We start from the raw sequence: 115,343 nt of genomic DNA on the forward strand, positions 1-115,343 counted from the left end.
GAGATTGCTGGTCAAGGCCTCCATGGCAATCATCGCTTTCATCGCCTTGGGCGAAGCGCTGTAGTAATCCAGGCGGGGGTTCATGGCAGGCCTCAGGGATTGGAAGATACGCTTTAAGGTAGGCGCCGATGCGCAGGCATTACAGAGCCAATCAAGCGAAATACCCGTGGACCACTCGGGCACCAGACCAATCGGAGGTTTTTCGCCCACGCAACTTCTGCGCGGCCGTTCATGCGGGTAATCTGGCGCGACGCACACGCGCCTCAACCGCTGCAGGAGCCTCGCCGGTATGGAACTTCATGTTGTCATCAACGGCCGCAAGGACCTGGCAGGCCAGTTGTACCAGCAGTTGCGCAGCGCCATCGAATCCGGCCGCCTGGCCGCCGGGACGCAGCTGCCGCCCAGCAGGTTATTGGCGCAGCAGCTGGGTATTTCACGCAAGACCATTTCCGACACCTACGCCCAGCTGACCTACGAAAACTTCCTCACCGGGGTGATCGGCAAAGGTACCTATGTCAACGCCCGGGCCGCAAAAATCACCCGTAAACAGAGCCATTCGGAACTGGCCAGCTTTGATGTGATCGAGACCTGGCGCAGCCTGCCGGTGTTTTTGCGCCATCCGACCCTGGAAGGCTCGTTGCGCTACGACTTCATCGGTGGCGCCACCAGCAAGGGGCAGTTCCCACAGGACGACTGGCGGCGCTGCACCTCGCACGCCTTGCGCCAGATCGCCGGATCCAAAGGTCTATACAGCATGCCCGAGGGCTTGCCGGCGCTGCGCAATGCGATTGCGCGGCATATCGCGTTTTCTCGCGGGGTCAACTGCCAGGATGAAGACGTGGTGGTGTGCAACGGTGCGCAACAGGCGCTGGACCTGATTTCCCGGGTACTGACGAGCCCGGGCAGCCTGGTGGCCATGGAAGACCCCGGATACCCGCCAGCGCGCTTGCTGTTCGGCAGCCACGGGGCCCGTGTGATCGGGGTGCCGGTGGATGCCGAGGGCCTGCAGGTCGACATGATTCCCGATGGCACCCGGCTGATTTACGTCACCCCGTCCCACCAGTTCCCCCTGGGCATGCCCATGAGCCAGGCGCGTCGGCTGGCGCTGCTGGAACGGGCCTACGCCTTGGGCGCGATCATCATCGAGGACGATTACGACAGCGAATTCCGCTACGAAGGCCGTCCCACCGACTCCTTGCAAAGCATGGATGAGCGCGGGATCGTCGCTTATGTCGGCACCTTCTCCAAAACCCTGTTGCCGGAGTTGCGGTTGGGTTATGCGATTCTGCCGCCGGCCATTCTTGAAGCGGTGATTCGCGCCAAGCAACTTACCGATCTGCACACCTCCACCCTGCCCCAATGGGCGCTGGCCAAGTTCATCGCCGAAGGCTGCCTGCTCAAGCACATCCGGCGCTGCCATACGATTTATGCCGGGCGCCGTGAACGAATCCTCGCGCGCATGGCCGGCGACCTTGCGCCCTGGCTTGAGGCCGTGCCGACCACGGCCGGCTTCCACATGGTGGTTATGTGCAAAGTGCCTATCGATATTCCATTAGTGATTACACTCGCCAAAAAGGTCGAAGTCGGCCTTTACGCCATCGACAGCTTTTTCTACCAGCAAGCGCCACAGGCCGGGTTTTTCCTGGGTTTTGGCGCCATCGAAACCCTGGACATCGACATCGCCCTGGACCGTGTCCGGGACATTTTGCAGCAGGTCGCCTGACGGATTGGTCTGGGTTTTTATCCGGCGATTGGCTATTGGTGGTCCGAGGGGCCAGGCCTATCCTGAATGGGCGTGATCTCTCAGTGCGCAGGATGCGTCCGGCCTGATTCAGGAGTATGAGTAATGTCCAACGAAGTGATCAATACCGTGAAGGTGCAGGCCGCGGCCGGCCGCTCGGAAGAACTCGGCAGGCAACTGCAAAAGATTGTCGAAACCCTGCGCGAATTACCCGGCTGCGACGCCTATATGGTCGACCGCTGCCCCGAGGATGACACCCGCTGGACGGTCAGCGCCCGCTGGCAATCGGAAGCCGCCATGCAGATGCATTTCAACCGCCCTGAAGTACAAGGCTTTATCGGTCTGATCGACAGCCGACTGGCCAACGCCGTCGACTTCAATAGTTTCCCTATCGTTTAACCAGTTAGATCGCGGCTTTCGGCCACTGCTACAGGGCAATGGGTACCCCTGCAGGAGCGGCCGGAGGCTGCGATCTTTTGCTGTTCGACGGGCCTGATTGGTCCCCTCTCCTTCGCGAAAATTGGCTGTTTGATTACCTCGGCTGGCGAACTACTGTGGTCCCTGACAACTCACGACCACAGGTAATAAACCATGAAAGCCTTGCGTTTCTGTGCTGCCTCCCTCGCCGTTCTGGCCCTGACTGTTTCAGCCGCTGCATTCGCCCATGAAACCGTCGCCCCCTCGGAAAAAGTCACGGTGTTGCAGGACCAGATGCTGAAAAACGTACCGGGTAAAAAAGCCTTGATGATCGAAGTCGACTACAAGCCCGGCCAATCGTCGATCGCTCACAAGCACGAGGGCACGGCCATGGCCTACGTTCTTTCCGGTGCCGTCACTTCCCAGGTGAAGGGTGAAAAGGAGAGGACCTACAAGACTGGCGAATATTGGTACGAGGCGGCTGGATCGGAACATTTGGTGTCGAAAAATGCCAGCGCGACCCAGCCTGCCAAGTTGTTGGTATTCATGGTGCTGGCGCCGGAAGAGAAAGTGTTGATCCCTTTGGAAAACTGATAGCTGTGACATCAGCCATAAATAAACAGGCAGCCATGACGAGCTGGCGCCTGTTTATGTCCCGAAGCAATTAGCCAGCACTTTTTAAACCAAACAAAAACTAGTGATCACCGGCCAGGTTCAACTATGGGCTCTTACAATGAGCTGCGACAGGTTTAGTCTGGAATCACCGCCGTCCACTACGGCATCTAAAGCATTCCAACTCAAGTTGTTTCACTGGAGAAACACCATGAAACTTGCGCTTGCCAGCACCTTGACGATGACGATTCTTCTAACGGGCTGTTCGGTTCCCACTGCACCGAAAGCCGTTTCTCCCCTCGACAGTCTGTTCACCGAACCGGTCGGCCGCAGCAGTGCCACGAGTGTCGCCAGCGGCCACAACGTGTCCCTGGGCCTTGTCTACAGTCACAATACCCAGGCCAACCGCGCCTACCTTCAGCACTACCAGGCCAACGCCGGTACTGGTTTTGGTCAGAGTCTGCTGGTGCAGTCCATTCACGATGCCTATGTGGCCACCTCAAAACCGGACCTGGCCGTGGACTGGGTCAAGGCGTCCCTGCAACGTCAGTTCGGCTCGGTGACAGTGTATCCGGACCTGCAAAGCCTCAGGGCGGCGAAACCGGATGTTGTCGCCGTTGTCGATACTCGCAGCCAGTTGATGACGTCGCGCAGTTCCGACATCGAGGCGGATGTGCGTGCGATATTCTATGATTCGAACTTCAATTACATCGGCACTGCACAAGGGCATGATGCCAAGGCGCTTAGTCCGTTGTGGGCGGACTATAAACGCAGCGAGGAGATTGTTGCGGACATTAACGAACAACAGAATGTACAAGTGCGGGCATTGCAGAAGTTTGACCAGTCGCTCAGTAATTTATTGACCAGTCCGGCAGATAAAGTGTCGATGATCGATAATCAAACGGGCCGGAAGTTGTATTGAGGCAAATGGCCCCATCGCGGGCAAGCCTCGCTCCTACGGGTTTTTTGTCGTATTCATATATTGTGATCGACACTAACCTTGTAGGAGCGAGGCTTGCCCGCGAAGAGGCCCGCCCAGACACCCAAAAAACCTTTAGATGAAAAAAAACCCCGCATCTCTCAATGCGGGGCTTTTTCATTCAACGCCTGATCAGGCAGCCGGTTCCAGCACCTTGCTGGCCGGAGCAGCGGCAGGCACTACCGCTTGACCGCTCAACGCCAGGTCCAGCAGTTCGCGGTTGGCCACCGCGTACATGGCGTAGTCCGTGCCGCTGGCGGCACGCAGTTCCACCAACATGGCGCGCCAGCGCTCGACCATGCCTTCGTGCTGCTCCATCCACAGCTCCAGGCGTGTTTCCACGTCCTGGGAGCCATCGCCCTGTTGCAGGACCGAGATGGTGATCGCACGTTGTTGCCAGTCGACGTCATCACGGAACGCTTCACGGGCCAGGGCCTGCCAGTTGTTTTCAACCGGCAGCGCGCTGATCTGTTGCAGGTACCAGGTGATGTCCAGCGCACTGCCCACGGCGAAGTACGCCTTGGCGACGTCGGCGGCGTTCTGGCCCGTCACGTCGGACGCTTCGATGATCGGCAGCAAGGTGTACAGGTGAGTGGTGCCTGCAACCATGCGCGCCAGCAACTCAGGCACGCCAGCGGCGACGTAAGCCTGATAGCGGGTCTGCCAGCCGACCCGGGTCGGACCTTCCAGCAGTTCGTCGAGCTTGAGGCCCAAGGCTGCCAGATGTGGACCGAAGTGCGCGACGTCACGGGCAGCGTTCTGCTCGTTGCGACGGCTGCGCAGGAACCAGCGAGTAGCGCGACGGCCCAGGCGCATCAACTCATCCATCAGCTCCAGTTGTACGTCGGCGGAGACCTGATAATCCAGGGCTTCAATCTGACGGAACCAGTGCGGGAGGTGGAAGATGTCACGCACGATCACATAGGCACCGGCCACGTTCGCCGGGCTCATGCCGGTCGACTCCTTGAGTCGCTGCACGAAGGTGATGCCCATGTGGTTCACCAGATCGTTGGCGATCTGGGTGCTGACGATTTCACGCTTCAGGCGGTGACGGCGCATGGCGGCGGAGAACTTGCTCACCAGGCTTGGCGGGAAAGCGGTTTCCATGTCGCGCGTCAGGTAGTCGTCGTCCGGCACCAGGGAATTGAGCAGCGCTTCCTTGAGGTCGATCTTGCTGTAGGAGATCAGCACCGACAGTTCGGCACGGGTCAGGCCGTGGCCTTCGGCGATACGCTCGCTGATGGCTTCTTCAGACGGCAGGAACTCGATGGCGCGATCCAGCTTGCCGCGGCTTTCCAGATCGTTCATCAGGCGCTTGTATTCGGCAATCCGCACGTAGGCACGACGGGCCGCCAGGGACAGGGCCTGAGTCTGCTTGTAGTTGTTGCCAAGCACCAGGTTGCCGACTTCATCGGTCATGCTGCCGAGCAACTGGTTACGTTGCTTCTCGGTCATGTCACCGGCATGCACGACTTCGTTGAGCAGGATCTTGATGTTCACTTCGTGGTCGGAGCAGTCCACGCCACCGGCGTTGTCGATGAAGTCGGTGTTGGAACCGCCGCCATTGAGACCGAACTCGACGCGACCCAGTTGGGTCATGCCCAGGTTACCGCCCTCGCCCACCACTTTGCAGCGCAGTTCGTTGCCGTTCACGCGCAGTGCGTCGTTGGCCTTGTCGCCGACATCGGCGTGGCTTTCGCTGCTGGCCTTGACGTAGGTGCCGATGCCACCGTTCCACAACAGGTCCACCGGTGCCTTGAGCAAGGCATTTAGCAGCTCGGTCGGGGTCAGCTTGTCGGCCTGGATGTCGAAGCGTTCTTTCATCTGCGGGGAAATCGCGATGCTTTTCGCGCTACGGGAGAAGATCCCGCCACCTTCGGACATGATGCTGGTGTCGTAATCCGACCAGGCCGAACGCGGCAGGTCGAACAGGCGCTGACGCTCGGCGAAGCTGTTGGCCGGCTCCGGGTTCGGGTCGATGAAAATGTGCAGGTGGTTGAACGCGGCGACCAGTTGCAGCTTGTCGGACATCAGCAAGCCGTTACCGAACACGTCACCGGCCATGTCGCCGACACCCACTACGGTGATGCTGTCTTCCTGGACATTGATGCCGCGCTCACGGAAGTGGCGTTGTACGCCGACCCACGCGCCCTTGGCGGTGATGCCCATTTTCTTGTGGTCGTAACCGGCCGAACCGCCGGATGCAAAGGCATCGCCCAGCCAGAAGCCGTAGTCGATGGCGATGCCGTTGGCGATGTCGGAGAAAGTCGCAGTGCCTTTGTCTGCGGCGACGACCAGGTACGGGTCATCGTCGTCATGACGCACGACGTTGGCTGGCGGCACCAACGCGCCGTCCTTCAGGTTGTCGGTGATGTCCAGCAGGCCCGAAATGAAGATGCGGTAGCAGGCGATGCCCTCGGCCGCGATTTCGTCACGGCTGCCGCCCAATGGCAGGCGCCGCGGCAGGAAGCCGCCCTTGGCACCCACCGGCACGATGACCGAGTTTTTCACTTGCTGGGCTTTTACCAGGCCCAGCACTTCGGTGCGGTAGTCTTCTTCACGGTCGGACCAGCGCAGGCCACCGCGAGCGACGTTGCCGAAGCGCAGGTGCACGCCTTCGACGCGTGGCGAGTAAACGAAAATTTCGAACTTCGGAACCGGCTTCGGCAGCTCAGGGATCGAGTGCGGGTTGAATTTGAAGCTGAAGTACGACTTGTTCTGGCCCCGGGCATCGGTCTGGTAGAAGTTGGTGCGCAGGGTGGCCTTGATCAGGTCCAGGTAGCGACGCAGGATGCGGTCTTCGTTCAGTACCTGGACGTCGTCCAGAGCGCTCAGGATCGCGTGTTCCAGGCGTTGCTGCTTGTCTTCCAGGTCGTCGCTGGTGAGCTTGCGCGCCAGGTAGAAACGGGTCTTGAACAACCGGGTCAACTCGCGAGCGATGTCGGTGTGGTTGGTCAGGGTGCTGGCAATGTAGCCCAGGTCAAAGCCCAAGCGGATCTGCTTCATGTAGCGGGCGTAGGCGCGCAGCAGCGCCACGTCGCGCCACGGCAGGCCGGCGGTCAGTACCAGGCGGTTGAACGCATCGTTCTCGGCATCCCCGCGCACGATGTGGACGAACGCGTCCTGCAGGGTGTCGTTGAGCTGCTGGATGTCGAGTTCCAGGCCTTCGGCGGCGGTGAATGCGAAGTCATGGATCCAGAACTCGCGGCCATTGTTGTGACGCAGGCGATACGGGAACTCGCCCAGCACGCGCAGGCCGAGGTTTTCCAGGATCGGCAACACGTCCGACAGCGCCAGCGGTGTATCGGCGTGATACAGCTTGCAGTGCAGCATGCGTTGACCGGACACCTGGGCCAGTGGCTGATAGAAGCTCATCACCAGCGGATTTTTTTCGCTCAGGCTCAGCAGGTGCTGCATGTCGACCACCGCCGAGTGGGCGGCGAAACGCTCGCGATAACCGGCCGGGAAGCCTTTCGGGAAGTCGGCCAGCACATTGGTGCCGTGGGCTTCGCCGAAGCTTTCGATGACCAGCGTGGCGTAGTCGTCCTGCCAGCTGCGGCAGGCTTGCACCACTTCCTTTTCCAGCTGGACCGGGTCGATGTCCAGGCGGTTCTTCGGATCGACGCGCAGAATCAACTGCACACGGGCCAGCACCGATTCGGAGAAGAAGGTCCAGAACTCGCAATCCGAGGCTTTCAGGCGATCCATCAGCACTTGCTGGATCTTCTGCCGCACTTCGGTGGAGTAGATGTCACGCGGCACGTAGGCCAGGCAGTAGCAGAAACGACCGTACGGGTCTTTGCGCAGGAAGACGCGGATCTTGTTGCGTTCCTGGATCTGCACGATCGACATCACGGTGCTGAACAGCTCGTCCACCGGGGTCTGGAACAGATCGTCGCGGGGCAGCACTTCCACCACCTGCGCGAGTTCCTTGCCCAGGTGGGCCTTGGCCTGGAAGCCGGAGCGACGTTCGATTTCCTCGACCTTGCGGCGGATGTACGGGATGACCCGAACGCTCTCGCCATACACCGCCGAGGTGTACAGGCCCATGAAACGGCATTCCTTGATGACCTTGCCGTCGGCATCGATTTCACGGATCGACACATAGTCCGGGTAAGCCGGGCGGTGCACGCGGCTCGGGTGCGCGGCCTTGGCGAACGACAGCAGGGCCGGTTCGCGCAGGTAGTTCACGGCGTAGTCTTCGATGCGCAGGTCTTCGTAGGTCAGGCCGGTGCGCAGCAGCTTGGTCAGGCCGAGGAAGGAATCCTGGTCATAGACGATGTGGCCGCCGTCGGCTTCATCGCGGACCACGAACTCTTCATAGCCAAGGAAGGTGAAGTGGTTGCCCACCAGCCATTCCAGGAAGCTTTTGATTTCGGCTTTTTCTTCAGGGTCGACAGCGAACCGGCTGTTGTCCAGGCCGGTGAGGATTTCCTGGACCTTGGCCTTCATCGGCTCGAAATCGGCGACCGCGACGCGCACTTCGCCAAGCACCTGTTCCAGCTCTTTGCTCAGGACATTGAGCTCGGCCGAATTGGCGCAGCGGTCGATTTCCAGGTACATCAGGGATTCTTGCAGGATCCCTTCGCCCTGGGTGCCCTTCGGCAGGATTTCCAGCAACTCGCCCTTGCTGCCGCGACGCACGCTCAGCACAGTGGTTTGCAAGGTATGGATGCTGTAGCCGCGGCGGTTCAGCTCGGTACGCACCGAGTCGACCAGGAACGGCAGGTCGTGGTGCAGCACTTCGACCGCGGTGTGGGTCGACTGCCAGCCGTGGCGTTCGTAATCGGGGTTGTAGACGCGCACTTGCGGGTGCGCGTGATCGAAGCGCTCAAGCAGGCGCCACGCGGAAAGGGTGCAGCCGGCGAGGTCGGACAACCGACGCTGGGTCAGCTCGTCCAGGGAAATGATGCCGAAGAATTGTTCAGCGAACAGCGCCACTTGTGGCAGTGCCTGTTCACTGATGTGCTGCGCCAGTGCCGCTTGCAGTTGGTGCTGGAAGTCGGCTTTGCTGGCTGCGGTGAAGAACGCCATCTGTGGTACTCCGCTTGGGCTTGTTATTGATGGAAGCGTCGCGTGCAAAACCCCTTTCGGGGCGATCCGTCACCCTGTTCCTGATTCTCGGGCAGAGGAAACAGGATGACAGGTGGGTGAAGCTGGACGAGACACTCAGGTCACATTCACCTTCCATGAATGGGCATCTGCAAAAACGACTCTGCGGTCAAATGCACAATGTCTTTACAGGTATCCATTCGATGCGCAGCTTAACCAGTGCGGCAAGGCCCGTGCTTGCGGTGCTGCGACATATTCGGTCATCGGTACGCAGTGCGTGACCGATGCATCGAACAACACTAGCAGGCGCACAGGAAACCGGGCGTTATATGCCCGGTTTTGCGGCACCGGCGTACCAGAAATGACCAGTAACACTCTGGATGTCCACGACACATGTTCTGACACTCAGCCGAGCAGAAATTCCCGGGGGCTGGCAGAATTGCTTTTTTGTTGCATTCACAACGCTCGCCGAGCCAGGATTTTCCCATGCAAATGACCACCGCCCTCTTGATCGTCAACCCGTGTGATGAGGAGGAAGACGACATGGCCATGCTCGCCTGCCACAGTGACCAGGGTGAAATGTTCCTGATGACCCGCTACCCGGACGAAGACGAGCTGGAAATCACCCTCGACGGCGAACCTTCCACCCTGGACGGCGTGAAAGTCACGCTCGGCCCTACCCGCCTGCTGATCGAAATCGCGGCGGCGGATGCCGATGCGTTGAATGGGGATGATTCGCTGGAGATCATTCACGGCACGGATGCGGGGGATCTGGCTGAGGTGGAAGAAACCTTGCAGAACATTCTCAAGGGGACCGGGACCTATATCAGCGAGCTGTAGTTTTCGGCGTCTTTGCCGACGCATTCGCGAGCAGGCTCGCTCCCACAGTGGAATTGTGACGGGTGCAATATTTGTATCCGCTGGAGATCCCTTGTGGGAGCGAGCCTGCTCGCGAAGGGGCCCTACGGTTCGCCACCCTACCCCCGCCCTGCAAAATTACAACGATTTCGCCCATCAATTCCCGCACTTTGCGCAAATGCCGTTAGTCGCCACCCCCCGCGATGCTTTAAAGTAACGCCCCCAGCCCTGGCGTTACCGGAACGTCTGCGGTCACCCTTTCCAGGAACAGTCATCGATGGAACATCGTGAAGCGCTGCTAGCGCTGCGAACCTTTCTTTCAACGCAGATTCTCGGCCAGGAAAAACTCATCGAGCGCTTGCTCATCGCCTTGCTTGCCGACGGCCACATGCTGGTCGAGGGCGCGCCGGGCCTGGCCAAGACCAAGGCCATCAAAGAACTCGCCGAAGGCATCGAAGCCCAGTTCCATCGCATCCAGTTCACCCCCGACCTGTTGCCGGCCGACATCACCGGCACGGAAATCTATCGCCCTGAGACCGGCAGTTTCGTGTTCCAGCAAGGGCCGATCTTCCACAACCTGGTGCTGGCGGACGAAATCAACCGTGCCCCGGCCAAGGTCCAGTCGGCACTGCTCGAAGCCATGGGCGAGCGGCAGGTCAGTGTCGGGCGCAGCACCTATGATCTGTCGCCCTTGTTCCTGGTGATGGCCACGCAAAACCCGATCGAGCAGGAAGGCACCTATCCGCTACCCGAAGCGCAGCTGGACCGTTTCCTGATGCACGTGAAAATCGGCTTTCCGGACGCGGCGGTCGAGCGCCGCATCCTGCAACAGGCCCGTGGCGAAGCCTTGAACGGCGAAACCAAGCCGGAGCGACGGGTCAGCCAGCAGGCGATTTTCGCCGCACGCAAGGAGATTCTCGGCCTGTACATGGCCGACGCCGTGGAGGAATACCTGGTGCAACTGGTCATGGCCACGCGCACCCCGGCCAAGTTCGACCCGGAGATGGCTGAATGGATCGCCTATGGCGCCAGCCCTCGGGGCTCGATTGCCCTTGACCGTTGCGCCCGGGCCCACGCCTGGCTGGCCGGACGGGATTTCGTCAGCCCCGAAGACATTCAAGCCGTGCTGTTCGACGTCTTGCGTCACCGCATCATTCTTTCCTTTGAGGCCGAAGCCGCCGGTATCGACCAGGACCGGGTGGTCCAGCGGATTCTCGACGTCGTAGCCGTCGCTTGACCCCGATGACCACCCTCCTGCCGTCCGAACCGGGCATCCGTGTCAGCCTCGCCGAGCTGATCGAGATGCGCCATCGAGTGCGTGAAGTGCAACTGTTCTCCACGCCGAGCCAGCGCAGCCCGCTGATCGGCCTGCACCATTCGAAACTGCGTGGCCGAGGGGTCGATTTCGACCAGGTGCGGGTCTATCAGGCCGGCGACGACGTGCGCAGCATCGATTGGCGCGTCACCGCCCGTACTCAGGAACCTCACACCAAACTGTTCCACGAAGAACGCGAGCGCCCGATTTTCATCATGGTCGAGCAAAGTTGCCGGCTGTTTTTCGGTTCGGGGCTGATGTTCAAATCGGTACTCGCCGCCCAGGCCGCGAGTCTGATTGGTTGGGCGGCGCTGGGCCATAACGACCGGGTCGGCGGCCTGGTATTCGGCGACAACGAACATTACGAGATCAAGCCACGGCGCAGCAAGCAAAGCCTGCTGCAGTTGCTCAACCGCCTGGTGCGGGTCAATCAGTCGTTGCACACCGAAACCGAGCCGGACCGCGACGCGTTCAACATTGCCCTGCGCCGCGCCCGGGAAGTCCTGCGCCCTGGCAGCCTGGTGATCGTGATCTGCGACGAGCGTGCCCTCACCGAGGGCGCCGAACAGCAGCTGAGTCTGTTGTCGCGTCATTGCGACCTGTTGTTGCTGCCGGTGTCCGATCCGCTTGATCATGCCCTGCCCGCCGCCGGACTATTGCGCTTCGCGGAACGGGGGGCGCAACTGGAACTCGACACCCTCAACTACGAGCTGCGCCAGACCTACCGCGCCCAGGCCGAGGCACGCGTCGCGCGCTGGGAATTGCTGGCACAGAAACTGCGGGTTTTGCTGATGCCGTTAAGCACCCAGAGCGAGATGGTCGAACAACTGCGTGAATACTTGAACCCAGAACGTCCGGGGAAAAGCCGATGAGCAGCCTCGAGCAACTGCAACCGCTGATTTCGCCGCCACCGATCGAATTCTGGCCACCGGCGCCGGGCTGGTGGTTATTGCTGCTTTTACTGCCGGCGTTCGGTTTCGGCCTCTGGCAGTTGCGACGCTTGCTTCCCGACAAGCGTCCCATCGTGCGCGCCGAACAACCGCTGGACCCGGTACGCATCGCGGCCCTGGCCGAGCTCGCACAGATGCCCAAACCCTACGACGGCGCGCCGGCCGGTGCCTGGCTGCAGCAGCTCAACGGGTTGCTCAAGCGCCTGTGCCGCAACCACTACCCCTACAGCCAGAGCCACACCCTGAACGGGCGCAAATGGCTGGCTTTTCTCGACAACCGCTGCCCGGCTGCGGGGTTGACCCGTTGGATGGTGCTGGTTGAAGGCGCTTACAAACCGGAATGCAAGCTCGACGACAAGGCCATCGCCGGCTTGACTCAAGCCATCGATACCTGGATTCGCAAGCATGTTTGAATTCGCCTGGCCGTTGATGTTCGCCCTGCTGCCGCTGCCCTGGCTGTTGCGCCTGGTGCTGCCGGTGGCGGACAGTGGCGAGCCGGCGCTCAAGGTCAGCTTCCTCAGCGACCTCGAAGGCTTGGCCCGGCGCCGCGCCCGGGCCAACCTGCCGGCCTGGCGCCAACAAGCACCGTTCATTCTCCTGTGGTTGTTGTTGCTGATCGCCGCGGCGCGCCCGCAATGGCTCGGCGAGCCGTTGCCGATTGCCGCCAGCGGTCGCGACCTGCTGGTCGCGGTGGATGTGTCCGGCTCCATGGACTTCCCCGACATGCGCTGGCAGAACGATGAGGTCAGCCGTCTCGTATTAGTCCAGCATCTGCTCGGCGACTTCCTCGAACGTCGCGAAGGCGACCGGGTCGGTCTGATCCTGTTTGGCAGCCAGGCCTACGTGCAGGCACCGCTGACCTTTGACCGGCGCACCGTGAGGGTCTGGCTCGACGAAGCGCGAATCGGCATCGCCGGCAAGAACACCGCGATCGGCGATGCCATTGGCCTGGCCCTGAAGCGGCTGCGCATGCGCCCGGCGCAAAGTCGCGTACTGATTCTGGTCACCGACGGCGCCAATAACGGCGGCGAAATCGACCCGCTGACGGCGGCGCGGCTAGCGGCCACCGAAGGGGTGAAAATCTATACCATCGGCATCGGTGCCGTTCCGGAGGACAGTGGCACCCTCGGTTTTCTCGGGATCAACCCGAGCCTGGACCTCGACGAGCCGTCCTTGAAAGCCATCGCCGAAGCCACAGGCGGGCAGTACTTCCGCGCCCGTGATGGCCAGGAGCTGCAGGCGATCAAGGACACGCTCGACACACTCGAGTCGGTGACACAACAACCCACCCAGGCGCGCCCGGCCCAGGCCTTGTATCACTGGCCGCTGGCAGTGGCGTTGCTGCTGAGCATGCTGCTGGTGGTGCGCGAGCTGTGGCCCGACAACCCCTTGCAGCGCCTGTTTACCAAGGATCTGTTCTTGCAATCGCAACTGCCCGACTGGCGCCGGCGGCTCAACCGCCTGCGTCTGCGGAGACGCCGATGAGTGCGCTCTGGCCCTTCTGGTTCCGCCCCTGGTGGCTGCTGCTGTTGCCGCTGCTCGGCTGGCTGCTGTGGCAACTCTGGCACCGGCAGAAACGTGCCGGACGCTGGCAGATGATTCTGCCGCCGGCCTTTCATGCGGCCTTGCTCAGTGGTGGCGGCGGTCGTGACAGCAAACTGCCCTGGGTCGCCTTGGGCGTGGCGTGGGTACTGACCGTACTGGCGCTGCTGGGACCGGGTTGGGAACGTGTCGAGCAAGCCAGTCAGAAGCCGGCCGATCCGCTGGTGGTGATCCTGGAACTGACCCCGGAAATGCTCGCCACCGACGTGACGCCGAACCGCCTGGAACAGGCGCGGCGCAAGCTGTTCGACCTGCTGCAAAGCCGCAGCGATGCCCAGACAGCCATTGTTGTCTACGCCGGCAGCGCCCACACCTTGGTGCCGCTGTCGGATGACCTGTCCACCAGCCGCAATCTGCTGGAGGCGCTCAAGCCGTCGCTGATGCCCCTGGCCGGCCATCGCGCCGATCTGGCGGTGGTCAAGGCCCTCGCCCTGCTGAATCAGGGCGCCCTGGGCAATGGCCGGATCCTGCTCATCGGTTCGACCCTGACCGAACAGGAACGTCAAGGGATCCTTCAGGCGCTCGATGGCAAATCGACACAGTTCCTGATGCTCGGCATCGGCACCGCCGAAGGAGCGCCGATCACGCAGGAGGACGGCAGTTTCCTCAAGGACGATCAGGGCGCGATCCTGGTGCCGCATCTGGACGAGCCCGGCCTGAAAGCCTTCGCCAGTGCGCTGGACGGGCGCTATCGCCACGCGCGCCTGGACGATGCCGATCTGCGTGCGTTAGGCCTGCTCGACAGCCCGCGCACCCTGATCAATGACGGCCAGACCGTGCGCCTCGACAGCTGGGCCGATCAGGGTTACTGGCTATTGTTGCCGCTGTTGCTGCTGGCGGCCTGCGCCGGTCGCCGCGGCTGGCTGTTCTGCTTGCCGCTGCTGTTGCTGCTGCCGCAACCCGGCTACGCCTTCGACTTCGAAGACCTGTGGCTGCGGCCGGATCAGCAGGGTATGCGATTGCTCAACCAGAAGCGCCCGGCCGTGGCCGCAGAGCATTTCACCGACCTGCAATGGCAGGGTGTGGCGCTGTATGAGGCCGGCGACTACAGTGGCGCCGCTCAGCGGTTCGCCGCAGGCAACGACGCCCACGCCCACTACAATCGTGGCAATGCCCTGGCCAGGAGCGGTGAGCTGGAAGCAGCGCTGGACGCTTACGAGCAGGCGTTGGAACGTCAGCCGGATTTACGCCCGGCGTTGACGAACAAAGCCTTGGTGGAAAATCTGATCAAGCAGAAAAACACCCCGCCGCCTGTTAAACCGGAGCAAAACCCGGCCGACGAACACCAGTCCAGCCCACAAGAACCACCGCCCGGCGCGGCCACTCAACCATCGGGCGACGGCGCCCCGCAAACCGACGCCCAACAGGCTACGGCGGACACCGGGAAGCCGTCGGCAACGCCGCCGAAATCAGGTACCAACGAAGTCCCCGGCAGTGAGCTGGGGGATGAGCAACACACCAGGCCGCCCCTGCGCCCCGCCACTGCCAGCATCGACGGCGAACAGCGTCAGGCGTTGGAGCAATGGTTGCGCAAGATCCCGGATGACCCGGGCGAATTGCTCAGGCGCAAATTCTGGTACGAACAGCAACAACATCAGGATCAGGGAAAAACTCGATGACCCGCTTCACCCTCTCCAGGTTCGCCCTGTTGCCCGCCTTGTTGCTCTGCACCGCTCAGGCGCAGGCTGCGGAGTTGGTCGCCAGTGTGGATCGCAGTCGCCTGAATTCCGGCGAGACGGTCGAACTGACCCTGGAAACCACTGACGTGACGCAGTTCGGCAAGCCTGACCTGACGCCGCTGGAACCACTGTTCGAAGTACGCGGCACCCGTCAGGTCAACCAGTTGAACACGCTTAACGGCGACAACGGTGCCACCACCCGATGGATCATCACCCTGCTGCCGCGGCAGACCGGCAGCGTGGAGATTGCGTCGCTGCAACTGGGTGAGGCGCAGAGCCAGCCGATCACCCTGCAAGTGATCCAGAGCGACACCCGGGACAGCAGCCACCAACGGGCCCCGGTGTTCATCGACGCCAGCCTCGATCAAAACAGCGTGTACGTACAAGCCCAGGCGATTCTGACCCTGCGGATCTACCATTCGGTATCGCTGTACGACGACAGCAGCCTGCCGCCCTTGCAGATCGCCGATGCACGCATCGAGCAACTGGGCGAGTCGCGCACCTATGAGAAAGACATCAACGGCCTGCGCCACGGCGTGATCGAAATGCGCTACGCGATTTACCCGCAACAAAGCGGTGAATTGATCATTCCGGCGCAGATCTTCAATGCCGCCCTGGTGGATGCCACTTCCCAGGTACCGAAATCCGGCAAGCTGATGCGCGTCAGCTCCTCCGAGATCATGCTCACTGTGAAGGCCAAACCGAGCGCTTACCCGGCCGATGTGCCCTGGTTGCCGGCTCGAAGCCTGAGCCTGAGCGAAAGCTGGAACCCGCAACCGGACAACGCGCAGGTGGGCGATTCCCTGACCCGCCGCCTGACCGTGAAGGCCGAGGGCCTGGCCAGTTCGCAATTGCCGCCGTTGCCCGCCACCGATGTCAACGGCTTGCGGCGCTACCCGGATCAACCGGTGCTGGCCAACCAGAACAGCGAGCGCGGCCTGATCGGCAGTCGCGAAGACCGCGAGGCCCTGGTGCCGACCCGCAGTGGAGCCATCGAGCTGCCCGGGGTGGAAGTGACCTGGTGGAACACGTTCGAGGATCACCTGGAACACAGCAGCCTGCCGGCCCAGACCCTGCAGGTGGCGAACAATCCGAGCCTGATGGTCGACACGGCTGCCGGCGCACCCACCGCCATTTCCGCCGTCACCGGCGAAACCCTCTGGCGCTGGAAACTCAGCACCCTGATCCTGGCCTGCACCACCCTCCTGGGCTTCGGTCTCTGGTGGCGCGCCCGCTGGCAACCGGCGATCCTGCGATCCGCGCAGACCGGCCCGAGCCCGCGCTCGGTGCTCGACGAACTCAAGCGTGCCTGTCAGGCCAACTCCCCCCACGCCACTCGCCAGGCCCTCGACGCCTGGGCCCGACAACAACCGGAAACCCTGGCCGACATGGCCGCTCGCTTCGTACCACTGTCTAACGCCCTCGACGGGCTCAACGGCGCGCTCTACAGCGAAACCGGCCAGTATTGGCAAGGCGAGGACCTGTGGCGGGCAATCAAGGCGATCCCGATTGCCGATCGGGTGCATGACCCGGTGGGCGACAGCGGGTTGCCGCCGCTTTATCCGAAGTGACAGCCGCTAGTTGCTGAGATGGAATTCGGCATCCAGATGAATGGCCTGTAAAAAAGCGCTGTCATGGGACACCACGATCAATGCCCCTTGGTACTGGTTCAGCATCTGTTCCAGCGCGATTCTGCTGGGCAGATCCAGATGGTTATCCGGTTCGTCCAGCAACAGCAATTGGGGCGGCCGTTGCGCATACAGCTGCGCAGCCATGGCTACTTTCAGACGTTCGCCTCCGCTTAACTGACAGGTCTTGAGCATCGCACGATCCGCATCAATCCCCATCTGGGCCAAGCGGGTTCGCGCCTCGGCCTCGGGCAACTGGGGATTGCTCTCGTAGAGCCATTGCACCGCCGTGCGTTCGGGGTACTGCAAGCCGGCGTGCTGATCCAGCCAGCCGACCTGGCAACTGCGTATGAGCTCGCCTTCGGGCACCGGCAGCTGGCCGGCGATGACCTGCAACAGGGTCGATTTGCCGCTGCCGTTGGCACCTCGTATCGCCATGCGCATGGGTCCCGTCAGCGTCAGGTTGATGGGCGACGCGTGACCGAACGGCAGCACGACGTCGTTGAGCTGCACTATCAGCTTACCATTGGGCACCGCACTTTCCGGGGACAGCATCATGCGTTGAATGTCCGGCGCACACCGCGCCCAGGCCTCGGTTATACGTTGTTGTTGCTGCTCCCGAGCCAGTTGTTGATTGAGGCGCAGTTTCCCCTGGCTGTTTTCACTTCGTTCTTTCTGGGCATTGGTGATCAGTTTGGTCTGATTGCCGTCGCGCGCCTGACGGTCTCCGCGCGCATTGCGCCGTTGCTGACGCTCCATCTGCACGACCATCACACGTTGTTCGCGCCTCGCTTGTGCCCGCTCCCCTTGCAGTGCCGACTGGAACGCCTGCTGCTCCAGCTCGCGCGCCGCCGCATACTGACTGTAGTTGCCGCCATAGGCCGCCAGCCCCAACGGCGACAGCTCGACGATTTCATTCACGTGCTCAAGAAGACCCCGGTCGTGGCTGATCACCACCAGGCCGTTGGGCCAGCGCTCGATCTGCTGCGCGAGTTTGTGTTGCTGCTCAATATCCAGATGGTTGCTGGGCTCATCCAGAATGAGCCAGTCAGCCCTGGACAACCACGCCCCCAGCAGCGCCACCCGCTGCCGTTCGCCGCCACTGAGGGTGTCGGTGCGTGAGTCGGCATTCAAATGGCCCAGGCCGATTTTCTCCAGCTCGGCGTGAAGGCGTGCGGCGCAATCCCATTGATCGACCGCCAGCGAATGGTCGTCATCGTCGATGCTGCCTTGGGCAATGCGATCCAGTGCCGCGAGGACAGGCTCGACACCAGCCAACGCGGCAACGCTGGGATAGCGCTCGGGTTCCAGTAACTGCGCCACGGCGTAAATCTGCCCTTCGCGACGGACGATGCCGCTGGTGGGCGGTTGCTCCCCCGTCAGGAGCCGGCCAAGCAAGGACTTGCCACAGCCATTGGCGCCGACGATTCCCGTGGCCCCGGTACTGAAGGTGTGGTTCAAGTGATCGAACAGAACGCGCCCGTCGGGCAGGTTGAACGACACTTGATCCAGTTGAAGTAATTGTTGAGTCATGACGCTCCCTTAAATATTCAAACTCCCTGATGGTGCGCAACAGCACCCGCCTCGCCCCCCCGGACTGTTTACCCTACCGCGACCTCACACTACTTTTCAAAGCGTTCAACATCCCCGGTCTTTTGCCATTAAACTCTCTCCCCTTTCGCCGCCATCATTTTCCTCGCGGCCATTACCTTATTTCCTACGGAGTACGCCTTGCGTCTGTTCCACACCTCCGACTGGCACCTTGGACAAAACCTGCACGGCCAGGACCGCGATTTCGAGCACGGTTGTTTCCTCGAGTGGCTGCTGCGCCAACTCAAGCTGGACCAGCCCGATGTGCTGTTGATCGCCGGCGATATCTTTGACACGGTCAACCCGCCGGTCAAAGCCCAGGAACGCCTCTACGATTTCATCGTCAGCGCCCACGAGCAGCAGCCCAAGCTGACCATCGTGATGATTGCCGGCAACCACGATTCCGGCTCGCGCATCGAGCTGCCCGCGCCGTTGATGCGCCGTTTGCGCACCCATGCCCTGGGGCGGGTGCTGTGGCTGGACGATGGTCAACTCGACGCCGAGCGGTTGCTGCTGCCATTACCCAATGCCAAGGGCAAGACCGTCGCCTGGTGCCTGGCGCTGCCGTTCCTGCGCCCGGCCGAAGTCACCGGCGCGCATCTGGGCGAGAACTACCTGCGCGGTATCGGCCAGGTTCACGAATGGCTGATCGAAGCCGCCAACGTCAAGCGCAAACCTGGCCAGGCGCTGATCGCCATCAGTCACGCGCACATGGCGGGCGGTTCGGTGTCGGAAGACTCCGAGCGCAGCCTGATTATCGGCAATGCCGAAGCGCTGCCCGCCAGCCTGTTCGGGCCGAGCATCAGCTACGTCGCCCTCGGGCATCTGCACAAGCCGCAGAAGGTCAACGGTGAAGAGCGCATACGCTACAGCGGTTCGCCGATTCCGCTGTCGTTTTCCGAGATCGGTTATCAGCATCAGATTCTCGACGTCCTGCTGGAGGGCGACAGCCTGGTCAGCGTCGAACCGAAGCTGATTCCCCGCGCGGTGAATCTGCAGCGCATTGGGCCGGCGCCGTTGGCCGAGATTCTGCTGCAACTGGCCGACTTGCCGAATATCGACTTGCTGGCCGACATTCAGCGCCAGCCCTGGCTGGAAGTCCGGGTGCGCCTGGATGAGCCGCAACCCGACCTGCGCCATCAAGTCGAAAGCGCCCTGCAAGGCAAAGCCGTGCGCCTGGTGCGCATCGCCGCAGAATACGCCGGCAACGGCGGCCGCGATGGGGTCGATGACGGCACGACGCTGGTCGAACTGGACCAGCTCACACCTCAGGAATTGTTCAGCCGCGCGTGGCAGGACAGCTATGGCAGCGAGGTCGATGAACAAACGCTGAAGGACTTTGCAGAGTTGTTGCAGGACGTGCAGATGGAGACCGAACAACCATGAAGATCCTTGCGATCCGCCTGAAGAACCTCGCCTCGCTGGCCGGTCCGTTTGAGATCGACTTCACCGCTGAACCGCTGGCCAGTGCCGGTCTGTTCGCGATTACCGGTCCCACCGGCGCGGGTAAAAGCACCTTGCTCGATGCCTTGTGCCTGGCGTTGTTCGGTGCCGTGCCGCGCTTGAGCAATGCACAGACGTCGGCGAAGGCGCCGGACGCCGATGGCGAAATCGGCACAGGCGACCCGCGCACCCTGCTGCGTCGCGGCACCGGTGAGGGTTATGCCGAAGTGGATTTCGTCGGCATTGACGGCCGACGTTACCGTGCACGCTGGGAAGCCAATCGCGCGCGGGAAAAGGCCGGCGGCAAACTGCAGGCCAGTCGCCAAAGCTTGCGCGACATCGATCAGGATCAGCTGCTGGCCAGCCAGAAGGTCGAATTCAAAATCCAGCTCGAAGCGGTGCTGGGCTTGAACTTCGAGCAATTCACCCGGGCGGTGCTACTCGCTCAAAGCGAGTTCAGTGCCTTCCTCAAGGCGAACGACAACGAACGCAGCGAGCTCCTGGAGAAACTCACCGATACCGCGCTCTACACCCGTCTGGGTCGCCGCGCCTTCGACAAAACCAAGGAAGCCCGCGAAACCCACAAGCTGCTGCAGGACCAGGCCACCGGCGTCACGCCGCTGGCGCCGCAAGCCAGGGCGGAGCTGGATGAGCGATTCAACCAGGCGCAACAGCAACTCAAGACGCAACAGGCGCAACTCAAACAGCTTGAGTTGCAACACACTTGGCTCAAGGACCTGCGCCAGTTGCAGGACGCGCAACACAGCGCGACCGAGCAACTGGCTGGCGCCCAACAGCATTGGCACGGTCTGGCTGGCGAACGGCTGAAATTGAGTCGGCTGGAACACTTGGCGCCGCAACGGCACCAGTTCGCGCGCAAGGCCGAACTCAGCGCCCAGCTCACGCCGCTGGCCGCGCAGATTGAACAGCACACCCGCCAGCAAGCCGAGCTGAGCGAACGTCAGGCGCAACTCGAGCTCAGCCTGGCTGCGGCGCAGACCGAGCTGATCGAAGCCCAACGCCAGCACAGTGCCAGCGCGCCGCTACTGCGCCAGGCGTTTGAAGAGCAAAGCACCCTCGCCCGCCTGGACAAGGATGCCGCTCAGCGTGCCGAGCTCCAGCAACAGGCGGAACTTGCCTGCACTCAAGGGCAACAACGGATACAGGGCTTGCTTGAGCAACAACAACAAGTGGCTGCACGTCTGCAGCGAATCGCCGGGGAGCTTGAACAAAGCAGCCATCTGGCACCGCTGAGCGAGGCCTGGAATGCCTGGCGCGACCGTCTGCAGCAGCTGATGCTGGTGGGCAATCGTCTGAACAAGGGCCAGGCCGAACTGGCCGAACTGGAGCAGAGCGCCACCCGCGCCGCCGAGCAACTGGCGGCGCAAAAGCAGCACCTGGAAGTACTGTACAAGGAAGCCGGCGCCGAGCCGGAAGCCGTGGCGGAACAGATCCAGCTGCTGGGCAACCTGCTGCAGGACAACCGCAAACAATTGCGCGCATTTGAAGAGCTGACACGACTGTGGGCCAGCCAGCAAGAACTCGACAAGCGTGCCGCCGAGCTGCAACAGCGCCAGTCGACCGCGCAGCAAGAACGCGAGCGCCTGACCCAGGACGGCGTGAACACCAAAAACCAGCTGACGGTCGCCGAACAGACCCTGACCATCACCCGTGAACTGCTGGAACGCCAACGTCTGGCCCGCAGTGCCAGCGTCGAAGAATTGCGCGAGCAGCTGCAGGACGATCAGCCTTGCCCGGTGTGCGGCAGCCCTGATCATCCCTACCATCAGCCTGAAGCCTTATTGCAAAGTCTCGGTCGGCACGATGAAAGTGAACAGGCCAACGCCCAGAAAGCGGTCGACCTGCTCAAGGAAAAACTCACCGACCTGCGCGCTGAAGTCGGCGGGCTGATCGCTCAGCAAAGGGAATTTCTGCAACAGCAGGAGCACCTCACCGCGCAGCAACAGAGCCTGACGCCAAGCCTCCAGGCGCATCCGCTCGCAGCGACGTTGCTGGCTCAGGACGCGCTCAAGCGCGATGCCTGGCTGGCCCAGCAAAATAGTCAGTTGAATCAAAGCATCAGCCAGGACGAACAGCGCCAATCCGCCCTGCTCACCCTGCAACAGGATGCCGCGCGCCTACAACAGCAGTTGCGCAGCGCCGAAGCGGCGAGCCAGCAGGCAACCCAGCACCTGAATCATCAACAACAGGCGTTGAGCAGTGATCGCCAGCGTCTGGACGAAGAGCTGACGGCGTTCAGCACCCTGCTCCCGCCTGCAACGCTGGAAGCCTTGCGCAATGAACCCGCTGCGACCTTCATCCAGCTTGATCAACAGATTGCCCAACGCCTGGAGCAGCTCGATCAGCAGCGCGACGAACTCGGCGAACAGCAACTACGCCAGCAGACGCTGGAAAAAGAGCAAGATCGCCAACTGACCCGCGTCCAGCAACTGGACACCGCGCAGCAGCAATTCACGGTCATCAAAGAGCAACAACAGACTTGCCAGCAGAAACTGGCGCAATTGCTCGGCCAACACACGAGCGCCGAGCAGTGGCAGCAGCAACTCGACCAGGCGGTGGAACAGGCGCGCACTGGCGAAGCAACGGCCAGCCAGCAACTGCAAAGCGTGCGCACGGCACTGGTGCAACTGGCCGCCGAACTCAAGGCGCAGCAGCAACGCTTGCTCGCACTGGAAACAGAAGATCGCGATTTGAGCGCCAGGATCGCCGACTGGCGCGCCTTGCATCCGGAACTGGATGATGGCGGCCTGGAAAACCTGCTGGGCGTCGACGACCAGCAGGTCAACGAACTGCGCCAGCAATTACAACAAAGCGAAAAAGCCATCGAGCAGGCCAAGGTGCTGCTGCATGAGCGCGATCAACGGCTGCTCGATCATCAGGCTCAGCACAACGGCAACCTCGACGCCGGGGAACTGGTCACGGCACTTGCCGAACTGCAACAACTGTCGGCCGCCAGCGAACACCAGTGCGCCGAACTGCGAGCCGAACAGGCCGAGGATCAGCGTCGACAGCACGCCAATCAGGCCCTGGCGCAGCAGATCGCCGACGCCTACACCGAGTATCAGCGCTGGGCACGCTTGAATGCACTGATCGGCTCGGCCACCGGCGACACCTTCCGCAAGATCGCCCAGGCCTACAACCTCGACCTGCTGGTGCACCATGCCAACGTTCAATTGCGCCAGCTGGTGCGGCGCTATCGCCTGAAACGCGGCGGCAGCATGTTGGGATTGCTGGTGATGGACACCGAGATGGGTGACGAACTGCGTTCGGTGCATTCGCTGTCGGGCGGCGAGACGTTCCTGGTCTCGCTGGCACTGGCATTGGGCCTGGCATCGATGGCCTCGAGCACGCTGAAAATCGAATCGCTGTTCATCGATGAAGGCTTTGGCAGTCTCGATCCGGAATCCCTGCAACTGGCCATGGACGCCCTCGACGGCTTGCAGGCCCAGGGGCGCAAGGTCGCAGTGATTTCCCACGTCCAGGAAATGCACGAGCGCATTCCGGTGCAGATTCAGGTCCGCCGCCAGGGTAACGGCCTGAGTACCCTGGAGGTGAAATGAATACCCTGTATTCGTTCCGCCGCTGCCCCTACGCCATGCGGGCGCGCATGGCCCTGCGCTATTGCGGGGTTGCCGTGAACATTGTCGAGGTCAGCCTGAAGGCCAAACCCGCCGAGATGCTCGCGTTGTCGAGCAAAGGCACGGTGCCGGTGCTGAGCGCTGGCGGTCAGGTGATCGATGAAAGCCTGGACATCATGCGCTGGGCTTTGGCACAGAACGACCCGCAGGATTGGTTGCTCAAGGATGATCCTGTTGGGCAGCGATGCATCGCCGAGCTGATCGAAGAAAACGATCAGGTGTTCAAGCTGCAGCTCAATCGCTACAAATACGCCGAGCGTTATCCCGAGCAGCCGATGGAGGTCTATCGCGCCGAGGGTGAAGTGTTTTTGCGCAGGCTGGATGAGTTGCTGCAATCGCGTGAGTATTTGCTGACGAACCATCCCAGTCTGGCGGATGTGGCGCTGTTGCCGTTCGTGCGGCAATTCGCCCATGTCGATCGGGAGTGGTTTGGGCAGACGCCCTACTTGCGTTTGCAGGCCTGGTTGCAGCGGTTTCTAGAGTCGGACCTGTTCACATCAATAATGAAGAAGTAACCCATCCCCTGTAGGAGCGAGGCTTGCCCGCGAAGAGGCCATCAAGACCGCCAAAAGCTTCGCGGGCAAGCCTCGCTCCTACGGGGAATAGGTTGCGTCTGGACCATTCAGGCCAGTACCGAACACATCTCAATCGCCGAGCAATCCACGTGAAAGGGTCCGAAAAATCCTTCCTGGCGCTTGATCGGCGGGTTGCCCGCCAGCAGACCCAGGGCTGTGGCAGTCTCGATGTTGCGTGCAAGGTTGTGATTGGCTTCGATGGCCCGCGCCACCGACCCCGCCGAGGCATGTCCGATCCCCAGCAGGGATGAACCATTGGTCATGAACGCCAGGAAGGCGATGACCCAAAGTCTGTACCCTTTCATGCGCCGGCGATCCCCGCGATCTGAGCCTGATCGACCGCCGCGTTTTGCGCACGGTGTTCAAACTGGATGCCGGGATGAGCGACTTGAATCGGCGCTTCAAAGGTTTGACGCGACTGAGGAGAAAGGCTGAACACCAGGACCATGGCCAGGTAGAGACCGATCGCCACATAGGCGCCGCGTTTGGCAGAAGTGAGGATTGTGCTGGCCATGATGTTCTCCGCAGGCATGTTTCGATGCCCACAGAATCAATCAAAAAAGTCGTGACAACCACTCAGGCCTATCCATAGTAAACATCAGCTTCGTTGATCATTAAGCCCGTCTATCCCGGTCTTCAATAAAACCTATCAAGCGTCCGCGCGCAGCGCTGCAGCGCTTGTTCATGGGCTGGGCAGGCAAAGGAATGGGGAGGGAGAAATGGACAATGATGCGGCGTAAACGCGTTATGCAGGAGCGACATCACTTCATGGCCTTTCGACCCGGGCGGTCGAGCGGCAAGTGATTTCGCTCCTGCATAAAGTGTGCAGGGTTCAGCTTTCAGTGTTGGCTTTTGTGGTCCAGGGCGGCGTAGAAATTGGCGCTCTGCTGCAGGTATTTCTGGGTGTAGCTCTGGGCGTGGGATTTTTTGTCGCTGATTTCAACGCTGGCGCTGACTGGCAGCGCCACGGTGGCGGAGATGGCGGATGCGGCGATCACGGAGAAGAGATTGAAGTTCATGGCGGTAGTCCTCGAAGTCAGTTGGCTTGCTTGCCCGGAGGGGCCGTGGAGCAAACTTAACCTTCGAGGTTGGCGCCTTGAAATCTTTTGTAGCAGTAGCAGATATCAGCGTCATTAATACAAGGGTGCAGGCCCCATCAACCAGGGCCTGCGGCCTATTGACGCACCAGGAACTTGAGATCGCTCGGGGCATCCATTGGCAATTTCTGCACGGTTTTGCCCAGCAGGCCGGTCTTGGCATCGCGCTCGACGACGACAATCTGGTTGCTTTTCTGGTTAGCGATCAACAGGAACTTGCCGCTCGGATCGAGGCTGAACTCGCGCGGATGATCACCTTCCACGGAGCGGCGCTGCAGCTCCTTGAGGTGGCCCGACGCTGGATCGATGGCGAACACCAGTACCTGATTGGCCGTGCCTCGGTTGCTGACGTAGAGGAACTTGTCATCGGCCGAAGCATGCAGTGCCGCTGCGGCCTTGTCCGACACTGGCTGACCCGCCGCCAGGTCGACCATTTGCGTCTGTTCCAGCTGACCGTCGCGGTAGTCGAACACCGCCACCTGGGCGCTCATTTCCATGGTCAGCCACGCGTGTTTGCCATCGGCGCTGAACAGCAGGTGCCGTGGTCCGCTGCCGGGTGGCAACTGAACCGCGGCCGGTTTGGCCCCGATTAACGGGAGGTCCGGATTGGCCTTGGGGTCGAAGCGATAGACAAAAATCCGGTCCGCCCCCAGGTCATTGGAAAACACGTAGCGCCCGTCCGGCGCTGAAACCGTCGAATGCACATGGGCCGACATCTGCCGCTCGGGATTGACCCGGCTCGAAGGATGACTGCTCATTTGCACCACGGGCTGGAGCTTGCCGTCGGCCCCCACCGGCAACACCGCCAGGGTGCCGCCGGGATCTTCGACCACCGAGTAGTTGCTGACAAACAGGTGACTGCCCTCTGCGCTGAGGCTCGAATGCGTCGGCTCGTTGCCCAGGCTCTGCACCTGATTGATCAGGCTCAGCTCATGGGTTTTGGGATCGATCGCATAACTGCTGACGCGCCCTACCGGATCAGCCTGCCCCGGGCCGTTTTCGTTGACCACGAACAATCGGCGCTGATCCCTGGACAGGGTCAGCCATGACGGGTTTTCGCTGTTGACCACTTGCAAGGGACTGGCGTCGATCTGCCCGGTTGAACTGTCGAACTTCAGCCGGTAAATCCCTTGGCTCTGGCCGGCGGTGTAAGAACCGACCAACAGCTGATATTCCTCAGCCGTCGCCGTCTGCACGCCCATCGCGCCAACACTGCCTGCGATCAACAGTGGCCAGAGATTACGCATCCTCATTCGTTTCGTCCTCATCGTCGCCACCGCCGAACGCTTCCATCGGCAACAGCCGGTGCTCGCCGGAATCACCGGTGATGATCCAGCTCTTCAAATCCGGGTCGAACGTTGCCGCCGCGATCTGCGCCTTGCTGAACTCCCAGCGTTTGAGCGCCCTGCCGTCCATGCATTCGATGTGCAGGTTGTCGTCCTCATCGAGGGAGAAATCGAAGGCGTGCAGCCCGTCGATTTCCAGCATGTCGCAGTGTTCGAGGGCGTCGAGCAAGGTGTCGGTTGAGGCAGTCATGGCAGTCGATCTCTGGGCAAAGACGCAATGATAGCGCAATGTGGGGGCAGGCCTGCGCCGACCCAAAAACTCCCACACAACACCGCCCCCTGTAGGGTTTGTGCTTGGCCGTTAGAGGGCGTCGCGGGTTGGTTGACCGTCCACCAGGCGCTGAATGCGCAGCGGATTGGCATTCTTCAACGCCTGCGGCAGCAAGCTGTCCGGGTAGTTCTGGAAACACACCGGCCGCAGGAAGCGATCGATCGCCAAGGTGCCCACCGACGTCCCGCGCGCATCCGATGTCGCTGGATACGGCCCGCCATGGACCATCGAATCGCAGACTTCCACGCCAGTCGGGTAGCCGTTGAGCAGGATCCGTCCGACCTTTTGTTCCAGCAACGCCGTCAGCTCGCCGAACTGCTCGAAGTCCGTCGGTTCGCCAATGATGGTCGCCGTCAACTGACCGTGCAGACCGTTCAACGCGGCGCTGAGTTGCGCCTGGTCCGCGACTTCGACGAACACCGTAGTCGGCCCGAACACTTCCTCTTGCAGCACTTCATCGCCATCGAGCAACAGACTGATATCGGCCTTGAACAGCTGGGGCTGGGCATGATTGCCCTGTTGCGGGCTGCCGGCCAGGTGTTCGATGCGCGGATGCGCGAGGAGTTTTTGCAGGCCCTTGCCATAGCTGCTCAAGGTGCCGGCGTTGAGCATGGTCTGCGCCGGCTGATCATTTATCAACCCTGCCACTTGCTGCACGAAGGCGCTGAACTGCGGCGAACGAACCCCGATCACCAGTCCCGGATTGGTGCAGAACTGGCCACAGCCTTGCACCACTGAAGCGCTCAGGTCACGGGCCACGCTTTCAGCACGCGCTACCAGGGCCTGGGGCAGCACGATCACCGGGTTGATGCTCGACATTTCGGCGAACACCGGGATCGGCTGTGGACGGGCGGCGGCCATGTCGCACAACGCCCGCCCCCCCTTGAGCGAGCCGGTGAAACCCACCGCCTGGATCGCCGGGTGCTTGACCAGCGCTTCGCCGACACCGCTGCCGTAGATCATGTTGAACACGCCAGCCGGCATCGCGGTTTTGTCTGCGGCGCGCAGGATGGCATCGGCGACCCATTCAGCCGTCGCCATGTGCCCGCTATGGGCCTTGAACACCACGGGGCAGCCGGCTGCCAATGCCGACGCCGTGTCACCGCCGGCCGTGGAAAAGGCCAAGGGAAAATTGCTCGCGCCAAACACTGCCACCGGTCCCAGGCCGATCCGGTACTGGCGCAGGTCGGGACGTGGCAACGGCTTGCGTTCCGGCAAGGCCCGGTCGATGCGGGCACCATAGAAATCACCGCGCCGCAGCACTTTGGCGAACAGGCGCATCTGGCCGCTGGTCCGACCGCGCTCGCCCTGAATCCGTGCGGCCGGCAACGCGGTTTCCCGGCAGACCACGGCGACGAACTCATCGCCCAGGGCGTCGAGTTCATCCGCTACGGCATCAAGAAACTGCGCCCGACGCTCGGCACTCAGGCTGCGGTATGCCGGATAAGCGGCGGCGGCAGCCTTGGCGGCGGCGTCGACTTCTTCCGGGGTGGCCTGGTAGAAATCATGGGGCAAGGCTTCGCCGGTGCTGGCGTCGACGCTTTTAACGATGACAGTGCCGCCAGCACGGCGCTGGCCGCCGATGTAGTTGTGGCCAAGAATCCGGGTCATGTAAATCTCCTCAAAGGGTGCCGACGGTGCCGGGTTCGAACGCCGCTTCAACGGGTTTGATGCCGTTGATCAACGGCGCACCGAACTCGGCCTGGCTGATCTCGAACACGTCACCCGGTCGGGTGCGAATGCCGTCGGCGAAAGACAAGGTGGCGGTGCCGAAGAAGTGGATATGCACATCCCCCGGACGCAGGAACTGACTGTATTTGAAATGGTGGTACTCGAGGTTTTCCAGGCTATGGCACATGTTGGCTTCGCCGCTGAGAAACTCGTTTTGCCACAGCACCTCGCCGTCGCGCAGGATGCGGCTGGTGCCTGCCAGGTGCCGGGGTAGCTCACCGACCCGAAGTTCCGGCCCATAACTGCAACTGCGCAATTTCGAGTGGGCCAGATACAGGTAATTCTTGCGTTCCATCACGTGATCGGAAAACTCGTTGCCGACGGCAAAACCCAGGCGCCAGGGTTTGCCATCCTGGCCGATGACGTACAGGCCACCGAGCTCAGGTTCTTCACCGGCATCTTCGGCAAAGGGTGGCAGCGGGAACGGTTGGCCCGGACGCACGACAATGCTGCCGTCGCCCTTGTAGAACCATTCCGGTTGCACACCGGCCTCCCCCGCAGCTGGCTTGCCGCCTTCTACGCCCCACTTGAAGATACGCATGGTGTCGGTCATCGCAGCTTCGTCACCGGCCTGCTGATGCATCTTGTCCCGTGCAGAGGCGCTGCCCAGATGGGTCAGGCCGGTGCCGCTGACCAGCATGTGCGCCGGGTCCGGATGGTCCAGCGGCGGTAAAATACGTAGCGTGGCCAACAGCTGTGCATAGTCATGGCTGATGCCCAGGCCTTGGGTTTTCACCTGCTGCTCCAGGTTGACGCCGGCCTCGATCGCTGCCAAAGCCAGGTCGCGAACCGTACCTGCGTCCTGCACTTCGCGCACCCGATCGTCTTCGACCACGCCAACGCGGCGCTCGCCGTTACTCAATTCGAACTGAACCAAACGCATGGTTTTTCTCCTGTAATCAAAACTTCAATACAACGCCAAGCCCCTGTAGGAGCTGGCTTGTCGGATCGCCGCACCGCAGCGAAGACGGCGGCACATCCAATATCAATGTCGACTGACACACCGCCTTCGCCGGCAAGCCTGGCTCCTACAGGTCCGTATCAGGTCCGTGATAGAGGTGTGTGCGTCAAGTACGGCTCGCCCCCCGGGCACTGGCCGCAAACTGATCAGCCGGCAGCACATGCCTGCGCTCCAGCACGCGATACACCACGCCGGTCAGGATCAACCCGAACACCATCACGGCGGACAGGAAGTACAACCCCGAAGCCAGATTGCCGGTGTACTCCTTCAACGCGCCGATCACGAACGGCCCGATGTAGCCACCCAGGTTGCCCACCGAATTGATCAAGGCGATCCCGGCCGCCGCACTGGCGCCGGCAAAGAAACGACCCGGCAAGGTCCAGAACACTGCCGTGCAGGAAAACAGCGCGAACGCCACCAGGCACAACGCGGCCAATTGCAGCACCGGCACCGTCAGCCAGGCGCTGAGGAACAGACCGATGGCGCCCAACACGTAAAGCACGGCCAGGTGCCCGTAACGATCATTCAAGCGATCGGAACTGCGTGGAATGATCAGCAACCCAATGATCCCGAAGATGTAGGGCACCGACGACACGAAGCCGGTCACCAGATCGGTCCCGCCGAATTGCTTGATCAAGGTCGGCAGCCACAAACCCAGGCCATAGATGCTCAGGGTCACCGGCAGATAAAACAGCGCCAGCAGCAACACCCGTTTGTCCTTGAGCGCATGCAGCGGATTGCCGTGGCGGGTCTGGCCGTATTCCTCAAGGTCCTTTTTCAGTTCGCCGGTCAGCCAGTCCTTCTCCGCCTGATCCATCCATTTCACTTGCTTGGGCCCATCGGGCAGCCAGCGCAGTACCGGCCAGGTCAACAGGATTGCCGGCGTGCCGATGACGATGAACAGCCACTGCCAACCGTGCAGACCCAGGATGCCGTCCATGCCGAGCAGGCCGCCGGACACTGGACCGGTGATCAGCATGGCGATGGGTTGGGACAGGATGAACAACCCGAGGATCTTGCCGCGATGGCGAACCGGGAACCACTGGGTGATGTAGTAGAGAACGCCCGGGAAGAACCCGGCCTCGGCGGCGCCGAGCAGGAAGCGCATCACATAGAAGCTGTGCGGCCCCTGGACGAAGGCCATGCCGATGGTGATGGCGCCCCAGGTGACCATGATTCGCGCAAACCAGCGTCGCGCGCCGAAACGTTCGAGCATCAGGTTGCTGGGGATTTCCAGCAGGAAGTAACCAATGAAGAACAGCCCGGCACCCAGGCCGTAGGCGGCGTCACCGATGCCGATATCGGCGCCCATGTGCAGCTTGGCAAAGCCTACGGCGGAGCGATCCACATAGGCGATCAGGTATAGCAGGATCAGGAAGGGAATCAGTTTGAGTGTGATGCGACGTATCAGCCGCAGTTCCTGGCTCATGAGATCGGTCTCCGATTGTTGTTGTTATAGAACCTCGGGGGACGCCTCTCGCGGAAAACCGCCAGGGCCATCCCTCCGTTGAAAGCGACTATATAGTAATACTATTTAATCAACAACACTTCCAAACAGACCCATTTGCGCTTATGTTAAGCGTCAGCACGAACTATATAGTCATACAATAAGAGAATCGATCATGTCTGATAAGCAACCCACCCTGCGCTCCGCCCAATGGTTTGGCACCGCCGACAAGAACGGCTTCATGTACCGCAGCTGGATGAAGAATCAGGGCATCGCCGACCACCAGTTCCACGGCAAGCCGATCATCGGCATCTGCAATACCTGGTCGGAACTGACCCCGTGCAACGCGCACTTCCGCCAGATCGCAGAGCACGTCAAGCGCGGGGTGATCGAGGCCGGGGGCTTCCCGGTGGAATTTCCGGTGTTCTCCAACGGTGAATCGAACCTGCGTCCTACCGCCATGCTCACCCGCAACCTGGCGAGCATGGACGTCGAAGAGGCGATCCGCGGCAACCCGATCGACGGCGTGGTGTTGCTGACCGGATGCGACAAGACCACCCCGGCCCTGCTGATGGGGGCGGCCAGTTGTGACGTGCCGGCGATCGTCGTCACCGGCGGGCCGATGCTCAACGGCAAGCACAAGGGCCAGGACATCGGCTCGGGGACTGTGGTGTGGCAGCTCAGCGAGCAAGTAAAAGCCGGCACCATCACTATTGACGATTTCCTCGCGGCCGAGGGCGGCATGTCCCGTTCGGCCGGTACCTGCAACACCATGGGCACCGCCTCGACCATGGCCTGCATGGCCGAAGCCCTTGGCACTTCCCTGCCCCACAACGCGGCGATTCCGGCGGTCGATGCGCGTCGTTATGTGTTGGCGCACATGTCCGGCATGCGTGCGGTGGAGATGGTTCGCGAAGATTTGAGGCTGTCGAAGATCCTGACCAAGGAAGCCTTCGAAAATGCCATTCGGGTGAACGCGGCGATCGGGGGTTCGACCAATGCGGTGATCCACCTGAAAGCCATTGCCGGGCGCATCGGTGTCGAGCTGGACCTGGACGACTGGACCCGTATCGGTCGCGGCATGCCGACCATCGTCGACCTGCAACCCTCCGGGCGCTTCCTGATGGAGGAGTTCTACTACGCCGGCGGTTTGCCTGCGGTGCTGCGCCGCCTCGGTGAAGCCAACCTGATTCCCAACCCGGATGCCTTGACCGTCAATGGCAAGTCGATCGGCGAAAACACCAAGGACGCGCCGATCTATGGCCAGGACGAAGTGATCCGCACCCTCGACAACCCGATCCGCGCCGACGGCGGAATCTGTGTGTTGCGCGGCAACCTGGCGCCACTGGGCGCGGTGCTCAAACCCTCCGCCGCCAACGCCGCGCTGATGCAACATCGCGGCCGTGCGGTGGTATTCGAGAATTTTGACATGTACAAGGCGCGGATCAACGATCCGGAGCTGGACGTCGATGCCAACTCGATCCTGGTGATGAAAAACTGCGGACCGAAGGGTTATCCGGGCATGGCCGAAGTCGGCAACATGGGCTTGCCCGCCAAGCTGCTGGCCCAGGGAGTGACCGACATGGTGCGTATTTCCGATGCGCGCATGAGTGGCACGGCGTACGGCACGGTGGTGTTGCATGTGGCCCCGGAAGCGGCGGCCGGCGGGCCTTTGGCAACGGTGAAGGAAGGTGACTGGATCGAGCTCGATTGCGCCAACGGCCGTCTGCACCTGGACATCCCGGACGCGGAACTGGCCGCGCGCATGGCCGATCTGCAACCGCCGCAGCCATTGATCGTAGGGGGCTATCGTCAGCTGTACATCGACCATGTGCTGCAGGCGGACCAGGGTTGCGACTTTGACTTCCTGGTCGGTTGCCGCGGTTCTGAAGTCCCGCGCCACTCTCACTGACCCCTGCGCGCCTGTTATCATGCGCGATACCCCATCGCTCAGGATCGCGCCGCGCCCCATGGATTACCGCAAACCCTCCGACCGCAAAAGCATGCACTCGCGCATCGTCCAGGAACTGGGCATGCAGATCGTTTCGGGACGGTTCAAGCCGGACGATAAACTGCCCGCCGAGGCGCTGTTGTGCGAGGAGTACGCGGTCAGCCGGCCGGTGCTGCGCGAAGCCACCCGTGTGCTGGTGGCCAAGGGCCTGGTGTATTCGCGCCCGCGGGTCGGCACGGTGGTCAAGCCGCGCAAGGAATGGCACATGCTCGACCCGGACGTACTGCACTGGTTGATGCAGAGCAGTCCGCAAAATGAATTCTTCGATCTGCTGACCAGTGTGCGCAGCATCATCGAACCGGCTGCCGCCGCCCTGGCTGCGCAGTTCGCCACGGACGAAGATATCGCATCCATCGGCGAAGCTTACCAACGCATGGAAACCGCCCCGACGCCTGAAGCTTTACTGCAACCGGACCTGGATTTTCACAGCCGCATCGCCGACGCCACGCACAACGATTTGCTGGCGAACCTGTGCAACATGCTGTCGGTGGCGATCGCCGAAGCGTTGAAGCACTCCAACCAGCGGCCGAATCTGCATGAATTGGCGCTGCCGCGACACAAGGCGATCCTGACCGCCATTGAAAACCGCGACGCCCTCGGCGCACGGCATGCGACGCTGGTGCAGTTGGACGATGCGCGCAGTGCCTTGAGCACGGTGCTGGGTCAACCCTTGTAATATTCGCGATATCCCGATACCGCACTCACCGCGACGAAATACGATTTCCTGTGCCGGACCGATCATCGGTCCGCGACTCTGGCAGCCAGCAAGGCCCGGATTTAATCAGGAAAAGGATTTCGTCATGCCCGCCGCAAACACTCCCGCCTCAACCATGCCCCCGAGCCAGTTGGCCGCTCAGGCAGTCCACAAACGCTTCGCGCATCGCCCGGTGCTGTTTTCAGTGGTATTCAATGCACTGCGCGATCGAATGCTTGAACACTATCCCTCCCTGGAAATGGACCTGCGCTCCGTCAAACTGGCCAGCCCGCACCCGTCGGGAGGATGGGAGTTCCAGTTGCTGATCAATGTCGCCGTTGAGCATGTACTGAACCCGCAACTGCTGGATCTGAGACCTCGGCACGAACTGCCGTTCTACCTGACTCAGAAAATACCGAGCCGTTTGAAAATACCGGAGCCGCCCTACACGATCGACATGCAGGTCATTGCCGACATCATCGCCGCCCTGCCATCGACGATTCACATCTATTTTCAGCAGGCACTGGCCGATTACTGGAGCGCGACCGATGCCCAAGGCATCAGCCACTGGCAATGGCTCGGCGAGTTTCTCAACGGTCAGATGACGGCTGCTGCAGCCTCGCGGCCGGACCTGACTCCCTACCAGCGCGACATGCTGGCCCTCGTCGCAGCCTGGCCAGAGAACGTCAAACGTTCGCCCCTTGCAACACCGCCCACCTACGCCTCCTTCATCGAGACCACGCTGATCAGCGCGGGGAAAGAACAACACCTGCTGACCCCGGACCTGCTGCTCGTACGCGACCAACAGGTGCTGCTTTACAGCGTGGCCGGGGCGATCGAGATATTTGACTCCATCGATGCCTTTAGCCAAGCCTGGGGGATCCGGATGCAGCACCAGTTCCAATTCGACAGCATGACCTGGAGGCGCAACGAGCCGGGCGGCAATGTCTTCGAACAGCAGGCCGCGCTTATCCTCAACCGGCAACTCGAAGACCTGGGAAACCTTACCTTTCAGGGGCTCAGCGAAAGATCGCTTGAGCGCCGCCTGGACACACTCACCGATCCAGCGCTGCTGTTTGCGGCAGTGCCCGAAGCCCCGACTGCCCAACTTCAGCAACTGAACAACCAGCTGCCCGATTGGATCAAGCAAGCCAGCGCCGTCGACCGATTTGCCTACCATCGGCATTTACAGGACCTGGCCCAGGTGTTGAAGCAGAACCAGGGTCGCTCGTTCAACGAAGGGATTGAAAACATCCATGACTTCAGTCGTGACGCGTTACGCAAGCAGATGCAGACTGATCATGGCAATCAAGATCCCGACGATGTGGTGTTGGACTTCTCCGTGGCCGCCGGCTACCCGGGCGGTGCGGGCTTTATCGAACATGAGCGGATGTCGCTGACCGAACTGGCCCTGAAGAACCTTGCCGGCAAACCCAAAGGCACCCTCAAGCTGTCCTCCAAAAGCGCTAAAGTGCTGCCGGGCTGGCTCGACGAAGCCTACGTGCTGGGCAGCACGGGGCTGATACAGCGTGTCGATATCGGCACGGCCTATCCACAAAAAATCAACGACCTGCTGTTGTCCGACACGGCCGATGCCCGGCGAAGGGAGACGCTATTCATCCGCGAACTCAAGGTCCGGTTACCGACCCAGGCGCTGGAATTCAAGATCAGGAACCAGTATGGCGTCTGCGCCACGGGCTACCGTTATGTGAAGGCGCTGCTGGGTGAAACCGTTTCGGAGCGAACCGTCGACGGCCAGGAAATCGTCCTGCGGCCGTTGGCCCTGTGCAGAAAAGTCGGTGCCGGCGCGGATACCGTCAACAATATATTTATCATCGAACCCCGTGACACCACCGTCGGCCCACACCTGCTGTATCGGCCGCTTTACGCTGACTCGCTCCATCAATACCCCAGCCGCCAGGCCCTGCTGGACGCCATTGCCGCACCGGGCGATTTGCAGAACAGCGTGCTGACCTGGCTGACCGACAAGGCGCGTCCGATCTACGACCACGGCGGCATCAAGGAACCGCACCTCCTTCACTTCCTCAACGGGGATGAGTTCGGCGTTTATGAAAAACCGGCCCCCGCGACCCTGGCGGTCGATACGGGCGCGGAAAAATGGCTGCAGGCGCTGGTCGACGGCAAACTGTTTAATCACTTGTTTATCAGCACCGCGCAGGCGCTGGTCGATCTGGCGGACCAGGGCTCGGTGTCCAACAGCGAAAGTCGCTGGGCCATTGTGATGGAAGGCGCGTGGCTGCTGTTCAATTCTCTGCTGCTGCCATTGGTGCGGGGGCCCGCCATGTTGGCAGGCTGGTTCCTGGTGTTCGTCAGCAGCCTGGAACAGGATCTGGCGGGACTCGACAGCGCCGATCCCACCACCCGGGAGCTGGCGTTGATTGACCTGCTGCTCAATGCTGCCATGGTGCTGCTGCACGCGGCCTCCGATCCCGATCGACCACCGTTGCCGGAGCTCAAACCGCAGGACAGTGATCTGCACCTGGCCTCATGGCGTCGTCCATTGGCTGCGCCCCACCCGCAAGCCCCCCCGATAGTCCGACAGGGTCCGGCTGCGCTGCCGGGCGAGCCCCCGGCGACAGGACGCACCGCCTTGGACTTCAGCCGTTCGCTTGCCAGCCCCAAGGCCAGCGCAACCTTGCTCGACGCCCTGGTCGCGGTCCATGTGCCCTGGCCGGCCACGCTGCCAAGACCTGAGGCCAGCGGCCTTTTTCAGGGGCTGTACCGAATCGGCGATCTCTGGCATGCCAGCGTCGGCGGGCTGCTGTTTCAAGTCAGCATCGAACCCGGCTTCGCCGAGGTCTATCTGGTCGATCCCAAGCACCCTGACCATCCTGGTTTCAAGCTGGTCAGCGACGGCCAAGGGCATTGGCGGCTGGATCGCGGGGCCAAGCTGGAAGGCGGAATGCCCAGGAAACGGGTCGAGGACTGGGAGGGGGTGCATAAAAGACGCCTGCTTGCGCTCAAAACCCAGGTGGACAGCCTGAAGGCCCAGGCCCAGCCGCTGATCCTGGCCGTTCAGAAATCCAGGGAAACGTTTAGAACGCTCCGCAAGGATCTGGATAAACAGAAAAAGACCTTAAGACAAGTTTGGGTATTACTCGGCAATGCGATTGAGGCACTGCGAGCCAGGGTCACCGAGCGCCATGAGCAAGAGCGGCGCGAAACCTCGCGCCTCAGAACGCAGATGAACATCGCCTTCGATAACTACCTGGAAAACGTCGAGACGCTTACCCCGTTGTTGCGCGAACTCCTCGACAAGCATGCCGAGCAGACAGCGATCGACAGAACCAATGAATCCCACAGTAGCAACCGCAACCGGGTTGCCTTGCAGAATTACAATAATTGGGCCCTGGCCTATGAATACCTCATCGAGTCTCGCCTGGACCTGTATGAAACCGAGACCGGTGAGAACCTTACCGAACTGAGCATCCGTGTGAAGGAACAGTTGACCCGGGGGATTACCAGCGCTTATGAGACGTTCATCATTAATGAAAAAGTGTTGCTTGAGCTGGAACAAAAGCAGATCGAAGTCGCACAAAAAATAGAAACGTTCCTGGCTGAAGCTGACCCTGCCCAGCGTCAACTCCTGTTGATGATATCGCCCCAAGATCAACATATTTCCACCACCACCCTGAAGATGTCCCGATTGCTGACGCTTCGCGAACTGTTGGTTGACCGTGGCTGCCCCTCCCAAGAGCCGGCAGAGCTGCGCTTCGCCCAACAACTCGCCGACCCTCAATTGAGCCAAACCATATTGACCCATGCTGAGATGCGCTCCAGCACAGGTTATCTGGCGCAGGAGATGACTGCCGTACTCAAGGATATTCTCGAGCATTACGAGCGCATGGAGAATGCCGTCAACTCATTGACTGACATGGGTTCCGGTTTCGTGCGTGACGAATTTCGCAGCGCTTTTCTGGAGCACCTCGGTGAAGCCCGTACCAGCCTCGAAGCACAACTGGCCGACTTGATCCTCGTTGACGAAGGGTTCGCCCCTCCCGCTGTGCCAGCCACGCCTGCCAAGATGAAGGCCCCCACCAAAAAAGTCATCAAGACCGAAAGACAGGGCAACCTGGTGGGCGACCTGCGACCGCATCAGTCGCAAGACCCAGGCGATATAGTCGACATCAAGAACCCGATCACCGGGCAAACTGTCGCCACTTACCTCGAACATGCCAGCGAAGGGGTCTGGAAAGAGCTGGTAACCGCGCCCCCGCCGCAGGAGCCGGCTCCCGCGCCGGCGGTCCGCCCCTTGAGAAGAATCAAGGCCGCAGGGGACACGATCATGGGCGAGCGAGCAGCTATTGAAAGCAACATTCTCTTTCAACAGAAAAAACTTCTGGATCCGAGCCGACGCGAAGGTCTCGAACCGCAGGATTGGGAGGTCATGCTGACCCAGCATGCGGAAAAACTCGAAGCCCTGGCCAACGAAATCAACCGCGACCACGCCACCGATGCAAACGCCGGCGAACTGCAGAGCACGTACCTTGACCAGGCGAAGGGCGTAAAACAAAGGGCTCGCGAAGTGTGCGCCGAGGGTTACAAGCTACAGCGTCCCAAGGCCTCCAAGGTCGAATACCTGTGGGTCAACGGATTTGTCGATATCAACCTGGTTCGCAGTCGCATCCCGTTGAAGGCGGGCGACTACCTCACCGAGTACGCGGTGCGCGACAAAAACAAAGTAAGAGAAGGGAAAAAAGGCGAGGAAAACGTCTTGTGGTATGCGCATTTCCATTACCCGGCGGTCGATACGCCAGCACTACAACCTGAGTACGGCCATCTGAAAACCATAGAAGAGCGCAGATTTACCCGTAAAGAACTGATGGAAAAAGCCCGAGCGGACAACCGCGTCGTGGTCTATCTGGAAAAAGCGGAAATCGCTCCGGCCTTGGCAGAGAAACTGTTCCTGAAACTGGAACGACTGCCATAACCCGACCCAAAAAACGCAGCCCGCTAAACCCGGGGTGCGTTTTTTGCCGACAGCGTGGATCAATTCCAGGGCATCCCTGTTGTTCTCCAATGTGCGGTATCCAGTTACCGCATCTTGAGGATTTTCCCCTTTTACTGTGTGTCATCCTTCTTTCTTCTCCCGCCGCCGTACGTACGATTCCGTATACAGCAGTTCAGGTTGCGCTAATCATGTTTGTGGTATCCCAATACTGCACTCGCGACGACTAAATGCGATTTGCTGTGCCAGACCGATTATCGGTCCGCAATCCCGGCCGCCACGAAGGCACCGGATTTGAACAGGAAAAAGGATTTAGTCATGCCCGACCCGAACACCCCCGCATTATCCACGACCTTGAGCCAATTGCCCGCCCAGGCTATCCATGAACGTTTCGCCCATCGGCCGGCGCTGTTCTCAGTGGTTTTCAATGCCCTGCGCGAGCGCATTCTGGAACGCTACCCAACCCTGGAAATGGATCTGCGCGCAGTCAAACTGGCCAGTCCCGACCCGTCTGGTGGCTGGACATTCCAGCTGTTGAGCAATGTTGCCGTCAATCATGTCCTGAACCCGCAGCTGTTGGATTGGCGCCCACAACATGATCTGCCGTTCTACCTGACACAAAAAATACCAAGCCGGCTCAAGACCAAGGTGCCTCCCTACGTCATCGACATGCAGGTCATCGCCCAAATCATCGATGCGCTGCCATCGACGATCCACATCTATTTCCAGCAGGCGCTCGCCGACTATTGGAGCGAAATCGACGCCCAGGGCGACAGTCGCTGGCAGTGGCTGGGCGATTTTCTCAACGGCCAGATAACGGCCGCCGCGGCGGCGCGCGCGGACTTGACTCAGACACAACGGGACATGCTGTCACTCGTCGCCGCCTGTCCGGAACGGCTCCAGCGGGTGTCCCGTTCCACGCCGGCCACGTATGCCTATTTCATCGAAACCACGCTCACCAGGGACGGTGAACCAGCGCGACTGCTGACCCCCGATCTGCTGCTGGTGCGCGACAAACAGGTGCTGTTGTGCGGCGTAGCCGGCGCCATCGAAGCCTTTGACTCTATCGATGCCTTCGACGAAGCCTGGGGGACCAGGATGCAGAGTCGATTCCAGTTCGACAGCATCCGCTTCAAACGCAACGAGCCCGACGGCAATGTATTCGAGCAACAGGCTGGGCTGATCCTCAATCAGCAACTCGAAGACCTGGAGACGTTGTCGTATCAGGGGCACAGCGAAAGAGCGCTTGAGCGGCGCCTGGAACAACTCACGGACCCGTCGGTGCTTTTTTCCAGTGTCCCTGCGGCCAGCACCGCCCTCCTCCAGAAGGTGAACAATCATCTGCCCGAATGGCTCAAGCAAGCCGACGCCCGTGACCGTTTCGCCTACCACCGTCATCTGCAGGACATGGCGCTGGTGTTGAAGCAGAACCAGGGGCGCTCATTCAACGAGGGCATAGAAAACATCCACGATTTCAGCCGTGTTGCCTTGCGCAAGCAGATGCAGATCGATCATGCCGGTCACGATCCTGACGACGTGGTGTTGGACTTTGCCGTGGCGGCTGGCTATCCCGGTGGCGCGGGCATTATCGAGCATGTGCGGATGTCGCTGACGGAACTGGCCCTGAAGAACCTTGCCGGCAAGCCCAAGGGCACACTGGCACTCTCATCCAAAAGCGGCAAGGCACTGCCGTCCTGGCTGAATGAAGATTACCTGCTGGGTAGCGCAGGGTTAATCCAGCGCGTCGACATCGGCACCACCTATCCACAGAAAATCAACAACCTTTTGCTATCAGATACCGCCGACGCCCGGCGGCGGGAGACGCTGTTTACTCGCGAACTCAAGGTCAGGTTGCCGATGCTGGCACTGGAATACAAGATCAGGAAACAATATGGAGTGTCTGCCAAAGGTTATCGCTACGTAGCAGCCCTCATGGGTGAAACGCCTTCGGACAGAATCGCCGATGATCAAAAAATCACCCTGCGGCCACTGGCGCTGAGCCGAAAACCCGGCGCCGTGCCCGATCAGGTCAACAATATCTTTATCATCGAGGCCCGCGACACCAGCGTCGGCCCGCACCTGCTCTATCGTCCGCTGTACCCCGAGCCCCTGCGGGAATACCCGACACGCCAGGCCCTTCTGGACGCTATCGCCACCCCCGGCGAGCTGCAGGACAGCGTGCTGACCTGGCTGACCGACAAGGTGCGTCCGATCTACGACCACGGCGGCATCCAAGAACCACATATCCGCCACTTCCTCAACGGGGATGAGTTCGGCTTTTATGAAAAGCCGGCACCGGCGACCCTGGCCGTCGACGAAGGGGCCGAAGAATGGCTCAACGCACAAGCCAACAACACGCTGCTCAACCAGTTGTTCAGCAGCACCGCACGGGCACTGGTCGACCTGGCTGACCGCGACTCAGTGTCCAACAGCGAAAGCCGTTGGGCGATTTTGATGGAAGGTGCCTGGCTGCTGTTCAATACCTTGCTGCTGCCCCTGGTCCAGGGGCCGGCCATGTTGGCGGGCTGGTTCCTGGTACTGGTCAGTAGTCTGGAGCAGGATCTGGCCGGCCTGGACAGCGACGACCCGACCACCCGCGAACAGGCATTGATCGACCTGCTGCTCAACACCGCGATGATCCTGCTGCACGCCTCCACACCCTCCAACAGAACCCGCCAGCCGCTGGCCGATCCGGCATCGCAAGACCGCGAGTTGCACCTTGCCGACTGGCGCCACGTTGAGAATGCACTGTCACATCCACACAGCACTCCTGTCGTTCGACAGGGCTCGACGGCGTTACCTGGCACGCCCCCCTCCGACGGACACACAACGCTGGACTTCGGTCGATCCATTGCCAGCCCCACGGCAAGCACTCGCCTGCTCGATGCTTTGCTCGCGGTCAACGTGCCTTGGCCTGAGACCCTGCCATTTGCACAAGCCAGCGGCCCCTTCAAAGGCTTGTACCGGATCGCCGATACCTGGCACGCCAGCGTCGGCGGGCTGCTGTTTCAGGTCGGTGTCGAACCCGGCTTTGCCGAGGTCTATCTGGTCGATCCGAAGCGCCCTCTCCATCCCGGCTTCAAGCTTGCCAGCGATGGGCAGGGACACTGGCGGCTGGATCGGGGGGCCAAGCTGGACGGCGGCATGCCCAGAGACAGAGTGGGTGCCTGGCAGGTAAAACACAACAAAGCGTTGAAGGCGCTACAGAAACAATTTAATAATCTGATGGCACCACTCGACCAATTGGCCGCTACCGCTAGATCGGCCGAAGCAGAGTTGACTGCCGCCCGCAAAGATTTGGCTAGACAGACAAAAAAGCTCAGACAGCTTTGGTTATTGCTTCCTAAAGCCATTGAGGAATTGAGACAAGTATTTTTGCAGCGGCATGACCTGGCAAGGACAAGCACCGCGCAAGCGAGATTAGCGCTTGATACCAAGCTGGCACAGTACCGACAAGCAAACGAGCCATTTATCGAAGCATTACAAGCACTCGCAGACAAGGCTGCCGAGTTATCTGAAGCAGACAGGACGGATCCAAGACCCGGTGCAGAGCGCAGTGACGCAATCCAATCGATCTATGACTATTGGGCAACCGTCTTTGATACCCTTTCGCAAAAATTTATAGGTTCCTTTGATAGCGAGCAAGGTGAAAACCGTATTGAAATCGGTAAACGCTGCGAAACGGAACTCCCCCAACACATCACAACGGCTTATAACGAATACATAAACAGTAACAAGACATCATTCGAACTGCTCATCGAAATGATTGAGCCCGCTGAAAAAATTGAAACGTTGCTCCAGCAGGCAGACCCCGCCCTGCAGGTCTTGCTATTGAAGGAAAAACCCACCGATAAATACATATCTCCAGCCCTCCTGAAACAAGCTATGCTGGTATTTCTCAACGAGTTGGTAATGGATCGTGGCCATGTTCCGGAACCGGCAGAGTTACCCTTCGCCGATGAGCTTACCGATTCCGGAACGCGCAGAAGCATTTTCGCTCATTCCGAAATGCGTACGACCACAGGGTACTCGACCGCTGAGAAAATTGATGTGCTCAAGAACGTGCTGGAGCGCTATGAACGTTTGGAGAATGCCGTCAGTTCATTAACCGAAATGGGTTCCGGTTTCGTGCGGGAGGAATACCGAACACTTTTTCTGGAGCACCTCAATGACGCCCGTTCCAGCTTGGAAACGCAACTGGCAGACGAGATACTCATTGACGAAGGATTCGCCCCGAAACCAAGACCTGAGAAACCAACGAAGGTCAAGACGGCCAACAAAAAAGTCATCAAGACCAGTAAGGGCAGCCTGGTAGGCGATCTGCGAACAGGGCAGACCGGTGCCACGGGCAGCTTTGTCGACATCAAGGACCCCATAACAGGGAAGACCGTCGCCACCTTCGAGGAAGACACCAGTGAAGGCCTTTGGAAAGTGGTCACTGGAGAAAGCTCGTCACAGGCGCCCTCACCTGAAGTTCCACCTGTGCCCGTGGTGCCTTCGGCTCGCTCACTGAAGAAGATAAAAGCGCAGGCGCAAGAGATATTGGACGATCGAGATCGTATTGAAAGGCGTATCCGTTTTCAACAGAAACAACTGCGCGATCCCCGCCGTCTCGAAGGCCTGCAACCTTGGGAGTGGGATCATATGCTGACCACGCCTGCCACGAAACTTGAGTCCCTGGCCAGAGAAATTCAGAGCGACCATGCTACAAATTCCGATGCCCTGCAATTGGCAGAGCATTACTTGGGTGATGCGGAGTCCATGAAAAAGCAGGCACGCGAATTTTGCAGCGAGGGTTACCTGTTACAGCGTCCCAGAGCTTCAAATATCAAATATCTGTTGGAACACAAATTCGTCATCATCGACTTGGTCAAGACGCGCTTCCCATTGAAGGCTGGCGATTTTCTTACAGAATACGCAGTGCACGATAAAAGCAAGATCAAAGACGGAAAACTGGATAATGATAAAGCGTTATGGTACGCGCATTTTCATTACGCGTCAGTAGATGCCCCGATATCACCCCCTGCATACGCCCATCTAAAAATTCAGGCGGAACGAAAATATACGCAAAGAGAACTATTCGAAAAGAATAAAAACAATGCCCGCGCGATCATTGATCTGAAAAAAGAAGAAATACCACTGGCGTTGGCTGAAGAGCTGTTTCTGAGGGTGAAGAAAAAACCAGAAGCGCATTGAAATCCGCGACATCCTCGGAACGCCGCCCGGAGCAAGTTCGCTCCTACAGTGATTCTGACTAAAGCGGATTGATAAAAAAACGCAGCCCAGGCTGCGTTTTTTTTATGCATCTGAATCAGTGAGCGAACAGCGAATTGCCCTTCTGCCCCGCCAGTTTTTCCGGCTTGATCAGGAACCGCGCCAGCGCCGGCAGCAGCCACAATGCGCCGAACATGTTCCACAGCAGCATGAAGGTCAGCATCAGCCCCATGTCGGCCTGGAACTTGATGGCCGAGAAGATCCAGGTGCACACGCCGATGGCCAGGCACAGGCCGGTGAACAACACGGCTTTACCGGTGGATTTCAACGTCTGGTAATACGCTTCCTGCAACGGCAAGCCGGCACGCAGGAAACTTTCCAGGCGGCTGTAGATATAGATGCCGTAGTCCACGCCGATCCCAACCCCCAGCGCCACCACCGGCAGGGTCGCCACTTTCACGCCGATGCCCATGAACGCCATCAGCGCGTTGCCGAGTACCGAGGTCAGTACCAGCGGCAGCACGATGCACAGGGTCGCCGCCCAGGAACGGAAGGTGATCATGCACATGGTCGCGACGCAGATGTAGACGAGGATCAGGATGGTCAGCTCGGATTCCTTGATCACCTCGTTAGTGGCGGCCTCGATCCCGGCGTTGCCGGCGGCGAGGATGAACTCCAGGCCGTCCTTGTTGTTCTCCTTGGCGAAGTCCTGCACCGCATGCACCGCGCGGTCCAGGGTTTCGGCCTTGTGATCATTGAGGAATACAAGCACCGGCGCCAGGGAGCAGCTGTTGTTGTACAAGCCGTCAGCCCGGGCGATGGAGTTGTTCAGCACGTCCGGGTTGCGTGACAGGGTTTCCCATTTCAGGTTGCCCTCGTTCATGCCCTTGATCATCTGCTTGGATACCGTCACCAGCGAGATCGCCGACTGCACGCCCTCGGTGTTCTGCATCTTCCACATCAGCTCGTCGATCGGCGCCATGGCTTCGTAGCGCGAGCAGCCTTCGGACTTGGTCTTGACCATCACCACTAACACGTCGGAGCTGGTGGAGTAGTTGCTGATGATGAAGTTGTTGTCCTGGTTGTAGCGCGAGTCCGGACGCAGTTCCGGCGCCCCCTGGTCGAGGTCACCGATTTTCAGGTTCTGGCTGTACCAGAGGCCGCCACCGAAGGCGATCAGTGCCAGGGCAATGGACACCGGGGCGACTTTCGGGCTGGCGAAGTTCGACAGCAGGCGCCAGAACGGGTGTTCGCGATGCGCGTCTTTCTTGCTGCGTTCGACCGCACGCTTGCTGATGCCAACGTAGGAAATCGCCACCGGCAGCAGGATCAGGTTGGTGAACACGATCACCGCGACACCAATGGATGCGCCGATCGCCAGTTCACGGATCACACCGATATCGATGATCAGCAGCGTGATGAATCCCACCGCATCCGCGAGGATCGCGATCATCCCCGGTAGAAACAGTTGACGGAAGGTGCGGCGCGCGGCCGTCAGGGCGTTGTCCGCTTCGCTGGACTGCAAGGCGATACCGTTGATTTTCTGTACGCCGTGGGAGATACCGATGGCGAAGATCAGGAATGGCACCAGCATCGAGTACGGGTCCAGCCCGAAGCCGAAAAAGTGCATCAGGCCAAGCTGCCACACCACGGCCACCAGCGTCGTGCTCAACACCGCCACGGTGCTGCGCATGCAGTTGGTGAACCAGTAGAGCAGGATCAGGGTGATGACGAAGGCCACGCCGAAGAACATCACCACCATGACCAGGCCATCGATCAGGTCGCCGACTTTCTTGGCGAAACCGACGATGTGGATCTGCACGTTAGGGTTCTGGGCTTCGAATTTGTCGCGGATCTTTTCTTCCAGCTCGTGGGAGAACTTGCGGTAATCCAGGGCCAGCAGCGTTCCCTGGTCCTGCGGGTCCGGGTAGGACTCCAGCAGCGGGATGTCGACGATGCTCGACTTGAAGTCGTTGGCCACCAGGCGCCCGACCTGCCCGGACTTGAGCACGTTGTTGCGCAGCAGGTCGAGGCTCTGCTGGGAACCGTTATAGCTCTGGGGAATGACTTCACCACCGGCGAAGCCCTCCTCCGTCACTTCGGTCCAGCGCACGCTCGGACTCCACAGCGACTTGAGGCCGGAACGGTCGACGCCGGAAATGTAGAACACCTCGTCGTTGATCTGGCGCAGGGTCTCCATGTACTCCTTGGAGAAGATGTCGCCATCGGTGGCTTCGACCGAAATCCGCACGGTATTGCCCAGGTTCGCCAGATCGTTGCGGTGCTCCATCATCTTTTGAATGAACGGATGATCGAGCGGAATCATTTTTTCGAAACTGGTGGACGGCCGGATCAGCGTCGCCTGCCAGAACAGGAACACACTGACCAGCAGGCAGATGAAGATCACTGCCGGGCGGTTATTGAAAATCAGGCGCTCGAGGAACGTCGCCTTGTCTTGATGATGACTGCTCAAGGATGTCATAGACCCGCCTTCTTATTATGTGCCCGGCTCATTTGGACGACCCGTTTTTGCCATTTTCGGCGCCGGCGCCGGTTGGCGAGGTGACGCGTACGCCGCCCTGACCTGCCAGAACCAGATTGCCGTTGCCCGCCGCGGTGACGGCCGAAACGGAAATGCGATCCGGGCGATTGAACACGCTGAAGGTTTCGCCATTGTCGTTGCTGCGGATCACCGAACCGCCATTGCCAACGATCACGATGGAACCGTCATCGAGCAGCGTGGCGCCGGACAAACCGAACTCCAGCGCGCCGCGAGCGGCCTGCAACTCGACCTGTTCCCAGGTGCTGCCGAAATCCGTGGAGCGATACAGATTGCCTCTCAGCCCGTAGGCCAGCAGGGTGTTGGCCTGAGCGGTGCCGATCACGCCGAACAACGAGCCTTCATAGGGGCCTTCGAGTTTCTCCCAGGTCTGGCCGCCATCGGCAGAGCGGAACATGCTGCCCTGCTCGCCAACGATGAACACCCCTGCATCCTTGACGGCTGCGATCGCGTTGAGGTGGAACTGGTCTTCGTTGTCCAGGCGGTCGCTGACGTCTTCCCAGTGCTTGCCACCGTCGGTGGTTGCCAACAGGGCACCATAGGCGCCCACGGCAAAGCCGCTGTCGACGTCCTGGAACCAGACATCGAGCAACGGCGATTCGCGTTTGAGGTCTTCGAACTGCTTGCTCCAGCTGACACCGCCGTCCTCGCTGGCGAGGATCTGCGCGTCATGGCCGACAGCCCAGCCGTGTTTGTCGTCGACGAAAAATACCGAGGTCAGCAGTTGCCGGGTCGGCACCTTGGCCTGGGTCCAGGTCGCCCCCTGGTCATCGGAATACAGGATGTGCCCGCGATCCCCGACCGCCACCAGGCGCTTGCCGGCGTGCACGACGTCAAGCATCAGGCTTTTGCTGGCCTTGGCGGATTCAACGGAATAAACCACATCGGACGCCGGTGCCGCAGCGGCCAGCGCAGGTGCCGACAGCACGGCACAGCCCAACAGCGAGAGCGCTGTAGCCAGCAACGCGAATTTGCGCAGTGCCGGCGGGCGGCAGATACCCACACCCATGACAGGCTCACTCATAGACCTTCCCCCATTATTATTGTTAGGTCGTTCAACCTTTCTGGGCGCCGCAAGGGGTGCATCGGGATTGCCTGTTCAGGAGCATAGTCTTGAAACCCGCAATCCAGAGCCCCTTCGGAAGCTGGCTTTATCCTATCGGGGTTTGGAAAGGTCTGACAATCGACGCCACGTTATGTTTTGTTAACCAGGGGGGGTTGGGGGGAGGATGAATGATGGGGTATCAGGTGGGGTGATTGGCGGATTGGTTGATGGTTGATGGCTGATGGCTGATGGCTGGTGTACATATCCGTTTCTGCGGTAACGGCCGCTGGCGGTTTCGCCCTTACGGCGAGTCACTTGGAAAAGCCCCAAGTAACCAAGGGCTCTTGCCCCTTTCGTTCGGTGCCTCGCTAGTGCTCGGCATGCCCTCGCTCCGGTCCTGCTCCGTGGGCCCGCCGCCATCGGCCATCCATGGCCGGGGGCGGCTAACCCGGCATCCATGCCGGGTTGCCCACTGCGCAGAACCTGCGCTCGGCCTCACGAGGGGGCGTGCACCGCCAAAGCCAAAGCGAGGCGGCCTACCGGCCGGCCTATCCTTTGAAGCGTACGCGTCCCCCTGTAGGAGCGAGCTTGCTCGCGATGGACCCAAGAGCGCCGCGTTTAACCAGTAAACACGCGTTATCGTTAACGATCATCGCGAGCAAGCTCGCTCCTACAGGGGTCCGGGTACACCCGCGCTCTTCAGCACTCGTCAGGCCGAGCGTTAGCTCGCCTGCAGCTCTTGATTTTGATCCACCCGCCCCTTCATGCCCTGAGCCTTTCCGTCAACCCGAAGCTTCCTCCATTGGTATCTCTATCAATGTTGATCCCCGGCGTATCAAAGCCTGCAGGTAAGCCTTTTCGTCATAGACGGTGCTGGTTTTCCAGCACCGATAAACGATTCTGATCCACTTGAAAGCGAGCCCTCTGAGAGTCGCTTGGTATGAGCAGCCTTTCGCCCGCTGCTGCCGATAATAGGCCTCGGCCCATGTGGATTGAGTGATGCTGTGAGCGGCCCATTCGACAAAGGTCTGGCGCAAGAAAGTTGAGCATTGGTAGCGCCAATACACGAGTTTCTTTTTTCCGCTACGCTGGGCAGCCAAGTGATATCCCAACACCACACCTGATTGGGAGCGTCAGCGCGATGCGTCGTCAGCACCCTGCGTTTCGGGGCTTTGGTTCGCCCGCGACGCACGTTTTGATTAGCGGCTTTTAGCACGCGGTAAAAGGTCGACTCCGAAGCCAGGTAGATACCTTCATCGGCCAGTTTTGGAACGATTTGGTGCGGGGTGAGGCTGGCGTAGCCAACCTGATTGGCGGCATCAAGTACGGCTTGGCGCTCTGCCTCACTAAGCTTGTTCGACGGTGCTGCTCGCTGAGCTAGCAGTCGCCCGTCGCTGTCGGCGTGTCGCCAACGTTGAACTGTGCGCAGGCTCAGCCCCAGCTCATTACAGGCTCGATATCGACGAGCCCCACTCAACACCGCTTCAGCAATCAACTTCATGGCCTGCGTACGATCAGAGGCGCTGATCAGTCTTCCTTGTCCTTGCCCCAGATCGCATTGGCTTTTTTTCTGAGCTCCAGCAAAGCCACCGCCTCCGCACGTCCAGCATCGGATTGGATCAACTGACGCTCCAGATCCTTGATCCGCCGCTGCTCGGGAGTTTTCTCTGCGCTGGGCTTTAGATCAACAAGGGTATTGGCGTTTTGGCAGGCCTCGCGCCATTGCTGGATTTGCTCCGGGTAGATGCCCTTGATCCGGCAGTATTGAGAAATTTCCACCTCGCTCAGCGGTGCGGTTTCCATCACGGCGTTGAATTTATCGGCGCTGGACCATTGATCACTGGTCTTGCCGTTTCCCGGCACGATCAAACCTTTATCTCTAGCCATTTGTCTCCAGTTTCGCAGTGACTGAGGCGTGAGATTGAGCGCAATGGCGAGTTCCGCCACTGAGCGATTGATAGGCGGCATCATTTGCAGGACGACCCAATCTTTGAAGTCGTCGTCATAGCGCTTGGACATTGCTAAACACCTTCGCCCTCTTGAATGAATGAGTCAATCAACAAGGGCGACAGGTAGCCTGACACGGAGGGCGTTTGAAAAAAGTGCCTCGCCGTAAGGGCGAAACCATAGGCGGCCGTTACCGCCCCAACGGATATGTACTCAATCAGCGAGAGCTTGGTCGGCCCAAAGGCCGCCAAGATCAAAAAAGAGTGCAGTATCAGGCCAAGCTCTTGCTGACCACTTCAAACACGTCGCTGGACAATTGACCCGAAGCACGAATCCGCTCCAGCTCACCTTTCATCAACGCCTGACGCGCATCATCGTATTTGCGCCAGCGAGTCAGCGGCGCCAATTGGCGAGAGGCGATCTGCGGGTTGAACCCGTCCAGCTCGATCACCAGATCCGTCAGGAACCGGTACCCGGAACCGTCCGCCGCATGGAAGTTGATCAGGTTCTGCCCGGCAAATGCACCGACCAGTGCCCGGACCTTGTTCGGGTTCTTGATGTTGAACGCAGGATGCTGCATCAACTGACGAACCCGCTCCAGACCGCCCGGCAAGGTGCTGCCTGCCTGAACGCTGAACCACTGATCCATGACCAGCGGATTGTCCTTGAAGTGCTCGGCAAAACTCGCCAGGGCCGTCGCCTTCTGCTCCTCGAACGGCGAATTGACCAGCACCGCCAGTGCCGTCAGGCGCTCGGTCATGTTGTCGCTGGTCTCGAACTGCTCGAGCGTCGCCGCCAACACTTCCGGCTTGCCACTCAACATCAGGTACGACAGCGCAATGTTCTGCAACGCGCGACGGGCAAAGTGCTCGGCCTCGGCCACATAGGGGGTCTGCTTCGAGAGATCGCGATTCGCCTGATAACGCAGCCACAGCGCCTCGAACAGCCCTTCTGCCAATTGTTGACGGGCAAATTCGCGGGCGATGTGGATGGCATCGACGTCGGCCACCTCGCTGATCTCGGTCAAATACGCTTCGCCCGGCAGAGAGAGCATTTCGGCGACCATCGCCTGATCCAGCGTCTCGTCCGACAGCACCGTACGCAAGGCGGAAATCAAACGCTGGTCGAGCACCAGCTTCTCGCCCTTCTGGTGATCGGCAATCAACTCCTGCAAGACCTGAACCGACAATTGCTGACCGGCGTCCCAGCGATTGAAGCCGTCGCTGTCATGCTGCATCAAAAACATCAGCTGGTCGCGGTCGTACGGGAAGCTCAGCTTCACCGGGGCCGAGAAGCCGCGCAGCAACGAAGGCAATGGTTTTTCAGCGATGTCGATGAAGGTGAAGGTCTGCTCGGCTTCGGTCACCGAAATAACCCGCGATGTACCTTGAGCAGTTGCTTCGCCAGAAAGGCGCAGGGCAATCTCCCCGCCCTTGCTGTCCAGCAGGCCCAGTTCGACCGGAATCACGAATGGCAGTTTCTCGACCTTGTCCGGGGTCGCCGGGCAGCTCTGGCGGAAGGTCAGGCTGTAGGTTTTCGCTGCTGCGTCGTAGGACTCGCTCACCGCCAATCGCGGCGTGCCGGCCTGGCTGTACCAGCGCTTGAACTGGGTCAGGTCGACACCGTTGGCGTCTTCCATGGCCTTGATGAAGTCATCGCAAGTCACGGCCTGGCCGTCATGGCGTTCGAAGTACAGGTCGCTGCCTTTGCGAAAGCCGTCGGCGCCGAGCAAGGTGTGGATCATGCCGACCACTTCCGAACCCTTTTCGTACACGGTCAGGGTGTAGAAGTTGGAAATCTCGATGAAGCTGTCCGGGCGCACGGCGTGGGCCATGGGACCGGCGTCTTCGGCGAACTGGTGGGTGCGCAGGTAGGCCACGTCCTGGATGCGCTTGACCGTGGCCGAGTTCATGTCGGCGGAGAAGCCGGAATCGCGGAATACGGTAAAGCCTTCCTTGAGCGACAGCTGGAACCAGTCGCGGCAGGTCACGCGGTTGCCCGACCAGTTGTGGAAGTATTCGTGGGCGACGATCGCCTCGACCCGCTGGTGCGCGGCGTCGGTGGCGGTTTCGGCCTTCGCCAGCACGGCGCTGGAGTTGAAGATGTTGAGGCCCTTGTTCTCCATGGCGCCCATGTTGAAGTCATTGACCGCGACGATCATGAAGATGTCCAGGTCGTACTCGCGACCATAGACCTCTTCGTCCCAGCGCATGGACTTTTTCAGGCTGTTCATGGCGTGCTGGCACTTGTCGATGTTTTCCGGCTCGACATAGATACGCAGCGCCACGGAGCGCTCGGTCATGGTGGTGAAGCTGTCTTCGACGCACCACAGGTCACCGGCCACCAGCGCGAACAGGTAGGCCGGCTTCTTGAACGGGTCCTCCCAGGTCGCCCAGTGCCGGCCGTCTTCGCCGGGACCGGAGGCAATCGGGTTGCCGTTGGACAGCAGCACCGGATAGCTGTGCTGTTCGGCAACGACCGTGGTGGTGAACGTGCTCATCACGTCCGGGCGGTCGAGGTAATAGGTGATCTTGCGGAAGCCTTCGGCCTCGCACTGGGTGCAGAACATCGTGCCGGACTTGTAAAGGCCTTCCAGCGCGGTGTTGGTTTCCGGGTGGATCCGGACGCTGGTGTCGACCGTGAAGGTGGTGCTGGTCGGCTGCAGGGTCAGGTGATTCTCGGTCAACTGATAGTCCGCAATGCCCAGCTCACGATCGGCCAGGGTCACCGACAACAGTTCGAGCTGCTGGCCGTCCAGCACCAGTGGCGGCAGGCCAGGGCCACGCTCGGGATTGCGGCGCATCACCAGTTGCGCATGGACCAGGCTGTGGTCCTCGAACAACTCGAAGGTCAGGTGCGTCTCGTCGATCAGGTATTCGGGGGCCTGATAGTCCTTCAGGTAAATCATCTTCGGTTGTTCGGTGCGCATGCTGGAGTCCTTAACTATGCACGGCGAGCTGATAGGCCGTGTACTTGCGAATATTGATCACGCCGGTGTCGAAAATCAGGTATTGGCCCTTGATCCCCAACAGCGTGCCTTCGGCAATCGGGTTCTTGTCCAGGTTGAAACTGACAATCTTCGCCGGGTATTGCTCGATCGGGTAGCGGATTTCGAGCGGTTCGACATCGGCAATGGTCTGGATCGCCTGCAGGCCGAATCGTTCCTGCAAACCTTGCAAACCCTCGGCACAGCTGTCAAATAACTGATCGCGAACCTGGGCCAGGTCCACCGACATCGCGTCGCCCTTGAGTAAAGCACGCCAATTGGTCTTGTCCGCCACCTGGCTGCGAAACAGGTCTTCGACGAAACCCGATTGCTGGCGGGTCGAGACGCGCATGATCGGCAGTGCCTGACGGGCGCCCTGGTCGATCCAGCGGGTCGGCAGCTGGGTGGCACGGGTAATGCCGACTTTCACCCCCGACGAGTTGGACAGGTACACGATGTGATCGGTCATGCAGAACTGCTCGCCCCACGCCGGCTCCCGGCAGGTGCCGGCGTCGTAGTGGCAACGCTCCGGGCTCATGATGCAGAGGTCGCACTGCGCCAGTTTGGTCATGCACGGGTAGCAATAACCCTGGCTGAAACTGGTTTTGGTCTTGCGTCCGCAATGGGAGCAGAAGATCGCCCCCAGGTATTCCAGGCGCACCGTGGTGCCGATCAAGGGATTGACCGGTACCTCGAGGTCGTCCAGACGAAACGCGTATTGCACGTTCGGCCCGTCCAGGCGCGCCGACATTTTGCTGATTGCACCGCGGCCGATCTCGATCAATGGACAGCATCCGACTTGAACAGGATATTGGGCACTTCAATCGACTTGGAGCCGCATTCCTGCACGCCCATGTAACCGGTGCGCTGGTCTTCGGGCAGGTTCTGGATTTCCCAGGCGATCATCGCCTGCAGCGACAGTTCCCGTTGTTCGGCGGTGAGTTTGTTGCCGTCGGACCATTTGCCGATTTCCACCGCCAGTTTCAGGCTCTGGTAGATTTCGGGGGTGATATTGCTGATCATTTCGTTAAAAGAGGACATCAAGGTCTCCGTGCTCTTCAAGACACAACTAAATTTAGGCAGCCAGTTTACGGCGGTTGTACAAACCACCCAACAGGCCGGTGAGGCATCCGATGAGTAACCCGCTGACGTGGGCCGCGTTGGCGATATCACCGAAGCCGATCATCGAGACCAGCCCGGACAGGCAGAGCAGCAACCACACCAGCATCATCACCAGCACGCCACGCGGCAGGCGATAGGCCGGGTTCGGCGACAGAACCTGGAAAATCCAGCAATGCCCCAGCAGGCCGTACAGCACCCCGGACAACCCGCCAAACAACGTCGGACCACTGAAAACGAACTGGGTATAGTTGGACACCAGGCTGAACAGCAAGGTCAGGCCGATGAGGTTGATGCTGCCCTGGCGCGATTCGATGCGCCGCCCCAGCTCCCAGTACCACATGCCGTTCATGGCCAGGTGCAGGATGCCGAAATGGATCAGCATCGGCGTCACCAGGCGCCACCACTGCCCCGCCGCCAGGCTGTCGGCCAACGGCACGAAATGGATGTAGTCGCCGACGATGCGGAAATCGAGAAAGGTCAGCCAGCGCATCGTGTCGAAGTTGGCGCCCAGCAGCGTCACTGCGCCGACCAGCAAGCTCAGCACCAGTACCAGTGCAGTCGCCTTGGCGTAGCGCAATTGCTCGACAAAACCGGGGCGGCTGGTGCTCGGCGCCACCGGGATGTCCAGTTGTTGATCGGGATCGCCCGCCGGAAAACGTTCGTATAGCGATCGCACGTCTTCACTGATGTTCGCCGGCACCCAAAGCACCTGCTCGCCCGCCTCTTCACTGACCCGATGCGGCACCTGCATGCGTTGCAGCAACTTGACGAAGCCACTCAGGTCCACCGCCAGGGGCAGGCGCAATACCGCAACGGCACTCATTGCAAGACCTCCGGGCGCTCGACATCGACCCAGACGAACTTACGCGGGTCGAGACGGGTTTCCTGATCCAGGCGATAGGCAACCAGCTTGCCGTAGAGCACTGCGCTGTAGTCCAGGCAGGCCAGGTTCGGCCGGATCGGTGCCGGTTTGCCGCTGCGCCAGTAATGACCGACGAACAGCAGGGGTTCATCGACGCCATAGCGCAACAAGGTGTTTTTCTCTGTGGACGACAAGGGCGTCTGCGCCACCGGCTCTGGCAATGCATCGGGCTGGAACACAATGTCTCCGTAGGTTTGCGGATCGTCTTCCCAGAACTTGGTGCGGAAGAACGACCGTGTCAGGCCATCGCCGCTGGTCATGGTCAGCCCATGGGGCAATCGCATGTCGGTGCCGCGCAGCAAGCGATCGAATACGGTGCAGGCAAAGCTGCCGGGCACCGCCGAGGCCTGGAGGAAATGCTCGTCGACGCAACCGTTGGGGAACAGCGCCCGCAGCGGTTCGATCAGGCCGGCATCCCAGCAGGCATGCACGACCCGGAAGCGCCCGGCATCGATGAACAAGGGCAGTTCATAGAACCATTGCAGGAAGTCGTGCCAGTCCGCCGGGTGGTGTTCGAACTGAGTCAGGGTTTCGTTGAGCAGACGGGCATGGCGCGGCGTGTGTTCACGGACGTATTGCTTGCCGCTGCCCGGGAGCGCCGGGGTGCTCCAGCCCAGGGCATTGAATTCATGGTTGCCCATGATGCACAGCGCCTGGCCGGCCTCGACCATGTCGTGGACGATGTGCAGCGCCTCGCGAATCCGCGGGCCGCGGTCGATGATGTCGCCGACGAACACCACCATGCGCGACGAATGCCGCCAGACGCCGCCTTGTTTTTGATAACCGAGTCGGTCGAGCAAGTGCTCCAGGGTCAGAGCGCAACCGTGCACGTCACCGATCAGGTCGTAGCTTCGCGCGGGATCGAGCATCAGTCGCCTCCACCACCCAACCGGCTGCCCCAGCCGAGTTTGGTCCGGCACACCTCATAGTAATTGTGGTCGAGCGGATGAATCAGCCGCAACTTCTGCGCTTTCTTGTTGATGGTAATGGTGTCGCCGGGCGCGCAGGTGAAATGGTTCTGCCCGTCGCAGGACACTTGCGGGTAAATCTGCATATCCTTGGACACGACGATTTTCAGCTCACTGTTGCCATCGACCACGATCGGCCTGCCTGACAAGGTATGGGGGTACATCGGCACAATCACAATGGCGTCGAGCTTGGGGTGCATGATCGGGCCGCCCGCCGACAGCGCGTAGGCCGTCGAGCCGGTGGGCGTGGCGACGATCAGGCCGTCGGCCTTCTGGCTGCAGACGAACTGGCCGTCGATGTACAGCTCGAATTCGATCATCCGCGTCGATTTGCCAGGGTGCAGCACCACATCGTTCAGCGCATCGCCCTGGCCAATGGCCTCGGCATGGCGCCGGACTTCGGCCTGCAGCAGGAACCGGTTTTCCACCAGATAGTGGCCGTCGAGCACTTCGGCGACTTTCACTTCCAGTTCATCGGGGCGGATATCGGTCAGGAAACCCAGGCTGCCGCGGTTGATGCCCAGCACCGGAATATTGTGTCGGGCCAACGCGCGAGCGGCGCCCAACAGGCTGCCGTCACCGCCGACCACAATCACCATGTCACAGACTTCGCCGAGCATCTTGCGCGACGAGGTTTGCAGGCCATGGCCGGGCAAGACTTCGGCGATGGTGTCTTCGAGGATCACGTGCAGGTGACGATCGAGCAGAAACCGTTTCAGTCGGCGGACGGTATCCAGCACCTGGGAACTGCCCAGGCGACCGATGATGCCGATATTACGAAATTGCTCCATGGAGTTCCTGCGAGGCCGGCGAAAAACACGATTATGGGCGAAAGCGCGGGATAGACAAAATCCTTTCAGCCACAACGGTGTACTCACGATTGAGGCTATGCTCGCAAGATGATCCTATTTCCTGATTTGCTGCAGTTACCCCATCAGTTGCGCCACCCCGAAGTGCGCGACCTGGCCTGGGTCATCCTCGCGCCGCCCATGCTCAGCGATACGCCGTGGCCGCAACGCCATCCGCTGGCCGGCAGTGACTGGGTGCAGGCGCCGCAGCGGCTGGAGCAGTGGCTGCGGCAGCTCGATCGCGACAGTTATGACTTGCTGCACTGGCTGGCCCAGGCCAGGACCCGGCGCCTGGGCTTGTATTACGAACGTCTGTGGCAGTACGCGGTGCGCCACGCACCGGGAATCGAACTGATTGCCGCCAACATGCCGATCCGCCGCGAAGGTCACACCCTGGGCGAACTGGACATGTTGCTGCGCGATCGCGATGGCGTGCACCACCTGGAACTGGCGATCAAACTCTACCTCGGCCCGCAGAACGGCGACGGACACGACACGGCGCAGTGGCTCGGCCCCGGCTGCCACGATCGGCTGGACCGCAAACTCGCCCACCTCAGCCAGCACCAATTGCCGATTTCCGCTCGCCCGGAGAGCCGTGAGGTGCTGGCGGCGCTGGATATCCAGCAGTTCAGTGCGCATTTGTGGCTCGGCGGCTATTTGCTGTATCCGTGGCCGGGGCAGTCCGCGCCACCTGAAGGCGCACATCCGCAGCACCTGCGGGGCAGCTGGTTGCATCAAAAGGACTGGACGGGCTTTGTCGTGCAGCGTCCCTTCGGCCGCTGGCAACCCCTGCCCCGCCATGCCTGGCTGGCGCCGGCGCATTATCCGGTGGAGCAGACCTGGAGCGCTGAACAGCTGGCGACGTGGTTGAGCGACCTGGAACCACTGGCCCCGGCGCAGTTGCTGGTGCGACTGGTCGAGAATGGCGATGGGGATTGGGAGGAAGTGGAGCGATTGTTCCTGGTGGCGGATCTTTGGCCGAATGTGCCGGGCAATGGCTGAGATTTGTAGCGCCTGGGCCGGCCTCTTCGCGGGCAAGCCCGCTCCCACAGGGGACTTGTGAGCGCCGCAAGATTGGTGGCGCCTGGGCTGGCCTGTTCGCGGGCAAGCCTCGCTCCTACAGGGCTTGTGTCGTTCGCACATTCTGTGATCTACCCAATACTGTAGGAGCGAGGCTTGCCCGCGAACAGGCCGACGCGCTCTAGATGGACAACCGCAATGCCAATGCCGCCAACGTCGCCAACAACACCGGCACCGTCAACACAATCCCGACCTTGAAGTAATACCCCCAACCAATCCGGATGTTCTTGCGCTGCAGCACATGCAGCCACAACAACGTTGCCAGACTGCCGATCGGCGTGATCTTCGGCCCCAGATCACTGCCGATGACGTTGGCGTAGATCATCGCCTCCTTCACCACCCCCGTAGCCTGGCTGGCATCGATCGACAGCAACCCGATCAGCACCGTCGGCAAATTATTCATCATCGACGACAGCAGTGCCGTCAAGACACCAGTACCCATGGCCGCGCCCCAGATGCCGTAACCGGCAAAGCCGTCCAGCCAGCCGGCCAGATAGCCGGTGAGCCCGGCGTTGCGCAGGCCGTAGACCACCAGGTACATGCCCAGTGAGAAGATAACGATCTGCCACGGTGCTTCTTTCATCACCTTGCGCGTGGAAATTTTGTGGCCACGGGCAGCGATGGCCAGTAGCAGCGCCGCACACACCGCCGAGATGGCACTGATCGGAATGCCCAGCGGTTCCAGGGCGAAGCAGCCGAGCAACAGAATCACCAACACGACCCAGCCGGCAACAAACGTCGCCTTGTCATGGATCGCGGACTCGGGAGACTCGAGCTGCCCGGGGTCGTAAGCCTTGGGGATGTCGCGCCGGAAGAACCACATCAGCATCGCCAGGGTCGCCGTGACGCTCACCAGGTTGACCGGGATCATGACCGCCGCATATCGATTGAAGGTAATGTCGAAGAAGTCTGCGGAAACAATGTTCACCAGGTTCGACACCACCAGCGGCAGACTCGCGGTGTCGGCGATGAAACCGGCTCCCATGACGAACGCCAGGGTGGCCGCCGGAGAAAACCGCAGGGCCAGCAGCATGGAAATCACGATCGGTGTCAGAATCAACGCCGCGCCATCATTGGCGAACAACGCCGAGACCAGCGCTCCGAGCAGCACCATGTAAGCAAAGAGTTTGCGTCCACTGCCCCGCCCCCAGCGCGCCACATGCAGCGCCGCCCAGGCGAAGAACCCCGCCTCGTCCAGCAGCAGACTGATAATGATCAGTGCGACAAAGGTGCCGGTGGCATTCCAGATGATCTGCCACACAATCGGGATGTCGCCCAGGTGCACCACGCCGAAAATCAACGCCAGCACGGCGCCGAATACCGCACTCCAGCCGACGCCGAGGCCTTTGGGTTGCCAGATCACCAGGGTGATGGTCAGGAGGAAAATCAACGACGCAATGAGCATGCACAACAGCCTTCAAAAGGGGGCGAAACGAAAATCAGGGTTCAACAGCAGCGTTCAGGTCGGTCGCTCATGGCCTGCAGTCGCGCGACATCCGCCGCCAGCCAGTCTTGATGATCGGCCAGCGCGCCCTGCAATAGCGTGATCACCCAGGGCGACAAGTCCGGGTGCAGGCGATAAAACACCCATTGTCCCTGGCGCCGGTCCGTCAACAGGCCATTGCTGCGCAAGAGCGCCAGATGGCGGGAGATCTTCGGCTGGCTGAGGTCCAGCCCGGCGGTCAATTCGCACACGCACAACTCGCCTTCGCGAGCGATCAGCAAGGCGATTCGACTGCGGGTGTCATCGGCCAGGGCCTTGAAAATATCGACTGGACTGCGGGAGTCGGACATGGGGAATACGCTTCTGGGGCAACAAAGCGTGAATATATGGAATTTCGAATATTCAGTAAAGCACTGGTTCCCCGGGGCAACCCATTCCTGGTGTAGGAGCGAGCAGGCTCGCTCCTACAGGGTTCTTCACTCTTTCTTGTGCTGCTCGACCCATTTTCCGTAGGCATTGATGAATTTCTGCAGGAACGGCTTGACCGTCTCGGACAACTTGCCCGCCTCGTCGAACGCCGAACCGGCGCCGCTCAAGTAGGCTTCCGGCTGCTGCATGCAGGGTACATCGAGGAACACCATGGACTGGCGCAGGTGATGGTTTGCGCCGAATCCACCCACCGCACCCGGTGAAACGCTGATCACCGCGCCCGGCTTGCCGCCCCAGGCGCTCTGGCCATAGGGGCGCGAACCGACATCAATTGCGTTCTTCAACGGCGCCGGCACCGAACGGTTGTATTCGGGGGTCACGAACAGCAACGCGTCGGATGAGCTCACTAGTTGTCGGAAAGTGCTGTAGGCTGCCGGCGGTGAAGCGCCATCGATGTCTTCGTTGTAGAGCGGCAGGTCGCCGATTTCGATGATGTTCAGCTTGAGATTCGCCGGTGCCAGATCGGCCAGGGCCAAAGCGACCTTGCGATTGATCGATTCCTTTCTCAAGCTGCCGACCAGTACGGCGATCGTATAGACATTGCTCATGGAAGATTCTCGACTGTCCGATAGAAAGAGCTAGTAGTTATAGATGACGATTCAAGCAGCGGGCGACTAAAAAACCGCCCCTGACTATTTTTTTCCAGCAGGAAAACTTACTTCGCCCAACCACGGTCTACCAACCCGCAAATTGAGTGATTTATCTCCAGAGGTTCTAAGCAGATGGCAGCAGTACTCGTCGGTCAGTTCCATGCAAGAGACGCGGAAAAGCGCGTTTATCTAGTGCATGAGTTCCAGGACTCCACCCCGTCGGCAGACGGTCTTACCGGCTCGGTGCCTGTCACCACTTACAAGCTGGCCATTGGCGATCGGGTGAAAAAACTCGATGACAACCAGTTTCTGCTGATTCAATCGGACGTGACTATCACCCGAGAACCTGACACCTATGTCGGCCAGCTGCCGGAACCCATCGCCGCCTCATAACCTGCCGTTATGAGCAGAAGTCATATGCGCGTACTTGGGTTAGGATTCAGTCACTGACTCCCTCACCTGCCGAACATGGACTTCACGCATGCGTTTACGTCATATCGAAGTGATCCAGGCGCTGTTGCAGACCGGTCACCTGGGCACCGCCGCCGAATGGCTGCAGTTGCCGGTGGCCGAGGTGGAACGCATTCTTCGCGATGCCGAGGATCAGTTGGGCTTCATGCTGTTTTCCAGCGTGCGTGGACGCCTGCAGGCCACGCGCGAGGCACGGGCGTTGCAGGTGGAAATCGCCCATGTCTATGACGCGCTCGAGCCGGTCCAGCGCCTGGCCAGCAGCCTCAAGCAATATCAAGCCCCGCCCCTGCGCATCATCTGCACCCCGCCCTTGGCGCAGCAACTGTTGCCACAAAGCATCGCGACGTTGCGCCGGCGCCTGCCCGACGCGCCTTGCAGCCTGCTGAGCCAACCCACCCGCGAGATCGTCCGAAGCCTGTTGCTGCGCGAAAGCGATTTGGGCCTGAGCCTGCACGATCCCGATCACGCCGACATCCATTGCCAGGTGATCGCCCAGGGTAAGCTCCAGCTGCTCGCCCCCCATGGCTGGCTGCAACCCAAACAGAAGTACATCTCGCTGCAAGACCTGGCGGGTCAATCGATGGTGGGGCTGGAAGGCCATGATCCGTTGAGCCCGGCGCTAGACCACAAACTGCACGCGTTACGCCCGGCCCCGGTGGTCCATACCCGGGTGCAGACTCACCAGATGATGCGCAGCATGGTCGAGGCCGGCGAAGGCCTGGCGATCGTCGACCCGTTTACGGCGCTCGGGGCCAGATCGACCGGGCTCGACGCTTGTCCGCTGGCGCCCGCGGTGCCGATCAGCCTCTATGCCCTGACCCTGAAAAACGGCGAACCCTCGCTGGCCGTTCAGGCATTACTGGACATCGTTACGGAACAAGCCGCGGCGATGCTAGTGAGCTGAACGGGTTTTCCAGCGGATTATCGAACAATCGATACCAGAACAGCGCGACTTCGGCGGTGTTCGGGTCGATACCGCGATAGCGCAGATGATCGATCCCGCCCACCACGAAACCGCAGCGCTCATAGAGCCGACAGGCGCCCAGGTTATTGTTCTGGGTTTCGAGCATGATGCCCGGCAGTTTTTTCTTGCGACTCCAGAACTGCGCCACATCCAGCAGCGCCTTGGCCACGCCATGACGACGGGCAGGCGCGTGCACCGCCAACTCATCGATATGGGCAAAGCCGTTCCAGTTGGTGCTCACCACCAGATGCCCCACCGGCTCGTCATCGAGATAAGCCATGAAAATCTCGCTGTCGGTCGCCTCGCGGAAACTGCTGAACTCCTCGGGATCGATGCCGTAGCACTTGCGGTAAGGCGTGATGGGCGTCACCGGCCAGCGCTCAACCGGCTTGCCGATTTCGGCGGCGCCATAGGCCGCGACTTCAAAACTGAAATCACTGCCCCAGATATAAGCGGCGAAACCATCGTCGGCAACGCGCACCGACAGCCCTGGGTATTGCGGATTCATGACCGGTTGCATACTGGGAAAGGTCCTCATTCCTTGATGCAATCGACGGTGTAATGCCGTCCATTGCCCTCGTCTTCGTGTTGCAAGCCATGCACATCAACGACAAATCCCGGAAAACTGCTGTCAAACGTACGGGCAAATGCCAGGTAATCGATGATCGAGCGCGTCGATCCGGTAAAACGTTCGCCGGGCATGATCAACGGTATCCCCGGCGGGTACGGCACCAGCATCACAGCGGCGATCCGCCCGTCCAGGTCATCGATCGACACCGCTTCCACGTCGCCTCGCACCAACTGATCATAGGCGTCGGATGGCTTTATGGCGACTTCCGGCAGCACGGTGTACATGCGCTTGAGATGTTTGGCCGTGGCGTTGCTACGGTAGCAGGCGTGCAACTGATCGCACAGATCGCGCAGGCCCATGCCTTGATAGCGCGCGACATTCGTTTGCGCCACGCACGGCAGGCAGCTGGCGAGGCTGACATTGGCATCGTAGCTGCGCTTGAATTCCAGCAACTCGGTCAGCAGCGTGCTCCATTTGCCCTTGGTGATGCCCATGGAGAACAGCACCAGGAATGAATACAGCCCGGTCTTCTCGACGACCAGCCCACGCTCCCAGAGGAACTTGCTGACCACCGCCGCCGGAATCCCGCGCTCGCTGAGTGCGCCGCCTGCAGTCAGGCCCGGCATCACCAGGGTGACCTTGATCGGATCGAGCAGAACGTAGTCGTCGGTCACGCCGCCAAAACCGTGCCAGTCGGCGTCGGGTTGCAGCAACCAGTCTTCGGTGACGACACGGTCGATGCCTTCCACCGACGGTGGCTGCCAGATGGAAAACCACCAGTCATCCGCGGCAATGTGCTGCCGCAGATTGGCCAGGGCCCGCCGAAAACTCAGGGCCTCGTCGAACATTTCCTGCAACAGCGAACGTCCGGCCGGGCCCTCCATCATGGCCGAGGCAACATCCAGTGACGCGATGATGCTGTACTGCGGCGAGGTGGAGATGTGCATCATGAACGCTTCGTTGAAGCGATCCCGGTCCAGCTGCCGTGCGCCGCCGTCCTGGACGTGAATCATCGAGGCCTGGCTGAACGCGGCCAACAGCTTGTGGGTGGAATGGGTGGTGAACACCAGCGGGCTGTCTTCACTGCGGGAAGTGCCCATGCCGTAACGCCCGGCGAAAAATTCATGGAACGCCGCATAGGCGTACCAGGCCTCGTCGAAGTGCAAGACCTCGACGCTGTTGCCCAGGTTCTGCTTGATCAGCTCGGCGTTGTAACAGAGGCCGTCATAGGTGGAGTTGGTAATCACCGCGAGTTTGACTTTGGGCGCCCGGCCTTTGGTCAGCGGGCTGGCGTCGATCTTGGCCTGGATCGATTCGCGACTGAATTCGCTCAACGGAATCGGGCCGATGATCCCCAGTTCGTTACGCTCCGGGCACAGGTACAGCGGAATGGCCCCGGTCATGATGATCGAATGCAGCACCGATTTGTGACAGTTGCGATCCACCAGCACCAGGTCATCCCGGGCGACCATCGAATGCCAGACGATCTTGTTGGCGGTCGAGGTGCCGTTGATGACGAAGAAGGTATGGTCGGCGCCGAAGTTGCGGGCGGCACGGGCCTCCGCTTCTGCCAGGGGGCCGGTGTGATCCAGCAGCGAACCCAGTTCCGGCACCGATACCGATAAATCCGAACGCAGGGTGTTTTCCCCGAAAAACTGGTGAAACGCCTGCCCGACCGGACTCTTGTGGTACGCCACGCCACCGCCATGTCCGGGGGTGTGCCAGGAATAATTGGAGTCGGCGGTGTGTTGCACCAGGGCTTTGAAGAAGGGTGGCAGCAGACCGTCGAGGTATTTGCGCGCGGCGCGGGCCACTTGGCGGGCGAGGAATGGCACGGTGTCTTCGAACAGGTACAGAATGCCGCGCAGTTGATTGAGTTCAGCCATGGCGTCGGCCGGGGCGTTTTCCAGGGTAACCTGTTCGCCCAGGGCGAAAATCGGCAGGTCCGGCGCACGCACCCGCGCCAGGCCGATCAGCTCGGCCATGTTGTGCAGCAGGTGCGAGCCAGTGCTGGCGTCCTCGGCGGCGATCAACATGCACGAGAGACCGTGATGGGTCGAGGCGACGAGGCGCCCCTCGGTGTAATTGGCCGCCGAAACGATGCTGAAGCCTTCCTGCTCCAGCTCCCGGGCGATGCCCCGCACACGATCACCGGCGACGGTGTCGGCCTTGATGTCGCGATGAACGATCAGGACCGGGAATTTCAAATCTTTATACATGAGGCTCAGTGTCCTGAGGCGGCGGGCCGTGGCCTGCCAATCACCTCAGGGTAGAGGGTTCGAGCGCTGGTGGCGAGGGGGATGCCCTGAAATGGGTCATCGGGCTCCGCAGGCTATCAAGTTCAACAGATTGCAGCCTCGTTTCACCGTAGAAGCTGTCGAGTGAAACGAAGCTGCGATCTTTTCGGGCCCTGCGCCCCGCCTACGCCTGCGCCTTGGCCTCCGCCAGTTGCTGCCACAACGACGGCGCCCCGGCGGACTTGGCGATGGCTTCGAGACGCGCAATGTGCTGGGCCAGGTCGTCTTCACTGGCGGGAATGATGCGCGTCGGTTGACGGTCGGCCGGCAAGCGGCGGATTTCAGTGGCCGAGTTGTCCGCGCCTTCGCCGGAACCGTTGCCATCGGACGCGTTACCGGCCAAGGACAGGCTGGTCTGGCCGCCGGTCATGGTCAGGTAGACGTCGGCAAGGATCTCGGAGTCGAGCAATGCGCCGTGCAGTTCACGGCCGGAGTTATCGACGCCATAGCGTTTGCACAAGGCATCGAGACTGTTGCGCTGCCCGGGGTGACGCTCCCGGGCCATCATCAAGGTATCGAGGATCGAGCAGTGTTGCGTGATGTCCGCGCGATCGTGCTGCCCCATCAGGGCGAATTCGTTGTTGATGAAGCCAACGTCGAACGCCGCGTTATGGATGATCAGCTGCGCGCCCTTGATGAACTCGAAGAACTCGTCGGCGACTTCGGTGAAACGCGGCTTGCCCACCAGGAATTCGTTGGTGATGCCGTGGACGCCGATGGCGCCTTCATCACTTTCGCGATCCGGTTGCAGGTAAACGTGGAAATGCCGGCCGGTCAGGCGCCGACCGATCAACTCGACACAACCGATTTCGATAATCCGGTGGCCGTCGGTCACCGGCATGCCGGTGGTTTCGGTATCGAGTACAACGGATCTGGTGGCCATCAGTGCTCAGCTCTCAACGGGTCGTTCTTGCAAAAGCGGCGATGTTAGCACGCTCGGCGGGGTCTTTCAGGTACACCGTATTGCCCCCATTCGACTTGCTCGCGAATGGCCGCGACGCGGTGTACCGCGTGGAATCGGAATCAGGCCTGCTTGTACCCGCGCACTTCATCCACCCCTCGGTTGGCCAGCTGGTCGGCCCGTTCGTTGCCATGGTGGCCAATGTGGCCGCGCACCCATTTCCAGGTGACGTTGTGCCGGTTGACCTGCTCATCCAGCAGCTTCCACAGATCGGCATTCTTTACCGGTTCCTTCGCCGCCGTCTTCCAGCCGCGCTTCTTCCAGTTGTCCATCCACTCGTTGATGCCTTTCATCACGTACTGGGAGTCGGTGACCAGCAGCACGTCGCAGGAACGCTTGAGTTCCTCCAGGCCGCGGATCGCGCCCATCAGCTCCATGCGATTGTTGGTGGTGTTGGCTTCGCCGCCCCAGAGTTCTTTTTCTACGCCCTTGCACACCAGCAATGCGCCCCAGCCGCCAGGGCCAGGATTGCCTTTGCAGGCGCCGTCGGTGAAGAGTTCTACGCTATCGCTGCTCATGCCAATCTATCCAGAAAATGCGGTGGCTCGCCGATCCAGGACCGACGATGCCCGAGGCCGGGGTACACCCGGCCGGGAATATGAATGTGTATTACGGTTCGAGGCGCCGACGGTTGACCTTGGCCATCGGCAACGGAATCAGCTTGCCCATCGGTTCCCGTCGCTCCTGACGCAGCGGCCGCAGGCCCACCACGATCTTGCGCGCGACCAGTAGATAAAAGCCGCCACCCGATAGTTGCCAGTCACCGGCCCTGCGCTCCCAGCCGGCCAGGCGGGTCTGCCAGGCGGGGGACGCCAGCGGCGGACGATAGCACCCGAAGCGGCGTTTCTCCAGCGCAAAGCCCAGCAGATTCAGCCAGTCGCCGACCCTGGATGGGGAAATGCAGCGCGCCTTGCGCAAGCCATCGTGAGCGAATATATGGCGCAAGCCCCAGGTGCTCCAGGGGTTGATCCCGATGATCAACAGATGACCGCCGGGGCGCACGCTACTGGCGGCTTCGCGCAGCAAACCGTGAGGCGACAGGCAGAAATCCAGCCCGTGTTGCAGCACCACCACATCGGCGGCGTGCTCGCTCAATGGCCAGGCCTGCTCTTCGCAGACGATCTCGACACCCGGCAATGGCGCGCCGAGTCGCACATTGCGTTGCACTTGCGGCGCCGACGGCGGTGTCTGGGCCGACGGTCCGTAATGCACCAGGTAGCCGCCGAAGAAGCGCCCCAGCTCGTCTTCGAGCATGTGGCGCTCTTCGTCCAGCAGAAATTGCCCGATGGGGCCGGACAGCCATTCACGGGCCGCGCTGATCAACGTCAGCCACTCAGGATCGGCCTGAGCGAACGCTTTATCGGTCATTGCATTTCTCCAACGCGCCAGGAAGTTCTAAGATGCGCCATTGTTTTCCGCTTGGCGAATCCGACGATGATACAGATCAGTGCCCTCTGCGCCTTCACCGACAACTACATCTGGTTGTTACAAGACCCCCACACCCGGCGCTGTGCGGTCGTCGATCCGGGGGATGCCGCGCCGGTCCAGGTCTGGCTCGCGGCGCATCCGGAATGGGTATTGAGCGATATTCTGATCACTCACCATCATCATGACCATGTCGGCGGCGTCGAGCAGCTTAAAAAAGCGACAGGCGCGACCGTCCATGGCCCGGCCAGTGAAAACATCCCCGCCCGGGACGTCGCCCTCAAGGACAACGACCGCTTCAGCGTGCTGGGCTGCGAGTTCGAGGCCATCGCGATCCCCGGTCATACGCTGGGCCACATTGCCTTGTATCACCCGGGCCTGCTGTTTTGCGGTGACACCCTGTTCGCCGCCGGATGCGGGCGCCTGTTCGAAGGCACGCCTGAGCAAATGCACAGCTCGCTGACACGCCTGGCGGCCCTTCCCGAGGATACGCGCGTTTACTGCGGTCATGAATACACCCTGAGCAATCTGCGCTTCGCCATCGCGGTCGAACCGGGCAACCCCTACATCGCCGAACGGCTGGCAATCGTTACTGAACAACGGGAAGCAGGGATCATCACGCTACCGTCGACACTGGCCCTGGAAAAGCTCACCAATCCGTTTTTACGCACCGGGGAAACATCCGTTAAAGAAAAAGTGGACGAACGGAATGGAACCCATAACCGGGCTCCGAGTGCGGTCTTTGCTGCTCTTCGTGCCTGGAAAGATAAGTTCTAAGCCGCCTTGCCGATGGTACAAAAATTCTGAATGGTTGACCTGGGGGGGTACGCTTTCTAGAATCGCCCGACATTTTTGCCCGGAACTTACTTCCAGCCAATGTCGTCATCCATTCGTAAAGCCATCAATAAAGACGCATTGACCCGCCTGGCTCAAGCCATCGCGGTGGCTGTGTCCGCCACGCTGGCGGGCTGTTCCAGCCATGTGCCGCAGACCGACGCGACACACGTTCCGAACCTCGCCGCTCGAGCCAAGCCAAAACCTGTGCTGCTCAGCGTGAAACCGACCCCGGAAATACCCCAGGATGTCTGGGAGCGCATGCGCCAGGGCTTCCAGCTGCAGGACACCGTCGGCGTCAACCCGCGCATCGAGCAACAGCGCCTGTGGTTCGCCAGCAACCCGTCGTTCCTCGAGAACGCCGGCGAGCGCGGCAGCCTGTACATCCATTACATCGTCGAACGCCTCGAAGAACGCAACATGCCGCTGGAGCTGGCGCTGCTGCCGGTGATTGAAAGCGCCTATAACCCGATGGCCTATTCCCGGGCCAACGCGGTGGGTCTGTGGCAATTCATCCCGTCCACCGGCCGCTACTTCAACCTGCGCCAGACGCGCTTCTACGATGGTCGGCGCGATATCACCGCCTCGACTACCGCAGCGATGGATTACCTGACCCGCCTGCATGACATGTTCAACGGTGACTGGTTGCTGGCCCTGGCCGCCTACAATGCCGGTGAAGGCACCGTCAGCCGGGCCATCGAACGCAACGAAAAGCTTGGGCTGCCGACCGATTACTGGAACCTGCCACTTCCGGCGGAAACCCAGGCCTACGTGCCAAAGCTGCTGGCCCTGTCGCAAGTGGTGCTCGCGCCGGATGCCTATGGGGTGAACCTCAACCCGATCGCCAACGAACCCTACTTCCAGGTCGTCGAAATCAACCAGCGCATGGACCTGTCCAAGGTTGCCGCGGTGGCCAACATCGACGAAGACGAACTGTTCCAGCTCAACCCCGCGTTCAAACAACGCACCACCATCGATGGCCCCCAGCATTTGCTGGTGCCGACGTCCAAGGCGCAGCTGCTGACCACCAGCCTGTCGACCATGCGGCCTGAAGAGTTGATCAGCAAGAAGCCGCTCAAGCCGGTCTTCGAGGGTGCCGACAGCCCCGCCGTGGCCGGCGTCAAGCGTTCCTACCGGGTCAAGCGCGGCGACAACCTGGGCACCATCGCCAAGGCCAACAACGTCGACGTCAAGGACCTGCAGCGCTGGAACAGGCTGACCGGCAAGAATCTCAAGGCCGGCCAGACCCTCGTCATGCAGGACACCACCAAGCGCTCCGGGCGCGTCAACACCGTGGTGGCGGCCACCAGCAAGAAGCAGCAGACCCGGTACAAGGTCAAGCAAGGCGATTCGCTGTACATGGTGGCCAAACGTTTCAACGTTGAAATGCAGCACCTCAAGCGCTGGAACCCCCGGATTGGTCAGGCGCTGAAGCCCGGCCAGATGTTGACGGTGGCTTCGCCGCGTTAACTGTAGGAGCGAGCCTGCTCCGGGCGGCGTTCCGACGATGGATTCAAGAGCACCGCGTTTAGCCAGTACACACGCGTAATCGTTAACGACCATCGCGAGCAAGCTCGCTCCTACAGGGCACCGCGTTTAACCAGCACACACGCGTTATCGTTTACGACCATCGTCGGAACGCCGCCCGGAGCAAGCTCGCTCTTACAACCAGCAATTAACCGCGCATTAAATCCCCGTCTTTTTCCTGTCCAGACAAGCTGTTACTGTACGGCCCACAAAGCCCAAGCCGCCTGGATCGGATCTCTGACTTGAAGCGTCCCCTCCTCCTGTTCCTGATCAGCCTGGCCTTGAGCTCCCCCGCAAGCGCGACGATCAGCGAAAGCCATGGTTATGCGCAGTTCGGCACGCTCAAGTACCCGGCCAGATTTACCCACTTCGACTGGGTCAATCCGCAAGCGCCCAAGGGCGGTACCTTGCGGGTGATGGCGTTTGGCACCTTCGATACGCTCAACCCCTACACCTTCAAGGGTTCGAGCCCGGTTTCCACCCCCAATTTTCTGCAGTACGGCATCAACGAACTCAACGAACCCTTGATGGTCGGCACCGGCCAGTACGCACCGTCCGGCGACGAGCCGACATCCAGTTATGGCCTGATCGCCCAATCGGTGGAGTACAGCGAGGACCGCAGCTGGGTGGTGTTCAACCTGCGCCCGCAAGCGCGGTTCCACGATGGCTCGCCGATTACCGCCTACGACGTGGCGTTTTCCTACCGCCTGCTGCTCAAGGAAGGCCATCCGCAGTACCGCACCAATCTTCAGGAAGTGTCGCGGGTCGACATCCTCAATCCGCATCGGATCCGCTTCGTCTTCAAGCGTGCCGGCAATCCCTTGCTGATCCTGCGCCTTGGGGAGTTGCCAGTGCTGCCGCTGCATTACTGGAAAGGTCGCGACTTCAAGGCCACCACCTTCGAACCGCCCCTGGGCAGCGGCCCCTATCGCATCACCTCGGTCACGCCCGGACGGCAGATCGTGTTCGAGCGGGTCAAGGATTACTGGGGCAAGGACCTGCCGGTCAATCGCGGCAAGTACAATGTCGACCGCATGGAAGTCGAGTTTTACCGTGACAGCGACGTCGCGTTCGAAGCCTTCAAGGCCGGCGAGTTCGACATCTACATCGAGCACCAGGCCAAGAACTGGCAAAACGGCTACATCTTCCCGGCGGTGCGCCGCGGCGAGGTGATCAAGGCGCAGATCCCGCACCAGATCCCGACCCAGACCCAGGGCCTGTTCATGAACAGCCGGCGCCCGACCTTCTCCGACGCCAGGGTCCGTGAAGCCCTGGGGATGATGTTCGACTTCGAATGGACCAACCGCACGCTGTTCAGCGGCGCCTACACGCGCGCACTGAGTTACTACCCCAACAGCGAATTCTCGGCCACGGGCCTGCCGGTCGGCCATGAATGGCTGATGCTCAAACCGTATCGCGAGCAGCTGCCGGCCAGGCTGCTCACGGAGCCGTTCAGCCTGCCGCAGACCCAAGGCCGCGGCATCCCCCGGGAAACCCTGCGCAAGGCCCTGGGCCTCCTGGCCGAGGCTGGCTGGAAGCTCAATGGCCAACGTCTGCAGAACGCCGCCGGGCAACCGTTGCGCCTGGAGATCTTGCTGGTCAACCCGAACCTGGAACGCATCCTCCAGCCCTACGTGGAGAACCTCGCCAGCATCGGCATCGACGCTCGCCTGCGCACGGTCGATCGCGCCCAGTACAAACAGCGCCTCGATCAGTTCGATTTCGACATGATCCTGATGACACTCAACCAGACCCTCAGCCCCGGTCTTGAGCAATGGCAGTACTTTCACTCCAGCCAGGTCGGGGTCAAGGGCAGCAAAAACTACGCGGGCATCGCCAACCCGGTGGTCGACCACTTGCTCGAACACCTGCTCGCCGCCCAGACCCGCGATGAACAGGTCGCCGCCGGCAAGGCGCTGGACCGGGTGCTGCTGTGGCAGCACTACATCATTCCCAACTGGTACCTCAATTATCACCGCCTGGCCTACCGCAACCGGTTAGCCTTTGTCACCACGCCGCCCTACACCCTGGGCCTGAGCGCGTGGTGGCTGAAATCTTCGGAGAAGGATCGATGAAATCCGTACATGCCCTGCTGGTGCAGGCCAGCGGCCTGTTGTTCGCCGGGCTGGCCTGCGCCGCCCCGCAACATGCCCTGACCTTATACAACGAGCCGCCGAAATACCCGGCCGACTTCCAGCATTTCGATTACGTGAACCCCGATGCGCCCAAGGGCGGGATTTTCCGCCAGGCCGGTTTCGGCGGCTTCGACAGCCTCAACCCGTTCATCGGCAAGGGCGTACCGGCCGACGACATCGGCATGATCTACGACACCCTGGCCAAACAGGGCCTGGACGAACCCTTCACTGAGTATGGGCTGGTCGCCGGCCAGATCGAGAAAGCCCCGGACAACAGCTGGGTGCGCTTCTACCTGCGCCCCGAAGCACGTTTCCACGACGGCCATCCGATCCGTGCCGAAGACGTGGTGTTCAGCTTCGAGACCCTGACCAGGGACGGTGCTCCGCTCTATCGCGGCTACTACAGCGACGTCGCCGAAGCGATCGCCGAAGACCCGCTCAAGGTGCTGTTCAAATTCAAGCACAACAACAACCGCGAACTGCCGCTGATCCTCGGCCAGCTGCCGGTACTGCCCAAACACTGGTGGGCCAGCCGCGATTTCAACAAGGGCAACCTGGAACTGCCGCTGGGCAGTGGTCCGTACAAGGTCAGCGAAGTCAAAGCCGGGCGCTCGGTGCGCTATGAGCGGGTCAAGGATTACTGGGGCAAGGACCTGCCGGTCAACCGCGGGTTCTACAACTTCGATGTCATGACCACTGACTATTACCGCGACAACACCGTGGCCCTGGAAGCGCTCAAGGCCGGGCAGTTCGATTACTGGCTGGAGATGGCCGCGAAAAACTGGGCCAATGCCTACAACATCCCGGCCGTCACCGAGGGCCGGTTGATCAAGGAACAGATCCCCAACGGCAACCCCACCGGCATGCAAGGCTTTGTGTTCAACCTGCGGCGCCCGGTGTTCCAGGACCTGCGCGTGCGCCAGGCCCTGACCCTGTTGCTGGACTTCGAATGGACCAACAAGCAACTGTTCAACGGCGCCTACGCGCGCACCCGCAGTTATTTCGAGAACTCGGAAATGGCCGCCAGCGGCCTGCCGGACGCCGAACAGCTGGCGATTCTCGACCCGTTCCGCGGCAAGGTCCCCGAGCAGGTCTTCAGCGAGGCGTTCCAGAACCCGGTCACCGACGGCAGCGGCATGATCCGCGCCCAGCAACGCAAGGCCTATCAACTGTTGCAAGAAGCCGGCTGGCGCATCGTCGACGACAAGATGGTCGACGCCACCGGCAAACCGGTGACCATCGAGTTCCTGCTGGCCCAGACCGAATTCGAACGGGTACTGCTGCCGTTCAAGCGTAACCTGAGCGATCTGGGCATCGACCTGGTGATCCGTCGGGTCGACGTCTCGCAGTACATCAACCGTGTGCGCTCACGGGACTTCGACATGATCGTCGGCAGCTTCCCCCAGTCCAACTCACCGGGCAACGAACAGCGCGAGTTCTGGATGGCCGCCGCCGCCGACAAACCCGGCAGCCGCAACTCCATGGGCCTGAAAGACCCGGTGGTGGACCAACTGGTCGAGCAACTGATCAACGCCGACTCGCGGCAAAGCCTGGTGGCCCACGCCCGCGCACTGGACCGGGTGCTGCAATGGGGCTACTACGTGATCCCCAACTGGCACATCAAGACGTGGCGCGTGGCCTACTGGAACCACATCGGTCACCCGGCCATCTCACCCAAGTACGACATCGGCATCACCACCTGGTGGATCAAGCCCGACGCCAAACCTGCGGTAGAAATCGAAACCAAACTGCAAGCCGACCCTGCGGGCACGGAGTAACAGATGCTGGCGTATATTTTTCGGCGACTGCTGCTGATCATTCCCACCTTGCTCGGCATTTTGCTGATCAACTTCGTGATCATCCAGGCCGCCCCCGGCGGGCCGGTGGAACAGATGATCGCCAAGCTCGAAGGCTTCGAAGGCGCCACCAGCCGCATTGCCGGCGGTGGTGCCGAAGTCTCGGTAGCCGGTTCGGCCTATCGTGGAGCGCAAGGGCTGGACCCGGCGCTGGTCAAGGAAATCGAGCACATGTACGGCTTCGACAAATCGGCGCCGGAACGCTTGTGGATCATGATCAAGAACTACGCCACCCTGGATTTCGGCGACAGCTTCTTCCGCGACGCCAAGGTCATCGACCTGATCAAGGAAAAGATGCCGGTGTCGATCTCCCTCGGGCTGTGGAGCACGCTGATCATGTACCTGGTGTCGATCCCCCTGGGGATCGCCAAGGCCACGCGCCACGGCAGCCACTTCGACGTCTGGACCAGTTCGCTGATCATCGTCGGCTACGCGATCCCGGCGTTCCTGTTCGCCATCCTGCTGATCGTGCTGTTCGCCGGTGGCAGCTACCTTGACTGGTTCCCCTTGCGCGGCCTGACCTCGAACAATTTCGACGAGCTGAGCATGGGCGGCAAGATTCTCGATTACTTCTGGCACCTGGCCTTGCCGGTGACAGCGTTGGTGATCGGCAACTTCGCGACCATGACCCTGCTGACCAAAAACAGCTTCCTCGACGAAATCAACAAACAGTACGTCGTCACCGCCAAGGCCAAGGGCCTGACCAACCACCGGGTGCTCTATGGCCACGTATTCCGCAACGCCATGTTGCTGGTGATCGCAGGGTTCCCGTCGGCGTTCATCGGCATCTTTTTCACCGGCTCGTTACTGGTGGAAGTGATCTTCTCCCTCGACGGCCTCGGGCTGATGAGTTTTGAAGCGGCGATCAACCGTGACTACCCGGTGGTCTTCGGTACGCTGTTCATCTTCACCCTGCTGGGACTGGTGGTGAAGCTGATCGGCGACCTCACCTACACCTTCGTCGATCCGCGCATCGACTTCGAAAGCCGGGAGCATTGAGATGAACCTGTCCCCTCTCAATCGCCGACGTTTCGAACTGTTCAAGGCCAACAAGCGTGGCTGGTGGTCGCTATGGCTGTTTCTGGTGCTGTTCGGCCTGAGTCTCGGCGCCGAGCTGATCGCCAACGACAAGCCGCTGGTGGTGCACTACGACGACGGCTGGTACTTCCCGGCACTCAAGCGCTACCCGGAAACCGCGTTCGGCGGCGAATTCCCGCTGGAAGCCAACTACAAGAGCCCCTACATCCGCGAACTGCTCAAGGCCAAGGACGCCTGGGTGCTGTGGGCGCCGATCCCCTACAGTTATCAAAGCATCAACTACGACTTGAAAGTCCCTGCTCCGGCTCCACCCTCGACCGACAACCTGCTGGGCACCGACGATCAGGGCCGCGACGTGTTGGCCCGGGTAATCTACGGTTTCCGCATTTCGGTGTTGTTCGCCCTGACCCTGACGATCCTGAGCTCGATCATCGGGGTGATCGCCGGCGCACTGCAGGGTTTCTATGGTGGTTGGGTCGACCTGGCCGGGCAGCGTTTCCTCGAGATCTGGTCCGGGTTGCCGGTGCTGTACCTGCTGATCATCCTCGCCAGTTTCGTGCAGCCGAATTTCTGGTGGCTGCTGGGGATCATGCTGCTGTTCTCGTGGATGAGCCTGGTGGACGTGGTGCGCGCCGAGTTCCTGCGCGGGCGCAACCTGGAATACGTGCGTGCGGCGCGGGCGCTGGGGATGCAGAATGGTGCGATCATGTTCCGCCACATCCTGCCCAACGCCATGGTCTCGACCATGACCTTCATGCCGTTCATCCTGACCGGCGCCATCGGCACCCTGACCGCCCTCGACTTCCTGGGCTTCGGCTTGCCGCCGGGCGCGCCGTCCCTGGGTGAACTGGTGGCCCAGGGCAAATCCAACCTGCAGGCGCCGTGGCTGGGCATGAGCGCGTTTGCGGTACTGGCGCTGATGTTGAGTTTACTGGTGTTTATCGGCGAGTCCGCTCGCGATGCCTTCGACCCGAGGAAGTGAAATGAATCAGGACAATCTGATCGAAGTGCGCGACCTGGCCGTCGAATTCGTCGTCGGCGAGCGTGTTCAGCGGGTGGTCGAAGGCGTCAGCTTCGACATCAAGCGAGGCGAAACCCTGGCCCTGGTGGGCGAAAGCGGCTCCGGCAAATCGGTGACCGCGCACTCGATCCTGCGCCTGCTGCCCTACCCGCTGGCCCGGCATCCGTCCGGCACTATCGAGTATTCCGGTCGAAACCTGCTGAGCCTGAAAGAAAAAACCATCCGCCACATCCGTGGCAACCGGATCGCGATGATCTTCCAGGAGCCGATGACCTCGCTCAATCCGCTGCACTCGATCGAGAAGCAAATCAACGAAGTGCTGGGCATCCACAAGGGCCTGATCGGTAAAGTCGCGACCAAACGCACCCTGGAACTGCTGGAGATGGTCGGTATCCCGGAGCCTGAGAAGCGCCTCAAGGCCCTGCCCCATGAACTGTCCGGCGGCCAGCGCCAACGGGTGATGATCGCCATGGCCCTGGCCAACGAGCCGGAACTGCTGATCGCCGACGAACCGACCACCGCGCTGGACGTGACGGTTCAACTGAAAATCCTCGAATTGCTCAAGGAACTCCAGGCCCGTCTGGGCATGGCACTGCTGTTGATCAGCCACGATTTGAACCTTGTGCGAAGAATTGCGCATCGCGTATGTGTCATGCAGCGCGGTTGCATCGTCGAACAGGCATCGTGCGAAGAGTTGTTCCGCGCGCCGCAGCATCCGTACACTCGGGAATTGCTGGCAGCGGAGCCCAGCGGGACGCCGGCGAGCAACGTGATTGGCCCGCCATTGCTGCAAGTCGAGGACCTGAAAGTCTGGTTCCCGATCAAGAAAGGCTTGCTGAAAAAGACCGTGGATCACATCAAGGCGGTCGACGGGATCAATTTCAGCCTGCCCCAGGGCCAGACCCTGGGGATTGTGGGAGAAAGCGGTTCCGGCAAATCGACCCTCGGCCTGGCGATTCTGCGGCTGATCGGCAGCACAGGTGGAATCCGTTTCGAAGGCAAGCAGCTAGACTGCCTGACGCAGCAACAGGTTCGACCGTTGCGCCGGGAGATGCAGGTGGTGTTCCAGGACCCTTTCGGCAGCCTGAGCCCGCGGATGTGTGTGAGCCAGATCGTCGGCGAGGGCCTGCGGATCCACAAGATGGGCACCGAGGCAGAACAGGAACAAGCGATTATTGCGGCACTCGAGGAGGTAGGTCTGGATCCGGAAACCCGGAACCGTTACCCCCACGAATTTTCCGGCGGGCAACGGCAGAGAATCGCCATTGCCCGGGCTTTGGTGTTAAAACCGGCGTTGATTCTGCTGGACGAGCCGACTTCGGCCCTCGACCGCACCGTGCAACGCCAGGTGGTGGAGCTGTTACGTTCACTGCAAACCAAGTACAACCTGACGTATCTGTTTATCAGCCATGACCTGGCTGTCGTCAAAGCGCTGAGCCACCAGCTGATGGTGGTCAAGCAAGGCCAAGTGGTCGAACAGGGGGACGCGCAACGTATTTTTGCCGCCCCCCAACATCCGTATACACAGCAGTTGCTGGAAGCCGCTTTCCTGGCCCCGGCCACTGCGCAATAACCTGAAAAGAGAGGAGCAACACATGGGTTTTCTCGCCGGTAAGCGCGTACTGATCGTCGGTGTCGCCAGCAAGCTGTCCATCGCATCCGGCATCGCTGCCGCCATGCATCGCGAGGGCGCTGAGCTTGCCTTCACTTATCAGAACGACAAACTCAAGGGTCGTGTCGAAGAGTTCGCACAGAGCTGGGGTTCCAACCCGGACCTGTGCTTCCCGTGCGACGTGGCCAGCGATGAAGAAATCGCCAAGGTTTTCGTTGAACTGGGCAAGAAGTGGGACGGCCTGGACTGCATCGTGCACTCCGTCGGCTTCGCCCCGGGCGACCAACTGGACGGCGACTTCACCGAAGCCACCACCCGTGAAGGTTTCCGCATCGCTCACGACATCAGCGCCTACAGCTTCGTGGCCCTGGCCAAGGCCGGTCGCGAAATGATGAAAGGCCGCAATGGTAGCCTGCTGACCCTGTCATACCTGGGTGCCGAGCGCACCATGCCCAACTACAACGTGATGGGCATGGCCAAGGCTTCCCTGGAAGCTGGCGTACGTTACCTGGCCGGCTCCCTGGGCCCGGACGGCACTCGCGTGAACTGCGTATCGGCTGGCCCGATCCGCACCCTCGCCGCCTCCGGCATCAAGAACTTCCGCAAAATGCTGGCCGCCAACGAAGCGCAAACCCCGCTGCGTCGCAACGTCACCATCGACGAAGTCGGCAACGCCGGCGCCTTCCTGTGCTCGGACCTGGCGTCGGGCATCAGCGGTGAAATCATGTACGTGGACGGCGGTTTCAACACCACGGCCATGGGTAGCCTCGAAGAGTAATCTTCGGCCCTCCCAATAAAAAACCCGCCGTTTGTTTTGGCGGGTTTTTTTGAGTGCGGTTTTTGCCGCTGTTCAAGTCCAATCGTAGCCGTCCCCATAATCGAGAAGGAGTTCATCCCCCTTCTTGATGTCTTTCCATGCAACAAAGAATGTCATGTATCTTCCAACGTTAATGGATGCCACATTCTCACTGCCTAAAGATGGCCTGCCTGGCGCATTAGGACTATTGATCAAACTTAAAATATTACCGCTGCCATGGGCGCTGAGCGTTCCGTCATTTGAAAATGTGCTAAATGTGTAACTATTCACAGCTTTATGCCCTTTTTTTGAAATTTCCTCCAGCAGGGTTTTACTTCCAAAATGTAATTTACCTGAGTACGGACCCAGCACTTCGAATTTTTTAATGTCGCGCTTTGCAACAACCGATCGACCACGCTCCGGCCCATTGCTCAGCACTTTAATTTCCATGAGCTTATCAAACTTCGGCGCAAGATTTTTCTCGTTTCGAATCCAGTCTCGCACTTCCACAGTGATGTCTTCCTGCAATTTCAACCTTGTGGTTTTAGACACTTGATCAAGTAGTTGATTCCAGTAGGTAACCCCGATTTCACCAACAGTTGATTCACGTCCCTCAAGCCCACTAGGTCCTTCAGCCTTTAGCGTCAGGCTTTCTTTAACATTTTTCGGGTCCTGCAGAATCGGCAACGAATTGTCTATGTCATGATCCAGGTGAGGCCGTTCTGTACGCTGTGCTGCCTCAGGATCTGGCCGCGGGCGCTTGCTGTTTCCGGGCAGGCTCTCTTCTGCGGGACGCTTAGTGCCCTCGGATGTATCGCGCCTTGCCGAACTTTTGCGCGCCAAGTGCGGCCTTGGCGTCGGTTCGCCCAATATAATGAGGTTTTTGCCAGACTGTTTAAGCGCACCCGTTTCGTCCACGTAAGTTCCCCAAAGCACTGGATTAAGATTGTTTTTCTCGGCAAAATCACCCGCGGTTATCTTATTGTTTTTGGATTTATACAACGCCTGCCAGGCTTCCAGATGCTCATATGTAATATTGGCAAACTCCTCACCCTTAGCGTGTTTCATCAGTACCTTTCCAGCGGCTTTCAGCTTGCCATACTGGTCGATATGTTCCAGGAATGATGCAGGATTGAGGTTATGTCGGTTGGCAAATCCCTCTTGCGTCAATCCATCACGCCCCTCCTGAGATTGATTTTGCCAGTACCTCAAATGTTTCTCCGTGATCGCTGTCTGAACGTTCCTCGCCCTCAGGAGTACTTGTTGTCCTTCCCCCGTGACTCCGACACTCAACTGCGCATACTGCCTGAATTCTTGAGGATCGAGTCGGTATCTTGTGGTGAATTGACTAATCGCCATCTCTTCGACCGAATCATTCAACTCCTGCCACTCCTCCAGGTGTTTGTGGGTAACCAGGTTGTAATCCTCCGGCGGTTCTCCTTCCAACCTGATCCTCTGCCATTCACCTGCCTTGACTGACGATACCTGTAAGCCCGTATACTCGTTAGTTCTATAATCGACGATCTCGACAGATACAATATCGGCATCGAGATTAAAATTATTCCGAACCTGATACACCGCGACGTTGCCACTCTCATCGACATTGCATATGTAACACCGCTGACCATCCACACTTCGATAGATCCCTTTGCCATTGGGAGTGAGCCCTGCTATGCATGATTCCGGCGCTGCATAATGATGGTAGTTTACGTTGCTGATGGCGGCTCTCGGTTCCAGGTAACTCGGTCCGAAAACATGATTGGTTGATGGGTCTATCAGGCGATAGTCGCGGGAAGCGAGGTCGCCGGTATTACGCACCGGGACGTTATCGATACCGCCGACATTGCTCAGTTGATCACCGGTTCGCAGCGGTGTCCAAGTCTCTGGATTCACTGTGATCAGATGACGAACGGCGTCCGGGGAAACCCTCTTCATCGACCGTTTGCTGAGTTGAGTGATACTTCTATTGACTTGCGTCGCGTCTGCCGCGGCAACTTTAAACGAGACGGAGCCTTCCAGCTCGAGTAATGTCAGCGAACGAGGACGCGTGCTCGGGCCAGGGCCGGGGACTACAGGGGCTGGAGGCTCTTGGGGAATGCCTGGCTGATTGTCTTCTATGGGCATGGTCCTTTGCGGCTTTCGTTGCCAAAGCGTCGTTCCTTCGATGGGTTCGAGCATCGGACCAGACGGGGTCAACTCTCTGGCAGAGGTCGCCTGATAATCCCCATGCGCATTTTTGTGGACCATGACGGTCCCTTCATCTATTACATCGACATAAATTCTTTTCTGCTTGTCATAGCGGAACAGGTCCCCTGCGACTTTTGTCAGTTTGTCGGCCTGGCTCGGTGCAATGAACGCCAGTGTTTCAGACCTCCCGGGCACGTTCGTGCGTTCTACAGGGTTGTCGGTAACGACAACCGGCTGATAAGGGACAACGTCTGGCGAAATAGTCGAATCGTGTGTGCCGGGAGGTTGCTCTGCGCCCCGCAGAGAGCTGCGAAACGTGCCCAGATCTCCGTCTCGCAGAGAGCTGCCAAACGTGCCGGAAGGGTCGCCCAGGAACACGTCACTTTCTGATGAGGTTCTGGGAAGTGTCGATGAAGTGTCAGACGAGTTGGGGTCAATAATTATCTTGGGTTTTTTAGTCATGACGGTTGCTCAGATAAATAATTATTCAAATGCCTCATTCAAGGAAGTGCGCCTGAAATAAGACGAAAGAGTAGCTTGGTGGAAACTAGGACTCGTAATGAGGCACGGCCCTGAGCATCTCAGCGTTGAGTTCTGGATCACGCTCATGCTCCTCCAGAACCTCAATGGCTCTCTCGATTTCTTCGGCCGAGTAACCTTGATGTTTTATCGCCTGCACGCCGATGCCGACCGCCCACTGCACGGCCGGAGCCTGTCTGGATGCAGCAATCAGCGCCTGGCGTTCAGGTGAAGCTTCGTGACTGTATTCGGCCAGCAGATTGAGCAGCTGCTCGAAGTTCATGTGTTTTGACGAGCCGGGAGCAATAGCCTCCGCCAAAATAAAACCGCTCCTGAAATGGACCCACCTGCTGGAACCGGCATAGGTCAGATCATCCGGAATACCACGGACCCAGAGCTCGGAAGAGGTATTCGCTTCGATGACACGCATAACCAGATGCACGACAGGCGCGAAAACACCCAAGCGATCCTTCAAGTCCTTTACGATGTCATTACGGATAAAGGAATAGTTAACCTTCTGGCCGGTGAATCTCACCAAGTCAAAGTTTGAATATAAACATTCCGGATGAGTCGGCGGCGCAGCGACACTCAGCCAAAGCGCGCGCCATACCAATTTCGCCAATACCGGTTGCGGGCAGGTTTCTCCTGCTTTGCTACCATACCAGTCCAGCGCTTTGACGAGCCTGCGACCCAAGGCAAGGCTGTTTTCCGTGTTCACCAGTCGTTCAAGGACAACGGTAGGCGTATTGGCAATTTGTCGCTGCAACTCGATCGTAAAGAAAGGCATAGCCAAATAATTGATCAGCGAATCATTATGTTCCGCTTGAGTGTTATAAATGATATCGAGTATGCGCTTATCGTCCTGTTCATCCATAATCAGATCAAGATCACTCAATTGACCGTCGTGACCCAGTACACGGGCAGCGCGACGCTCCTTCAGGCTATCCAGCACAGCCGTCCATTGAACTGCCGTCTGCGGCGACGATGGGGTGATCAAGTAATACTTCAAAACACGATCGAGCCGAATCGTACCGTTGCTTCTGATGCCGTCGCCAATGATGCGATGGACGCCTAGAAGAACCTCAATATCGTGCTGCCAGTAAACAGGGACGTCGTCTAGCAGTAATTTTATGTTACTAACAGTGAGTACGGGCAAGGCTGCCGCTACCTTGGGACTGCTGAACAACGGTACGATAATATCGTGCCAGATCCAATCCGTTCCGCCGGGGCGGCTGATTCCTTTGCTCCTGCCCTGCAAGTACTGCTGAAATTTTTCGTCCGCCTCAAGCTTTTTCAAAACCGCAAACGCTTCGGCGCAGACATTGTCCAGTTCAGAATGGGTGGGAGGTGGGTAATACCAATGTGGCGCGGACGAAGAATAACCATGACTCCGCAACGTACCATGGACGAGTCGCTCCATGTAATCAGTTAAATGATCAATATCCTGCAGGCGATTCTCTGGCCGCTTGAAATAGAACTCGGAAATAGCATTATTCAAGATACAACCCTCATGAAGTACAGCTTTGCTTTAGTCCTTATATATTTAGCAGACATCCACGCACGACTCAGCTATCAATACGTGACAATTCATTCAACCCGAAGCACAGGTAACATCAAGAAAAATTAAACCAGCAGAATGCAGCACGAATCACTGCCACGAAAAGACAGCAGAAACATCCCACACATACGCACAACTAAAAATTTAAGATACGAATGGCGACCAGGTCCACGCACCTGAACTACCGTTCGCCAAGTAAGCAGGGTTTTTATTGATGACGCCTCGACAGGAACGCCCCGCATCTTTCGATATGAGGCGTTTTTTTGACCCACGACAAATATCAAAACCGTGGCGATTGGACAGGGGGTTTCATATCGAGCAAACTACCTACCTACCTACCTACCTACCTACCTAGCTACCTACCGGTGCAAAGCCCTTTCGGCCTCTGCCAGCAATTCCTCGACATCGTGGTGAAGATTGGCGTCGTATTCGATCTGCCCGATACTGAATCGAATATCATAACCGCGGTGCACCGTAGCATTGCGCTCGTCGAGCATCTCTTCGAGGCGCGCCTTGATCGGGGCGATGTCCACCCAGCCCGAGCCGGTCAACAACGCGACAAATTCATCGTCGCCGAGCCGGCCGATCACGTCGTTTTCGCGAAAGGCGATACGCAGCACATCCGCGAAGGTTTTCAGGGCGCTGTCGCCCTCGGCACGGCCATACAGATAATTGATCTGCTTGAACTCATCGAGGTCGAAGAACAGCAGCGTCGCTGGCAGGCCCATCTGCCGACAGGCATTCAGCCCCAGCTGGGCAAGTGCGGTGAAACCGTGGCGATTGGAGAGTAGCGTCAGCTCATCCATGTTCGACATTTGCACGCCCATCAGCGCTTGCTCGGCTTTACGGGCCAGCTCACGCAGCAATTCGCGCTCTTGCAGTGGCGTGCGCATGGGGTCTGCGCAAGGGCGGTGTCTGACCGGTTTGCCTGGGATCAGCATTACTCACTCCATTGGCGGGTATGTTCTTTAGAGTCGTCCATACCCGGTTTGACTCCCTGTTAACGGACCGCCGGTCAACTGCCCTCGATCGGACAGGGCCCTCCCGCGTCCGCCCAGAGTTTGAACTGGGTGACAAAAATGTCGTGCGGCACCGGCACCGGCGCGCGTCCCACACCCGGATTCCAGCCCCAGAGCACCAGCTTGTCGTCGCTGACATGCTTGATCAACGCCGCGAAATCGCGATCGCCATTGCTGGAGCGGTCCTTGATCATGGCGCACAACTTGTCCGCCGGCAGGCCGATCCAGGCCATTTTGTGCGCCGCCGGCGGCAGGCTCCAGTGCGGCGCTCCCGGCGGCATGCCCGGGCCATAGCTGGCCGGCGGATTGCGTTCGGCATGGCAGGTGGTACAGGGCAAACCGGCAGCGCCCTTGCCGTCCATCCCCCGCACCACATTCATCGCGTGGGGAATGCCTGCATCGAACTGCAAGGGTGAATCACCGGGGATATGGCAGTTCTGGCAGCGCGGGCTCTGGAAGACTTTTTGCACGGTATCGAATGCCTTGACTGCTTCCTTTTCATCAGCCAACACGTGCTCGGCATAGGCGATCAGGCCGATCAACACCACCGTGCCCAGCAACAGATGTCGTTTCATCTCACACCCCCGAGAGTTGCAGCGGCAGTTCCCGCAGGCGCTGCCCGGTCAGGGCGAACACCGCGTTGGCCACCGCCGGCGCCACGGGCGGTACGCCGGCCTCGCCGATACCGCCGGGTTTCTCGCTGCTGGGCACGATATGCACTTCGACCAGCGGCATCTCGTTGAGCCGCAACACCTGATAGTCGTGATAATTGGATTGCTCTACCTGCCCGTCCTTGAAGGTCAGTTTGCTGTGCAAGGTGAATCCGAGGCCGAACGTGATCGCCGACTCCATTTGCGCGGCGATGCTCATCGGGTTGACCGCAATGCCGCAATCCACCGCACACACCACCCGGTGCACGCGGATCGCCAGGTTGTCCTGGGACACTTCGGCGACCTGGGCAACGTAACTGCCAAACGACTCATGCACCGCGACCCCCAAGGCGTGGCCGTTTGGCAGAGGCGTCTTCCAGCCGGCTTTCTCGACCGCGAGGTTCAGCACGCCGAGGTGCCGTGGATGATCCTTGAGCAGGGTTCGGCGATAGTCCAGCGGATCCTTCCCGGCCGCCTCAGCCAGTTCGTCTATCAGCGATTCCATCACGAACGCAGTGTGGGTGTGCCCGACCGAGCGCAACCAGAGCACGCTGATACCGGTTTTCGGTGAATGCAGATCGACCTGGTGATGGGCCAGCCCCGCCAGGTAAGGGCTGTCGGCGACTCCTTCGACAGACGTCTTGTCGACGCCATCCTTGACCATGGTCGCCTCCAGCGACGTACCGGCCATGATCGACTGCCCGACCAGAACATGCTTCCAGGCGATCGGCTGGCCCGCCGCATCCAGGCCGATGCGCGCGTGGTGCAGGAACGCCGAGCGGTAATAACCTCCGCGAATATCATCCTCTCGGGACCAGACGGTTTTCACTGGCGCACCCGCTGCCTTGGCGACTTCCACGGCTTCAGCGACAAAATCCGAGGTCGGATTGGCCCGGCGACCAAAACCGCCGCCCAGGAACTGGGTATGAATCTCTACCTGTTCAGGTTTGAGTCCGGTGATTTTCCCCGCGATCATTTGATCCAGGGTCTGGAACTGGGTGCCGGTCCAGATCTCGCATTTGTTCTGGGTGATGCTGACCGTGCAGTTCAGCGGTTCCATCGGCGCGTGGGCCAGGTAGGGCACGCTGTATTCGACGTCGAGGGTTTTCACCGCTTTGCCCAACGTGCCGTCGGTGTCGCCGGCCTTGCTGACTGAAACGCCAGGGGTGGTGGCGAGTTTGCGGAAGTTTTCCAGCAATGCCTGACTGTCGAGCCCGCTGTTGGGCCCCGGATCCCAGTCGACGCTCAGGGCATCGCGTCCCAGCTTGGCCGCCCAGTAGTGATCGGCGATCACCGCGACGCCCGTGGGCACCTGCAGGACCTTATGCACCCCCGGAATCGCCAGCGCTTCGGCGCCTTCGAAGGATTTGACGCTGCCGCCGAACACCGGTGAACGGGCGACCATGGCGGTCATCAGGCCCTCGAACTGCACGTCCATGCCGAACTTGGCCTGGCCGGTTATTTTTTCCGGAGTGTCCAGGCGTTTGGTGGGTTTGCCGATGAGCTTCCAGTCCTTGGCTTCCTTGAGCTTGATCGAGGCCGGATCCGGCATCGGCAGCTTGCCAGCATCATCGGCCAGCTCGCCGTAAGTGGCGCGCCGGTCACCGGCAATCACCACGCCCGATTCGGTGCGAATCCCGGATGGCGCAACGTTGAAGCGTTTGGCGGCGGCCTCGATCAGCATCAACCGCGCCGTTGCGCCGGCCTGGCGGTAACGATCGAACTCCATCCAGGTCGAGGTGGAGCCGCCAGTGATCTGCATTCCGCCAAACCCGGCCAAGCCATAATCGGCGGCCGACGCGGGTGCATGTTCGACGCGAATTTTCGACCAGTCGGCGTCCAGTTCTTCGGCGATCAGCATGGTCAGGCCGGTCCAGATGCCCTGGCCCATCTCCGAATGGCCGAGCAGCACGGTGATGCTGTCGTCATTGCCGATTCGCACAAAGGCGTTGGGGGCGAAGACCTTGCCCTGGTTCTCGGCGCCGCTGGCAAAGCGATGGGCACCGGGGATGACAAATGCCACCACCAGCCCCCCACCCAGCAACGCGCTGCCCTTGAGAAAACCCCGGCGCGATACCGGCTTGATGCTGTTCATGGCTCAGGCTCCCGTCAACATGGCATCAACCGATTTCGGCAGCGCGTTTGACTGCGGCACGGATTCTTGGATAGGTGCCGCAGCGGCAGATGTTGCCGGAAAGCGCCTGATCGATGTCGCTGTCAGTGGGTTGGGGAATTTTCGCCAGCAATGCGGCTGCCGACATGATCTGCCCGGACTGGCAATAACCGCACTGGACCACATCGAGTTCGGCCCAGGCTCGTTGCACTGGGTGCGAGCCGTCGGTGGACAGGCCTTCGATGGTAAGAATTTTCTGCCCATGGGCCACGGTCGTGGCGGGCGTGACACAGGAGCGCAGCGGTGCACCGTCGACGTGCACGGTGCAGGCACCGCACTGGGCCATGCCACAACCGAATTTGGTACCGGTCAGGTGCGCGACATCGCGCAGCACCCAAAGCAGGGGCATGTCCGCCGGTACGTCCAGCGCCTGATCCTTGCCATTGATGTTAAGCGTCAGCATGGCGAATGTCCTCAGACTCACGGTGTTCTGAAGGGGCTCTGTCTCTATGACGACGCCGTACGCTTTTCTGTAGGAGCGAAGCTTGCTCGCGAAGGCGTCAGAAATGCACACCGCGTTTTCGTTCTTCGTCGGGACGCCGTCCGGAGCAAGCTTCGCCCCTGCAAAGGTCGGTGGGCCTGCAGAAGCCTCGGTTTATCCCTACAGCTAAGCGCAATTTTCCCCGCGGGACTGGTTCATCGACCACCGGTCACTTGATGGTGCCACGGGCGGCCACCAACCGATGTTGTGCCAACAGCCGCATCACATGAAATAAATCTCGACATCGCTGCGCTGCAACGAGCCTTTGCCGGCGAGAGCTAATACACTGCGAAGCTGACCTGTCGAGGACGCTGACCTTGAAGCACTCCATCGCCAAAGACGCTGACAAGGCCCCGCGCTTCTGGCGTGATGACGCCCTGCCCTTCATCGAAGCCCGTTCCATCGCCGACGGCCGCGAAGTGTGCTACACCCGGCATGCCCACGAGCATTTTTCCATCGGGGCGATCACGGCCGGGCGCAGTACCTATATCCACGAGCAGTCGCACTTCCAGGTCGGTACCGGCACCGTGGTGCTGATGAATCCGGGCGATGTACACGCCTGCAATCCCATCGACAATCAGCCCTGGTCCTACTTGATGCTGTACGTCGACACGCCCTGGCTCACCGACTTGCAGCACCAGCTCGGGTTCAGCCACGACCTGGCGTTTCGGCGGTTTTCCATCACCCATAATCGCGACACCCTGCTGTTTGACGGCCTCAAGGCTTTATACGAAGTGCTGGTTGATCAGCAGCAGGAGGTACTGCATAAACACAGCGCGGCAGTGGAGTTTTTTTCCGAGGTGCAGCTGCGGCTCAATCCTGTCGACCCGCCGCTGCGCGAGCCCAATTTCAAGCTGGAACGGGCCGCCGACTACATCCGCGACAACTGCACGCAAATGCTCAAGCTCGAAGACATCTGCTTCGCGGCTCAATTGTCGCCGTCTTACCTGATTCGCGCGTTCAAGCAACAATACGGCATGACACCCCATGCGTTTCTCGTGAACCGGCGGATTCAGTTCGCTCAGGATCGGCTGCGCCGCGGCGAGCTGATCGCCGATGTCGCGCTGGAAGCGGGATTTGCCGATCAGGCGCATTTTCAACGGGCGTTCAAGCAGCACCTGGCGGCGACTCCGGGGCAGTATCGTGGCTGACTCGAATATCCCTGTGGACTACTGTGGCGAGGGCAACACCAGATAAACCGCACTCACCGCCAGCAACGACGCCATGATCCGGTTAAACCAACGCATACCCGCCGGATTATGCAAATAGCCGCGCAAAAAGGTCCCTGCATAAGCCCAGCAACCGACGGACACATAGCAGATCACCAGGTACACCGCGGCAAACTGCCAGACCAGCCGCGCCTCGCCATCGGCGACAAACGCGCCCATGCCCGCTACGCAAGCCAGCCAGGCCTTCGGGTTGAGCCATTGCATGACAGCGCCGTAGAGCATTGACGGTGCGCGGCCCGGTGCCTTCGCTTCGAGATGGCCCTTGTCGACGGCGAGCTTGAACGCCATGTACAACAGGAACGCCACGCCTGCCCATTGCACCCCTTGCGTCAACGCCGGCCATCGCTGCAACAGCTCATGCAACCCCAATCCCATCAGTACCAGCAGTAACACAAAGCCGAGGGTCGCACCGGCCACATGCCGCTGACTGGCGCGAAAACCGAACCGCGCCCCCGAGCTCAACGCCACGATATTCACCGGCCCCGGCGTGATCGACGCTGCGAGGGCAAACGCCGCCATGGAAATAATCAGACTCATCGCACCTTTCTTCCATTCAATTGAACAAGATCCCAAAGTAGAGAGCGGCGCGACGGCTGTATTGAACAAAACTCCCCTCGCCTGTACCGCGACAGACGCTCACCACTGTACGGGTCGAGCCTTCAACACCTGTGATAAAAATATCGCACTAGTTTCAGGAGCCTCTTCATGGACTTCGCCACCCTCTCCCTCTTCCTTCCCGCCTGCTTCGCCCTGAACATGGCGCCGGGCCCGAACAACCTGCTGTCGGTCAGTAATTCGACTCGCTACGGCTACCGCACGGCGTGCGTCGCCGGCATCGGCCGGCTGCTGGCGTTTGCCGGGATGATCGCCCTCGCGTCGGCGGGACTGGCGGTGGTGCTGCAAACCTCGGAGCTGCTGTTCTACGGGATCAAGATCCTCGGCGCGGCGTACCTGTTTTATCTTGCCTGGCAATTGTGGCGTGCCGATCCCGGGACACAAGACAGTGTCGCGGGAGCGCCCGTGGGCATGCTGAAATTGGCGCGGCAGGAGTTTCTGGTGGCGGCCGGCAACCCGAAAGCGATCCTGATCTTCACCGCGTTTCTGCCACAGTTCGTTGACCCGAGCCGGGCAATCACCCCGCAATTTGCCGTGTTGGGCGCCATGTTCCTGATGCTGGAATGGATCGCGATCGGCGCCTACGCCTACATGGGCTTGCACATGCGCCGCTGGTTTGCCCAGCCTCGGGGCAAGCGGATATTCAACCGTTGCTGCGCCGGATTGCTGTCGGCGGCGGCTTCGGTGTTGCTGCTGGCGCGGCGGGCCTGAAAGCCGGCATTGGACCGGATCGGAGCCCGCCTGCGCTCAATCTGATGCCGTGGCGCCCAGCCGGAATTCCCTGTCGATTTTCCGGTGGAGGTACCGGTCGACGCGTCTTATGCTCAACCCATGAACCGACAAAACGCTTTGCTGCCACCCCACGCCGAGATGGTTCGCGCCATGCTCGAACGCGACACCGCCTACGAGGGGGTGTTCTTTACCGCGGTCAAAACCACCGGCATCTTCTGCCGCCCCGGTTGCACCGCGCGCAAGCCCAGGCCGGAGAACGTCGAGTTCTTCGCCCATGCCGATGAATGCCTGTCGGCGGGCTACCGCGCCTGCCTGCGCTGCAAACCGCTGGACGCGGCGGCCATCGCGCCGGACTGGGTGCAAAAGCTGCTCATCGCCGTGGATGCCAATCCCGAAGTGCGGTGGAGCGATGTACAACTGCTCGCCGAGGGCGTCGAGCCGCTGAAACTGCGGCGCTGGTTCAAGCAGCATTTCGGCATGACCTTTCATGCCTGGCTGCGGACACGGCGCCTGGGCATGGCGTTGGGCGGGATCAAACAGGGCCACTCCATCGATCACGTCGCGTTCGATTCGGGCTACGAATCTCTCAGCGGTTTTCGCGACGCGTTTCAAAAATCCTTTCACATCACCCCTGGCCGCGCCACCCACCGTGAGCCGCTGCTGTTCAGTCGCCTGACCACGCCCCTGGGGCCGATGATCGCCATGGCCGAACGCCGTGGGCTGGTGTTGCTGGAGTTTCTTGACCGGCCGGCGCTGACCCGGGAAGTCGAAGAATTGCAACACCGTTACGGCTATGCCGTGGCGCCCGGGCACAACGGCCATTTGCGCCAGATCGAAGAGGAACTGACGCAGTATTTCGCCGGAAAGCTGACCGGGTTCAACGTGCCATTACACCTGCCGGGCAGCGAATTCGCCCGCCAGGTATGGGCCGAGCTGGCTAAGATTCCTTACGGCCAGACCAGCACCTACGGCACCATCGCCGCGAAACTGGGCAAGCCTGGGGCGAGCCGCGCCGTGGGGCTGGCGAACGGACACAACCGCCTTTCGATTGTCCTGCCCTGTCACCGGGTGATTGGTGCGGACGGCTCGCTGACGGGCTATGGTGGAGGACAACCGCGCAAGGCGTTTCTGCTGCGACTGGAAAAAGCCGCGGTGCAGCTCACCGAACACCTTGCGTTCTGATCCACGCCATTCATGAACATCATCAGGAAGGACAACCTGACTTCCATGCCCGATCCGTACCTACCCGCCACGGCGTTCCTGGCGTCCATCGACGATGACTGGCGCCGCCACATCGCCGTCATCGGCCCCTGCCTGCATCAGCCCCATGCGGCTCGCGACCCCTATGAGTCGCTGGTGCGTGCAATTGCCTACCAGCAACTGCACGCCCGGGCCGGGGACGCGATTGTCGGTCGGCTGCTGGCCTTGTTTCCAGGGAAGGCATTCCCCAGGCCTGAACAGATTGTCGCGACGGACTTCGACCAACTGCGCAATTGCGGGTTCTCCGCCAGCAAGATCGCGACCATTCAGGGCATTGCCCAAGCGACACTGGACGGTGTGGTGCCAGATTACGCCACGGCGCTGGCGATGGATGACGAAGTGTTGATCGAACGCTTGATCACGTTGCGCGGGGTCGGGCGCTGGACCGTGGAGATGTTGCTGATTTACAGCCTGGAACGGCCGGATATCCTGCCGGCCGATGACTTTGGCGTGCGTGAGGGTTATCGCCGGCTCAAGGGGCTGGAGGTGCAGCCGACGCGCAAGCAGATGATTGAGATCGGGCTGGCGTGGAGCCCGTTTCGGACCGTAGCTTCCTGGTATTTGTGGCGGGTGCCTGGCCGGTAGGCCGCGTTATCGTTCTTCGCCGGCACATTCACCACAAACCGCTAGGCTGTCCAGGATAAGCCAAAGACCTGTCGGAGGATGCCATGCAGCTCGAAGGTTCCTGCCATTGCGGCGCCGTGTCATTCAGTTTGACCAGCGCCCACCCCTACCCCTACCAGCGCTGCTACTGCTCGATCTGCCGCAAGACCCAGGGCGGGGGCGGTTATTCGATCAATATCGCAGGCGAGTCTAGCAGCCTGAAAGTGCGTGGCCGCAAACACATCGCGATTTACCACGCGCGACTCAAGGAAGAAGGCACCAAGCGCGCGCACCGTAGCACTGCCGAACGGCATTTCTGCTCCCTTTGCAGCTCAGGCTTGTGGCTGTTCAGCCCCGAATGGCCGGAATTGATCCACCCCTTCGCATCAGCCATCGACACTCCACTGCCGGTGCCGCCGGAACACACGCACTTGTTGCTCGATTCAAGGGCGCCGTGGGTGGAAGTCGAAGTGCGTCCTGGAGACAAGCAGTTCGATGTCTACCCCGAAGAGTCGATCGCCCAGTGGCATGAACGTCTGGGTTTGAGTTGCTGAAGCGAGCGTGTCTAAAGACAGTGGCAACGATGAGGGGTGATAACGTCGTTGCCGGGCGCAGCTATACAAGTTCTGTAAAGGACCGAAATCATTCACTTCCCTGAGTTTGCCATTGCAACTTGCTGCGCAAGGCCGGAGCTCTTACTGTTTGACTCGCACGCACCTGCGTTACAAGTGCAACGCTCACTCTTTAGTTTCACCCATTGAATCGACCAAGGAATGGTTATGAACAAGAAACATCTGCGCACTTCATTTTTACTAGCTGGAGCACTGTTTGTATCGACAGGCATTTACGCCGTCGATCTCGGCGAAGGCCTTGCCAATGAGTCCGACGCGCTGTTACTAAAAAATCATAACGGCAGTTATAGTCGCTGGAATGGCGTTGGAAACATTTTCTGGAACGATGAACCCAACTGTACCGCGAGCCTACTCGATACACGCGACAAACATAATAACGCGGTCGGCCCTGCCTACTTACTTACAGCAGCACATTGTGTGGTCGATGAACAGGCTTTCGACCAGCCTGTCGAGGAAACTGTAAAGTTCAACTACTTCAATGACACAGCGAATGCCTACAAAAGCTACAAGATCAATAAGATTGTCTGGAAGGACTATAAACATACCGATCTTGCCGTCCTGGAGCTGGACGCTACCTTGTCTACACTACTCGCGGATGGAATTAATCCGCTTCGGATGGCATCCGAATGGCCCAGGGTAACTGGAGATGTGCTTGTGGTCGGTGCACCCCAGGATCTTCAGGGGTCCGGGCTGCGTTTGGCAGCCTGCGCCCAGGAACCTACAGGGGCGACGCTGGTTGAAGACTTTCGCGCCTACCTCGACACATTGAAGAACCGCTGCAAGGAAATACGCCCCGGCTCTTCAGGAAGCCCGATGCTTGACCGCAATACCGGCCAGATACTCAGTGTTTTGACGACGAGTACCTATGACGCGAAGATTGACGAAAAATGCTTTGTGAATGCCCCCTGTGAAATCAGGCGAGGACAACCGGTGTTGTCCTCCGATACCCACTACAGCGTCCCCGTCGATTATTTATCGGGCTGTTTCAGTAATGGCGTTTTCAGCAACGACTCAAATGCGTGCGCCCCTTACACTACGTTCAAGGTACTTGACTTGTCGTGGCCCACCCAGTACATCACCATGCCTGAGGATATCAACAGTTCGCCCCCTGCTGTACAGGTTGATTTTACATTGAGCACCCCCTACTACCGATTCAAAACAGTGCGGGATGTTGCGCTTTGCCAATCGCCTCATGACTACAGTGACACGTTCGATGCAACCGATGCTTCGCTAAAGGCGCCGATAAGTCGTGAATCCGGCATGCATTATCTTTGCATCATAGGCGTCGAATCCGCAGACCACAGGCCTAGCATCGAACTGCTGAAAAGCGCTTGGGTGACCCCTGCACAACTGATTGAGAGAACTCCGGTGCGGACACCAGAGCCGACCATTACATTGAGCGCTGACTGGAATTATCACATTAAATGGCAGTATTCAATTCCGATGTATTATGGCACGCTCTATTACACCAGTCCGGCCAAAGATACAGACTGCAATGCAATACCAGTCAAAGACTACATTGAAACATTTGAGGCTATTACGTTTACAGCGGAAAAACTTCCTTTGACGCTGTGCAGTCGAAACAAGGATCTAAGCGACCGCTACTCTAGTGCTCGCACTGACCTGCTGGCGTTGCCGTGAATGCTGAGACCGGCCAAGTCAGCTTGACCCGCCAGCCTGAGCGCGGCTGGCGGGTTGTTTCCATGTAATTCAGTTCACTGCCAAGGGCGTTGGTACGCCACTATGAAAACGGAATTCCACATCCGGCGATTCAATCAGCCCCTGCTCGGCCGCACGGACCCTGTCGATCACCTGTGCAATGTCCTTGGCGTCCCCGTACTGGCAGGCCAGTTTCAGGTATCCCTGGAAATGCCGCGCCTCGCTTTTCAGCAGGCCAAAGTAGAACTTGCCCAACTCTTCATCCAGATGCGGCACCAGCGCCTCGAAACGCTCGCAACTGCGCGCCTCGATAAACGCCCCCACCACGAGGGTGTCCACCAGCTTGACCGGTTCGTGATTGCGCACCACTTTGCGCAGGCCCGAGGCGTATCGCCCGGCGGACAGCTGACGCAATTCGACCTTGCGCTTCTTCATCAGCCGCATGACCTGTTCGTGGTGCACCAGCTCTTCCCGGGCCAGGCGCGACATCATGTTGATCAGATCGACATGGGAGTGATACTTGGCAATCAGGCTCAACGCCGTACTGGCGGCCTTGAATTCGCAGTTCTTGTGATCGATCAGCAGGGTTTCCTGATCGGCCAGGGCGGCCTGGATCCAGCCGTCGGGGGTTCGGCAGCCGAGGAACTGGTGAATGTCGGGAAGAATCATGGGGCTCACGGATAAGAGGTTCAAAACGAAGGGCGCCGATTATACCGGCCTGCCGCCAGACCACCAGCCGTGACCGTTGATATACATCAAGTCCCGAATGTCCGGTCAGCAACTATAGTTGTCCAACGCAGTATTGTTACCTTCCCGGAGATCCCGATCATGCAAGCCATTCGCAGCATCCTGGTGGTCATCGAGCCCGAACACTCGGAAAGCCTGGCGCTCAAACGGGCCAAATTGATTGCCGGTGTGACCCAGGCCCATCTGCACCTGTTGGTATGTGACCCCAAGCATGACCACAGCGGCATGCTGGGCGTACTCAAGGCCGCCCTGATCCAGGACGGTTTCAGCGTCACCACCGAGCAGGCCTGGAACGACAGCCTGCACGAAACCATCGTCGATGTGCAGCAGGCGGAAGGCTGCGGGCTGGTGATCAAACAGCATTTCCCCGACAGCCCGTTGAAAAAAGCCCTGCTGACCCCGGCGGACTGGAAACTGCTGCGCTACTGCCCGACCCCGGTGCTGCTGGTCAAAACCTCGAAACCCTGGACCGGTGGTGTCATTCTGGCGGCGATCGACGTCGGCAATACCGATGGCGAACACCGCACCTTGCACTCCAGCATCGTCGATCACGGTTATGACATCGCCAGCCTGGCCAAGGCCCGTCTGCATGTGGTGAGCGCCCATCCGTCGCCGATGCTGTCGGCGGCTGATCCGACGTTGCAACTGAGCGAAACCATCGAGGCCCGCTATCGCGAGCAGTGCAAGGCCTTTCAGGCCGAGTTCGACATCGATGACGAGCACCTGCATATCGCGGAAGGCCCGGCGGATGTGTTGATTCCGTATATGGTGCACAAGCTGGGTGCGTCGGTGACGGTGATTGGCACGGTTGCGCGGTCCGGGTTATCCGGGGCGTTGATCGGGAATACGGCGGAAGTGGTGCTGGATGCGGTGGAGAGTGACGTGCTGGTATTGAAGCCGGATACGATCATGGATCATCTGGAGGAGATTGTGACGCAGCATTGAGGTTTGCGCTGTTGGTTAGACCGCCTTCGCTGCGATGCAGCGAAGCTTTTAAAATCAACCGCCGAACGCATCCCTGAGAAAACCCGGTGCAATGTAGCGCTGGTAATGCGCCTCGGAGAGCAAAAAGAACTCCCGGTCAATGGCATCTCGCAGTTCCGGCAGGTTCCAGTCGCGAAACTCCGGCATCAACACCATCCCGTAGGCTTCCAGATTGTTGATCACCCGCGCGCCACGGGCGATCAGCTGATAAGCCCAGCAATATTGCGACTGATGCGGCACAAAGCGGATCTTGCGCTGCTCCAGCTGCAATCGCAGGCGCTGGGGATCGAAAACCTCCAGCTTGCTGGCCATCACCTGGGACAGCAGCTGCTCGAGACGCAGCCACACCGCGCGCTTTTGTTCCTCGTTGTAACCGTTCCAGTTGATCACTTCATGGTGGAATCGCTTGCAGCCACGGCACACCAGATCACCGTAAACAGTGGAGCAAAGGCCGACGCAGGGGGTCTTGATGGTCTGATTGGGCATAGTCAGGAGAGCACGGGAAAGCAGAACAGGTGGCCATGTTAGCCCTTTGTCTAACATTCATCACCCCTCAAAATTCAGGGCTGAACTTACCTTTAATTTTTTTTTCCCGTAGAATCAGCCAGCCTTTTAAGGCGCCAATGTCCGTTAGAAGCTGTTTTCAAAGCGTCACGAGCACAGTCGTTCCTTCAGAGCGGTGTTGGCGGAGGGTTTTTCCAGCGGGGAAAAGCCCAACGCCAACCCTCATCAGCTCCCGTTCTGCAGGCGTAAAACTTTGAAAGCAGCTTCTGTAAGGAATTGTCGGTAATTCTGGCTAAGTGGCCCACAACGCCACGCAGCGCATGAGTACGGCAATTTCGGGATGAGCGTCCCGGACACCCAGATGGGACCACTGATGAGGGTAATAACTGTGCTTGAAGCCTACCGCAAACATATCGAAGAGCGCGCAGCACTGGGTATCGTTCCCCAGCCGCTTAACGCCGAACAAACTGCAGGCCTGGTCGAGCTGCTGAAGAACCCCCCGGCTGGCGAAGAAGCTTTCCTCGTTGACCTGATCACCAATCGCGTTCCGCCTGGCGTGGACGAGGCGGCCTATGTAAAGGCCGGTTTCCTCTCTGCCCTGGCCAAAGGCGAAGCCACCTCCCCTCTGATCGACAAGAAGCGCGCTGTTGAACTGCTCGGCACCATGCAGGGCGGCTACAACATCGTGACCCTGGTCAACCTGCTGGACGACGCCGAACTGGCGCCAGTAGCGGCCGAAGAACTCAAGCACACCCTGCTGATGTTCGATGCATTCCACGATGTTGCCGAAAGAGCCAAGAACGGCAACGTTCACGCCAAAGGCGTCCTGCAGTCCTGGGCCGACGGCGAGTGGTTCAAGAACCGCCCTGTGCTGGCCGACAAGATCAGCCTGCGCGTGTTCAAGGTGACTGGCGAGACCAACACCGACGACCTGTCCCCTGCTCCTGATGCCTGGTCCCGCCCGGACATCCCGCTGCACGCCCTGGCCATGCTGAAAATGGCCCGCGACGGCATCGTGCCGGACGTACAAGGCTCCATCGGCCCGATGAAGCAGATCGAAGAAATGCGCAACTCCGGCTTCCCGATCGCCTACGTCGGTGACGTGGTCGGTACCGGTTCGTCGCGTAAATCGGCCACCAACTCGGTGCTGTGGTTCTTCGGCGACGACGTTCCTTTCGTGCCGAACAAGCGCGCTGGCGGCTTCTGCTTCGGCAGCAAGATCGCTCCGATCTTCTACAACACCATGGAAGACGCCGGCGCACTGCCGATCGAATTCGATGTAACCAACATAAACATGGGCGACGTGATCGACCTGTACCCGCACGCTGGCAAAGTCTGCAAGCACGGTACCGAAGAAGTCATCACCACCTTCGAAATGAAGACCCCTGTGCTGTTGGACGAAGTCCGTGCCGGCGGTCGTATTCCGCTGATCATCGGCCGCGGCCTGACCGACAAGGCTCGCGCCGAACTGGGCCTGCCAGCGTTCGACCTGTTCAAGAAACCGGATGTCCCGGTCGAAAGCACCAAGGGTTTCACCCTGGCGCAGAAAATGGTCGGCAAGGCGTGCGGCGTAGCCGGTGTGCGTCCAGGTACCTACTGCGAACCGAAGATGACCACCGTCGGTTCCCAGGACACCACCGGTCCGATGACCCGTGACGAACTGAAAGACCTGGCGTGCCTGGGCTTCTCCGCCGACCTGGTAATGCAGTCGTTCTGCCACACCGCGGCTTATCCAAAGCCGATCGACGTGACCACCCACCACACCCTGCCAGACTTCATGATGACCCGCGGCGGCGTTTCCCTGCGTCCGGGCGACGGCATCATCCACAGCTGGCTGAACCGCATGCTGCTGCCGGACACCGTCGGTACCGGTGGTGACTCCCACACCCGTTTCCCGATGGGCATTTCGTTCCCGGCCGGTTCGGGCCTGGTCGCGTTCGCTGCTGCCACCGGCGTGATGCCGCTGGACATGCCGGAATCGATCCTGGTGCGCTTCAAAGGCAAGATGCAACCGGGCGTCACCCTGCGTGACCTGGTTCACGCCATTCCTTACTTCGCGATTCAGGCCGGCCTGCTGACCGTCGAGAAGAAAGGCAAGAAAAACGCCTTCTCCGGCCGCATCCTGGAAATCGAAGGCCTGGACAACCTGAGCATCGAGCAAGCTTTCGAGCTGTCCGACGCTTCGGCCGAACGTTCGGCTGCCGGTTGCACCATCAAGCTGTCGAAAGAGTCGATCACCGAGTACCTGAGCTCCAACATCACCCTGCTGCGCTGGATGATCGGTGAAGGCTACGGCGATGTGCGCACCCTGGAACGTCGTGCGCAAGCGATGGAAGCCTGGATCGCCAACCCTGAGTTGATGGTTGCCGATGCTGACGCCGAATACGCGGAAATCATCGAAATCGACCTGGCCGACATCAAGGAGCCTGTGCTCTGCGCGCCGAACGATCCGGACGACGCCCGTCTGCTGTCCAGCGTGGCTGGCGAGAAGATCGACGAAGTGTTCATCGGTTCGTGCATGACCAACATCGGTCACTTCCGCGCGGCCGGCAAGTTGCTGGAACAGGTCAAGGGTCAGCTGCCAACCCGTCTGTGGCTGTCGCCGCCGACCAAGATGGACGCTCACCAGCTGACCGAGGAAGGCTACTACGGCATCTACGGCAAGGCTGGCGCTCGCATGGAAATGCCGGGTTGCTCGCTGTGCATGGGTAACCAGGCACGCGTAGAGCCGAATTCGACTGTGGTGTCGACTTCGACCCGTAACTTCCCGAACCGTCTGGGTGACGGCGCGAACGTTTACCTGGCTTCGGCCGAGTTGGCGTCCGTGGCTTCCATCCTGGGTCGCCTGCCGACCGTCGAGGAATACATGGAATACGCGGGCAAGATCGACAGCATGGCGGCCGATGTCTACCGCTACCTGTCCTTCGACCAGATCGCCGAGTTCCGTGAGGCTGCTGCGAACGCCAACATCCCGGTCGTTCAAGCCTAAGGCTGCAACGCAATAAAAAACGCCGCCCATCGTGAGATGAGCGGCGTTTTTTTTATGAGCCCCTGTAGGAGCGAGGCTTGCCCGCGAAGAACGATAACGCGGTCCAGCCGTTTGTCCGCGTGATGGCCTTCGCGGGCAAGCCTCGCTCCTACGGGTCTCTCAAGCACTCAGCGAATAGATCAACGCCGAAATCGCCACCAGGCCTACTGCCGTCACGAAGACGTTGGAAGCCTGACCGCGATAACGCGCCATCGCTGGCACCTTGCGAATCGCATACATCGGCATCAAAAACAGTATCGCCGCAATGATCGGGCCACCCAGGGTTTCGATCATCCCGAGAATGCTCGGGTTCAGGGTGGCAACAATCCAGCACACCACCAGCATGAAGGCCGCCGTCATGCGGTCCAGCGTCTTCGGCGCCGGACGCTTGCCGCTCTTGACGATCAGCCCCTTCAAGCCTTCGCTGGCACCAATGTAGTGACCGAGGAACGACTTGGAAATCGCCACGAACGCAATCAACGGCGCCGCAAAGGCGATGGTCGGATTGCTGAAGTGGTTAGCCAGGTAGGACAGGATCGACAGGTTCTGCGCCTTGGCCTCGGCCAGTTGCGCCGGCGACAGGGTCAGCACGCAGCTGAAGACGAAGAACAGCACCATCACCACCATCAAGGCGTGGGCCCGGGACAGGATCTGCGAGCTGCGCTCCTGGGCGTGGTCGCCGTAACGACGTTTCTGGTCCACCGCAAACGCCGAAATGATCGGCGAGTGGTTGAACGAAAACACCATCACCGGAATCGCCAGCCACAAGGTGTGCAGTAAGGCCGAGGGTTCAGGCACCGTGGACGCGGTGGCGAGGATGCCGCCGTTCCAGTGCGGAATCAGGAACACCGCGAGAAACAGCAGCGCCACGATGAACGGGTAGACCATCAGGCTCATGGCCTTGATGATCGCTTGCTCGCCGCAGCGCACCACGGCCAGCAGGCCGAGGATCAGCACCAGCGACAGTACGGCGCGCGGTGGCGGCATGATGTGCAGTTGATGTTCGAGAAAACTGCCCACGGTGTTGGTCAGCGCCACACTGTATATCAGCAGTATCGGGAAGATCGCAAAGAAGTAGAGCAAGGTGATCAATGCACCGGCCTTGATTCCGAAGTGCTCTTCAACCACTTCGGTAATGTCCGCGCCCTCGCGGCCGGACAGCACGAAGCGGGTCAGGCCACGGTGTGCGTAAAACGTCATCGGGAACGCCAACACTGCCAGGATCAGCAACGGCCAGAAGCCGCCCAGCCCTGCATTGATCGGCAAAAACAGCGTGCCAGCCCCGATGGCCGTGCCAAACAGGCCCAGCATCCAGGTGGTGTCATGGCGATTCCAGCGGGTAAGGCTTGCTGGTGTCGCCGCTACATAGCGTTCGTCGACGCTATTGGCCTGATCATTCATCCGGTGGGATCTCCGCATTCCGGTCATTTGCTACCCGGTCAGGACGAGTCGGAAAAAACCGACAGGCAGCGCCCTGACCGAAACAGGGGCGCGATTGTCCGGGATTAATCAACAGAAGCAAAGACTTAGCTGAGGAGCGGTGGTGCGGATCAGACAATCCGCACCGACAACCTGGTGGTGATCCAAATCACGCTGAGCGAAGGTCGCACCGTCGAACAGAAAAAGCTGCTCAATAAAACCATTGTTGACAGTTTGAATGCGCAACTGGCGGTTCGACTGGTTCATCAATCTGGTAGAAGTGAAAAAAGAGAACTGGTCGTTCGGAAACTGCGTTGCCCAGTACGCCTTCTGATCTGCGCATGCCTGTTTTAGCGGACAGGAGTGGTCACTGAAAATCGATATTGCTCCTCATGCAATATCTGCAAACAGGAAAACTCCTACAGACAACACATCGATAAACAAGTACGACAAACTATTTCTTAAACATTAGAAGCCTGAATTGTTACAAGCAACTACCCACCATTGAACAACTCACATTTCCAGATTATATTTTTCCAGCATTGAATCTGAATGATTAATAGCGCGCGACTCCCCCATTAACCATGGAGTTATCCGTATGCAAAAAAATAATATTACGTCCACACTCCTGCTTGCCGCGGCATTGTTGTGCCCCCTCGGCAGCTTCGCGCAACAAGCCCCTGCCACTGGCGATGCTCGGGACCTGGCCTCCTCTCCTCGGTGGCTGACCACCAAGGTGTATATAGAGGGCGCTCCACAAACGGATGTAAAAGATAAATATCCCGGGGTGGTCGGAATATCGACCTGGGACCCCGAACGCAATCGCTATGAGTTCTTTTACACCGACACGGGAGAATCAAAATACAACAATGGAGGTGGCGGATACTTTTTTGTCACCGGCGATAAAAAAACCCACGTTTTAGTGCCCGATGTCGGGCCAACCAAAGCCATGGCCAGACGATTGGAAACGTTGAATACCAATGAATTCACCTATTCTCGCGAAGTGCCCCGCGATATGGTAAACAACAACCCTCTGGTGCGCATCTATGTCGTTCATGCCCCCTACACCGGCACAGTAGTTACAAAATCCGCCATCAAACCAAATTCCGATACCCACTGAAACCACTCAGACTGAACGGCACCCACAATTTAACTCGCCACCTCCAACGCAGCGTTGGCGTTTAAATATATCTTGCCATCTATAAAACATGGAGTTTCAATATGCAAAAAACTCTCAAAACGTTACTGCTATCTACGGTACTGATCGCCTCGACGTTCTCCGTTGCCAACGCGCAACCCACTACGCCCTCCCCGGCAAAAAATGCCGTTGCCACGCCAGACAATGCCATCATGCTGACCGTCTTTCTAAAGCACGATCAATCACGATCTTTGCCTGAACTGAAGACCCAACTTGAAAAGCAAGGATACTACGAGGCCTTTCCACCTGAGGGGGTAGAAGTCGTCAGTTGGAATACCGTGATGGGTATCGGCCAAATCGTCACATTGCGTTTCCCGGCCTCCCGCCTGATAGAAGTAAATCTTGCATTCGAAAGAACAGCATGGGGAAGTTTCAAGACCGAGTTCTATCCGACCTATGATGCCAAAGCTATTGCACTGGCGGAACGAGACAGAGTACTAAAGCAGCGAACTGCCCAGTGACGCTGCGGCAGCACACTGTATTTGCAGTGTGCTGCCCAGTGACGTGACATCGGCTCCGTCTGCCCTCAACCACGAGTTTGCTTCTTTCAGGAAGCGGTCCAGACTAAAAACACCGTCTCCGGGATTGGCGACCATTGCCAATCCGCTTGGGAATCAGCACCCTGAAAATGTTTTTCACGCCGACACGTCACGATCACAGGAGCCGCGTAATGCCCGCAACCGTTCTGGTACTGGTTGAAACCATCAATGATTACCTGCCGATTCTCGAGCATCAAGGCTTCCACCTGATTCTGGCCCCGACGCCCGCCGAACGTGCTGCAGCCATCACCCGGCACGGCGGCCAGATCGATGCGGTGCTGACTCGCGGTCCTTTGGGGCTGTATGCCGATGAAATCGCCGCCCTGCCCAATCTCAAGATTATCTGCGTGATCGGCGCAGGCTACGAACAGGTCGACCTTCAAGCCGCCGCCGACCGGGGCCTCACGGTCACCAACGGCGCCGGGGTCAACGCGTCATCGGTGGCCGACCACGCCATGGCCATGCTCCTGGCACTGGTGCGCGACATTCCCCGCTGCGACGCCGCCGTGCGCCGCGGCGAATGGCCAAAAATCATGCGCCCTTCCCTGGCGGGCAAACGCCTGGGCATCCTTGGCCTCGGCGCAGTCGGCATGGCCATTGCGAAACGCGCGGCACACGGCTTCGACATGACGGTGAGCTACCACAACCGCCAGCATCGCAGCGACGTGCCCTACAGTTTCTGCTCGACGCCCACCGAGCTGGCGCGTGCGTCGGACTTTCTGATCGTCGCCACCCCCGGCGGCCTGGGCACCAAACACCTGATCAACAAACAAGTGCTCGATGCCTTGGGCCCCAAAGGCTTTGTCGTCAACATCGCCCGGGCCAGCGTCGTCGTCACCGCGGATCTGATCAGCGCGTTGGAACAGCGTCGAATTGCCGGTGCCGCACTGGATGTCTTCGATGCCGAACCCCGTGTGCCGGATGCATTCAAGGCACTGGCCAATGTGATCCTGACGCCGCACGTCGCCGGTTTGTCGCCTGAGGCAACCCAGGGAACCGTGGAGCTGGTGGGTCGCAATCTGGTGGCGTTCTTTTCCGGAAACCCGGTGCTCACCCCTATCGATCTGCCAGCTACCCGGACCAAGGCAGCGCTTTAGGCCATCATTCAAACAGTTGTATCAAAAGCAATGATTGCCCGGCAACACGCTCACCTATAAGGGCTGCTCGTGGTTGTGGGTGTCGGGTGTGCGCATTAGATTAGCCAATAGTTTCAGGCCTCCAGAATAAGCAGAAGGGATAAGCATGGCGCTTACTGACCAGTCCACCCGTATCCGCTCCGGCGAAGAACTCGATGCCAGCCTGATCGATCCGTACCTCAAGGCTCATATTCCTGGCCTCAGTGGCCAGCCTGCCATCAGCCAGTTTCCCGGCGGTGCGTCCAACCTCACCTACTTGCTGGAATACCCCGAACAGGAATTCGTCCTGCGTCGACCGCCATTCGGCCACAAGGCCAAGTCTGCCCACGACATGGGCCGTGAGTTCCGGATCCTCAATCAGCTCCGGGACGGTTTTCCGTACTGTCCTAAAGCCTACGTGCACTGCACCGATGAATCGGTGATCGGCGCCGAGTTCTATGTGATGGAACGGGTCAAGGGCATCATCCTGCGCGCTGAACTGCCACCGGAGCTGGGACTGGATTCGGCAAAGACCGAAACCCTGTGCAAGAGCTTCATCGACAAATTCGTCGAACTGCATCAGGTCGATTACAACGCCTATGGCCTTGGCGACCTCGGCAAACCTGAAGGTTACGTCGCGCGGCAGATCAAAGGCTGGGGCGAACGCTACGAAAAAGCCCTGACCCCGGACGCACCGCAGTGGCAAGCGGTCAAGGCCTGGCTAAACGACAAAATGCCGGCCGATCACCCTACGTCGAGCATCGTGCACAACGACTACCGCTTCGATAACGTGATCCTCGACCCGAACAATCCGATGCAGATCATCGGCGTGCTCGACTGGGAATTGACCACACTTGGCGACCCGTTGATGGACCTGGGCAACACTCTCGCCTACTGGATCGAAGCCGACGACCCGGCGCCGGTGCAGTTGATGCGTCGCCAACCGAGCCACGCCCCAGGCATGCTGACCCGCCGCGAATTCGTCGATTACTACGCTCAACGTTCAGGCATCAAAATCGACAATTTCGATTTCTACTATACCTACGGCCTGTTCCGCCTGGCCGGTATCGTGCAGCAGATCTACTACCGCTTCTTCCATGGTCAGACCCAGGACAAACGCTTCGCACAGTTCATTCACATGAACAAACTGCTGGAGCAGATGAGTCTGCAGGTCATTCACAAATCCAGCCTCTGATAACAACACAGGACTCGTAGGAGCCAGGCTTGCCGGCGAAGCGAATTCAAGTACGCCTTCGCCGGCAAGCCTGGCTCCTACAAACATCAGGCCACCCTAACAAGGAAAACCCATGTCCAAGACCCAATTGTTCGACCTCGACGGCAAGATCGCTTTCGTTTCCGGTGCCAGCCGCGGCATTGGTGAAGCCATCGCGAAGTTGCTGGCCCAGCAAGGCGCCCACGTCATCGTCTCGAGCCGCAAGCTCGAGGGCTGCCAGCACGTGGCCGACGCCATCATCGCTGCCGGCGGCAAAGCCACCGCGATCGCTTGCCATATCGGCGAAATGGAACAGATCAGCCAGGTCTTCGCCGGCATCAAGGAACAGTTCGGGCGCCTGGACATCCTGGTCAACAACGCCGCCACCAACCCGCAATTCTGCAACGTACTGGACACTGACCTCGGCGCCTTTCAGAAAACCGTGGACGTCAACATCCGCGGCTACTTCTTCATGTCGGTGGAAGCCGGCAAGCTAATGCGCGAGAACGGCGGCGGCAGCATCATCAACGTGGCTTCAATCAACGGCGTATCGCCGGGGATCTTCCAGGGCATCTACTCGGTGACCAAGGCCGCAGTGATCAACATGACCAAGGTATTCGCCAAGGAGTGCGCGCAGTTCGGCATCCGCTGCAATGCCCTGCTGCCAGGTCTGACGGATACCAAGTTCGCTTCGGCGCTGGTGAAGAACGAGACGATCCTGAACACCGCGTTGCAGCAGATTCCGCTCAAGCGTGTGGCGGATCCGAGCGAGATGGCCGGGGCCGTGCTTTACCTGGCCAGCGATGCGTCGAGTTACACCACGGGTGTGTCGTTGAATGTGGATGGCGGTTTCCTGTCCTGATACGGAGTTGCTGTCATCGAACAGGATCGACGAGCTCTGAGCGAAACCGCCAGCGACACAGTGCCACTGGCGGTACCCGCAAACACAGCGGTGCTTACTGCGTGATGCACCGAGTGAGCGTCGTGTGACGGGTCACCTGCCCCTCAGCCCTCATATCACCTTGCACCTCGGTGTTTTCCGAGGTCTGGCAAGTGCGTTCAGGGGGTGGCGGCGGTGCGGCGGGAGGGGGTGGTGGCGGACTGGCACAGCCCCCCAGAATCGCGGTAAAGAATGCCAACGACAGTGGCGCTACAATGCGTTTCCCAAGACTTTTCATAGGCTGACCCGCGGTAAGTGATCGACACATTTCCGCAACACAGGAACTCCACCGCCATCCCGCGGACCGGTCACAGAAAAAATACTCTCGTATTCCTTATAGACCAGTCGCCCGCCAATGCCAGTCCGACGCCCGTAAACCTGGCGATTCCTATACCACCGGATCAGACCGATGCAGACCGTTGCTTTCCAGTTCATAGCGTAATTCTTCGATCAGGGCGACAACCGCCTCGGGCGTGCGCAGCGCCGCTACGGTCAATCCGCTGACCACCAGGTCCACCTGCCCCGACACCGGGTGATAAAGCTTCACGGTCAGCGAACTGTCACCTGACATAGTGCATTCGCAGGCCAATGGCGAAAAACTGTGCTCCAGTTCCGCGCGCAATTGCGACAGATAAATCATCGCAACTCACCGTGCAGCGGCACAACCGCACCCTCGAACTTTTGATGACCCATGTGACTGTTCCTTGAATGTTCCAAAGGGGACGCGATAACCCTCCGAAGACTCGTATCGCACCCTTACAGGCTACGAACTGTCGCCCGTGGCCAGAACATCCATTTGCACCGTCCCAACTAGTGCATTTGCACCTTAACGATGCCCTTTGGGCCGCCACTCGCCAGAGAACAACCCGCGCTCGCGGGCCCAGACAATCGCCTCGCTGCGACTGTGCACATCCAGCTTGGAATATACCGTCGACACATGATTGCGCACCGTGTTGGTCGCCAGCTTCAGCCTCACCGCGATTTCCTTGTCGGCCAGCCCTTCACAGATCAGGCCGAGCACATCGCGTTCCCGGGCAGTCAGGTCGGTGAAGGAGACGCGGGGCAATGTCGGCGAACTGACCTTCTTCACGTTGGCGAGCTTCTCGATCAGCGTACGGCTGAACCAGGAGGCATCTTTCATCACCTCTTCGATGGCCGATATCAGTTCAAGCTCCGTGCGTTTACGTTCTGTGACGTCCATCAATACCAGCAGGTAGCAAAGGCCATCCTGAATGGCCACGGTATCGGCCGACACCGCGCAATCGATCAATTCGCCGTCTTTTCGACGGACGCGAACATCAATGCGATCCAGGCTTGCGGTTTTTTCCAGTGTTGCAAACAGCCGGGTGCGTGCGCCCTTGTCATGGATGAAATCGATCTGCGCGATGGTCCTGCCGAAGACCTCTTCACCGGGGTACGCAAAGGTATCGAGAAAGGCTTTATTGACGTCCATCACCACCTGATCATGGGCGCCACACACCAGGATCGGTACCGGGCTCAGGCGAAACGCCTTGGCAAAACGCTCCTCACTCTGGCGCAGAGCGATTTCGGCCTTGTGCCGCGGCTCCATGTCGACAAATGAAAACAGCATGCAGGCTTCGTCGTTGAGTTCAAGGGGTTGGCCGGCAACGATGACCTGTCTGCAACCACCGTCGGATAATTGCAGCTGCGCCGACATTTGCGGAATGGTCGCTCCTTCGCGCAACCGCTGTTTGGCCAGGTCCTTGTTTTCGGCCCCATCCAGCACGTCCAGTTCATAGGTCGTGGTGCCGATAACCTGATCACGGGCATAGCCGGTCATCTCGAGGAAGCCGGGGTTGACTTTGATGTAGCGCAAATCGCTGAGACGGCAGATCACCGCGGGAGCCGGATTGGCGTTGAAGGTCTTTTCGAAACGCTGCTCGGCACTGGCCCACTCGGTGACATCGTCCATGATCAACACCAACGACTCCGGTTCGCCAGCATTGTCGGTCAGGACCATGCTGCGCACGTTGTGCACCCAGGAGCGCTCTTCGTCGCCAGTCGGTATCACCTCGACCAGGACGTCACTGAAGGTCTCGCCGCGAGCCACTCGGCTGATCGGGTAATGGTCGGCCGGGACCGGATGATTATTGCGATAGCGCAAGGTGAAACGCCTGGCGTAATCCCTGGCATCGCGGCCCAGGTCACCCATCCGGCTGACACCGTGCATGGCCAGCGCGGCCTCGTTGGCCCAGAGAATGGTCTGGTCGAGTTCCAGCAGAATCACCCCGTCGGACAGCCCCGCGATGATCTGCTGCAACTGCCGGCGATTGGTTTCGGTGGTCAGGACGTCCTGGCTCATTGCATCTCCACGGTATAACGGCGCGTTTGCGTGCGGCCTGTGAAGATTACGACCGCTGGCGAGCCTGATCGTGCAGAGCCTGTTCATGGGCATGCCGGGTATAAGGCCAATTTAGCTGCAATCTTTTGCGCTTCAGGCCGCCAGTTTTCCAGATGCGATGGCGGCGGACGCCGCCAGCATCGCGCGCAACAGCACCGCACAACCGGCCGCCAGGTCATCCGGCGCGGCGTTCTCGATTTCGTTGTGGCTGATGCCGCCTTCGCAAGGCACGAAGATCATCCCGGCCGGGCCGAGTTCGGCGAGGAAGATTGCGTCGTGCCCTGCCCCGCTGACGATGTCCATGTGCGACAGGCCCAGCCCTTGGGCGGCACCGCGTACCGCTTCCACGCAACCCTGATCGAAATACAAGGGTGGGAAATCGGCAGTGGGCGTCAGCTCATAAGTCAGGCCGTGGGTCTGGCAGGTGGTTTCGATCACCTCACGGACCTCGGCAATCATTGAATCCAGGCGTGCCGGTTCCAGATGACGGAAGTCCAGGGTCATGCGAACTTCACCGGGGATGACGTTGCGTGAGCCGGGGTAGGCTTGCAGGCAACCGACGGTGCCGCAGGCATGGGGTTGGTGGCCGAGGGCGGCGCGGTTGACGGCGCCGACGATAATCGAGGCGCCGACCAGGGCGTCCTTGCGCAAGTGCATCGGGGTCGGGCCGGCGTGGGCTTCGACGCCGCGCAGTTTCAGGTCGAACCATTTTTGCCCGAGGGCGCCCATGACGACGCCAATGGTCTTGTGTTCGTCTTCAAGGATCGGGCCTTGCTCGATGTGCGCTTCGAAGTAGGCACCGACCGCGTGACCGCTGACCTTGCGCGGGCCGGCGTAGCCGATGGCATTCAGCGCTTCGCCGACTGTGACACCTTCGGCATCGACCTTGGCCAGGGTTTCTTCCAGGGTGAATTTTTCCGCGAACACACCGGAGCCCATCATGCAGGGGGCGAAGCGCGAGCCTTCTTCGTTGGTCCAGACCACCACTTCCAGCGGTGCTTCGGTTTCCACCCCCAGGTCGTTGAGGGTGCGCAGGACTTCGACGCCCGCCAGCACACCGAAGCAGCCATCGAACTTGCCGCCGGTGGGTTGGGTGTCGATATGGCTGCCGGTCATGACCGGTGGCAAGTCCGGATTGCGCCCGGGGCGGCGGGCGAAGATGTTGCCCACGGCGTCGATGCTGACGGTGCACCCGGCCTCCTCGCACCACCGCACGAAAATATCCCGGGCCTGGCGGTCGAGGTCGGTCAGGGCCAGGCGACAGACGCCGCCCTTGACCGTGGCGCCGAGTTGGGCCAGTTCCATGAGCGACTGCCACAGGCGGTCGCGGTTGATGTGCTGATGGGTGGATTGCAGAACGTCGATGGCAGCGTTCATGATGATCTCCTCAGGCAGTTGTTATAGGTTTCTTCAGGCAGTTCTTTGTCGTTCATGAGGCCGCCTTCGCTGGCTTGCCAGCGAAAGGGCCCTCCCTCACACCGCAGATTTCACCGCAGTGGGACTCGGCCGCATCGCACTCAACCCGTAATAAATCAACCCGCCGAGTGCCGATCCGGTAAACCAGCCATAGCTGTAGAACCAGCTGAACGCATCACTGCCAAGCGACAACAACGTCAACACCACCGGCACCCCGAAGGCGATAAACCCGAACCAGTTCCAGGCCGGGTAAACGTCATCCCGATACAGCCCGGCCAGGTCCAGTTGCTGCTTCTTGATCAGGAAATAGTCCACCACCATGATCCCGGCGATCGGGCCCAGCAAACTGGAGTAACCCAGCAACCAGTTGGAATAGACCGTTTCCAGGCTCAGATCGGAAACGATCAGCCCAAGCTTTTTCAGCAGTTCATGCCCCATCAGCACCAGCCCGACCAGTCCGGTGAGCATCACCGCCTTGGTCCGGTTGATGACCTTGGGCGCGATGTTCTGAAAGTCGTTGGTCGGCGAAACGATGTTGGCTGCGGTGTTGGTCGACAGCGTGGCGATGATGATCAGCGCCATGGCCAGTGCAACCCACACCGGGCTCTGGATATGACCGATCAGGGTGACCGGATCGGAGACGGTGACGCCCACCAGTTTCACGGACGCGGCCGTCATTACCACACCGAGGGAGGCGAACAGGAACATGGTCAGGGGCAAGCCGATGATCTGCCCGACAATCTGGTCCTTCTGGCTTTTCGCATAGCGGCTGAAGTCCGGGATGTTCAACGACAAGGTGGCCCAGAACCCGACCATCGCGGTCAGCCCGGCGGCGAAGTAACTGACCACGCTCGCCCCTTCCGGACGCTTGGGCGGGATCGCCAGCAACTCGGTCATCGACACATTCGGCATCGCCCACACCAGCAGCCCCACACCGACCAGCACCAGCAGCGGTGCCGACAGGGTTTCCAGCCACTTTATCGATTCGGCCCCACGAATCACCACCCACAGGTTCAGCACCCAGAACACCATGAAGCCGATGACTTCACCGGTACCGCCCAGTGACTTCCAGCCCTCGAACACCGATCCCAGGAACAGATGGATCGCCAATCCGCCGAACATTGTCTGGATACCGAACCAGCCGCAGGCCACCAACGCGCGGATCAGGCACGGGATGTTAGAGCCGAGGATGCCGAAGGACGAACGCAGCAGCACCGGAAACGGAATACCGTATTTAGTACCGGGGAACGCGTTAAGCGTCAGCGGGACCAGGACGATGATGTTGGCAAACAGGATCGCCAGCAACGCCTCGCCCACGCTCAGGCCGAAGTAGGCGGTGAGTACGCCCCCCAGGGTATAGGTCGGCACGCAGATCGCCATGCCGACCCACAAGGCGGTGATGTGCCATTTGTTCCAGGTTCGCTCGCGCACCTTGGTCGGTGCCATGTCGTGGTTGTAACGGGGACTGTCGAGAACGTCGCTGCCGGCTTCGAGCTCGAACAAGCCGTCGCGCTCGGTCACTTGCGATCTGATCTGTTGCATGGCCGCTCCACTGTTCTTTGAATTATTTTTTGCTCATCAGGGGCCGATGGCATCAATAACCGTGCCGGGCACCCCGCCTGTGCATCGGGCAGTTCCATAAAAACTTTGTAAGCCACTGATGTACATCATTTTTAATTATCAGAATATGAATTCTCGTTTACTTGTCATACCCGTTGGGCTGACTATCCGACACATCGTCCAAACAGCCAGGACTCAATCTGGTGCAGCTGTTTTTTTCAAGCTTGCGCATCAACCATAGACCATCCTTCAAGCGGCTGATTTCACATAGAAATCTCGTTCATTTTCAGAACCTGTCAAGTGCGTCAAAATGGTGAGAGGCCTCACCATTTCAGTGAACTTGTTAATTTATCTTTCAATATCAACACTTTAATAAATGTATAAGCTTATAAAAATATTCTTGCCCAATTCCCAAACTGCAGCTAGCGTCTATTCTTGACAGCACTGACAGGAATACACCTGTTGGTGCCCGCTTCATATAAAACATTTAGAACCGGCACCAGTCGGTCATTGCCTGCGAGGAACTCGGAATGTCTCTGTTGATCCGTGGCGCCACCCTTGTTACCCATGATGAAAGTTATCGTGCCGACGTCTATTGCGCCGACGGCGTGATCAAAGCCATCGGTGACAACCTTGATGTACCGGCGGACGCCGAAGTGCTCGACGGCAGCGGCCAATACCTGATGCCCGGCGGCATCGACCCGCATACGCACATGCAACTGCCCTTCATGGGCACCGTGGCCAGCGAGGATTTTTTCAGCGGCACCGCGGCGGGACTTGCCGGAGGCACCACGTCGATCATCGACTTCGTGATTCCCAATCCGCAGCAGTCGCTGATGGAAGCGTTTCATCAGTGGCGCGGCTGGGCCGAGAAGTCGGCATCGGATTACGGCTTCCATGTCGCCATCACCTGGTGGAGCGAGCAGGTTCGCGAAGAAATGGCCGAACTGGTCAGCCAGCATGGCGTCAACAGCTTCAAGCATTTCATGGCCTACAAGAACGCGATCATGGCCGCCGACGACACCCTGGTGGCGAGTTTCGAACGCTGCCTGGAGCTGGGCGCGGTGCCGACCGTGCACGCGGAAAACGGTGAACTGGTCTATCACCTGCAACGCAAGTTGATGGCGCAGGGCATGACCGGCCCTGAGGCGCATCCGCTGTCGAGGCCTTCGCAGGTTGAAGGCGAAGCGGCGAGCCGCGCGATCCGTATCGCCGAAACCCTGGGCACACCCTTGTACCTGGTGCACGTCTCGACCAAGGAAGCCCTCGACGAAATCACCTACGCGCGCAGCAAGGGGCAGCAAGTCTACGGCGAGGTGCTGGCCGGGCATCTGCTGCTGGACGACAGCGTTTACCAACACCCGGACTGGCAGACCGCTGCCGGTTACGTGATGAGCCCGCCCTTCCGTCCTCGCGGCCATCAGGAAGCGCTGTGGCACGGTTTGCAATCGGGCAACCTGCACACCACCGCCACGGATCACTGCTGCTTCTGCGCCGAGCAAAAAGCCGCCGGCCGTGATGACTTCAGCAAGATCCCCAACGGCACCGCCGGGATCGAAGATCGCATGGCGGTGCTCTGGGACGAAGGGGTGAACAGCGGGCGTTTGTCGATGCAGCATTTCGTTGCACTGACCTCCACCAACACCGCGAAGATCTTCAACCTCTATCCGCGCAAGGGTGCGATTCGCGTCGGTGCCGATGCCGATCTGGTGCTGTGGGATCCCCAGGGTACGCGCACGATTTCGGCGAAGACGCATCACCAGCAGGTCGACTTCAACATCTTCGAAGGCAAGACCGTACGCGGCGTGCCGAGTCACACCATCAGCCAAGGGCGAGTGGTCTGGGCCGATGGCGACTTGCGGGCCGAGCGTGGTGCAGGACGGTATGTCGAGCGGCCGGCGTATCCGGCGGTGTTTGATTTGCTGAGCAAGCGGGCTGAGTTGAATCGGCCGGTTGCAGTGAAACGCTGAGAGCGGCCTTCGGCCTATCGCGGGCAAGCCTCGCTCCTACAGTTGAAATGCATTCCCCTGTAGGAGCGAGGCTTGTCGGATCGCCGCACCGCCGCGAAGAGGCCGGCCCAGACAACAAAAAAACCAATGCCCACCAGAGGCAATACCTCAAATAACCGTGAGGCCAACACCGTGATCAAGACCCTGAACCACCTCCCGCATCCCCATGAGAATGCGGCCGCCCTCGCCAGCCATTTCACCGACCTGGCCCCGCCACTCAACGACCGCCAGGCCCATCTGGAAGCCTCGCGTTGTCTGTATTGCTACGACGCGCCCTGCGTGAATGCCTGTCCGAGCGACATCGACATTCCCTCGTTCATCCGCAACATCCACCAGGAAAACGTGCAGGGTGCCGCGCAGAAAATCCTCTCGGCCAATATCCTCGGCGGCAGTTGCGCGCGGGTGTGCCCGACGGAAATCCTCTGCCAGCAAGCCTGTGTGCGCAACAACGCCGAGGAATGCGCCCCGGTGCTGATCGGCCTGTTGCAACGGTACGCGGTGGACAACGCGCACTTCAGCGCACACCCGTTCCAGCGCGCCGCGGCTACGGGCAAGCGCATCGCTGTGGTCGGTGCCGGCCCCGCCGGCTTGTCCTGCGCTCACCGCAGCGCCATGCACGGGCATGACGTGGTGATATTCGAGGCCCGGGAAAAGGCTGGCGGCCTCAATGAATACGGGATCGCCAAGTACAAACTGGTGGACGATTACGCGCAGAAGGAGCTCGAATTCCTACTGCAGATCGGTGGCATCGACATCCGCTACGGGCAAAAACTGGGAGAGAACCTGACCTTGAGCGACCTGCACCAACAATTCGATGCGGTGTTCCTCGGGCTCGGGTTGGCGGCCAGCAAGCAACTGGGGTTGCCTCACGAAGACGCACCCGGTCTGCTCGCCGCCACCGACTACATCCGCGAATTGCGCCAGGCCGATGACCTGAGCCTGCTGCCCCTGGCGGATCGCTGCATCGTCCTCGGTGCCGGCAACACCGCCATCGACATGGCCGTGCAAATGGCCCGTCTCGGTGCGCGCGACGTCAACCTGGTGTATCGCCGCGGTGTCGAGGACATGGGTGCCACCGGCCACGAACAGGACATCGCCAAGGCCAATCAGGTGCGCTTGTTGACGTGGGCACAACCGGAACAAGTCTTGCTCGACGACCTGGGCCAGGTGCGCGGCATGCGCTTCGCCCGCACCCACCTGGTAGAAGGTCGCCTGCAAACCACCGGGGAAACCTTCGAACTGGCCGCCGACGCCATTTTCAAAGCCATCGGCCAGGCCTTCGACGCCAGCGCCCTCGCCGATCCGCTGGCCCGTGAACTCAAGCGCCAGGGCGAGCGAATCCTGGTGGACGAACAGCTGCGCACCAGCATCCCCGGGGTGTATGCCGGCGGCGATTGCACCAGCCTCGATCAGGACCTCACCGTACAGGCCGTTCAGCACGGCAAACTGGCCGCCGAAGCCATCAACGCCCAACTCATGCTCAACGTGGAGGCTGCGTAAATGGCCGATCTCTCGATTGTCTTCGCCGGCATCAAAGCCCCCAACCCGTTCTGGCTGGCCTCCGCGCCACCGACCGACAAGGCCTACAACGTGGTCCGCGCCTTCGAGGCGGGTTGGGGCGGCGTGGTCTGGAAAACCCTGGGAGAAGACCCGGCGGCGGTCAACGTCTCGTCGCGCTACTCCGCGCATTTCGGGCCCAACCGTGAAGTAGTGGGCTTCAACAACATCGAACTGATCACCGATCGGTCGTTGGAGATAAACCTGCGGGAAATCACCCAGGTCAAAAAAGACTGGCCGGACCGCGCGCTAATCGTCTCGTTGATGGTGCCCTGCGTGGAAGAGTCATGGAAATTCATCCTGCCGCTGGTGGAAGCCACCGGTGCCGACGGCATCGAGCTGAATTTCGGCTGCCCCCACGGCATGCCGGAACGGGGCATGGGCGCAGCGGTCGGCCAAGTGCCGGAGTATGTCGAGCAAGTCACCCGCTGGTGCAAGACGTATTGCTCGCTGCCAGTCATCGTCAAGCTCACGCCGAACATCACCGACATCCGCGTCGCCGCCCGCGCAGCCCATCGTGGCGGCGCCGATGCCGTATCGCTGATCAACACCATCAACTCGATCACCAGCGTCAACCTGGAACGCATGGTCGCCAATCCCGCCGTCGGCAGCCAGAGCACCCACGGCGGTTATTGCGGGTCGGCGGTCAAGCCGATCGCGTTGAACATGGTCGCCGAAATCGCCCGCGACCCGCAGACCCAGGGCCTGCCGATTTGCGGCATCGGCGGGATTGGCAGCTGGCGCGACGCGGCGGAATTCATCGCCCTGGGCAGCGGCGCGGTGCAGGTGTGCACGGCGGCGATGCTGCATGGTTTCCGGATAGTCGACGAGATGAAGGATGGCTTGTCACGCTGGATGGACAGTCAGGGTTATGCCAGCGTCGCCGATTTTTCAGGACGTGCGGTGGGCAACACCACGGACTGGAAGTATCTTGATATCAACTATCAGGTGATCGCGAAGATTGATCAGGAAGCCTGCATCGGCTGCGGTCGCTGTCATATCGCCTGCGAAGACACCTCGCACCAGGCGGTGGCCAGCCTCAAACAGGCGGACGGCACGCACAGGTATGAAGTGATCGATGAGGAGTGCGTGGGCTGCAACCTGTGCCAGATCACTTGTCCGGTGCAGGATTGCATCGAGATGGTACCGATGGAGAACGGCAAGCCGTTTCTGGATTGGGATCATGATCCGAGGAATCCTTATCATGTTGCCGTTTAAGGCAGGCGCTGACTGAACTGACGCCTTCGCGGGCAAGCCTCGCTCCTACAGAGTTCTTTGGCGTACACAGGATTTGTGTACGACATAAATCCCTGTAGGAGCGAGGCTTGCCCGCGAAGAGGCCAGCAGCCCCACCGAAATCCTCAAGGCTCCAACCCAATCCCCGCCCGACGTCCATCCAACCTATCAGTTCTGCTAGTAGACGACTCGCCCCATATCTCCGAAGCTGACACCCATCCAATTCGCCAGCGAAGGACCGCACCATGTCAACCTCATCCTTGAAGATGCTGTGCCGCTATCAATACGACCCACTGGACCGTCTCACGGGCGTGGGGGTTCTGGAGGGAGCCCGCAACCAGCGCTTTTACCAGGAGGACCATCTGACTACCAAACTGGGAGAGCAGACGCAACGAACCATCTTCCGCCATGAAGCCCAACCGCTGGCGCAGCTACACATCGCAGCCGGCGGCACCGAAACCACACTTCTAGCCACCGACCAAGCCGACTCGCTGCTGCAGGCGGTCCGGGGTACAAACCCGCAACAATTGGCCTACACCGCCTACGGCCATCACCCGGCAGAAAGGGGTCTGAGCCGTTTGCTTGGGTTTAATGGTGAATGCCCCGACTCGATCACTGGGCACTATTTACTGGGCCAGGGCAAGCGGGCTTTTAATCCGGTTTTGATGCGTTTTAACAGTCCGGATGAGTTGAGCCCGTTTGGTGCAGGGGGGATAAATCCATATGCATATTGCGAGGGCGACCCCATCAATTTTTCGGATCCATCCGGAAACGGAAAATTCAAAATAATATTAGATCTGGCTGAACGTACCGCTAGACGTACCAAATTAGCACTTACCAACACCCCAC

88 protein-coding genes and 3 pseudogenes (2 of these 91 running past the window's edge) are annotated in these 115,343 nt (G+C 59.9%); 47 read left to right on the forward strand and 44 right to left on the reverse strand.

Going from position 1 to position 115,343, the window contains the following annotated elements:
* A protein-coding gene (locus PMA3_RS15135; protein ID WP_064677917.1) for a carboxymuconolactone decarboxylase family protein crosses the window boundary here: on the reverse strand, positions 1 to 84 show its beginning. 357 nt of this gene lie to the left of the window's left edge; only the first 84 of its 441 coding nucleotides appear in the window; the start codon lies at positions 82 to 84; its stop codon lies beyond the left edge, outside the window.
* A gap of 205 nt (positions 85 to 289) precedes the next feature.
* Between PMA3_RS15135 and pdxR the strand changes: the two genes are divergently transcribed.
* The 4 genes from pdxR (at position 290) to PMA3_RS15155 (ending at position 3,692) form a co-directional block, all read left to right on the forward strand.
* A complete protein-coding gene (gene pdxR / locus PMA3_RS15140; protein WP_064677918.1) occupies positions 290 to 1,723 on the forward strand; it encodes a MocR-like pyridoxine biosynthesis transcription factor PdxR in 1,434 nt (477 codons plus the stop codon).
* Between the two features lie 123 nt (positions 1,724 to 1,846).
* The gene (locus PMA3_RS15145; protein WP_064677919.1) at positions 1,847 to 2,140 is read left to right on the forward strand and encodes a putative quinol monooxygenase; all 294 of its coding nucleotides are present in this window, start codon (positions 1,847 to 1,849) and stop codon (positions 2,138 to 2,140) included.
* A 192-nt stretch (positions 2,141 to 2,332) separates the two neighbouring features.
* Positions 2,333 to 2,752 carry a cupin domain-containing protein gene (locus tag PMA3_RS15150; protein ID WP_064677920.1) on the forward strand — a complete coding sequence of 140 codons (420 nt, stop codon included), beginning with the start codon at positions 2,333 to 2,335 and terminating at the stop codon, positions 2,750 to 2,752.
* 229 nt (positions 2,753 to 2,981) lie between these two features.
* Positions 2,982 to 3,692 carry a hypothetical protein gene (locus PMA3_RS15155; RefSeq protein ID WP_064677921.1) on the forward strand — a complete coding sequence of 237 codons (711 nt, stop codon included), beginning with the start codon at positions 2,982 to 2,984 and terminating at the stop codon, positions 3,690 to 3,692.
* A 189-nt stretch (positions 3,693 to 3,881) separates the two neighbouring features.
* Here PMA3_RS15155 and PMA3_RS15160 read toward each other — a convergent pair whose 3' ends face one another.
* On the reverse strand, positions 3,882 to 8,783 hold the full coding sequence (locus tag PMA3_RS15160) for an NAD-glutamate dehydrogenase (protein ID WP_064677922.1): 4,902 nt from the start codon (positions 8,781 to 8,783) through the stop codon (positions 3,882 to 3,884).
* Between the two features lie 504 nt (positions 8,784 to 9,287).
* On the opposite strand from PMA3_RS15160, the gene PMA3_RS15165 reads away from it, so the two are divergent.
* The 7 genes from PMA3_RS15165 (at position 9,288) to PMA3_RS15195 (ending at position 16,776) form a co-directional block, all read left to right on the forward strand.
* Complete coding sequence (locus PMA3_RS15165) at positions 9,288 to 9,641, forward strand: hypothetical protein (protein WP_064677923.1); 354 nt, start codon at positions 9,288 to 9,290, stop codon at positions 9,639 to 9,641.
* Between the two features lie 295 nt (positions 9,642 to 9,936).
* Positions 9,937 to 10,896 (forward strand): AAA family ATPase, encoded by a 960-nt coding sequence (locus tag PMA3_RS15170; protein ID WP_064677924.1) that lies wholly within the window; start codon positions 9,937 to 9,939, stop codon positions 10,894 to 10,896.
* Positions 10,897 to 10,901: 5 nt separating this feature from the next.
* Positions 10,902 to 11,846, forward strand: a complete 945-nt coding sequence (locus PMA3_RS15175; protein ID WP_064677925.1) for a DUF58 domain-containing protein — start codon at positions 10,902 to 10,904, stop codon at positions 11,844 to 11,846.
* Positions 11,843 to 12,337, forward strand: a complete 495-nt coding sequence (locus tag PMA3_RS15180) for a DUF4381 domain-containing protein (protein WP_064677926.1) — start codon at positions 11,843 to 11,845, stop codon at positions 12,335 to 12,337. The genes PMA3_RS15175 and PMA3_RS15180 overlap by 4 nt, the downstream gene beginning before the upstream one ends.
* Complete coding sequence (locus PMA3_RS15185; RefSeq protein ID WP_064677927.1) at positions 12,330 to 13,409, forward strand: vWA domain-containing protein; 1,080 nt, start codon at positions 12,330 to 12,332, stop codon at positions 13,407 to 13,409. Before PMA3_RS15180 ends, PMA3_RS15185 begins: the two co-directional genes overlap by 8 nt.
* Positions 13,406 to 15,145, forward strand: a complete 1,740-nt coding sequence (locus PMA3_RS15190; RefSeq protein ID WP_064677928.1) for a tetratricopeptide repeat protein — start codon at positions 13,406 to 13,408, stop codon at positions 15,143 to 15,145. The genes PMA3_RS15185 and PMA3_RS15190 overlap by 4 nt, the downstream gene beginning before the upstream one ends.
* Positions 15,142 to 16,776, forward strand: coding sequence for a BatD family protein (locus PMA3_RS15195; protein WP_064677929.1), 1,635 nt, complete (start codon positions 15,142 to 15,144; stop codon positions 16,774 to 16,776). The genes PMA3_RS15190 and PMA3_RS15195 overlap by 4 nt, the downstream gene beginning before the upstream one ends.
* Positions 16,777 to 16,782: 6 nt before the next feature.
* On the opposite strand, the gene PMA3_RS15200 is transcribed toward PMA3_RS15195, so the two are convergent.
* Positions 16,783 to 18,366: an ABC-F family ATP-binding cassette domain-containing protein gene (locus tag PMA3_RS15200; protein ID WP_064677930.1), complete on the reverse strand. Its 1,584-nt coding sequence runs from the start codon at positions 18,364 to 18,366 to the stop codon at positions 16,783 to 16,785.
* A 198-nt stretch (positions 18,367 to 18,564) separates the two neighbouring features.
* Between PMA3_RS15200 and PMA3_RS15205 the strand changes: the two genes are divergently transcribed.
* The 3 genes from PMA3_RS15205 to PMA3_RS15215 are packed head-to-tail and all read left to right on the forward strand — an operon-like array spanning position 18,565 to position 24,040.
* Positions 18,565 to 19,809, forward strand: coding sequence for an exonuclease SbcCD subunit D C-terminal domain-containing protein (locus PMA3_RS15205; RefSeq protein WP_064677931.1), 1,245 nt, complete (start codon positions 18,565 to 18,567; stop codon positions 19,807 to 19,809).
* The gene (locus PMA3_RS15210) at positions 19,806 to 23,447 is read left to right on the forward strand and encodes an AAA family ATPase (RefSeq protein WP_064677932.1); all 3,642 of its coding nucleotides are present in this window, start codon (positions 19,806 to 19,808) and stop codon (positions 23,445 to 23,447) included. The genes PMA3_RS15205 and PMA3_RS15210 overlap by 4 nt, the downstream gene beginning before the upstream one ends.
* Positions 23,444 to 24,040, forward strand: coding sequence for a glutathione S-transferase (locus PMA3_RS15215; protein ID WP_064677933.1), 597 nt, complete (start codon positions 23,444 to 23,446; stop codon positions 24,038 to 24,040). Before PMA3_RS15210 ends, PMA3_RS15215 begins: the two co-directional genes overlap by 4 nt.
* A gap of 107 nt (positions 24,041 to 24,147) precedes the next feature.
* Here PMA3_RS15215 and PMA3_RS15220 read toward each other — a convergent pair whose 3' ends face one another.
* From PMA3_RS15220 to PMA3_RS15255, 8 genes are all read right to left on the reverse strand, one after another.
* The gene (locus tag PMA3_RS15220) at positions 24,148 to 24,405 is read right to left on the reverse strand and encodes a hypothetical protein (RefSeq protein ID WP_064677934.1); all 258 of its coding nucleotides are present in this window, start codon (positions 24,403 to 24,405) and stop codon (positions 24,148 to 24,150) included.
* Positions 24,402 to 24,614, reverse strand: coding sequence for a hypothetical protein (locus PMA3_RS15225; RefSeq protein ID WP_064677935.1), 213 nt, complete (start codon positions 24,612 to 24,614; stop codon positions 24,402 to 24,404). The genes PMA3_RS15220 and PMA3_RS15225 overlap by 4 nt, the downstream gene beginning before the upstream one ends.
* Before the next feature lie 325 nt (positions 24,615 to 24,939).
* Positions 24,940 to 25,119, reverse strand: coding sequence for a hypothetical protein (locus PMA3_RS15230; protein ID WP_064677936.1), 180 nt, complete (start codon positions 25,117 to 25,119; stop codon positions 24,940 to 24,942).
* Between the two features lie 155 nt (positions 25,120 to 25,274).
* The gene (locus tag PMA3_RS15235) at positions 25,275 to 26,444 is read right to left on the reverse strand and encodes a lactonase family protein (protein ID WP_064677937.1); all 1,170 of its coding nucleotides are present in this window, start codon (positions 26,442 to 26,444) and stop codon (positions 25,275 to 25,277) included.
* A complete protein-coding gene (locus tag PMA3_RS15240) occupies positions 26,437 to 26,733 on the reverse strand; it encodes a DUF5629 family protein (RefSeq protein ID WP_064677938.1) in 297 nt (98 codons plus the stop codon). Before PMA3_RS15240 ends, PMA3_RS15235 begins: the two co-directional genes overlap by 8 nt.
* A gap of 111 nt (positions 26,734 to 26,844) precedes the next feature.
* The gene (locus PMA3_RS15245) at positions 26,845 to 28,425 is read right to left on the reverse strand and encodes an aldehyde dehydrogenase (NADP(+)) (protein WP_064677939.1); all 1,581 of its coding nucleotides are present in this window, start codon (positions 28,423 to 28,425) and stop codon (positions 26,845 to 26,847) included.
* A 10-nt stretch (positions 28,426 to 28,435) separates the two neighbouring features.
* Positions 28,436 to 29,428, reverse strand: a complete 993-nt coding sequence (gene araD1, locus PMA3_RS15250) for an AraD1 family protein (RefSeq protein WP_064677940.1) — start codon at positions 29,426 to 29,428, stop codon at positions 28,436 to 28,438.
* A gap of 184 nt (positions 29,429 to 29,612) precedes the next feature.
* On the reverse strand, positions 29,613 to 30,935 hold the full coding sequence (locus tag PMA3_RS15255; protein WP_064677941.1) for an MFS transporter: 1,323 nt from the start codon (positions 30,933 to 30,935) through the stop codon (positions 29,613 to 29,615).
* Between the two features lie 193 nt (positions 30,936 to 31,128).
* Here PMA3_RS15255 and PMA3_RS15260 point away from each other — a divergent pair, with 193 nt between their 5' ends.
* The 4 genes from PMA3_RS15260 to PMA3_RS15275 all read left to right on the forward strand — a co-directional run bounded on the left by PMA3_RS15260 (position 31,129) and on the right by PMA3_RS15275 (position 43,823).
* Complete coding sequence (locus PMA3_RS15260) at positions 31,129 to 32,865, forward strand: IlvD/Edd family dehydratase (protein WP_064677942.1); 1,737 nt, start codon at positions 31,129 to 31,131, stop codon at positions 32,863 to 32,865.
* Positions 32,866 to 32,923: 58 nt separating this feature from the next.
* Entirely contained in the window at positions 32,924 to 33,640 is a 717-nt protein-coding gene (locus PMA3_RS15265) for a FadR/GntR family transcriptional regulator (protein WP_064677943.1), read from the forward strand.
* Between the two features lie 124 nt (positions 33,641 to 33,764).
* Positions 33,765 to 38,609 (forward strand): dermonecrotic toxin domain-containing protein, encoded by a 4,845-nt coding sequence (locus PMA3_RS15270; RefSeq protein ID WP_064677944.1) that lies wholly within the window; start codon positions 33,765 to 33,767, stop codon positions 38,607 to 38,609.
* Between the two features lie 336 nt (positions 38,610 to 38,945).
* Positions 38,946 to 43,823 (forward strand): dermonecrotic toxin domain-containing protein, encoded by a 4,878-nt coding sequence (locus PMA3_RS15275; RefSeq protein ID WP_064677945.1) that lies wholly within the window; start codon positions 38,946 to 38,948, stop codon positions 43,821 to 43,823.
* Positions 43,824 to 43,938: 115 nt separating this feature from the next.
* On the opposite strand, the gene PMA3_RS15280 is transcribed toward PMA3_RS15275, so the two are convergent.
* The 11 genes and pseudogenes from PMA3_RS15280 to PMA3_RS15330 form a co-directional block, all read right to left on the reverse strand.
* Positions 43,939 to 46,323 (reverse strand): efflux RND transporter permease subunit, encoded by a 2,385-nt coding sequence (locus tag PMA3_RS15280; RefSeq protein ID WP_064677946.1) that lies wholly within the window; start codon positions 46,321 to 46,323, stop codon positions 43,939 to 43,941.
* A 28-nt stretch (positions 46,324 to 46,351) separates the two neighbouring features.
* Complete coding sequence (locus PMA3_RS15285; protein ID WP_064677947.1) at positions 46,352 to 47,425, reverse strand: WD40/YVTN/BNR-like repeat-containing protein; 1,074 nt, start codon at positions 47,423 to 47,425, stop codon at positions 46,352 to 46,354.
* A gap of 803 nt (positions 47,426 to 48,228) precedes the next feature.
* Positions 48,229 to 48,537: pseudogene (locus PMA3_RS33140) on the reverse strand (IS110 family transposase); the annotation flags it as partial.
* A 131-nt stretch (positions 48,538 to 48,668) separates the two neighbouring features.
* A pseudogene (locus tag PMA3_RS33635) lies at positions 48,669 to 48,947 on the reverse strand (IS3 family transposase); the annotation flags it as partial.
* A gap of 26 nt (positions 48,948 to 48,973) precedes the next feature.
* Positions 48,974 to 49,465: a hypothetical protein gene (locus PMA3_RS15295; protein ID WP_082930339.1), complete on the reverse strand. Its 492-nt coding sequence runs from the start codon at positions 49,463 to 49,465 to the stop codon at positions 48,974 to 48,976.
* Positions 49,466 to 49,664: 199 nt separating this feature from the next.
* A complete protein-coding gene (pepN, locus tag PMA3_RS15305) occupies positions 49,665 to 52,322 on the reverse strand; it encodes an aminopeptidase N (RefSeq protein ID WP_064677950.1) in 2,658 nt (885 codons plus the stop codon).
* A 10-nt stretch (positions 52,323 to 52,332) separates the two neighbouring features.
* Positions 52,333 to 53,163, reverse strand: coding sequence for a DUF2797 domain-containing protein (locus PMA3_RS15310; protein ID WP_064677951.1), 831 nt, complete (start codon positions 53,161 to 53,163; stop codon positions 52,333 to 52,335).
* Positions 53,160 to 53,420, reverse strand: a complete 261-nt coding sequence (locus PMA3_RS15315; RefSeq protein ID WP_064677952.1) for a YeaC family protein — start codon at positions 53,418 to 53,420, stop codon at positions 53,160 to 53,162. The genes PMA3_RS15310 and PMA3_RS15315 overlap by 4 nt, the downstream gene beginning before the upstream one ends.
* A gap of 34 nt (positions 53,421 to 53,454) precedes the next feature.
* A complete protein-coding gene (locus PMA3_RS15320; RefSeq protein WP_064677953.1) occupies positions 53,455 to 54,324 on the reverse strand; it encodes a rhomboid family intramembrane serine protease in 870 nt (289 codons plus the stop codon).
* The gene (locus PMA3_RS15325; protein WP_420848695.1) at positions 54,321 to 55,295 is read right to left on the reverse strand and encodes a metallophosphoesterase; all 975 of its coding nucleotides are present in this window, start codon (positions 55,293 to 55,295) and stop codon (positions 54,321 to 54,323) included. Before PMA3_RS15325 ends, PMA3_RS15320 begins: the two co-directional genes overlap by 4 nt.
* Entirely contained in the window at positions 55,292 to 56,182 is an 891-nt protein-coding gene (locus PMA3_RS15330) for an NAD(+) kinase (protein WP_064677955.1), read from the reverse strand. The genes PMA3_RS15325 and PMA3_RS15330 overlap by 4 nt, the downstream gene beginning before the upstream one ends.
* 108 nt (positions 56,183 to 56,290) lie before the next feature.
* Between PMA3_RS15330 and PMA3_RS15335 the strand changes: the two genes are divergently transcribed.
* Positions 56,291 to 57,241: a DUF1853 family protein gene (locus PMA3_RS15335; RefSeq protein WP_064677956.1), complete on the forward strand. Its 951-nt coding sequence runs from the start codon at positions 56,291 to 56,293 to the stop codon at positions 57,239 to 57,241.
* Between the two features lie 199 nt (positions 57,242 to 57,440).
* On the opposite strand, the gene PMA3_RS15340 is transcribed toward PMA3_RS15335, so the two are convergent.
* From PMA3_RS15340 to PMA3_RS15350, 3 genes are all read right to left on the reverse strand, one after another.
* Positions 57,441 to 58,724, reverse strand: coding sequence for an arsenic transporter (locus tag PMA3_RS15340; protein WP_064677957.1), 1,284 nt, complete (start codon positions 58,722 to 58,724; stop codon positions 57,441 to 57,443).
* A gap of 41 nt (positions 58,725 to 58,765) precedes the next feature.
* Complete coding sequence (locus PMA3_RS15345; protein ID WP_064677958.1) at positions 58,766 to 59,113, reverse strand: metalloregulator ArsR/SmtB family transcription factor; 348 nt, start codon at positions 59,111 to 59,113, stop codon at positions 58,766 to 58,768.
* A gap of 126 nt (positions 59,114 to 59,239) precedes the next feature.
* Positions 59,240 to 59,800: an NADPH-dependent FMN reductase gene (locus PMA3_RS15350; RefSeq protein ID WP_064677959.1), complete on the reverse strand. Its 561-nt coding sequence runs from the start codon at positions 59,798 to 59,800 to the stop codon at positions 59,240 to 59,242.
* A 174-nt stretch (positions 59,801 to 59,974) separates the two neighbouring features.
* On the opposite strand from PMA3_RS15350, the gene PMA3_RS15355 reads away from it, so the two are divergent.
* Positions 59,975 to 60,235, forward strand: coding sequence for a hypothetical protein (locus tag PMA3_RS15355; RefSeq protein WP_064677960.1), 261 nt, complete (start codon positions 59,975 to 59,977; stop codon positions 60,233 to 60,235).
* A gap of 88 nt (positions 60,236 to 60,323) precedes the next feature.
* A complete protein-coding gene (locus PMA3_RS15360) occupies positions 60,324 to 61,217 on the forward strand; it encodes a LysR family transcriptional regulator (RefSeq protein WP_064677961.1) in 894 nt (297 codons plus the stop codon).
* Here PMA3_RS15360 and PMA3_RS15365 read toward each other — a convergent pair.
* The 5 genes from PMA3_RS15365 to PMA3_RS15385 all read right to left on the reverse strand — a co-directional run bounded on the left by PMA3_RS15365 (position 61,183) and on the right by PMA3_RS15385 (position 66,474).
* Positions 61,183 to 61,797 (reverse strand): GNAT family N-acetyltransferase, encoded by a 615-nt coding sequence (locus tag PMA3_RS15365; RefSeq protein WP_064677962.1) that lies wholly within the window; start codon positions 61,795 to 61,797, stop codon positions 61,183 to 61,185. The genes PMA3_RS15360 and PMA3_RS15365 overlap by 35 nt on opposite strands.
* Before the next feature lie 14 nt (positions 61,798 to 61,811).
* Positions 61,812 to 64,067 carry an Orn/Lys/Arg family decarboxylase gene (locus tag PMA3_RS15370; protein WP_064677963.1) on the reverse strand — a complete coding sequence of 752 codons (2,256 nt, stop codon included), beginning with the start codon at positions 64,065 to 64,067 and terminating at the stop codon, positions 61,812 to 61,814.
* 202 nt (positions 64,068 to 64,269) lie between these two features.
* Complete coding sequence (gene dnaQ, locus PMA3_RS15375; RefSeq protein ID WP_064677964.1) at positions 64,270 to 65,028, reverse strand: DNA polymerase III subunit epsilon; 759 nt, start codon at positions 65,026 to 65,028, stop codon at positions 64,270 to 64,272.
* A 140-nt stretch (positions 65,029 to 65,168) separates the two neighbouring features.
* Complete coding sequence (rnhA, locus tag PMA3_RS15380; RefSeq protein WP_064677965.1) at positions 65,169 to 65,624, reverse strand: ribonuclease HI; 456 nt, start codon at positions 65,622 to 65,624, stop codon at positions 65,169 to 65,171.
* 91 nt (positions 65,625 to 65,715) lie between these two features.
* Positions 65,716 to 66,474, reverse strand: a complete 759-nt coding sequence (locus tag PMA3_RS15385) for a class I SAM-dependent methyltransferase (RefSeq protein WP_064677966.1) — start codon at positions 66,472 to 66,474, stop codon at positions 65,716 to 65,718.
* Positions 66,475 to 66,540: 66 nt separating this feature from the next.
* Here PMA3_RS15385 and gloB point away from each other — a divergent pair, with 66 nt between their 5' ends.
* From gloB to fabI, 8 genes are all read left to right on the forward strand, one after another.
* Entirely contained in the window at positions 66,541 to 67,308 is a 768-nt protein-coding gene (gene gloB, locus PMA3_RS15390) for a hydroxyacylglutathione hydrolase (RefSeq protein WP_064680715.1), read from the forward strand.
* 99 nt (positions 67,309 to 67,407) lie between these two features.
* A complete protein-coding gene (locus PMA3_RS15395) occupies positions 67,408 to 68,835 on the forward strand; it encodes a transglycosylase SLT domain-containing protein (protein WP_064677967.1) in 1,428 nt (475 codons plus the stop codon).
* Between the two features lie 299 nt (positions 68,836 to 69,134).
* The gene (locus PMA3_RS15400; protein ID WP_064677968.1) at positions 69,135 to 70,967 is read left to right on the forward strand and encodes an extracellular solute-binding protein; all 1,833 of its coding nucleotides are present in this window, start codon (positions 69,135 to 69,137) and stop codon (positions 70,965 to 70,967) included.
* A complete protein-coding gene (locus tag PMA3_RS15405; protein ID WP_064677969.1) occupies positions 70,964 to 72,805 on the forward strand; it encodes an extracellular solute-binding protein in 1,842 nt (613 codons plus the stop codon). Before PMA3_RS15400 ends, PMA3_RS15405 begins: the two co-directional genes overlap by 4 nt.
* 3 nt (positions 72,806 to 72,808) lie before the next feature.
* Positions 72,809 to 73,882, forward strand: a complete 1,074-nt coding sequence (locus tag PMA3_RS15410; RefSeq protein ID WP_064677970.1) for a microcin C ABC transporter permease YejB — start codon at positions 72,809 to 72,811, stop codon at positions 73,880 to 73,882.
* Between the two features lies 1 nt (position 73,883).
* Complete coding sequence (locus PMA3_RS15415) at positions 73,884 to 74,903, forward strand: ABC transporter permease (protein ID WP_064677971.1); 1,020 nt, start codon at positions 73,884 to 73,886, stop codon at positions 74,901 to 74,903.
* Position 74,904: 1 nt separating this feature from the next.
* The gene (locus PMA3_RS15420) at positions 74,905 to 76,515 is read left to right on the forward strand and encodes an ABC transporter ATP-binding protein (RefSeq protein WP_064677972.1); all 1,611 of its coding nucleotides are present in this window, start codon (positions 74,905 to 74,907) and stop codon (positions 76,513 to 76,515) included.
* Between the two features lie 22 nt (positions 76,516 to 76,537).
* On the forward strand, positions 76,538 to 77,332 hold the full coding sequence (fabI, locus tag PMA3_RS15425; protein ID WP_008152082.1) for an enoyl-ACP reductase FabI: 795 nt from the start codon (positions 76,538 to 76,540) through the stop codon (positions 77,330 to 77,332).
* A 72-nt stretch (positions 77,333 to 77,404) separates the two neighbouring features.
* On the opposite strand, the gene PMA3_RS15430 is transcribed toward fabI, so the two are convergent.
* The 6 genes from PMA3_RS15430 to PMA3_RS15455 form a co-directional block, all read right to left on the reverse strand.
* Entirely contained in the window at positions 77,405 to 79,999 is a 2,595-nt protein-coding gene (locus PMA3_RS15430) for an SET domain-containing protein-lysine N-methyltransferase (protein ID WP_064677973.1), read from the reverse strand.
* A gap of 85 nt (positions 80,000 to 80,084) precedes the next feature.
* Positions 80,085 to 81,554: a hypothetical protein gene (locus tag PMA3_RS15435; protein WP_064677974.1), complete on the reverse strand. Its 1,470-nt coding sequence runs from the start codon at positions 81,552 to 81,554 to the stop codon at positions 80,085 to 80,087.
* A 419-nt stretch (positions 81,555 to 81,973) separates the two neighbouring features.
* Positions 81,974 to 82,555 (reverse strand): GGDEF domain-containing protein, encoded by a 582-nt coding sequence (locus PMA3_RS15440; protein ID WP_064677975.1) that lies wholly within the window; start codon positions 82,553 to 82,555, stop codon positions 81,974 to 81,976.
* A 74-nt stretch (positions 82,556 to 82,629) separates the two neighbouring features.
* Positions 82,630 to 83,208: a hypothetical protein gene (locus PMA3_RS15445; RefSeq protein ID WP_064677976.1), complete on the reverse strand. Its 579-nt coding sequence runs from the start codon at positions 83,206 to 83,208 to the stop codon at positions 82,630 to 82,632.
* A gap of 1 nt (position 83,209) precedes the next feature.
* Entirely contained in the window at positions 83,210 to 85,378 is a 2,169-nt protein-coding gene (locus tag PMA3_RS15450) for a xanthine dehydrogenase family protein molybdopterin-binding subunit (protein ID WP_064677977.1), read from the reverse strand.
* Between the two features lie 25 nt (positions 85,379 to 85,403).
* A complete protein-coding gene (locus PMA3_RS15455; protein ID WP_064677978.1) occupies positions 85,404 to 85,859 on the reverse strand; it encodes a (2Fe-2S)-binding protein in 456 nt (151 codons plus the stop codon).
* A gap of 395 nt (positions 85,860 to 86,254) precedes the next feature.
* Here PMA3_RS15455 and PMA3_RS15460 point away from each other — a divergent pair, with 395 nt between their 5' ends.
* Positions 86,255 to 87,088: a helix-turn-helix transcriptional regulator gene (locus PMA3_RS15460; protein WP_064677979.1), complete on the forward strand. Its 834-nt coding sequence runs from the start codon at positions 86,255 to 86,257 to the stop codon at positions 87,086 to 87,088.
* An 18-nt stretch (positions 87,089 to 87,106) separates the two neighbouring features.
* On the opposite strand, the gene PMA3_RS15465 is transcribed toward PMA3_RS15460, so the two are convergent.
* Positions 87,107 to 87,703 (reverse strand): LysE family translocator, encoded by a 597-nt coding sequence (locus PMA3_RS15465; protein ID WP_064677980.1) that lies wholly within the window; start codon positions 87,701 to 87,703, stop codon positions 87,107 to 87,109.
* Between the two features lie 168 nt (positions 87,704 to 87,871).
* Between PMA3_RS15465 and PMA3_RS15470 the strand changes: the two genes are divergently transcribed.
* The 5 genes from PMA3_RS15470 to PMA3_RS15490 all read left to right on the forward strand — a co-directional run bounded on the left by PMA3_RS15470 (position 87,872) and on the right by PMA3_RS15490 (position 92,649).
* Positions 87,872 to 88,492 carry a LysE family translocator gene (locus tag PMA3_RS15470; RefSeq protein ID WP_064677981.1) on the forward strand — a complete coding sequence of 207 codons (621 nt, stop codon included), beginning with the start codon at positions 87,872 to 87,874 and terminating at the stop codon, positions 88,490 to 88,492.
* 120 nt (positions 88,493 to 88,612) lie between these two features.
* Positions 88,613 to 89,695 carry a bifunctional transcriptional activator/DNA repair enzyme AdaA gene (locus tag PMA3_RS15475; protein WP_064677982.1) on the forward strand — a complete coding sequence of 361 codons (1,083 nt, stop codon included), beginning with the start codon at positions 88,613 to 88,615 and terminating at the stop codon, positions 89,693 to 89,695.
* 45 nt (positions 89,696 to 89,740) lie between these two features.
* Positions 89,741 to 90,358: a DNA-3-methyladenine glycosylase family protein gene (locus PMA3_RS15480; RefSeq protein ID WP_064680716.1), complete on the forward strand. Its 618-nt coding sequence runs from the start codon at positions 89,741 to 89,743 to the stop codon at positions 90,356 to 90,358.
* A gap of 83 nt (positions 90,359 to 90,441) precedes the next feature.
* Positions 90,442 to 90,930 (forward strand): GFA family protein, encoded by a 489-nt coding sequence (locus PMA3_RS15485; RefSeq protein WP_064677983.1) that lies wholly within the window; start codon positions 90,442 to 90,444, stop codon positions 90,928 to 90,930.
* Between the two features lie 225 nt (positions 90,931 to 91,155).
* Positions 91,156 to 92,649 (forward strand): trypsin-like serine peptidase, encoded by a 1,494-nt coding sequence (locus tag PMA3_RS15490; protein WP_064677984.1) that lies wholly within the window; start codon positions 91,156 to 91,158, stop codon positions 92,647 to 92,649.
* A 69-nt stretch (positions 92,650 to 92,718) separates the two neighbouring features.
* On the opposite strand, the gene PMA3_RS15495 is transcribed toward PMA3_RS15490, so the two are convergent.
* A complete protein-coding gene (locus tag PMA3_RS15495) occupies positions 92,719 to 93,336 on the reverse strand; it encodes a MiaE family protein (RefSeq protein WP_064677985.1) in 618 nt (205 codons plus the stop codon).
* A gap of 159 nt (positions 93,337 to 93,495) precedes the next feature.
* On the opposite strand from PMA3_RS15495, the gene PMA3_RS15500 reads away from it, so the two are divergent.
* Positions 93,496 to 94,359 carry a universal stress protein gene (locus tag PMA3_RS15500; protein ID WP_064677986.1) on the forward strand — a complete coding sequence of 288 codons (864 nt, stop codon included), beginning with the start codon at positions 93,496 to 93,498 and terminating at the stop codon, positions 94,357 to 94,359.
* 54 nt (positions 94,360 to 94,413) lie between these two features.
* On the opposite strand, the gene PMA3_RS15505 is transcribed toward PMA3_RS15500, so the two are convergent.
* Positions 94,414 to 94,884: a DUF1289 domain-containing protein gene (locus PMA3_RS15505; RefSeq protein WP_064677987.1), complete on the reverse strand. Its 471-nt coding sequence runs from the start codon at positions 94,882 to 94,884 to the stop codon at positions 94,414 to 94,416.
* A gap of 406 nt (positions 94,885 to 95,290) precedes the next feature.
* Here PMA3_RS15505 and acnB point away from each other — a divergent pair, with 406 nt between their 5' ends.
* Positions 95,291 to 97,891, forward strand: coding sequence for a bifunctional aconitate hydratase 2/2-methylisocitrate dehydratase (acnB, locus tag PMA3_RS15510; protein ID WP_064677988.1), 2,601 nt, complete (start codon positions 95,291 to 95,293; stop codon positions 97,889 to 97,891).
* Positions 97,892 to 98,050: 159 nt separating this feature from the next.
* Here the strand turns inward: acnB and PMA3_RS15515 are convergent, their stop codons facing one another.
* Positions 98,051 to 99,331, reverse strand: a complete 1,281-nt coding sequence (locus PMA3_RS15515; RefSeq protein ID WP_064677989.1) for a serine/threonine transporter — start codon at positions 99,329 to 99,331, stop codon at positions 98,051 to 98,053.
* A gap of 159 nt (positions 99,332 to 99,490) precedes the next feature.
* Here PMA3_RS15515 and PMA3_RS15520 point away from each other — a divergent pair.
* From PMA3_RS15520 to PMA3_RS15545, 6 genes and pseudogenes are all read left to right on the forward strand, one after another.
* Positions 99,491 to 99,683 (forward strand): annotated as a pseudogene (locus PMA3_RS15520) (tautomerase family protein); the annotation flags it as partial.
* A 264-nt stretch (positions 99,684 to 99,947) separates the two neighbouring features.
* Positions 99,948 to 100,469 (forward strand): DUF4822 domain-containing protein, encoded by a 522-nt coding sequence (locus tag PMA3_RS15525; RefSeq protein ID WP_064677990.1) that lies wholly within the window; start codon positions 99,948 to 99,950, stop codon positions 100,467 to 100,469.
* A gap of 101 nt (positions 100,470 to 100,570) precedes the next feature.
* The gene (locus tag PMA3_RS15530) at positions 100,571 to 101,008 is read left to right on the forward strand and encodes a hypothetical protein (RefSeq protein ID WP_064677991.1); all 438 of its coding nucleotides are present in this window, start codon (positions 100,571 to 100,573) and stop codon (positions 101,006 to 101,008) included.
* A 209-nt stretch (positions 101,009 to 101,217) separates the two neighbouring features.
* Positions 101,218 to 102,183, forward strand: coding sequence for a 2-hydroxyacid dehydrogenase (locus PMA3_RS15535; RefSeq protein WP_064677992.1), 966 nt, complete (start codon positions 101,218 to 101,220; stop codon positions 102,181 to 102,183).
* A gap of 145 nt (positions 102,184 to 102,328) precedes the next feature.
* A complete protein-coding gene (locus tag PMA3_RS15540; protein ID WP_064677993.1) occupies positions 102,329 to 103,396 on the forward strand; it encodes a phosphotransferase family protein in 1,068 nt (355 codons plus the stop codon).
* Positions 103,397 to 103,508: 112 nt separating this feature from the next.
* Positions 103,509 to 104,276, forward strand: a complete 768-nt coding sequence (locus tag PMA3_RS15545) for an SDR family oxidoreductase (protein ID WP_064677994.1) — start codon at positions 103,509 to 103,511, stop codon at positions 104,274 to 104,276.
* A 466-nt stretch (positions 104,277 to 104,742) separates the two neighbouring features.
* Here the strand turns inward: PMA3_RS15545 and PMA3_RS15550 are convergent, their stop codons facing one another.
* The 4 genes from PMA3_RS15550 to PMA3_RS15565 all read right to left on the reverse strand — a co-directional run bounded on the left by PMA3_RS15550 (position 104,743) and on the right by PMA3_RS15565 (position 109,674).
* The gene (locus tag PMA3_RS15550) at positions 104,743 to 104,994 is read right to left on the reverse strand and encodes a DUF1652 domain-containing protein (RefSeq protein WP_064677995.1); all 252 of its coding nucleotides are present in this window, start codon (positions 104,992 to 104,994) and stop codon (positions 104,743 to 104,745) included.
* Positions 104,995 to 105,180: 186 nt separating this feature from the next.
* Positions 105,181 to 106,677, reverse strand: coding sequence for a helix-turn-helix transcriptional regulator (locus PMA3_RS15555; RefSeq protein WP_064677996.1), 1,497 nt, complete (start codon positions 106,675 to 106,677; stop codon positions 105,181 to 105,183).
* Positions 106,678 to 106,809: 132 nt separating this feature from the next.
* Positions 106,810 to 108,093 (reverse strand): Zn-dependent hydrolase, encoded by a 1,284-nt coding sequence (locus tag PMA3_RS15560; RefSeq protein WP_064677997.1) that lies wholly within the window; start codon positions 108,091 to 108,093, stop codon positions 106,810 to 106,812.
* A gap of 96 nt (positions 108,094 to 108,189) precedes the next feature.
* Positions 108,190 to 109,674, reverse strand: coding sequence for an NCS1 family nucleobase:cation symporter-1 (locus tag PMA3_RS15565; protein WP_064677998.1), 1,485 nt, complete (start codon positions 109,672 to 109,674; stop codon positions 108,190 to 108,192).
* A 548-nt stretch (positions 109,675 to 110,222) separates the two neighbouring features.
* Between PMA3_RS15565 and hydA the strand changes: the two genes are divergently transcribed.
* From hydA to PMA3_RS30825, 4 genes are all read left to right on the forward strand, one after another.
* A complete protein-coding gene (gene hydA / locus PMA3_RS15570) occupies positions 110,223 to 111,662 on the forward strand; it encodes a dihydropyrimidinase (protein ID WP_064677999.1) in 1,440 nt (479 codons plus the stop codon).
* A gap of 171 nt (positions 111,663 to 111,833) precedes the next feature.
* On the forward strand, positions 111,834 to 113,201 hold the full coding sequence (locus tag PMA3_RS15575) for an NAD(P)-dependent oxidoreductase (RefSeq protein WP_064680717.1): 1,368 nt from the start codon (positions 111,834 to 111,836) through the stop codon (positions 113,199 to 113,201).
* On the forward strand, positions 113,202 to 114,476 hold the full coding sequence (gene preA, locus PMA3_RS15580) for an NAD-dependent dihydropyrimidine dehydrogenase subunit PreA (protein WP_064678000.1): 1,275 nt from the start codon (positions 113,202 to 113,204) through the stop codon (positions 114,474 to 114,476).
* Between the two features lie 263 nt (positions 114,477 to 114,739).
* A protein-coding gene (locus PMA3_RS30825; RefSeq protein ID WP_082930341.1) for an RHS repeat-associated core domain-containing protein crosses the window boundary here: on the forward strand, positions 114,740 to 115,343 show its 5' portion. It continues 455 nt past the right edge of the window; only the first 604 of its 1,059 coding nucleotides appear in the window; it begins with the start codon at positions 114,740 to 114,742; its stop codon lies off the right edge, out of view.

The organism is Pseudomonas silesiensis, from assembly GCF_001661075.1.
In the GTDB taxonomy this organism is placed as follows: domain Bacteria; phylum Pseudomonadota; class Gammaproteobacteria; order Pseudomonadales; family Pseudomonadaceae; genus Aquipseudomonas; species Aquipseudomonas silesiensis.

Coding starts and splice junctions, on each gene's coding strand:
- pdxR (WP_064677918.1), top strand. CDS start 290: ATGGAACTTCATGTTGTCATCAACGGCCGCAAGGACCTGGCAGGCCAG.
- PMA3_RS15145 (WP_064677919.1), top strand. CDS start 1,847: ATGTCCAACGAAGTGATCAATACCGTGAAGGTGCAGGCCGCGGCCGGC.
- PMA3_RS15150 (WP_064677920.1), top strand. CDS start 2,333: ATGAAAGCCTTGCGTTTCTGTGCTGCCTCCCTCGCCGTTCTGGCCCTG.
- PMA3_RS15155 (WP_064677921.1), top strand. CDS start 2,982: ATGAAACTTGCGCTTGCCAGCACCTTGACGATGACGATTCTTCTAACG.
- PMA3_RS15160 (WP_064677922.1), bottom strand. CDS start 8,783: ATGGCGTTCTTCACCGCAGCCAGCAAAGCCGACTTCCAGCACCAACTG.
- PMA3_RS15165 (WP_064677923.1), top strand. CDS start 9,288: ATGCAAATGACCACCGCCCTCTTGATCGTCAACCCGTGTGATGAGGAG.
- PMA3_RS15170 (WP_064677924.1), top strand. CDS start 9,937: ATGGAACATCGTGAAGCGCTGCTAGCGCTGCGAACCTTTCTTTCAACG.
- PMA3_RS15175 (WP_064677925.1), top strand. CDS start 10,902: ATGACCACCCTCCTGCCGTCCGAACCGGGCATCCGTGTCAGCCTCGCC.
- PMA3_RS15180 (WP_064677926.1), top strand. CDS start 11,843: ATGAGCAGCCTCGAGCAACTGCAACCGCTGATTTCGCCGCCACCGATC.
- PMA3_RS15185 (WP_064677927.1), top strand. CDS start 12,330: ATGTTTGAATTCGCCTGGCCGTTGATGTTCGCCCTGCTGCCGCTGCCC.
- PMA3_RS15190 (WP_064677928.1), top strand. CDS start 13,406: ATGAGTGCGCTCTGGCCCTTCTGGTTCCGCCCCTGGTGGCTGCTGCTG.
- PMA3_RS15195 (WP_064677929.1), top strand. CDS start 15,142: ATGACCCGCTTCACCCTCTCCAGGTTCGCCCTGTTGCCCGCCTTGTTG.
- PMA3_RS15200 (WP_064677930.1), bottom strand. CDS start 18,366: ATGACTCAACAATTACTTCAACTGGATCAAGTGTCGTTCAACCTGCCC.
- PMA3_RS15210 (WP_064677932.1), top strand. CDS start 19,806: ATGAAGATCCTTGCGATCCGCCTGAAGAACCTCGCCTCGCTGGCCGGT.
- PMA3_RS15215 (WP_064677933.1), top strand. CDS start 23,444: ATGAATACCCTGTATTCGTTCCGCCGCTGCCCCTACGCCATGCGGGCG.
- PMA3_RS15220 (WP_064677934.1), bottom strand. CDS start 24,405: ATGAAAGGGTACAGACTTTGGGTCATCGCCTTCCTGGCGTTCATGACC.
- PMA3_RS15225 (WP_064677935.1), bottom strand. CDS start 24,614: ATGGCCAGCACAATCCTCACTTCTGCCAAACGCGGCGCCTATGTGGCG.
- PMA3_RS15230 (WP_064677936.1), bottom strand. CDS start 25,119: ATGAACTTCAATCTCTTCTCCGTGATCGCCGCATCCGCCATCTCCGCC.
- PMA3_RS15235 (WP_064677937.1), bottom strand. CDS start 26,444: ATGCGTAATCTCTGGCCACTGTTGATCGCAGGCAGTGTTGGCGCGATG.
- PMA3_RS15240 (WP_064677938.1), bottom strand. CDS start 26,733: ATGACTGCCTCAACCGACACCTTGCTCGACGCCCTCGAACACTGCGAC.
- PMA3_RS15245 (WP_064677939.1), bottom strand. CDS start 28,425: ATGACCCGGATTCTTGGCCACAACTACATCGGCGGCCAGCGCCGTGCT.
- araD1 (WP_064677940.1), bottom strand. CDS start 29,428: ATGCGTTTGGTTCAGTTCGAATTGAGTAACGGCGAGCGCCGCGTTGGC.
- PMA3_RS15255 (WP_064677941.1), bottom strand. CDS start 30,935: ATGAGCCAGGAACTGCGGCTGATACGTCGCATCACACTCAAACTGATT.
- PMA3_RS15260 (WP_064677942.1), top strand. CDS start 31,129: ATGTCTGATAAGCAACCCACCCTGCGCTCCGCCCAATGGTTTGGCACC.
- PMA3_RS15265 (WP_064677943.1), top strand. CDS start 32,924: ATGGATTACCGCAAACCCTCCGACCGCAAAAGCATGCACTCGCGCATC.
- PMA3_RS15270 (WP_064677944.1), top strand. CDS start 33,765: ATGCCCGCCGCAAACACTCCCGCCTCAACCATGCCCCCGAGCCAGTTG.
- PMA3_RS15275 (WP_064677945.1), top strand. CDS start 38,946: ATGCCCGACCCGAACACCCCCGCATTATCCACGACCTTGAGCCAATTG.
- PMA3_RS15280 (WP_064677946.1), bottom strand. CDS start 46,323: ATGACATCCTTGAGCAGTCATCATCAAGACAAGGCGACGTTCCTCGAG.
- PMA3_RS15285 (WP_064677947.1), bottom strand. CDS start 47,425: ATGAGTGAGCCTGTCATGGGTGTGGGTATCTGCCGCCCGCCGGCACTG.
- PMA3_RS15295 (WP_082930339.1), bottom strand. CDS start 49,465: ATGTCCAAGCGCTATGACGACGACTTCAAAGATTGGGTCGTCCTGCAA.
- pepN (WP_064677950.1), bottom strand. CDS start 52,322: ATGCGCACCGAACAACCGAAGATGATTTACCTGAAGGACTATCAGGCC.
- PMA3_RS15315 (WP_064677952.1), bottom strand. CDS start 53,420: ATGTCCTCTTTTAACGAAATGATCAGCAATATCACCCCCGAAATCTAC.
- PMA3_RS15320 (WP_064677953.1), bottom strand. CDS start 54,324: ATGAGTGCCGTTGCGGTATTGCGCCTGCCCCTGGCGGTGGACCTGAGT.
- PMA3_RS15330 (WP_064677955.1), bottom strand. CDS start 56,182: ATGGAGCAATTTCGTAATATCGGCATCATCGGTCGCCTGGGCAGTTCC.
- PMA3_RS15335 (WP_064677956.1), top strand. CDS start 56,291: ATGATCCTATTTCCTGATTTGCTGCAGTTACCCCATCAGTTGCGCCAC.
- PMA3_RS15340 (WP_064677957.1), bottom strand. CDS start 58,724: ATGCTCATTGCGTCGTTGATTTTCCTCCTGACCATCACCCTGGTGATC.
- PMA3_RS15345 (WP_064677958.1), bottom strand. CDS start 59,113: ATGTCCGACTCCCGCAGTCCAGTCGATATTTTCAAGGCCCTGGCCGAT.
- PMA3_RS15350 (WP_064677959.1), bottom strand. CDS start 59,800: ATGAGCAATGTCTATACGATCGCCGTACTGGTCGGCAGCTTGAGAAAG.
- PMA3_RS15355 (WP_064677960.1), top strand. CDS start 59,975: ATGGCAGCAGTACTCGTCGGTCAGTTCCATGCAAGAGACGCGGAAAAG.
- PMA3_RS15360 (WP_064677961.1), top strand. CDS start 60,324: ATGCGTTTACGTCATATCGAAGTGATCCAGGCGCTGTTGCAGACCGGT.
- PMA3_RS15365 (WP_064677962.1), bottom strand. CDS start 61,797: ATGCAACCGGTCATGAATCCGCAATACCCAGGGCTGTCGGTGCGCGTT.
- PMA3_RS15370 (WP_064677963.1), bottom strand. CDS start 64,067: ATGTATAAAGATTTGAAATTCCCGGTCCTGATCGTTCATCGCGACATC.
- dnaQ (WP_064677964.1), bottom strand. CDS start 65,028: ATGGCCACCAGATCCGTTGTACTCGATACCGAAACCACCGGCATGCCG.
- rnhA (WP_064677965.1), bottom strand. CDS start 65,624: ATGAGCAGCGATAGCGTAGAACTCTTCACCGACGGCGCCTGCAAAGGC.
- PMA3_RS15385 (WP_064677966.1), bottom strand. CDS start 66,474: ATGACCGATAAAGCGTTCGCTCAGGCCGATCCTGAGTGGCTGACGTTG.
- gloB (WP_064680715.1), top strand. CDS start 66,541: ATGATACAGATCAGTGCCCTCTGCGCCTTCACCGACAACTACATCTGG.
- PMA3_RS15395 (WP_064677967.1), top strand. CDS start 67,408: ATGTCGTCATCCATTCGTAAAGCCATCAATAAAGACGCATTGACCCGC.
- PMA3_RS15405 (WP_064677969.1), top strand. CDS start 70,964: ATGAAATCCGTACATGCCCTGCTGGTGCAGGCCAGCGGCCTGTTGTTC.
- PMA3_RS15410 (WP_064677970.1), top strand. CDS start 72,809: ATGCTGGCGTATATTTTTCGGCGACTGCTGCTGATCATTCCCACCTTG.
- PMA3_RS15415 (WP_064677971.1), top strand. CDS start 73,884: ATGAACCTGTCCCCTCTCAATCGCCGACGTTTCGAACTGTTCAAGGCC.
- PMA3_RS15420 (WP_064677972.1), top strand. CDS start 74,905: ATGAATCAGGACAATCTGATCGAAGTGCGCGACCTGGCCGTCGAATTC.
- fabI (WP_008152082.1), top strand. CDS start 76,538: ATGGGTTTTCTCGCCGGTAAGCGCGTACTGATCGTCGGTGTCGCCAGC.
- PMA3_RS15430 (WP_064677973.1), bottom strand. CDS start 79,999: ATGACTAAAAAACCCAAGATAATTATTGACCCCAACTCGTCTGACACT.
- PMA3_RS15440 (WP_064677975.1), bottom strand. CDS start 82,555: ATGCTGATCCCAGGCAAACCGGTCAGACACCGCCCTTGCGCAGACCCC.
- PMA3_RS15445 (WP_064677976.1), bottom strand. CDS start 83,208: ATGAAACGACATCTGTTGCTGGGCACGGTGGTGTTGATCGGCCTGATC.
- PMA3_RS15450 (WP_064677977.1), bottom strand. CDS start 85,378: ATGAACAGCATCAAGCCGGTATCGCGCCGGGGTTTTCTCAAGGGCAGC.
- PMA3_RS15455 (WP_064677978.1), bottom strand. CDS start 85,859: ATGCTGACGCTTAACATCAATGGCAAGGATCAGGCGCTGGACGTACCG.
- PMA3_RS15465 (WP_064677980.1), bottom strand. CDS start 87,703: ATGAGTCTGATTATTTCCATGGCGGCGTTTGCCCTCGCAGCGTCGATC.
- PMA3_RS15470 (WP_064677981.1), top strand. CDS start 87,872: ATGGACTTCGCCACCCTCTCCCTCTTCCTTCCCGCCTGCTTCGCCCTG.
- PMA3_RS15475 (WP_064677982.1), top strand. CDS start 88,613: ATGAACCGACAAAACGCTTTGCTGCCACCCCACGCCGAGATGGTTCGC.
- PMA3_RS15480 (WP_064680716.1), top strand. CDS start 89,741: ATGCCCGATCCGTACCTACCCGCCACGGCGTTCCTGGCGTCCATCGAC.
- PMA3_RS15485 (WP_064677983.1), top strand. CDS start 90,442: ATGCAGCTCGAAGGTTCCTGCCATTGCGGCGCCGTGTCATTCAGTTTG.
- PMA3_RS15490 (WP_064677984.1), top strand. CDS start 91,156: ATGAACAAGAAACATCTGCGCACTTCATTTTTACTAGCTGGAGCACTG.
- PMA3_RS15495 (WP_064677985.1), bottom strand. CDS start 93,336: ATGATTCTTCCCGACATTCACCAGTTCCTCGGCTGCCGAACCCCCGAC.
- PMA3_RS15500 (WP_064677986.1), top strand. CDS start 93,496: ATGCAAGCCATTCGCAGCATCCTGGTGGTCATCGAGCCCGAACACTCG.
- PMA3_RS15505 (WP_064677987.1), bottom strand. CDS start 94,884: ATGCCCAATCAGACCATCAAGACCCCCTGCGTCGGCCTTTGCTCCACT.
- PMA3_RS15515 (WP_064677989.1), bottom strand. CDS start 99,331: ATGAATGATCAGGCCAATAGCGTCGACGAACGCTATGTAGCGGCGACA.
- PMA3_RS15525 (WP_064677990.1), top strand. CDS start 99,948: ATGCAAAAAAATAATATTACGTCCACACTCCTGCTTGCCGCGGCATTG.
- PMA3_RS15530 (WP_064677991.1), top strand. CDS start 100,571: ATGCAAAAAACTCTCAAAACGTTACTGCTATCTACGGTACTGATCGCC.
- PMA3_RS15535 (WP_064677992.1), top strand. CDS start 101,218: ATGCCCGCAACCGTTCTGGTACTGGTTGAAACCATCAATGATTACCTG.
- PMA3_RS15540 (WP_064677993.1), top strand. CDS start 102,329: ATGGCGCTTACTGACCAGTCCACCCGTATCCGCTCCGGCGAAGAACTC.
- PMA3_RS15545 (WP_064677994.1), top strand. CDS start 103,509: ATGTCCAAGACCCAATTGTTCGACCTCGACGGCAAGATCGCTTTCGTT.
- PMA3_RS15550 (WP_064677995.1), bottom strand. CDS start 104,994: ATGATTTATCTGTCGCAATTGCGCGCGGAACTGGAGCACAGTTTTTCG.
- PMA3_RS15555 (WP_064677996.1), bottom strand. CDS start 106,677: ATGAGCCAGGACGTCCTGACCACCGAAACCAATCGCCGGCAGTTGCAG.
- PMA3_RS15560 (WP_064677997.1), bottom strand. CDS start 108,093: ATGAACGCTGCCATCGACGTTCTGCAATCCACCCATCAGCACATCAAC.
- PMA3_RS15565 (WP_064677998.1), bottom strand. CDS start 109,674: ATGCAACAGATCAGATCGCAAGTGACCGAGCGCGACGGCTTGTTCGAG.
- hydA (WP_064677999.1), top strand. CDS start 110,223: ATGTCTCTGTTGATCCGTGGCGCCACCCTTGTTACCCATGATGAAAGT.
- preA (WP_064678000.1), top strand. CDS start 113,202: ATGGCCGATCTCTCGATTGTCTTCGCCGGCATCAAAGCCCCCAACCCG.